At 43.1% G+C, this 88,025-nt stretch carries 63 protein-coding genes and 5 pseudogenes (1 of these 68 cut by a window edge); 25 read left to right on the plus strand and 43 right to left on the minus strand.

The annotated features are described in order from the left end of the window. A protein-coding gene (locus L4D74_RS13050) for a Bcr/CflA family multidrug efflux MFS transporter (protein WP_428752507.1) crosses the window boundary here: on the minus strand, positions 1 to 6 show its beginning. The gene continues 1,200 nt to the left of window position 1, outside the view; only the first 6 of its 1,206 coding nucleotides appear in the window; it begins with the start codon at positions 4 to 6; its stop codon lies beyond the left edge, outside the window. A gap of 274 nt (positions 7 to 280) precedes the next feature. Then, complete coding sequence (gene rsuA, locus L4D74_RS13055; protein ID WP_428752508.1) at positions 281 to 979, minus strand: 16S rRNA pseudouridine(516) synthase RsuA; 699 nt, start codon at positions 977 to 979, stop codon at positions 281 to 283. Positions 980 to 1,050: 71 nt separating this feature from the next. Here rsuA and radD point away from each other — a divergent pair, with 71 nt between their 5' ends. The 6 genes from radD to phnD all read left to right on the plus strand — a co-directional run bounded on the left by radD (position 1,051) and on the right by phnD (position 7,452). After that, positions 1,051 to 2,787 (plus strand): DNA repair helicase RadD, encoded by a 1,737-nt coding sequence (radD, locus tag L4D74_RS13060; protein ID WP_428752509.1) that lies wholly within the window; start codon positions 1,051 to 1,053, stop codon positions 2,785 to 2,787. A gap of 149 nt (positions 2,788 to 2,936) precedes the next feature. Then, positions 2,937 to 3,290, plus strand: coding sequence for a PepSY domain-containing protein (locus tag L4D74_RS13065; RefSeq protein WP_428752566.1), 354 nt, complete (start codon positions 2,937 to 2,939; stop codon positions 3,288 to 3,290). Between the two features lie 35 nt (positions 3,291 to 3,325). Further along, positions 3,326 to 3,982 carry a response regulator transcription factor gene (locus L4D74_RS13070; protein WP_428752510.1) on the plus strand — a complete coding sequence of 219 codons (657 nt, stop codon included), beginning with the start codon at positions 3,326 to 3,328 and terminating at the stop codon, positions 3,980 to 3,982. Then, positions 3,975 to 5,351 (plus strand): ATP-binding protein, encoded by a 1,377-nt coding sequence (locus L4D74_RS13075; RefSeq protein ID WP_428752511.1) that lies wholly within the window; start codon positions 3,975 to 3,977, stop codon positions 5,349 to 5,351. The genes L4D74_RS13070 and L4D74_RS13075 overlap by 8 nt, the downstream gene beginning before the upstream one ends. 167 nt (positions 5,352 to 5,518) lie before the next feature. Next, positions 5,519 to 5,797: a 50S ribosomal protein L25 gene (rplY, locus tag L4D74_RS13080; RefSeq protein WP_265677090.1), complete on the plus strand. Its 279-nt coding sequence runs from the start codon at positions 5,519 to 5,521 to the stop codon at positions 5,795 to 5,797. Between the two features lie 731 nt (positions 5,798 to 6,528). Then, a complete protein-coding gene (phnD, locus tag L4D74_RS13085) occupies positions 6,529 to 7,452 on the plus strand; it encodes a phosphate/phosphite/phosphonate ABC transporter substrate-binding protein (protein ID WP_428752512.1) in 924 nt (307 codons plus the stop codon). A gap of 980 nt (positions 7,453 to 8,432) precedes the next feature. Here the strand turns inward: phnD and L4D74_RS13090 are convergent. From L4D74_RS13090 to L4D74_RS13100, 3 genes and pseudogenes are all read right to left on the minus strand, one after another. Next, a complete protein-coding gene (locus tag L4D74_RS13090) occupies positions 8,433 to 10,121 on the minus strand; it encodes a hypothetical protein (RefSeq protein WP_428752513.1) in 1,689 nt (562 codons plus the stop codon). 323 nt (positions 10,122 to 10,444) lie between these two features. Further along, positions 10,445 to 10,666 (minus strand): annotated as a pseudogene (locus tag L4D74_RS13095) (permease); the annotation flags it as partial. A gap of 517 nt (positions 10,667 to 11,183) precedes the next feature. Further along, positions 11,184 to 12,248 carry a lipase family protein gene (locus tag L4D74_RS13100; protein ID WP_428752514.1) on the minus strand — a complete coding sequence of 355 codons (1,065 nt, stop codon included), beginning with the start codon at positions 12,246 to 12,248 and terminating at the stop codon, positions 11,184 to 11,186. 112 nt (positions 12,249 to 12,360) lie between these two features. Between L4D74_RS13100 and L4D74_RS13105 the strand changes: the two genes are divergently transcribed. Both L4D74_RS13105 and L4D74_RS13110 read left to right on the plus strand, forming a co-directional pair. Beyond that, the gene (locus L4D74_RS13105) at positions 12,361 to 13,065 is read left to right on the plus strand and encodes a hypothetical protein (protein WP_428752515.1); all 705 of its coding nucleotides are present in this window, start codon (positions 12,361 to 12,363) and stop codon (positions 13,063 to 13,065) included. A gap of 10 nt (positions 13,066 to 13,075) precedes the next feature. After that, positions 13,076 to 13,363: a hypothetical protein gene (locus tag L4D74_RS13110; RefSeq protein ID WP_428752516.1), complete on the plus strand. Its 288-nt coding sequence runs from the start codon at positions 13,076 to 13,078 to the stop codon at positions 13,361 to 13,363. A 67-nt stretch (positions 13,364 to 13,430) separates the two neighbouring features. On the opposite strand, the pseudogene L4D74_RS13115 reads toward L4D74_RS13110, so the two are convergent. After that, positions 13,431 to 13,556, minus strand: a pseudogene (locus L4D74_RS13115) (IS256 family transposase); the annotation flags it as partial. A 241-nt stretch (positions 13,557 to 13,797) separates the two neighbouring features. Continuing rightward, positions 13,798 to 14,670, minus strand: a pseudogene (locus L4D74_RS13120) (transposase). Between the two features lie 658 nt (positions 14,671 to 15,328). On the opposite strand from L4D74_RS13120, the gene L4D74_RS13125 reads away from it, so the two are divergent. Both L4D74_RS13125 and L4D74_RS13130 read left to right on the plus strand, forming a co-directional pair. Next, positions 15,329 to 16,306 carry a hypothetical protein gene (locus L4D74_RS13125; RefSeq protein WP_428752517.1) on the plus strand — a complete coding sequence of 326 codons (978 nt, stop codon included), beginning with the start codon at positions 15,329 to 15,331 and terminating at the stop codon, positions 16,304 to 16,306. A 97-nt stretch (positions 16,307 to 16,403) separates the two neighbouring features. After that, positions 16,404 to 16,788, plus strand: a pseudogene (locus L4D74_RS13130) (VOC family protein). Between the two features lie 1,032 nt (positions 16,789 to 17,820). Here the strand turns inward: L4D74_RS13130 and L4D74_RS13135 are convergent. Next, positions 17,821 to 19,167, minus strand: coding sequence for an NCS2 family permease (locus L4D74_RS13135; protein WP_428752518.1), 1,347 nt, complete (start codon positions 19,165 to 19,167; stop codon positions 17,821 to 17,823). A 264-nt stretch (positions 19,168 to 19,431) separates the two neighbouring features. Further along, positions 19,432 to 20,241, minus strand: coding sequence for a sulfite exporter TauE/SafE family protein (locus L4D74_RS13140; protein ID WP_428752519.1), 810 nt, complete (start codon positions 20,239 to 20,241; stop codon positions 19,432 to 19,434). Between the two features lie 328 nt (positions 20,242 to 20,569). On the opposite strand from L4D74_RS13140, the gene L4D74_RS13145 reads away from it, so the two are divergent. After that, a complete protein-coding gene (locus L4D74_RS13145) occupies positions 20,570 to 21,559 on the plus strand; it encodes a DUF1852 domain-containing protein (RefSeq protein WP_428752520.1) in 990 nt (329 codons plus the stop codon). Positions 21,560 to 21,585: 26 nt separating this feature from the next. Further along, positions 21,586 to 22,614, plus strand: a complete 1,029-nt coding sequence (locus tag L4D74_RS13150; RefSeq protein ID WP_428752521.1) for a methionine synthase — start codon at positions 21,586 to 21,588, stop codon at positions 22,612 to 22,614. Between the two features lie 85 nt (positions 22,615 to 22,699). Here the strand turns inward: L4D74_RS13150 and L4D74_RS13155 are convergent, their stop codons facing one another. From L4D74_RS13155 to L4D74_RS13185, 7 genes and pseudogenes are all read right to left on the minus strand, one after another. Continuing rightward, the gene (locus tag L4D74_RS13155; RefSeq protein ID WP_428752522.1) at positions 22,700 to 23,701 is read right to left on the minus strand and encodes a CobW family GTP-binding protein; all 1,002 of its coding nucleotides are present in this window, start codon (positions 23,699 to 23,701) and stop codon (positions 22,700 to 22,702) included. Continuing rightward, complete coding sequence (locus L4D74_RS13160; RefSeq protein WP_265677080.1) at positions 23,691 to 24,251, minus strand: LbetaH domain-containing protein; 561 nt, start codon at positions 24,249 to 24,251, stop codon at positions 23,691 to 23,693. Before L4D74_RS13160 ends, L4D74_RS13155 begins: the two co-directional genes overlap by 11 nt. Positions 24,252 to 24,286: 35 nt before the next feature. Continuing rightward, positions 24,287 to 24,433 (minus strand): annotated as a pseudogene (locus L4D74_RS13165) (transcriptional repressor); the annotation flags it as partial. Between the two features lie 24 nt (positions 24,434 to 24,457). Next, positions 24,458 to 25,156, minus strand: coding sequence for a DUF1826 domain-containing protein (locus L4D74_RS13170; RefSeq protein ID WP_428752523.1), 699 nt, complete (start codon positions 25,154 to 25,156; stop codon positions 24,458 to 24,460). Beyond that, complete coding sequence (zigA, locus tag L4D74_RS13175) at positions 25,153 to 26,358, minus strand: zinc metallochaperone GTPase ZigA (RefSeq protein WP_428752524.1); 1,206 nt, start codon at positions 26,356 to 26,358, stop codon at positions 25,153 to 25,155. The genes L4D74_RS13170 and zigA overlap by 4 nt, the downstream gene beginning before the upstream one ends. 272 nt (positions 26,359 to 26,630) lie before the next feature. Next, positions 26,631 to 27,974, minus strand: a complete 1,344-nt coding sequence (locus L4D74_RS13180; protein ID WP_428752567.1) for a TldD/PmbA family protein — start codon at positions 27,972 to 27,974, stop codon at positions 26,631 to 26,633. 14 nt (positions 27,975 to 27,988) lie between these two features. Next, a complete protein-coding gene (locus L4D74_RS13185) occupies positions 27,989 to 29,374 on the minus strand; it encodes a TldD/PmbA family protein (protein WP_428752525.1) in 1,386 nt (461 codons plus the stop codon). Positions 29,375 to 29,745: 371 nt separating this feature from the next. Here L4D74_RS13185 and L4D74_RS13190 point away from each other — a divergent pair, with 371 nt between their 5' ends. The 7 genes from L4D74_RS13190 (at position 29,746) to L4D74_RS13220 (ending at position 41,665) form a co-directional block, all read left to right on the plus strand. Next, positions 29,746 to 30,288, plus strand: coding sequence for a chemotaxis protein CheW (locus L4D74_RS13190; RefSeq protein ID WP_428752526.1), 543 nt, complete (start codon positions 29,746 to 29,748; stop codon positions 30,286 to 30,288). Further along, on the plus strand, positions 30,281 to 33,457 hold the full coding sequence (locus L4D74_RS13195) for a methyl-accepting chemotaxis protein (protein WP_428752527.1): 3,177 nt from the start codon (positions 30,281 to 30,283) through the stop codon (positions 33,455 to 33,457). The genes L4D74_RS13190 and L4D74_RS13195 overlap by 8 nt, the downstream gene beginning before the upstream one ends. Positions 33,458 to 33,883: 426 nt before the next feature. Continuing rightward, the gene (locus L4D74_RS13200; RefSeq protein ID WP_428752528.1) at positions 33,884 to 36,097 is read left to right on the plus strand and encodes a chemotaxis protein CheW; all 2,214 of its coding nucleotides are present in this window, start codon (positions 33,884 to 33,886) and stop codon (positions 36,095 to 36,097) included. Between the two features lie 247 nt (positions 36,098 to 36,344). Continuing rightward, positions 36,345 to 36,887, plus strand: coding sequence for a chemotaxis protein CheW (locus L4D74_RS13205; RefSeq protein WP_428752529.1), 543 nt, complete (start codon positions 36,345 to 36,347; stop codon positions 36,885 to 36,887). Then, a complete protein-coding gene (locus L4D74_RS13210; RefSeq protein ID WP_428752530.1) occupies positions 36,880 to 39,702 on the plus strand; it encodes a methyl-accepting chemotaxis protein in 2,823 nt (940 codons plus the stop codon). Before L4D74_RS13205 ends, L4D74_RS13210 begins: the two co-directional genes overlap by 8 nt. After that, positions 39,702 to 40,526, plus strand: a complete 825-nt coding sequence (locus L4D74_RS13215) for a CheR family methyltransferase (protein ID WP_428752531.1) — start codon at positions 39,702 to 39,704, stop codon at positions 40,524 to 40,526. Before L4D74_RS13210 ends, L4D74_RS13215 begins: the two co-directional genes overlap by 1 nt. A gap of 2 nt (positions 40,527 to 40,528) precedes the next feature. Further along, a complete protein-coding gene (locus L4D74_RS13220) occupies positions 40,529 to 41,665 on the plus strand; it encodes a protein-glutamate methylesterase/protein-glutamine glutaminase (RefSeq protein ID WP_428752532.1) in 1,137 nt (378 codons plus the stop codon). Between the two features lie 260 nt (positions 41,666 to 41,925). Here the strand turns inward: L4D74_RS13220 and L4D74_RS13225 are convergent, their stop codons facing one another. The 4 genes from L4D74_RS13225 to L4D74_RS13240 form a co-directional block, all read right to left on the minus strand. Further along, positions 41,926 to 43,746 (minus strand): PhoX family protein, encoded by a 1,821-nt coding sequence (locus L4D74_RS13225; protein WP_428752568.1) that lies wholly within the window; start codon positions 43,744 to 43,746, stop codon positions 41,926 to 41,928. Between the two features lie 286 nt (positions 43,747 to 44,032). Beyond that, entirely contained in the window at positions 44,033 to 45,805 is a 1,773-nt protein-coding gene (locus L4D74_RS13230) for an ABC transporter ATP-binding protein (protein ID WP_428752533.1), read from the minus strand. Beyond that, positions 45,799 to 47,562: an ABC transporter ATP-binding protein gene (locus L4D74_RS13235; protein WP_428752534.1), complete on the minus strand. Its 1,764-nt coding sequence runs from the start codon at positions 47,560 to 47,562 to the stop codon at positions 45,799 to 45,801. The genes L4D74_RS13230 and L4D74_RS13235 overlap by 7 nt, the downstream gene beginning before the upstream one ends. Positions 47,563 to 47,747: 185 nt before the next feature. Further along, complete coding sequence (locus L4D74_RS13240) at positions 47,748 to 48,599, minus strand: LysR family transcriptional regulator (RefSeq protein ID WP_428752535.1); 852 nt, start codon at positions 48,597 to 48,599, stop codon at positions 47,748 to 47,750. A 139-nt stretch (positions 48,600 to 48,738) separates the two neighbouring features. Here L4D74_RS13240 and L4D74_RS13245 point away from each other — a divergent pair, with 139 nt between their 5' ends. The 4 genes from L4D74_RS13245 to L4D74_RS13260 all read left to right on the plus strand — a co-directional run bounded on the left by L4D74_RS13245 (position 48,739) and on the right by L4D74_RS13260 (position 54,011). After that, the gene (locus tag L4D74_RS13245) at positions 48,739 to 49,998 is read left to right on the plus strand and encodes an adenylosuccinate synthase (RefSeq protein WP_428752536.1); all 1,260 of its coding nucleotides are present in this window, start codon (positions 48,739 to 48,741) and stop codon (positions 49,996 to 49,998) included. Positions 49,999 to 50,351: 353 nt separating this feature from the next. Next, on the plus strand, positions 50,352 to 51,545 hold the full coding sequence (locus tag L4D74_RS13250; RefSeq protein ID WP_428752537.1) for an ROK family protein: 1,194 nt from the start codon (positions 50,352 to 50,354) through the stop codon (positions 51,543 to 51,545). A 7-nt stretch (positions 51,546 to 51,552) separates the two neighbouring features. Next, entirely contained in the window at positions 51,553 to 52,815 is a 1,263-nt protein-coding gene (locus tag L4D74_RS13255) for a hypothetical protein (RefSeq protein ID WP_428752538.1), read from the plus strand. Further along, complete coding sequence (locus L4D74_RS13260) at positions 52,812 to 54,011, plus strand: MFS transporter (RefSeq protein WP_428752539.1); 1,200 nt, start codon at positions 52,812 to 52,814, stop codon at positions 54,009 to 54,011. The genes L4D74_RS13255 and L4D74_RS13260 overlap by 4 nt, the downstream gene beginning before the upstream one ends. 124 nt (positions 54,012 to 54,135) lie before the next feature. Here L4D74_RS13260 and L4D74_RS13265 read toward each other — a convergent pair whose 3' ends face one another. The 13 genes from L4D74_RS13265 to L4D74_RS13325 form a co-directional block, all read right to left on the minus strand. After that, positions 54,136 to 55,350, minus strand: a complete 1,215-nt coding sequence (locus L4D74_RS13265) for an MFS transporter (RefSeq protein ID WP_428752540.1) — start codon at positions 55,348 to 55,350, stop codon at positions 54,136 to 54,138. 157 nt (positions 55,351 to 55,507) lie between these two features. Next, positions 55,508 to 56,761, minus strand: a complete 1,254-nt coding sequence (locus L4D74_RS13270; RefSeq protein ID WP_428752541.1) for a DEAD/DEAH box helicase — start codon at positions 56,759 to 56,761, stop codon at positions 55,508 to 55,510. A gap of 140 nt (positions 56,762 to 56,901) precedes the next feature. Beyond that, positions 56,902 to 58,320, minus strand: coding sequence for a DUF4832 domain-containing protein (locus L4D74_RS13275; protein ID WP_428752542.1), 1,419 nt, complete (start codon positions 58,318 to 58,320; stop codon positions 56,902 to 56,904). A 19-nt stretch (positions 58,321 to 58,339) separates the two neighbouring features. After that, positions 58,340 to 58,768 carry a hypothetical protein gene (locus tag L4D74_RS13280; RefSeq protein ID WP_428752543.1) on the minus strand — a complete coding sequence of 143 codons (429 nt, stop codon included), beginning with the start codon at positions 58,766 to 58,768 and terminating at the stop codon, positions 58,340 to 58,342. Between the two features lies 1 nt (position 58,769). Beyond that, positions 58,770 to 59,867, minus strand: coding sequence for a glycosyltransferase family 4 protein (locus L4D74_RS13285; protein WP_428752544.1), 1,098 nt, complete (start codon positions 59,865 to 59,867; stop codon positions 58,770 to 58,772). Beyond that, on the minus strand, positions 59,864 to 61,075 hold the full coding sequence (locus L4D74_RS13290; protein WP_428752569.1) for a glycosyltransferase family 4 protein: 1,212 nt from the start codon (positions 61,073 to 61,075) through the stop codon (positions 59,864 to 59,866). Before L4D74_RS13290 ends, L4D74_RS13285 begins: the two co-directional genes overlap by 4 nt. Then, positions 61,075 to 62,070: a glycosyltransferase family 2 protein gene (locus tag L4D74_RS13295; RefSeq protein ID WP_428752545.1), complete on the minus strand. Its 996-nt coding sequence runs from the start codon at positions 62,068 to 62,070 to the stop codon at positions 61,075 to 61,077. Before L4D74_RS13295 ends, L4D74_RS13290 begins: the two co-directional genes overlap by 1 nt. After that, complete coding sequence (locus L4D74_RS13300; RefSeq protein WP_428752546.1) at positions 62,067 to 63,443, minus strand: capsular biosynthesis protein; 1,377 nt, start codon at positions 63,441 to 63,443, stop codon at positions 62,067 to 62,069. The genes L4D74_RS13295 and L4D74_RS13300 overlap by 4 nt, the downstream gene beginning before the upstream one ends. Next, entirely contained in the window at positions 63,440 to 64,651 is a 1,212-nt protein-coding gene (locus L4D74_RS13305; protein ID WP_428752547.1) for a lipopolysaccharide biosynthesis protein, read from the minus strand. The genes L4D74_RS13300 and L4D74_RS13305 overlap by 4 nt, the downstream gene beginning before the upstream one ends. Beyond that, a complete protein-coding gene (locus L4D74_RS13310; protein WP_428752548.1) occupies positions 64,651 to 66,843 on the minus strand; it encodes a GumC family protein in 2,193 nt (730 codons plus the stop codon). Before L4D74_RS13310 ends, L4D74_RS13305 begins: the two co-directional genes overlap by 1 nt. Before the next feature lie 13 nt (positions 66,844 to 66,856). After that, complete coding sequence (locus L4D74_RS13315; RefSeq protein WP_428752549.1) at positions 66,857 to 67,486, minus strand: polysaccharide biosynthesis/export family protein; 630 nt, start codon at positions 67,484 to 67,486, stop codon at positions 66,857 to 66,859. A 2-nt stretch (positions 67,487 to 67,488) separates the two neighbouring features. Next, positions 67,489 to 68,793 carry an outer membrane beta-barrel protein gene (locus L4D74_RS13320; protein ID WP_428752550.1) on the minus strand — a complete coding sequence of 435 codons (1,305 nt, stop codon included), beginning with the start codon at positions 68,791 to 68,793 and terminating at the stop codon, positions 67,489 to 67,491. Then, on the minus strand, positions 68,777 to 70,192 hold the full coding sequence (locus L4D74_RS13325; protein WP_428752551.1) for an undecaprenyl-phosphate glucose phosphotransferase: 1,416 nt from the start codon (positions 70,190 to 70,192) through the stop codon (positions 68,777 to 68,779). Before L4D74_RS13325 ends, L4D74_RS13320 begins: the two co-directional genes overlap by 17 nt. 501 nt (positions 70,193 to 70,693) lie before the next feature. Between L4D74_RS13325 and L4D74_RS13330 the strand changes: the two genes are divergently transcribed. Continuing rightward, a complete protein-coding gene (locus L4D74_RS13330) occupies positions 70,694 to 71,137 on the plus strand; it encodes a hypothetical protein (protein ID WP_428752552.1) in 444 nt (147 codons plus the stop codon). Positions 71,138 to 71,147: 10 nt separating this feature from the next. On the opposite strand, the gene L4D74_RS13335 is transcribed toward L4D74_RS13330, so the two are convergent. Continuing rightward, positions 71,148 to 71,837 carry a glutathione S-transferase gene (locus tag L4D74_RS13335; protein WP_428752553.1) on the minus strand — a complete coding sequence of 230 codons (690 nt, stop codon included), beginning with the start codon at positions 71,835 to 71,837 and terminating at the stop codon, positions 71,148 to 71,150. A 156-nt stretch (positions 71,838 to 71,993) separates the two neighbouring features. On the opposite strand from L4D74_RS13335, the gene L4D74_RS13340 reads away from it, so the two are divergent. Further along, positions 71,994 to 73,805, plus strand: a complete 1,812-nt coding sequence (locus L4D74_RS13340; RefSeq protein ID WP_428752554.1) for an ABC transporter ATP-binding protein/permease — start codon at positions 71,994 to 71,996, stop codon at positions 73,803 to 73,805. A 158-nt stretch (positions 73,806 to 73,963) separates the two neighbouring features. On the opposite strand, the gene L4D74_RS13345 is transcribed toward L4D74_RS13340, so the two are convergent. The 9 genes from L4D74_RS13345 to L4D74_RS13385 form a co-directional block, all read right to left on the minus strand. Then, positions 73,964 to 76,207 carry a peptidase U32 family protein gene (locus L4D74_RS13345; RefSeq protein WP_428752555.1) on the minus strand — a complete coding sequence of 748 codons (2,244 nt, stop codon included), beginning with the start codon at positions 76,205 to 76,207 and terminating at the stop codon, positions 73,964 to 73,966. Between the two features lie 318 nt (positions 76,208 to 76,525). Beyond that, positions 76,526 to 77,656, minus strand: coding sequence for a site-2 protease family protein (locus tag L4D74_RS13350; protein ID WP_428752556.1), 1,131 nt, complete (start codon positions 77,654 to 77,656; stop codon positions 76,526 to 76,528). Positions 77,657 to 77,902: 246 nt separating this feature from the next. After that, the gene (locus tag L4D74_RS13355) at positions 77,903 to 78,622 is read right to left on the minus strand and encodes a helix-turn-helix transcriptional regulator (protein WP_428752557.1); all 720 of its coding nucleotides are present in this window, start codon (positions 78,620 to 78,622) and stop codon (positions 77,903 to 77,905) included. Between the two features lie 82 nt (positions 78,623 to 78,704). After that, the gene (locus L4D74_RS13360) at positions 78,705 to 79,532 is read right to left on the minus strand and encodes an EAL domain-containing protein (protein ID WP_428752558.1); all 828 of its coding nucleotides are present in this window, start codon (positions 79,530 to 79,532) and stop codon (positions 78,705 to 78,707) included. 454 nt (positions 79,533 to 79,986) lie between these two features. After that, the gene (locus L4D74_RS13365) at positions 79,987 to 80,241 is read right to left on the minus strand and encodes a DUF2999 family protein (protein WP_428752559.1); all 255 of its coding nucleotides are present in this window, start codon (positions 80,239 to 80,241) and stop codon (positions 79,987 to 79,989) included. A 135-nt stretch (positions 80,242 to 80,376) separates the two neighbouring features. Further along, on the minus strand, positions 80,377 to 82,071 hold the full coding sequence (gene betA / locus L4D74_RS13370) for a choline dehydrogenase (protein ID WP_428752560.1): 1,695 nt from the start codon (positions 82,069 to 82,071) through the stop codon (positions 80,377 to 80,379). Between the two features lie 76 nt (positions 82,072 to 82,147). Continuing rightward, on the minus strand, positions 82,148 to 83,608 hold the full coding sequence (gene betB, locus L4D74_RS13375) for a betaine-aldehyde dehydrogenase (RefSeq protein ID WP_428752570.1): 1,461 nt from the start codon (positions 83,606 to 83,608) through the stop codon (positions 82,148 to 82,150). A 44-nt stretch (positions 83,609 to 83,652) separates the two neighbouring features. Next, entirely contained in the window at positions 83,653 to 84,255 is a 603-nt protein-coding gene (gene betI / locus L4D74_RS13380) for a transcriptional regulator BetI (protein WP_428752561.1), read from the minus strand. Between the two features lie 407 nt (positions 84,256 to 84,662). Continuing rightward, positions 84,663 to 88,025, minus strand: a 3,363-nt coding sequence (locus tag L4D74_RS13385) for an Ig-like domain-containing protein (protein ID WP_428752562.1), incomplete at its 5' end; no start/stop codon positions are given.

The raw sequence follows: 88,025 nt of genomic DNA on the forward strand, positions 1-88,025 counted from the left end.
ACTCATGTAGCTCCTAGGTTATAGCGCTATTATCCTGCAATCCTTGCATTCAAATGCACTCTAAAACTCAATCACTCCGAATTGAGTTAACCATTTACCGTTATCTGCGAAAGAGGATTACCCAAGAGGCTATGCCCAAAGCAATAATATACAGACACTAACAATAGAATAAGTGTCATGCTGATGAAAAGGCATAACACTTATTACTCACATGACAATTTACCAATACTACAGTGACAGGAAGGATGGATTCACTGTAGCGATAATGCTTTGTGTTTTATTACTTTTTCCAGATTGAGTCCACTTCTTCTTGAGTTAGGTAACGATACTCACCAAGCTCTAACTCTTCATCCAGCTCAATTTCACCAATTCGTTCACGGTGCAGGGCTTCTACTTTATTGCCAAGCGCAGCAAACATACGCTTCACTTGATGATATTTACCTTCATGAATAGTTAGCAGCACTTCTTTTTCTGCTCTCACTTCTAAGTGAGCAGGTAACGTTAGTCCTTTTTCACTGCGAAGCTGAATGCCTTCTTTAAATTTCTCGACATAATCCTCTTCAACTGGCTCATCAAGCCACACGCGATAGGTTTTTTCGCATTTATGCTTTGGTGAAGTAATTCTATGTGACCATTGACCATCATCGGTGATCAAAACAAGGCCGGTGGTATCCACATCTAAACGCCCAGCAAAATGTAGCGCGTCCATTTTAATTTCATCAAGCAGCTCAAATGCCGTTTGATTGGATCCATCTTCATGAGAACACACAAACCCTTCAGGCTTGTAGAGCATAATGTAACGAGGGCCTTTAACCGTGATTTCACGCTCTTGCCATTCTACGCAGCACTGCTCGCTAACCTTAACGGAACCACTCTTTTTGATTTCGCCGTTAACCGTCACTTCCCCTTTTCGTAAAAGGATGGTTGCTTCTCTACGGGTGACACCTAACGAATCACACAAAAATTTATCTAAACGCATGAATACCTCAATCTGATTAAGTTCGCTATTATATGGGCTTTTCATTCAGATGTAGAGTCAAACTCACTCATATGTACACACTTCGTCCATATCAAGCCGACTCCGTAAAAGCGGTCGTGCATTATTTTCGCAAAAACGATACGCCAGCGGTCATTGTCTTACCCACAGGAGCCGGAAAAAGCCTCGTTATCGCCGATCTAGCTCGATTAGCTCGTGGGCGTGTATTGGTGCTGGCGCACGTTAAAGAGTTAGTGGAACAAAATCACGCGAAATATGAAGGCTATGGACTAACTGGCTCCATTTTTTCTGCCGGATTGGGACGAAAAGAAACCTCGGAACAAGTGGTGTTTGCTTCCGTTCAATCCGTTGTGCGAAACCTTGAACACTTCGCCAACCAATTCTCGCTATTAGTCATTGATGAATGCCACCGGGTACCTGAGGTGAAAACCTCTAGCTACCAAAAAGTCATTACGCATTTAAGTGAAATTAATCCCGGCATTAAAATTCTAGGGCTTACCGCCACCCCCTATCGACTCGGCGTGGGCTGGATTTATCAATACCATACCAAAGGCTTAGTGCGTAGCGAGGAGCCACGTTTCTTTAAAGATTGTATATTCGAACTACCTATCCAGTACTTGCTTGATGAAGGCTTTTTAACGCCCGCCAAACTCATTGACGCGCCCGTGTTAAGTTACGACTTTTCACAACTCAAGCCTACGAGCATGGGGAAATATAAAGAATCGGAACTCGACTTAGTTATCGAACAATCTAAACGCGCGACGCCACAAATTATCGAGCAAATTATTCGTTACAGTGAAGATAAGCAAGGCATCATGATCTTTGCCGCTACAGTTCGTCATGCGCAAGAAATCCTATCGCTTCTACCTGAACAATGCAGCCAAATTGTGATTGGTGATACGCCAACTCCGGAGCGAGACAGCATCATCAATGACTTCAAAGAAAAACGGCTTAAATATTTGGTGAATGTTTCTGTGTTAACAACGGGCTTCGATGCTCCCCATGTTGACCTCATTGCGATTCTAAGACCAACCGAATCTGTCGGTTTATATCAACAAATTGTTGGTCGCGGGCTAAGGCTCTCTGAAGGAAAAACCGAGTGTTTAGTTTTAGATTATGCTGGCAATACCTACGATTTATATCAACCAGAAATTGGCAACCCTAAACCCGATAGCGACTCTGAGATCATTACCATTCCGTGCCCTGCCTGTGGTTTTAACAACAACTTCTGGGGCAAGCTAGATGCTAACGGCTTCTTGTTGGAGCATTTTGGCCGTAAATGCCAAGGCTACTTCACCGATGAAGAAACCAAAGAACGCGAACACTGCAACTATCGCTTTAGAGCTAAGTATTGCAATGAATGTGGCGCTGACAACGACATTGCAGCGCGAATTTGTCATGAATGCGATGCCACACTCGTTGATCCCGACAAGAAATTAAAAGAGGCGCTCAGCCTTAAAGATGCATTGGTATTTGAATGTGTCGACATGCAGTTGTCTGTTCATAAAGATGACAAAGGAAAAAACAGCCTACGAATTGCCTACATTGGCGAAAATGATGCCCAAGTGAGCGAATTCTGGCCCCTCAATACCAAAAAACAAAAAGCCTTATTTTTGGCGAAGTTTGTACGACCGCATCTCGCAGATAAACACCGCGAATTTGATGCCACATCACCAACAAAAATCGTTAATAATCAACATCGATTTCGTCTACCGACCTTCATAATTGCACGAAAAAGTGGCCGTTTTTGGAAGTTACGCGATAAGATTTTTTCGGACGAATTGAAGTAACGGTATTCAGCTTCTATTCATATTGAAAACTCTATACTTTGCGGTAGAGTAACCATTAACCCCAATCATAGGTGAGAGTCATGCACGTTCAACGAAACCGACGATTTTCGACATCTTTATTGCCTGTATTCGCGCTTTCTTTATTTTGGATGGCTCCTATTACCACTCATGCTGCATTCCTTTCAGACTCACCCAATGGTCATGAACTCGTGCAAGACGTTGAAACAGGTGGTGCACATATCGAGTTTGATGAGGACCAAGAAGAGGTATTTGACGCCGTTCAAAGAGGCTTAATCAAACCTTTTTCTGAGCTGTTCGCGACCGTAGAAAATGACCTGAATGGACGAGTCATTAAAGTAGAGTTAGAAGAAGACGACGATGCATGGGTTTATGAGCTAAAATTGATGCATAATCAAGATATTATCAAAGTCGAATATAACGCGACAACACTTGAGTTAATGGAAATAAAAGGCCATAACCTTCAACAAGTCATCAAAAAATAATAACCGACTATTGTAAATTATAAGAGACGCTATTCATGAAAATTCTCGTAGTTGAAGACGACCCAAAGTTGGGCGAGCAAATTATAAATACGCTAGAAAGTGCGGGCTGGGTACCGGAGCTCTCACAAGACGGCATTGACGCTTTGTATCGTGCGACATCAGAAGAGTGGGATGTCATCGTTCTTGACCTTGGTCTACCAAAAATTGATGGGCTCACCGTTCTTAAGGGCATCCGAGATGAAAACATCAATACGCCTGTTGTCATTCTTAGCGCCCGAGATACATTAAGCCAACGTGTTGAAGGCCTAAACGCCGGTGCCGATGACTACTTAACCAAGCCATTCGAAATGGTGGAGCTGATTGCCCGTATTCGAGCGCAATTGCGTCGTGCTTCTGGAAACGCCTCTCCCGTCATGCAAATTGGTGATCTTAGCCTCGACACTCGCTCGTCTAAAGTCATGTGGCAAGGCCAAGCGGTGAGCTTAACGGCATTGGAATATAAAGTCGTTGCGTATTTCATGCACAACGCAGAGAAAGTCATCTCACGAACAGAGCTTGTCGAGCACATTTATAAACAAGATTTTGATCGTGACTCCAATACTGTTGAAGTTTTTATCGGTCGAATTCGTAAAAAAATATCACCGAAAATCATTAAAACGGTAAGAGGACTAGGGTATCAACTGAATGCCTAACACAGATGCATCAACGACCCGTACTTCGGCAATAAAAGCTGAGTTTAAAAAACTCAGCTTAAAAACTCGCTTACTACTGGCCGCAACATTGTGGCTATCTGTCATGACGATTGCAGCGGGTATTATGATTCCCGGCTTGGTAAGAGAATACTTGGTTCAAGATTTAGAAACTCAGTTAGGTCGTTCCATGGACGAAATAGCCGCCAACCTTGAAACCAACAAACAAGGTAATCTCGTGCTAACGGCTCGCCTCTCCGACCCACGTTTTAATCAACCCTACAGCGGGCTGTACTGGCGCATTAACACCGATTCCGACACACTACGCTCTCGTTCACTTTGGGATAAAAACATCTCAGAAAAAGAACGCGCTCACACCACGTCATACTACGGCGCCAAAGACGAAAAGCTCGTCACCATTAAACGGACCATTTTCCTTCCCGACATTAGTGACGGCGTCACTATACTAATTGCACAAGATGAAGCGCCCATCGATAAAGCGCTGCATGCTCTCACCAACCAAGTTTGGGTGCTATTGGGTATTATGGTCGTCGGCATCCTTAGCCTTGTCGTTGCCCAAGTTAGCTGGTCTCTACGACCGCTAACTAAAATGCAAAAAGAACTTAAGATGTTAAGAAATGGCGAACGCCAGTCGTTAGATGAGCAGTACCCGAAAGAAATCGCCCCACTCGTCAACGACCTCAATGCGCTCATTTTTCACTATCAAGAGCTACTTGCCAGAGCCCGTAATCATGCTGGTAATCTCTCCCACGCACTAAAAACGCCGCTTTCTATTCTTAAAAATGAACAAGCCAATCTAAGTGAAGAAGACCGCGATAGACTCGCCCCTGCATTACTGCAAATTCAATCACAGATAGATTATCATTTAGGACGTGCTCGCATGGCCGGTGCAATGAACATCCTCTCCGTCAAATCAAACCCCAGTGAACGCGTTGATGCCATTTCTCTGGCATTCGATAAAGTCTATGCTGAGCGTGAGATCATTCTCATCAATGAACTTGATACTGAGCTATTCGTTTCTGTTGAGAAAACCGACTTAGACGAAATGCTCGGTAACTTAATAGAAAATGCTTATAAGTGGGGAAAGAGCCTGGTTCGAGTACATTCAGCCACGTTAAGCGACAACATGATTCAGATCATCATCGAAGATGACGGTATCGGCATCCCAGAAGAACAATGTCGCAGTGTGATAAAACGCGGTGTTCGCTTGGATGAAACGACACCTGGCACCGGTTTGGGGCTTAACATAGTCAGCGAGATGGCACATGGTTACCGGGGAGAATTAGTACTTTCTGCAAGCAAATTGGGTGGTTTACAAGCAACCCTTACCCTACAAGCCGTAAAGGACTAAAAAATCAGTCAATCTTGGCTTCAAACTATTGCTCAGATGACTATTGGATGTTAGTATCCGCGCTCGTTTTGAGAGTATCTTAAGATACTTCAAGGCGTTCTATGTTCTAACTAGGTCGCTAAGATTAGAACGATATTTATTAATTTTACTATTTGAGAGTAAATACTATGAAATTCGAAGCAGTAGTACGTACTGAACTAGGTAAGGGTGCGAGCCGCCGCCTACGTCACGCTGGCAAATTCCCAGCAATCATCTACGGTGGTGAAGCAGCACCGATCTCTATCGCGCTTACGCACGATGAAGTGATCAACCAAATGGACAAGCCTGAGTTCTACGAAGCAATCACTCTATTGATTGACGGCGCAGAAGTTAAGGTTAAGCCGCAAGACGTTCAACGTCACGCGTTCAAGCCAAAAGTTGAGCACATGGACTTCATCCGCATCTAATTCCCTACCAAGGAATTAGTTGGATTAAATCCAGCCTTTTGCATAAAAAGATACTCAGTCTTACCAACTAAGTAATCTAAAGAAATTCGAAACCCCGATGCTACCAACATCGGGGTTTCACCGTTTCTGGGGCTTAGAAAATCAAGTAACATTTCGATTAGTCATAGCGTTTATACCGTACTCACATGACCTGTATTCACTCCTATACGCCCTCCCCCAATCTTGGCCTTTAAGTAACCCAACACTTTGTCACTGTGGTCCAAATAGCGTTTGTTCTATTCCGGTCGTCATCCTCTTGAAAACGACGGTCTTCCAAAACACATGACTCGCTTTAAATAGAAAAGAACTACCGATAATACGCTTAAGAAGATTCCCTTCTTTCAAAGGATTGACGGTTACTTTTGTGGTGGTAAATAACTGCCTGTACCTTGTGTTTAGGTACTGGCACGTTTTTGGACACTTTCGAGTTTGAAAGTACTATCTGTAACTGTTCTGGACATTTTCAAGTTATGAATTTCTAAGTAATCCTAACTTTAGGATTACTTCTTCTATTACGAATCACCTAGAGCATTGACCAAAGCTCATTATCTCTCTCCAGTCGTAAACTGGTCTACTTGTATAAATGTCAATGTCACCCTCTTTTAATAAAAATGTCAAACATAGGTCAGACGAAACGGTTTTAATAGCGCCATAAACCATTATTTTACTAATTGGAATTTAAGGAAAGTGACATGAAGATGAAATTATTAAGCTATTTATTGCTGACTACCTCTCTTACTTTTAATGCATATGCATCTGTGCCTAAGTCGATAAGTCTTGGCATTTTAGGTGGTGAAAATGCTGAAGCACAAATAGGCAACAATCAATGTGTTGTAGAGTTCATACGAAATGAACTAGGAGTGGAAACAAACATAAGAAATTCTAGCGATTACAACTCCGTCATTCAGGGGCTGCTTGGAAAGCACATTGATTTAGTGATAAACATGTCACCCAAAGCATTCGCTGAAGTGCATCTAAATGATCCAAATTCCGTCGATATTGTGGGTTTAATCGCAGATAACACTGACAACTCACGTGGATACCACTCAGTCATCGTCGTAAAAGCAGACAGCCAATACAACAGCATTGATGACCTGCGTAATAGTACATTTGCTTTTTCAGACCCGAACTCAACATCAGGATACCTAGTGCCAAACAACCAATTAGAACAACAGATTGGTGGAATAATGGATAATCGATATAACGGTTTCTTCAAGTCAATTAGCTTTTCGGGTGGCCATGAACAAAATATTATGGGTGTCATTAACGGGCAATTTGACGCTGCGGTAACCGCATCAAGTATGGTTGGCATTGAAAGTATGGGTTACTCAGCTGGTGCACTTCACCGCTTTGCAAAACATAACCCCGAAGTGATGGATAAAATACGTATTATTTGGAAATCACCACTTATTGCAAATGGTTCAACCATAGTCAGTAATAATCTAAACCCTGAATTTAAAACTAAGCTTGTTACTGCGGTCAAGAAACTTGATAAAGAAGACAATGAGTGTTTTTCGAAAGCCGCCGGAGGTTTACGCCACCTCGCTGATACAAGTATTGAAGAATATCAGTCGGTCATTGATTTGGTCAAAGCAACAAAATTTGTGCAGCGATAATTAATTCACTTGGTCAAATATGAATTGAAATATCTGCAGGTAATAAAGACGAATTAAGGGTGCATCAGAATACGTCTCTGAATAAAATGAGTCAGCGTAGAACTCGCCGGCTCAAAATTGGACAAAACCTTGTCAGCTATATTACTAAATTAGGATGTAATGGATTAGTATAAGTATGTAAAAGTAACGCCCTGCTAAGTGGCGCTAACGACCAACTTTCCAAGCGCACTAAACTTCAAACCAAAACCGCCAAGCTTATGGCGTCCACTTGAGTAGTTTGTTAGTTGCCTACGCCCCTATTCTTTTATTTGCACCAAGCTGCTCATTGCTTGCCGCAAACTAAATTACTATTACCAAGCCATACTTGATAGCTGACAGAACTGACATCTTTCGATTAATGCGAGTTAGCGCGAAAAAGAAACCACCGAAGTCACCGGAAAACAGGTCGAGGAAGATGTTACTTTCGTTGCTCACGGACGGACACAAAAAGCAGTTCCGCGAAACCTCGATTGCTAAAACGAATGACGCTTTCACGCTGCCACCGGAAAGAAAGTTAAGCAGTGGGGCTTATCGCTGCATAGCTAAAGGGACAATGATTTGACCACTAAATTTCTAAGTGCAACTAACGCTTCATAGACGGAATTTTTCCGTCTTTGCATTCCGTCTATGTTGCTACCATTTATTATAAAACTCAACAAGTATCAACCTGTTATGTGAATCTGCATATAGTTGTGGGGGTCGAGTTACGGAAAAACTCCGGATAATAGAACAAAGTACGGATTAGATTAACTTGGTCTATCGGTTTACTGCTCAGGTGCTCCGTTTGCAGGTTTGAGAAGGTTTGGGGCAAAGGCGTAATAGATCAATCTGTCAGATCTGGTTACAACCTTATTTTTGGCTCTGACAGATTGAGTCCTGACTAATCCACTTCGCTAATGTGAACACTATGGACTTTGTCGTTTCACTTCTTAGCTAATGGATTATTTACTGTTCTTGATTCCAAATTTTGCCAACCTAGCCCTGTTAATATCGCTTTCGTCACCAATTTCCTGAAGAACTTCATTGATGTTGGTTTGCAGAGCTTCATTTGTTGCCCCCATCATGATAATTACTCGGACAAAATCAGTGAGGTCTTCGCCCGTAAAGCTTTTAATCATTTCTTTTAATTCTTCTTTAGGGATTTTACCTAATACCTCTGCTTCAGAGGTATTAAATGAGTTCTGGCCTCTTCTTTTCTCCAAAATATCGATTGGCTCAGGGTCTTTTTTGTATTGTTCGAAAGCCTCTTTAAGCTTATCAGCAAACCCTTGGTCATCAACTCCAAAGGGGTTGCTATATAGATCTGAAAGATTAAATTTTTCATAGTTTTCTTTGTGACAATCTATGTAATTGGCAATCATTTCGTCTGCAAGTTGCTCATCACCTAAATCACGTATAAGTTTTACTCCCTGACCATATTGTGATGAGCTTGTGTGGTGAACAGAAGCTTCCAGCCCTCGCTTCATTGCTTCAACAACCTCTTGTGTATTTTCAGCAAAAGAGCCATGAAACAGATTCCAAGCTTCTTCTAATCCTTTATTTTTGCTTTGGTTGTTAATTTCGTCTTGCTTTGACGAACATAGTAACTTCAATTTTTCTTCGTCTACATACCCTTGTTCGATGCATTCAGCTATTAGCAGATCCAGCTCATCTGTGTGCTGGTAGCCATACTGATTTAGTTTTTGTGACCAAAGCTTTTTTTCCTTGCCCTCTTTATCATCAGATAATCCAAAAAATCTTTCTTTGGTAGTTATGAACTCGAATGATGGTATCTTTTCGGGGTCTGAACTGTGGCAGTAATAGCACCAACTAATTGCAACTAACGAATAGATAGCTTGTTGTACTATCATCTCGTCATAAGAGGATAGGTGTTTAAGTAGCTCTTGTGTATGTCGTTCAATTTTCTTCAGTACTCTAATGTTCTTTATCTGTAAACTAACGCAACACTTTCGGATTAGTTCATATTTCTCTTGTTCATCAATTGCCAAGTCAAAGCACTCTGTCGCAGTTGGCTCAAAGGCGATTTGGGTATCTACCACTTTCTCGTGATATTTGAAGTACTCTTCGAGCCTTGCTTTATCCCCATCCTCATTTAAAAGTATGACAATTTTGCACCTTTTTTCTTCTTTCAAGTAAGAAGCCATTCCGAGAATATCTCTTACAGACAGTGAATCACTATGACGCTCTAAATCGTCAAAACACACTATTGTTTTTGAAAGCGTCGCATAAAGGATAGAGTCGACCATGCCTCCTAAACCAGCAACACCGAATAACTCAACATCTTTGCCACTATCTAACAGTTTCATTATTGGATGCTTTACGGTGTTGCCAATTTTATTCAGGTAGTGCTTAAGATTTTGCTCTTCTTTAACGTTGCTATTCAAGGCTGTTTTCGTGTTAACTTTACTGAGTGCTATACTTCGCTTAAGTTCATGTAGAGACTCAATACCAAATAGAGACACATATGAGTAATGCTCTAGTTCAATATGATTTTCTTCCCTGATTTCCTGAAAGAATTTTTTCCAAGTAAATGTTTTGCCTACCCCCCAATCTCCTTTTATGACCAGTACTTCTGGTATTTCAGATAGTAGGAATTTCTCAATTTTTTTTCTGGTATTTGCAACTGACATTTTTACCTTCTAATTCTTGTTTTAAATCTGTTCTAACTAATCCAAAAGTTCACTAACGTCACAATCAAACAGGAAGGGGACAGGTCTTGCCTTTGCCCCGTGCATAAATTTTGCTTATGCAATTATGAGCTAAGAATAAATGCTGTTCTATCGAGCGCAACACAGTTTGGGGCATAAACGAGTTAGCTTCCATTACCTCCTTAATATGACGCTTTGGTTATGCCTACCACCCTTTCAAAACGCAGGCATTTTATTCAGTGGTACACAAAAAAATACCCAGCCAATTGACTGGGCATAGCAACTAAATTTGCTGATAGGAGACGCTAGATTGCCCAACCACCCGCATAGAAAACAACTAACACTAGGGTAATAAGCACAATACCCAGATTCAGTTTCTTCCATTCGCCAGAGAAAAGACGGCCAACAACAAGGCACAAGAAACCCAGCATGATGCCTGTTACGATGTTACCAGTTAGAACAATGAATACCGCACAAACCAAACCCGATAATGCATCAACTGAATCATCAAAATTCAGTTTACGTACGTAAAATCTTATAAAGGACACACACTTCAAAAGAAATCAAAAGGCACTCCCGTGCTAACAATGAAAAATTAACAGCCTGTTTAAGGGAGGCCTTGGCTTGGAGCGTACGAATACTTTTGGTGTGTGTCCTGTTAATCCTTTTTAGAAATGATCGACGGCTATTTGATCACTGCTCAGCTCTTAGTGTTACATTTAATTACATTTGGCATATGTGATCTTAACGAGCTTGAAAAACAATAAATTCGAACTACGTTGAATACACTTACCAACTAAGCCATAGCCGACCATTCGCCCATTCGCCCATTCGCCCAGCCGATGATAAGCAGAACATAAAATACTAAGGAACAGTTATGTCATGAAAGCTCTGTGAGAAGACAGACATTCACTTAAAAGCACATTTCACTAAAACGTAGCTCCAACAAAATGAGTGCTAGTTCATTTAATTAATACCAACAACTGAGCGTGACCCATGAACACTCAGGTTGACTTGTGGTTTGCTCCGGCCTGACTGGATAACTCAATTGCGCTTTATTGCGACTATCTCTAGTTTTTGCCTGTATATGCTGATTGAGTGATCGGCGAGAAATTTCTTATAAGGGAGCTTACCGATCACAAGTGCTTTGAGCCGGAATAGAAACGACACTGAGTAAAGCAGCTGAACATCGTCATATTCGCCATTCTTACAGTTGGTTAGGTAGCGCATATTCCCACCATGAATATAACCATTTAACCTCTCTAATAAGAACTCTTTTACCTGAGTACCTACCCAAGGGAGTAAGCCAGCGGCTGTACTAAGGGCACCAATGACGACGCCATTTGGCGGCAGCATCGTCACAGCATCTGCGGCGTTTACTACGCGATAAATCGGCGTTTTTATTGTAGAAATCCATTCTTTGTCGCCCACTCTAGGCGCACCGAATGTATAACAAGCGGCTATACCACTTTTGAAGTTTAATCTTTTAGCCGCGATAGTTGCTAACGCACCACCCAAACTGTGCCCGGTAATAAATAAGGGCTTGTCGCCGCTTAATTCGTCCAACGCTTCATTGAGCTTTTGTTCTACCGATTCATATGCGTTGTGAAAGCCTTCATGGACCCTGCCTGAGGTTTTGCACTTGGTTAACATCGCCTTGGCATCAGACTTTATGTCATTCAGGCTTGTAGCCTCGGTTCCTCGAAATGACAACACGTAACCAATTCGAGTTTCTACCAAAATGGCTTGAGTCCCAAGTTCGGTATCAAAGGTTTCGAGTAACGTTGCGTCATTAAGCGTATTTAGTTCATTTATCAGTCGCTGTTTTTCTTCTTCATGATCCCAAAGCAGGCTTTCTAATACCGACAGTGCTTTAGTCGCGTTTATATTTGTTGATTCATCCACCAGCCGGCCTAATGCTTCATTCAAACCTAATTTCTGTAATTTGCTCGGCAGTGCCTGATTATAACGCAGGTATGCAAGCTCAGATAACGTCGCCATCATCCAGGCAGTTCGGTCACTGTATGCTTGACGATAGCTGGGCACGCTTAAGCCAAGTAATTTGGCCTTGTTATCCATTTCAAGATTAACTTTGTTTAGCACACTCATACTCAACAATTCCTTTTGCAATTAACTTCATACATGTTTAATATTTAACCAGTCATTGAACGAACTTGCAATTACTGAAGTGAATCGGTCACTCAATATATGGAAATGGAAAATGCGCGTATTAGTAGCAATTTTTATCGCAGTTCTTGCGGGCTGTGCTCAAGTCCCGACTCAATCTGTTGAGCTATCGGCGACTGTCGGGCGTGATATCGAGAAAATGCACAAAGCCCATGTGCAAACCATCACGATTTTGTATTCTCGAATGAGGGCTGATGTGAATAAGTTTGTCGACGATGTTTACACGCCTTATGCGATCAAGGAGGCGATTAAGAAAGATCGCAACAGACTTGCCGAAGGAAAACTCTCCTTCATCGACATGATTTCGGTAGGGTTTGCGGAAGATGCTAGCACGAAGCAACAAGAAAAAGCGCTTGGGGCAATGAAAGTTCTCGTGTCTAATGTGACAAAATCTGTTGAGAGGCAACGTAAGCTGCTGCTCGATAATTTAAATGGACAAGAAAATGAACTATTGAAGTCGACGAACCGCTCATACTTGGCCATTCATCAAGCGAACTCCATTGTAACCGGCCACTTAGCTTCTGTGGTTAAAGTCCACGACGCTCAAGAGAATTTACTCAACGAAGTGGGAATTGAAGCTGATATTGATGAGTATATCGCCACTAAACTAGCCAAAGCCTCGGACGAGATTGCAGAGTTCACCAACAAGAGCAAGAAAGAAATCGATGATATGGGTGGTGTTGAAGGAGCACAAGCAAAGCTTCAAGACACCATTAATAAGCTAAGTATTTTAAAATAAGGATTTCAGCATGAGCTATTTAGATGAACTGGACAAACTACTGAGTGACGATTTTGCCATTATTGAACAAACATTCAACGGTACCTATAGTTCTGAGCTGACCAAGCTATCTGGCCTGTCGATTTCAGAACTAAAAGAGATACACCCAGAGGTCGATGTTGTTGTATATGAAAAGCTTAAAGCCGTGGTATTGAGAGCCTCGCAACAAAACATCAGTCAGGCAGAACTCAAAGTACGAATTCAAGCATTAGGCGAAGTGGCGATTGAGATAGCCAAGATTGCAGATATCGTCATCTGAGAATGCAAACAAACAAAAGACAGAGCCATTTGTGACCCTGTAAATAATTCTGTGTAACTGCTCTTGGTTACAAGTATTCAGTTAATCGGTCTTCGAACATAATCATAAAACGGTTTAGCGCTTGCTTCCAGTGATGGATTGGCATTGTCCACCTCTTGGAAGCATCCATGATCGCCAGATACACCACCTTTCTAGTCACCTAAAAGAGTAAACACTTAAATGCAAAACAATTAAATGCAAAACACTTAAAAAGAAATCAAAACCACTCCCGTATTCAAAGTAGCAATCAACTGCATACTTTCGCTTTCTTCAATCTATTTTGGTGAAGTTGTCTAGTTTCTTAAGATACGTTACTTACGTTTAGGAATTGGGCGAACGACAGTATCCAGAGTTTTCACTGGCCTATAGGGTAGGAGTGGCGGTGAAAATGGCGCTTATTCTAGTTGATAGGTTTGCATCTTGCTCTTTTTTAAGGCGGCCTTAGCTTGAACTGTATTAATGTGACACCCAACCGCAGTCGAACGTGTTTTCTCTAATTCAGTACATACCGTTAACCAACTCTTTTGATTGAAATTCAACGCGTCAAAATAGCGGGTTGATTATCATCCATACTGGCTTTGTTTTCGCGAAATAGACGTGCAGCCCAGTCTACTAACTCAATGTCGTCGATGAGCCGAAACGGAATACCATCTAGCATTTTATTCGTCGGATTGCCGATAAAAGGGTGCAAACATGGGGCTGTCGTTAAGTTTTTATCCAGCGCATCGATTCTGGCTTTTATCGAGGTAAACTCCGACGTTTCAGGGGTTTTAGCAATACCTGCTCGAATAAGGTTCAAGTCGACATACGCCATTGCGGCGTCAAGTGCTTTTTCATCAAGCAACGCTTGGCTTTTGAAACGGCTTTCCCAAAAGTGCCCTGTGCAGTTATCTTCTCTGTTCGCCCTACACGCAATGTCGTAATTGAGCTCTTTCATGAACCAACTTAAGTTCCACAGCCTTTCTCGCCATATTTCAATGAGCTCATACACTTGTCTTCTTCTACCTGGTGAGTGAGTTGCTTATTTTGCCAACGTTCTATGAGTGCCGGTAATTTATGTTCACGCCCCCAATGCTCGACCACATCGTGTAGTGACAATGCTAACGCTTTGTCTTTATTGATATGAAGCACCAAGTGATAGTGATTCTCATGATGGCGTAGGCGCAAACATCGATGCAGTATACGTGTGTCAGAGCGTGAATTTTTCGCTCCATCCACTCTCTTCGATGTTCGTAGCTCGTGTTGGTGAGCGGGTCTTCCCCGCACAAAAAGCTACGCCTCACACAACGTGATACGCAGTGGTAATACGACGTCGCATCCACGGAGATAAGTTGGTTTCTGGCTGTTGTCAAAATGAGGTCCGCTATAAAGGTTTTAAGTAACTTAGCAGTTCTCTTTTAATGGCATTGTTGGTGAGTTGGCGAATTCACTAAAATCAAACTAATTTCATACTTTTGGTGTGTGTCCTCCTAATTATCCTCCTAATCATTTCTTGGGTGTGTGTCCTTCTAATCATTTACTTGTCCAACCGAAACGAAGCAAAGTCTTGCGTCTGGTCGGTGCTTAACCCGCACTGGAACTCTCTGAAGAGAAAGTTATTGATAATGTTTGGATAGCTCATAGCGTGTACCTTTCAGTATTGAAAAGCACTTAACTAACGTAATTTTCGATCCAATATTTCTAAAATTGGATTAGTTTCGAGTTACTTCTATGTCATCTGAATACTTCATAATCAATCTGCAACAGAGTTCTGTTTCATGAAAGGGCTCATACGAGATGATGTTCTACAAAGGCTGTGATCCTGTAAACAACATTGTCAGTCGCTCTCTGCTAGGTTTAAACGATAACAGTCCGTTATGCACTCTAATCGTGATTATTGGTGCAAGTAACGAGCTAATAAGACATTAGGCACGAGAGAGGATGTTTATGAGTAGAAAAGATGATACTGAAGATCATACGTACAAGAGAAAGGTTTCACTTTGCGCTGAAGATTACATTATTTTAACTGTAATTATTATTTGCCTAGTAAGCCCAGTTTTAATGCTCGGTGCAACTCAGATCTATAATATTCCATTTCCTCCAGTAGTTATTTCAGTGTTTTTGGGCATAGCGGTAGCGTCTCTTCTTTATAGATTTTTAGGAGGCACTCAGGGTGCAACTTTTGCAATAGGTGCACTTAAAGTAACAGGGTCTGCGGCGATACTTGCTGGCATATCTTGGTGGACGGATAGCCGCTTGGAAAATCAGTTAAGCATTTATAATAATAAAACAGAAACATTAAATGAACTTAATTCGACAAAACAGAAACTTGATAGTAAAAACAAGTACATTTTTGAACTAAAGGAAGAAATCAGAGAATTAAAATCAGAGAAGGACCAGGAGACCCATAAATACAATACAACAAAGCTTGAGCTTACCCAATTAAAGTCAGGAAACCATATTCCCAATTTTGTACGTAATCTTGAGCCCGAAGATGATGTAAGTGAAATACTTAGAGATATTCAATATGAAAAAGAGGGGCCTTGGCGACAATTCTCAAAATCATTCACTTTGATGGTTTCAGTAGTCGATTATTTGCCAGAAGGTTCTGTTGCTGCATGCGAAGAAAATATTGACAAAAAACTAGAGATCATTAGTGATTTTACTTTAAATGGTCAAGTTGTTCGGACCAAGCGACCTATAATTATGGATGTTAAACATTACATAAGAAGAGGAAAAGATTGTAAAGACAAATACAAATATCAACTTCAAATTAACTGCCTAGATGCAGCCAAGATATTTACAAATAAAGTTCTTAGTTGTGGAGAAGGCAAAATAGCAAAATGGAACGTTGATGCACAATTTCTTCCGGTTAACGTCGTTTCACTTTATGAAGAAATAGAAAATCCTAGTAAGGTCAATTAACGTGGATATTTTATAGCTGCGCAGCTACGCTTAGCCTCTTTAAATTGACTGTTATTGGTGACGTTAGGTGAAACAGAGGTTCAGGCAAGGAAAGCAGATGAATTTAAATCAAGTAACATTGGCAGTTCATGATATAGAACTAGCGACCAAGTTTTACACAAAGCTCGGCTTAACTCAAATCGTTGGTAACGAGCACTATGCTAGGTTTTCATTACCTGACGGTGATGCGACTTTCTCAGTCTATCTAGGCATTGAAACAAAGTTTACATTGTTGTAGTGTCGTTTACATTGAGCATGAGAAACTTGATAGCCTCGTCACACATCTTAAGTCTGAAGGTATCGAATTCACGCATGAACCAACGATGAAAAGAGACCTTTTGAAAGAAGCTGTATTACCTGACCCGTCAGGCAATAAACTCAAACTATATTGGGCTGACGAAAATCGGCTAAATCCGCCGTGGAAACTTGAGACCAGCGCCTAACAAATTATTCAAGTTCGACAGCTAACGTTTGGTGATTTTTGTTTTGGTTGAGTTTAGTGATTACGGTGGATTTGTTTGAGTATAGTGGTAGTTAGCTGCTACTTAACAAGGCATTAATCTTCTATCTCAAATGCCGTATTCGTTGAAGGCATCGCACAATTAGATTCAGTTTAGCAAGAACTAAAGCTTCTGGTTGTGCACCTAGTTCGAGCAAGACCATTCCTAAAATAGTTTGCTGTGGCTCCATTAACTGACCTGTAGGCAATGTCAACTTTTCCCCTTCCATTTTTAACTGTCCTCACAGATTTAAAACATCATTTTCTACACTTTCGACGCTCAAATAATGAAAAATTCTATCACTTTTGTGTTTTTGGCTGTTATCTAACTAACTGTAAGTTAACGCATAAATTCACTTTCTATGAAAAGCATTGCAGCAAAAAAACGTGTGACCAATTCTAAAAAAATTGTTACTTAGTTAACTAACCATGAAAGGAAGTAGTTTTTGTTACCCATAAATAGCGAGACTCAGCGCATCGCTGATGACGATACACACAACGCGGGGTACGAGTCCCAGATGAAAAAAAACAAACTAGTCAACGCAAGAATACACATTAGCAATGCCATTATTCTAACCAAGATTCTAATCGGCTTTCCTAAATCATAATCCGCCAGTCGTCCACTCCATACAACATATGCGGTATACCCAATCGCAACGAGGCATGAAATTAGAAAAAACCAATCTTTAACAGACCATAAGTAAGAAGTACACATTTTAAATTCTCTACAAATTTTCCATTTTCACAGCTACTACGAGAGGTTCTACCTTCTCTTCGATCAGGAGCTCTTATTCTATTTCGATACTTGAATAGCCACTACAACATTAATATCCAACAATTGATTCTGACTTAAATATCTAGAGCTACAACTGAGCTGCATGCTATCACCATCACGCCTACGCTCAAAAATACGCAGAGCAAAAAAATGCCCAGTCAATTGACTGGGCATAGCAACTAAATTTACTGATAGGAGACGTTAGATAGCCCAACCACCCGCATAGAAAACAACTAACACTAGGGTAATAAGCACAATACCCAGATTCAGTTTCTTCCATTCGCCAGAGAAAAGACGGCCAACAACGAGGCACAAGAAACCCAGCATGATGCCTGTTACGATGTTACCGGTTAGAACAATGAATACTGCACAAACCAAACCTGATAATGCATCAACTGAATCATCAAAATTCAGTTTACGTACGTTACCTAGCATCAGTAATCCCACGTACATTAACGCAGGTGCTGTTGCGTATGCTGGCACTAAATAACTAATCGGCGCTAAGAATAATAGAAACAAGAACAGCACACCTACCACGACGGCGGTAAGACCGGTTTTACCACCAGCCGCCGTACCCGCGGCTGATTCAATATAAACGGCTGCAGGCGCACCACCCACCGCACCAGAAACGATACTCGACACCGAATCTGAGGTTAGCGCTTTACCGCCATCAATAATATTGCCGTCTTTATCAAGCAGATTGGCTTGACCCGCTACTGCTCGAATTGTGCCAGTGGCGTCAAAAATAGCGGTCATGACCAAGGCCAACACACTCGGTAGAACGATTGGATTGAGTGCCCCCATGATGTCCATCGTCCCCATCAGAGAGCCCTCACCACCAATGCTAGGTAACGCAAAAAATCCCTGATATTGCACAGCAGGATCAAAAATCAGGCCGAACACAGAAATCGCAACAATAACAAAAAGAATGCCACCAGGAACCTGACGCTTTTCAAGTCCAAAAATAGCGGCAAGACCCAGCATAGACATGATCACAGGAAACGAAGTGAACTCACCTAACGTAACTGGCAATCCCTCTACCGGGTTTTTGATGACTAGGCCAACACCACTTGCCGCGATTAATAGCAAGAATAAGCCAATACCAATACCCGTACCGTGAGCAATACCTTCAGGAAGGTTAGTTAGAATCCATTGGCGCACGCCCGTAACGGTAATGGCGGTAAAAATCGCCCCCATTAAGAATACGGCACCTAATGCGACCGGTATTGAAACGCCCTGCCCCAACACTAAGCTAAAAGCGGTAAACGCCGTTAATGAGATAGCACAACCAATGGCCATGGGTAGGTTGGCCCAAAAACCCATCAACATTGAACCAAACGCAGCCACTAAACACGTGGCGATAAACACAGAACCTTGGTCGAAACCCGCGACACCGAGCATGCTAGGGACAACGATAACCGAATATACCATCGCCAAAAATGTCGTAAGACCTGCAACAACCTCTTGACGAACGTTACTTCCACGTTGTGAAATCAAAAAAACGTTATTGAGCCAACTGCTCGGTGCAGTTGATGTATTCTCGGTCATGCCTATTCCTCGTCTCTATTGGGTCTCATCCGTTCAATAAGGGCCCAACAAAATGTTAGTTAAAATTTAAGTGGCGAGAAAATACACGTAAACGTTTGCTTGCGCAATAGGTAGAATCGAAGGTTTCATCTTTGATAGGAAAAAGCAGGGTAACATGACCCAAGTGTGCCAAAAATTAACCTGCTAACGCGTTCTTCCATAAACACAACGGCGTTGTCACAGGCATATAATTCAAGCCACACCTTCACGGATATTACCGCGAACTTAACTCGCCACCATATTCACAGCAATGACTAACAACAGCCCAGCAAAGATCTTTTTAATTGTCGATACTGGTAGGTAATGGGTTGCTTTCGCGCCTAATGGAGCAGCAAACCAAGATGTACATACGATGCCCAGTAGCGCAGGTAAATACACAAACCCTACAAATCCATCTGCTAATGCTAAGTCACGGCTACCTGCAGTGATGTACCCGATAGACCCACATAGCGCAATAACAATTCCACATGCAGACGCACAGCCTATTGCCTTTTTCATGTCGACCGAAAAAAACGTCAACAGAGGCACCAACAACGCCCCTCCCCCTATTCCAATCATGGCAGATAGACCACCCGTGATTGTGGTAAGGAGCGTTAGCACACCTTTATTAGGTATTTTTCGTGATTTCGTGGTATCACTTTTGCTGCTCAAAAACATCTTTATCGCGATAAGGACAACGCTTACCGCAAACACTAAGCGAACGACTTGCTCTGGCAAAAGCGTGGCTAAAAAGCCACTGATCAGCGCACCTAATGCCACTCCCACCATAACCCAAGGCGCCAGCTCCCAGGGTACGTTGCCGTTTTTGTGATGCGCTAGAGCTGAAGAGGTAGACGTAAACAATATTGACGCCAAGGAGGTGGCAATCGCCGCGACGACAACTTGCTCAGAAGGCAAAATGTTGAAGTGAAATAAAATACTACTCAGCACTGGCACTATAATCAGCCCTCCTCCTATGCCTAACAGCCCAGCTAAAAAGCCAACACCACTTCCTAGAAGTAAGCAGTACATTACTAACAACAGCATTTCACTCATCCGTTTATCTCTTTAATTAATGTAATAATAAGTATGCAAAAATAAACCACACAAAAATGAGGTATATTTTATTTAAGAAAACATATAACCGACGAACAATACTAATTTCAAAACAAAATAGTTTCAAACAGTATTCATCATGAAAATTATTCATATTGAATGTGAAGTAAAAGCATTTTTCATCACCCGTTAATATCCGTATAAATTCCTTAAGCAACAATTTCAATACAGCATCACATTAATGTCATTCCGGTCATAGCACGCTTTCATTAAAACTATCCGAGACGAAACAACATTAATTTTAGACACTAATTTGGGACAATAAATCATGATAAGCACAGAAAATACACAGTTTGATTTTACGATTAAGAGTACTTGTCTCGATGAAAATTATCAGCCTTCTGACAACACTCGTATCACAACCAACTTTGCTAATCTAGCGAGGGGACGCAACCGACAAGAAAACTTACGTAATGCGTTAAAGATGATTAACAATAGTTTCAATGCCTTAGTTAGCTGGGACAACCCTAGTGCGGAGCGTTACTCTATTGAACTAGAGATCATTTCGGTTGATTTAGATATTGAAGGTACGGGTCAGGCATTTCCTTCAATTGAAGTTTTAAAAACAAATATTATCGACCATAAAACGAATGAGCGCAGCGAAGGAATAGTAGGAAACAACTTCTCCTCCTATGTGCGAGATTATGACTTTAGCGTCTTACTCCTTAACCATAATAAAGATCAACCACAATTTAGTGTTCCTGATAACTTTGGTGAGTTACACGGGAAATTATTTAAGCATTTCGTCAATTCCCCGACTTATCAAGAAAACTTTAATAAGCCACCAGTAATATGTCTGAGTGTTTCTGACAACAAGACCTATTACCGCACGGAAAATCAACATCCCGTGCTTGGGTTTGAATATGAGCCAAATGATACGTCGTTGACGGAGCAATATTTCAAAAAAATGGGACTCCAGGTTCGCTATTTTATGCCAGCAAACAGTGTTGCTCCGTTCGCTTTCTATTTCTTTGGTGATTTACTCAATGATTATACCAATCTTGAACTCATTAGCACGATTAGCACGATGGGCACGTTCCAAAAAATCTACCGTCCTGAAATCTATAATGCCAATGCTGCTGCGGGGCAATGCTATCAACCAAACTTAAAAAACCAAGACCACTCATTAACTCAAGTCGTGTATGACAGAGGTGAGCGAAGTCAGCTGGCGATTGATCAAGGGAGGTTTGCTGAAGAACACTTTATTAAGCCCTATAACATTGTACTTGAGCAGTGGTCTGCTCAAAATTTTCTTTAATGAACGAAATCTAAGCGGCATTGATTATGAAAAAACTATTACCCACTTCAACAGCTGGCAGTTTGCCTAAACCGTCTTGGCTCGCTCAACCAGAGACGCTTTGGTCACCATGGAAGTTGCAAGGAAGCGAATTAACTGACGGTAAACACGACGCCTTACGTGTGTCCTTACAAGAGCAGCAATACGCTGGGATTGATATCGTCAGCGATGGTGAACAAACACGTCAACACTTCGTCACGACATTTATCGAGCACCTCAACGGTGTTGACTTTGAAAAGCGTAAAACCGTTAAAATACGTGATCGCTATGACGCGAGTGTTCCTACCGTCGTTGGCGAGGTTTCTCGTCAAAAGCCCATATTTGTCGACGATGCTAAACTATTACGTCAACAAACCAAGCAACCAATAAAGTGGGCGCTGCCAGGTCCAATGACCATGATAGACACGCTATTTGATGACCACTACAAAAGCCGCGAGAAGCTTGCTTGGGAATTTGCGAAAATTCTTAATCAAGAAGCCAAAGAACTCGAAGCCGCTGGTGTCGATATTATTCAATTTGATGAGCCCGCCTTTAATGTCTTTTTTGACGAGGTTAATGATTGGGGTATTGCGACTCTAGAGCGAGCCATCGAAGGATTGAAATGTGAAACCGCAGTACACATTTGTTATGGCTATGGCATAAAAGCCAATACCGATTGGAAAAAAACGTTGGGTTCTGAGTGGCGACAATACGAAGCCGTGTTTCCTAAGTTACAACAATCAAACATCGATATTATCTCGCTAGAATGCCATAACTCTCATGTCCCAATGGAGTTACTTGAACTGATCCGAGGTAAAAAGGTCATGGTCGGTGCTATTGATGTCGCCACCGAGTCAATTGAAACTCCAGAAGAAGTCGCAGATACTTTACGGCACGCGCTTAAGTTTGTGGATGCTGAAAACCTCTACCCTTGCACTAACTGTGGTATGGCACCTTTATCCCGCTCTATTGCAACAGCCAAGCTAAGAGCACTAAAAGCGGGCGCAGATATTGTTCGAAACGAACTCTTGAGCTAGCTCTCATAACTGACAAGCTAACTTCAGTCCAGTATGTCACCAGCTAGCGTTACGAAGCCGCTGGTGACATGCTTCATTGATAACATTAATTTACTACACATTGAATTAACTGAGTTTCTAGCGCTGAATCCACGTAGTCAGAAATAACCTCTATTCGGCTCTCAGTACTTTCATTTAATTCCACTTCGGTGAGTCCATCTACCGTCATGTTATAACCAAAGATGCCGTCTTTCGTAATAAATACCGCTTTCATTCTTTCGACATCCAGCCCGATCAAAAGGTTAATTAATCGCTGACGGTCAAAGTGTTTGTTGGGTGAAAATCTCCAGCCAACACTTTCAAACCCCTCCCCTTGGTTGGTCGCTTTAATAAGGCCACTTTCAGGCATCGGTAATTCAGAGGCAAGTGGTTTACTGTGCCCATGGTGGTGAGCATGAGGTGGGTGCTCATGAATACTGGTATCGCCCTCAAAGTCTGCAAATGGAATAGCACCATGTTGCGTAAATATCACCTTTGTCATCGGGCGACCGACGTCTGCAACGTACGCTTGCAGTTTTTCCGCGTCGCCTGGTTGATAGAGATCGATTTTATTACCAACGACCGTATCGGCAATGGCAATCTGCTGATTGAACGTTTCATTACTGGTATAGCGGCTATCGGATAACTGACGCGCATCCACAAGAGTAATATTCTTTTGCAATGACAGGACGTTTCGATAGTGCTCTGTCGATAGCACTTGTAACACTTCTTTAGGGTGCCCAAGTCCCGTAGGCTCGATTAATAATCGGTCAGGTCGAGCTTCTGACAGTAATTGACTCAGTGCAATTTGCATCGGTAAGCCTGCCGTGCAGCACATGCACCCACCGGGAACTTCACGAATAAATACGCGCTGCTCTGCGTTTTTCTGGCCCTGCAGTAAACTGCCATCAACACCGATTTCGCCGAACTCATTAACCAAAATCGCCCAGCGTTCATCCTTTGGTTTGTGTTCCATTAATTCTACAATGGCCGATGTTTTACCTACACCCAGAAAACCAGTAATGATATTGGTTGGAACCGCTGAAATAGCTTGTTTATCAGAGCTCATTGGCGATTCTCCTATAGCCTTGCACTAGGGTATGGTTCGCGGAAACCACAGACTCAGAAAAGGCGGAATACTCAGGTGGTACTTTAGAAATGCTGTTTAAATCGAAGCCTGTACCAATATTGGTCATAGGGGGGACATGAAAACGCGCTGGCAGGTCTAACCCGTCCACCACACAGTTATGACGAATCACGCAGCCACTACCAATGACCGCATTAAACACCACGGAATTAAAACCAATAAACACATCATCACACACTTCGCAGGGGCCATGGATAATAGAGCGATGAGCAATGGATGAACGTTCGCCAATGATGACCGCCGCCCCCGATTTTGAGTGAATCACGACGCCATCTTGAATATTGGTATCTTGCTTTATCACAATCGCGTCCATTTCCCCCTTGTCGTTAACCTCGTCAGCGCGAATCACAGCATAAGGTCCAATGAAAACATTCGCTTCAATGATCACTTTGCCGCAAATAATCGCAGTGGGATCGATAAAGGCGGATTCTGACACCTCAGGTAAGTGTCCGGTTGGATTTCTTCTTATCATAGTCATTTTTCGTTATTAGAGGATAAATGAAAAGCATGCTGGTGATCACAAAGGATATGAGAGCAAACGATGTATTTATTGGACACGTTTAGTTTATGAGTTAAATGTTCACTCTCTAGAAAATCCAAAATACGATAAACCGACATCGCCTGAATGCTCTGATCTAAATACTCTTTACAATGATGCCTTCAATCTCTCGCATTTCGCTACCTCAAGTCTAACGTTAGTAACAATCGACGTTGACCTGGTGTCGCTTCTGGCGATCGATGTACCAGCCCTGTATCTTCATTGCCTTCCCAACCGCTTCCTTTGAGTAAGGCAACGTCACCGCGTTCTATCTGGTTGATAGCATTGGTATTTTGATACAAACCTGATTGGTGATCGGGTAAACCAACACTGCCCGCTCCTAATTTACTACGATCAACGTCCTCGTTACGTAGCCACTGGGTTGCAGCACCCGCATAGGTTGTAACTAAGCGGCACGGTAAATGATCAACGTGAAACTTAGGACACATTGGACTATCGAGTGTGGTAAGTCGCAATCCCGCTTCGTTTACGTCGAACAGACAACAAAACATATCAACAATTAACGCAATATCCTGACTCAGTTCATCTGCGCATGCATGATCAGACAATTTGTTTCGAAGCCAAGCAGCGGTAGTATCTGGTGTCACCGTTTCCACCACAGATAACGCCGCGCCATTTTTGAGCATTTCATCAATAGATTGAGTTAACGTTGCCGGTAATAAACGTTGCCATACCGCGAGGTTGTAGTCTTGTTTATAAATATCGGAGAGAACGGTTGGCTGTGTCGCTTTGGCTAGTAAAGACGTTGCACTAACGACATTGGCTGACTCTAAAGTATTTATCTCTGTAGCACTTATGTTCAAGCTGCTTATACTCATGCTTCTTCCTCCCAGCGCGGAAACGGGTCCGATAGCGTCAACCAATAGGATTCTCCGGCAGACATTTCTTGGTCGTTTAATAAGCATTCATCAAGAGCTCGCGTCATTGCGACTTGATCAAGCCCCTGACCAATAAACACTAATTCCTGTCGCATATCACCAAAGGGTTCTACCCAGCTTTGTTGAATGTCTTTAAGAATTTCTGGATCTGTTGGCCATTGATTTATAGGCGTAGCTTTCCAAAACAACCCAGCAAAACCATGATTACCAATCCCTCCAGCTTGGCTCCACTGCCCAGCGAACTCTGGGCGGGAAGCTAACCAAAAGTAACCCTTTGAGCGAATTAGCTTACCAAATCGTTCTGTATCATGAAGAAAATCATGAAATTTTTCTGGATGAAATGGACGGCGAGCTCGGTAACTAAAACTACCAATACCGTACTCTTCCGTTTCAGGTATATGCTCACCTCTTAGCTCTTTTAACCAACCCGGTGCGGATTGTGCTTGCTCAAAATCAAACCGACCAGTATTCAATACCTCGCCAATATCTACCTTGCCATTACAAATTGGAATGATACGGGCTCTGGTATTCAACATGGTTAGGATTGCGGTGAGTCTTGCGACATCGTCCTGAGAAACAAGATCTACTTTACTGATTAAAAGTACATCAGCAAATTCAACCTGTTCAATAAGTAAATCCGTGACACTGCGTTCATCGTCTTCTCCCAGGTGCTGCTCGGTCTCTTGTAGATCCTGCGCCGCTTCATAGTCATGTAAGAAGTTAACCGCATCCACAACCGTTACCATGGTATCTAATGTCGCGATATCAGAGAGAGACTCTCCTTCGCCATCGGTAAAGGTAAACGTTTCAGCCACAGGAAGCGGCTCTGCAATCCCAGTCGATTCAATAACAAGGTTGTCAAAGCGTCCCTCTTTCGCCAGGCGACTCACCTCAAGCAGCAAATCTTCGCGCAAAGTGCAACAGATGCATCCGTTGCTCATTTCCACCAGTTTCTCTTGTTGGTAATCCAGTGAAATTTCATTCCTAACCGTTGCAGAGTCAATATTGATTTCACTCATATCATTAACAATCACGGCGACTCGCTTTCCTTGACGATTATTAAGGATATGACTAAGAACCGTTGTTTTGCCTGCCCCAAGAAAGCCTGATAACACGGTGACAGAGATTTTTTCCTGATTCATATTTCTCTCATAATCAAACAGATGGCAAAACTCGACTAACAGCCAAGCGCGCAAACATCAACCAAACCAAGTGTTATGTTATAACATAACACTTGGTTTGCCAATTTAGATTTTTGAAGAGAGTTATGGCAAGAACGTGAAAAGCTGAAGGCGCATTCAAAATAGAAACTGGTGGGATAAAGGCGAGTCAACTGGCAAACCACATCAATCACGACAATAAAAAAGGGACTCAATCGAGCCCCTTTAGGTAACTAACATCGCGCAATAACTCGCTATTTACCGCCAATACTCAAGCGAGCAAAGCGAATGTCTGGCGCAAAGAAGGTTCGGCTATCGTTGATAAGCTGAATCTCCCCCACCGCCTCGACTTCTTGCAGCATTTTGTAGAAGTTACCAGCAACTGTAATTCCCCGTACTGGCTGGATCCGTTTGCCGTCTCTGCATAAGAAACCACTCGCGCCAAATGAGAAATCACCACTGACCGCATCCGCCCCAGAATGCACCCCTTGTAATTCAACAAGCTCCAAATATTCGCCAGCTTTTACCTCAGAAACGCTACTGTTACCTGATGCTATAAGTTTATGATTAGCGGATACATCTAAGCTCGACTTGGCCCCACGAGACGCGCTTGCCGTTGACGTTGCGCCTAAGTAACTCGCGGTTTGGCTGTTATGCAGTAACGTATTCAGCCTACCAGCAGCGATAAGAACGTTATCTTGAGTGGCAAACCCTTCGCTATCAAAAGCTGAAATGGCCATGCCATTTGGCATATACGCGGCGTCAGTCAAGGTAATCAACTCACTCGCCACAGGTTGTCCAAGCTTGCCTGCCAATGGCGTAATACCTTTCATTGCGCTGACACCGGAAAACGCACTACCAAAGGCACCAAATAGACTACTTAACGCGTTAATGTGAAAAATTGCGGAGTAATTGCCCGTAGCAACAGGAGCGCCTTCAAGTAAATCCCGAGCAAGGTTATAGCCCTCGTCAATGCAGAATGCCGCGTCTAACTCGTCAAAACGACGACCTACCGACACCTTACCTGCCATGGATTGCTTACCCTCTTTTTCAAACAGCGTATACGCATAACAGCTAAATGAACGTTCAAAGTGCTGGCACATTGTCCCTTGGGTATTGGCAATGATCAGTTGGGCTTCACCGTCACTGTAGCCGTTGTAAGGTGAACTGGTCGCATAAGGGCGCGTAACGACACCTTGCTCTAGCGCTAAGGACAGCGCAATTTTTTCATCTACTGACGTGGTGTCTTGTTGAGCAATTTCCGCGATATCCGTTGTAATTACGCTCTCTACGCAGCGAATGCTTTGATGCTCATCTTGTTTAGAGAAACGCGCACTTTGTAAGGCATTCGTTAGCATTAAGTCTAGGCTTGGCTGCTCTAGTGACTCTGAGTAACTGGTTGCTACGCGAGCGTCTTTTACCACTCGAACCCCCAATACTTGGCTAGAGCTCACTTTATACTCATCTAGCTGACCTTGGTTCGCTTTAAGAGAAAAGCTGCTATTGCGATTAACAATTACATCGGCCTCTGCGCCTTGTCGTTTCGCTTCCGACAGCACGTAATCAATCGAGTTAACAAGTGTTTGTTGCTGGCTCATCCGTTCTTGACTCATTAGTTACCGCCTCCTACCAAGATATTATCTACTTTCAGCGAAGGCTGACCGACCGTTGTTGGCACCGCGCCACTCACAGAACCACACATACCTGGGGCAAGTGCCATGTCTTTGCCGACCATACTAATTTCTTGCAGTACTTTTGGTCCGGTACTAATCAGTGTTGCCGTTTTTAGAGGCTTGGTAATTTTACCGTTTTCGATCAAATAGGCTTCGCGAACAGCAAAGTTAAATTCGCCGGTTCCCGGTTGAACAGAGCCGCCACCCATTTTTTTCGCGTAAATACCGCGCTCTATTCCTGCCAGCATGTCGTCTAGCGAATGTTTGCCTTCTTCAATGAAGGTATTACGCATCCTTGATGTGGGTGCGAACTTATAGTTTTGTCGACGTCCCGAACCTGTGGGCTCATAGCCCGTCTTCATTCCGCCCATTCTATCAACCATAAAACTGGTTAGCTGACCATCTTTAATAAGTTGGGTACGCTGCGTTGGCATGCCTTCATCGTCAACATGAATGGATCCCCACTCGTTGGTCATCGTGCCATCATCGACAGCATTAACCGCAGTGTTAGCAATCATTTCACCCATCTTGTCATGAAATACCGACGCCTTTTTCGCAACCGATGTGGTTTCAAGCAAGTGACCGCATGCTTCATGGAAGATAACGCCGCCAAAGCCATTGCCAATCACCACTGGCATTTCGCCTGATGGACACGCATCCGCCCCTAATTTCACCAGAGCTTGCTGAGCGATGACTTGACCAAGCTCACTGGCATCCACTTGCTCGCTAAACTCCCAGCCCGCTAACGCACCTGGGCCTTCCGAACCAGTAGATTGTTCAGTGCCTCTCTGTGCAACAGTATTGCCCGAAACTCGAATATAATGACGAGTATCATCCACATGCAGACCGTCAGAATTAAAGATAGAAACCTGTTGTTCACGCTGCAGCACGCTGCCAATAAATTGGCTGATGTACTCACTTTCAGAACGTGTCGCTTGATCGACTTTAAGGAGAAATTCAATTTTTGAGTCTAAATTCGCGTCTTTCCCCAAAGGCAGGCGACAAGGATGTTGAAGTGGATACCGATTTAGGTTCAAGGCGCCCGCAGAGGCGATTTGATCGCGTTTATCTTTTGCAGCAAGCAGCGAGGTAACGCGTTTTAGCTCTGCTTCATCCGTGCTATTGGTGTAACCGTAAAGCACTTTGTGACCGAAAAAAAGGCGGACCCCGATACCAAAATCGATCCCTGAATTGACTTTATCCACTTCGCTCGACGCGATCTGGACCGTGTTAGTTTGATGATGTTCAACGAATAACTCGGCGAAATCAGCCCCCAAAAAGAGTGCATGATCGATCACCGCCTTCGCTGTTACAGAATTTAGCATTTAATCTCCTTGCTCGTTGAGCGCTGTCGTCTTCCTTAACATTAAACGCTTGAGGGTAAGCACTTAACATTAAGGAAGACTATGGCACGACTCTATAGAAATATTGGTTCAATTGAATGAATTAAAAGCCTATCGAAACAACTAGGACTCTATCATTTTTCATTGCAGAGTGCCCTCACCATATCAAACGTTAACCTATGGAAATATTTGAAAGCCAAGCATTCCTTACCATACTGCTTGCTAACAGACTCTACTCACGTTTTTATCAGTATTCATTAATACCTAAGTTTACAACTATAAAAATACGGATTTTGTCGACATCATTTGCCATTGATTACTACCTATAAAGGACAGTAAACACGGAACTTATCATGACATCGAGTATCAAGAACAGTTCAGACAACAGTATAAAAACGGTAACCAAAGAGTACCTAACTTTCTGGCTAGGCGAAGAATACTACGGCATTGATATCCTAACGGTGCAAGAGATCAGAACCTATGGTCAAGTCACCGCCATCGCGAATATGCCTACTTATATTAAGGGCATAATGAATTTGCGTGGTGTGGTTATACCCATTGTAGATATGCGTATTAAGTTCAATTTGTCTGATATTACATACCATGACATGACCGTTGTTATTATCTTAAATATTGATGAACGCATTGTCGGTATCGTCGTGGACAGTGTCGCTGACGTGCTATTACTCGACACCGTCGATGTTCAACCCCCACCAGATTTTTCCAGCGCTTTAGACACAAAATACATTAAGGGTCTTACCTCTCAAAATGAATTAATGCTCATATTGATTCATATAGAGAAACTCATGACTAGCCAAGATATGGCGCTATTTAGTCAAATTGAAAGTGACGTTTCACAAGATCATGACATTCAGAAAGGCCATGCTCATGAATAATCAAGATAGAGAATACCTCGTTCAAGAAAATGAAATACTCGTATCGACCACAGACATGTCGGGAAAAATTACCTTTGCTGACGATAATTTTATTCGGGTCAGTGAATACCCACTAGATGAATTACTGGGAAGCCCACATAATATCGTCCGTCACCCAGATATGCCAAAAGAGTTATTCGAAGACTTTTGGCGAGAAATCAGTTCGGGTAACTGTTGGTCAGGTATTATTAAGAACCGACAAAAAAACGGCGGATATTATTGGGTACAATCCGATGTCACTCCCCTATACAAAGATGGCGTTCAACTCGGCTTTATGTCTGTACGCTCTATGCCCAACAAAGCCTGTGTTGAAAAAATAAAAGCACAATATTCACAATTCAAAGAGGGAGAGCAAGGTAATCTCGTCATAAGACGCGGAAAAGTAGTCAAAAAACAAAAAGATCACCCACTTAAAGCGCTTTCTATCAAACAGCGTCTATTTGGACTCGTATTGGTTGCAACTGTGTCTCTGTTCACCGTGCTCGGTATTGGTATCCATAGTTCATATACTGAAAAGGAAGCCGTCGAGCACCTTTACAACAACCATGTTGAATCGTATAGCCGTTTGCTTGCCATCGATAAATTGTGGGCAGAAAACCGACTAATGCTGCAACCCCTACTCGTGGCTGACAACTTCGAACAAAACCTTAACGTCAGTCAAAAACTTAAAGAAAACGCTTTAACGCTTGAGCAACTCACCGCGTTACTTATTGAGAAATTTGATTTAGAGCATATGTCTAAAATTGATAAGTACCAACTTATTGCTAAACAAAGTGAGCAGTTGGCAAAGACATCATTATTAGACATTTCTTCAACTTTATCTTCTAGTGACGAAAGTACCCGCAATAATTCCAATTTCCGTGCGCTCATCTCGGCGTCTATATCAGAAATTGCGACTTACGAACAATCTATTGCTGGTCTCATTCAAGAAAATCGACAACAATCCAAAGAAATTTATGATCAAAGTAAACATGTATTTTGGTTTGAAGTGGCGCTCTCATCGGTTATCACGCTATTTTTCATTTGCGCATATCTAATCTTCGCCTTTATCTTCAACCGCGATATAAATTCTCGATTGAGTAACATCCGACGTTACTTTACACGTCTTGTTAAACAGGACTACTTATTTGAAATTAACGTTGAAAAAAATGACGAAATAGGACAAGTCTTACAATCACTAAAAATCATGAAAGTACAGCTCGCCTATAATATGGAAAGCGTTCGTCAAAAAGCAATAGCGGCAACGCGTATCAAAATCGCGCTTGATCACGTAAGCACTAATATGATGATTGTAGACAACAACAACACCATTATTTACGTTAATCCATCAATCATCGATATGTTCAAACAAGCCGAAGAAGCATTAACCGCTTACTCACCCGATTTCGACGCAAATGAACTATTAGGCGTTAACATCAACGACCTTAAATTAGTGACTATCAATCAGCAAATTGCTGAGATAGATCAAACTCAAGAGATCGATATTAATGGTCGGATATTTAGTATCGTCAGTAACCCTGTTATCGATGAAACAGGAAAGAAAATTGGCTATGTTACTGAGTGGGCGGATCGAACAACCGAAATAGGCAGCGTTCGTCAAAAAGCCAAAGAGGCAATGCGTATCAAGATTGCTCTTGATAACGTAAGCACTAACATGATGATTGTAGACAGCGATAACACCATCATCTATGTTAACCCATCGATCATCGATATGTTCCAACAAGCCGAAAAAGAACTCACAGCCTACTCACCTAATTTTGATGCAAACGATCTATTAGGCGTTGATATCAACGAACTTAACCTAGTGATAATCAACCAGCAAAATGACCTTAATTCCCCGCAAACTGCTGAGGTTGTTCAAACTCAAGAGATCGATATTAATGGCCGAATATTTAAAATAGTTAGTAACCCAGTTATCGATGAAACAGGGAAGCAAATTGGCTATGTTACTGAATGGGTAGATCGAACAGCCGAAATAGGCGTTGAAAAAGAGATTGAGCATGTCATTCAGTCGGCAGTTGAAGGTGACTTTTCTCAACGCATGAACTTGGACGGAAAAAATGCCTTTTTCACGATGCTTTGCAGCAATATGAACCGCCTATTAGATACCAGTGAAGTTAGCTTAACCGATATCGTTACTGTCCTCTCTTCTTTAGCAAAAGGCGATCTTACTTCGCAAATTACCGCCGATTATTCAGGCGCATTTGGCGAGCTAAAAACAAGTTCCAATTTAACGGTCACTAAGCTGAAAGAAATGATTTTGCATATCAAAATTTCAGCCGACACCATCAATACCGCCACTAAAGAAATCGCGATTGGAAATATAGATTTAGCCCAAAGAACAGAAAAACAAGCACGGAGCCTTGAGGTCACCTCATCCAGTATGGAAGAGCTTACCATCACTGTTAAACAAAATTCTGAACACTCCAAACAAGCGAATCGCCTAGCGAAAGAAACATCGTTGAATGCTCTCAAAGGTGGAGAAGTCGTGAAGCAAGTAGTCGAGAACATGGCTGACATTCATACCAGTTCACAAGAAGTTATGAACATTATTTCCGTTATCGACAGTATTGCCTTCCAGACGAATATTCTAGCTCTAAATGCCGCAGTCGAAGCCGCACGAGCAGGAGAGCAAGGGCGAGGCTTTGCTGTTGTCGCAACCGAAGTTCGTAACTTAGCCCAGCGATCAGCTGCCGCGGCAAAAGAAGTGGAAAGTCTGATCAAATCCTCTGTGCGCAAAATTGAAACAGGTTCAAAACTGGCCAGCCAAGCAGGTGATTCAATATCCGGCGTGGTCATGTCAATTCAAGAAGTCGCACAATTAATCGAAGAAATCACTCAAGCCTCTGTTGAACAAAGTGTAGGAATTGATCAAGTGACCCGAGCTATTTTGGATGTCGATGATGTCACCCAACAAAATTCAGCCTTAGTTGAAGAAGGTTCTGCAGCCGCTAGCTCACTAGAAGATCAAGTCGCGAATCTTGCGATTTACATTGCCACATTTGATACTGGTGAACAACAACTCTCCACCCATAACGGAGCAAATTTATCACATCTTAGCGAGAACAATACGTACGCAACGATAAGCGGACACAACCATCATAATGACAACGATTGGTCAGAGTTTTGATGGTAATCATCACTTGATCTGATGGTGCCAAATCGAACATTCACGCTGTTACTTGGTGCTTTTTTAGCCAGGTGGGTATTTCATTGCACAATGAATAAAAAAGAACGTCGGGACGAACTTGTGCGTGTTACAAAAGAGCATATACATCCGTTCTTTATCGTCCATGTACACGACACAACGGATATGAAATTAAACCTGAGATCAAAACATGGGTTCAGCTAGATGAACCAAAAGTCTGTAAGGATGCCAAGACTCATCATTTTCGCTGTAGGTTGCCCTTACCATATCAACCTGCAATCTTCGGAAATATTTGAAAACCAACCATTCCTTACCATACTGCTTGCTAACAGACTCTACTCACGTTTTTATCAATATTCATTGATAGTGAACGTTAATTATCATTCAGCTAATCGCTAGAGGGACACTATGTCCGAATCGACTCAACAGTTTGAGAAAATCTTTTTTGAAGAGATGACAGAACATCTTGAAGAGATGGAGTCGCTGTTGTTAGAAATGAATGAGGGTGATAGTGGTAGTAGTGAAATGATGCCATCAGATTCATTAGACGCCATTTTTCGCGCGGTACACTCCATTAAAGGCGGCGCTGGAATTTTTGGGTTTGATGATATTTCCCACGTCACTCATATCCTTGAGAATCGCTTAGATCAGCTTCGTACCGGTCAAATTTCATTACAACGAGCAATGATTGATGTCTTTTTGCAGGCTGGGGACATTTTAGATTCATTAAAAATATCCCATCAATTTGACGATGAAGATGACGTTCCAAAAGAACGAGTCAAACAAGTTTGTGAGGCATTAGACAAACTAAGTTCGCGTCATACGCCCTCGATTCGTGGCGATAAAAGCTCACCTAGCTCAACCGAGGATTTGAAAGCGCCTTCTACGTCGGTTCTATGTCCTCTTTCGGATTCTGAAAAGTCATCGCTAAAAATCCTATTAGTTGAAGACAGTAAAGTGATTCAAAAAGTCGCAAGTTTTACGTTGAAAAAGCTTGGCTATCCCTTGGTAGATATCGCTGAAAACGGACAACAAGCACTAGATAAATTGAACACTGCACTTCGTGAACCTTATCAATTCATTTTGCTTGATTGTCAAATGCCCATAATGGATGGTTACCAAGCGACCCAAGCCATACGAGAAGGACTCGCTGGTGATGTGCACCAAAATATTACTATTATTGCGATGACGGCCATGGTCGGTGAAGAAGAAAAACAAAAGTGCTTACAGACCGGAATGGATGATTATCTGGTTAAGCCCATCAAAGCCAACCTTGTTGACGACCTAATTAAGCGATGGCACCACAATAAACAGGACGTAAATTGCGACCCATTGAGCAACAATTCACAGAGCAGCCACCCACAACAATATTCGTTACAAAGCGCTCAACCTACCACTACACTGCCTATTGCCTCCCCCCAACGAAAGAGGACTTCCAACACTCGACTTCGAAACAAACAGCACGAAGCCTCATCGATTCGAGTCAGCACTAAAAAAGTGGATCAGCTCATCAACCAGGTCGGCGAACTCATCATCACACAATCAATGCTGCAAAAACTGACCTTTGATCTAGGTTTAGATGCTAACGAATTACTCGCCGCAAGACTTAACCAACTAGAAAGCAATACCCGTGATCTGCAAGCTTCTGTCATGTCTGTACGAATGATGCCAATAGGTACCGTTTTCGGTCGCTTTCCCCGCATCGTGCGCGACTTATCGAATTCGCTAAATAAAGATATAAAACTGGTTATAGAAGGTGAGCAAACCCAACTGGATAAGGGTTTACTGGAAAAGCTGGTGGATCCTCTCACCCATTTAATACGAAATAGTATCGATCACGGTATCGAGTCCCCCAAAGAAAGAGCCAAAGCGAATAAACCGGAACAAGGCACAATTAAGCTTTCTGCTGTTTACCGTGGAGGCGACGTCATTGTACATGTTGAAGATGATGGCTTAGGCATCGATCCGCAGAAAATCGTCGAAAAAGCTCAAAAAAATGGCATGAACTTGCCTCAAAACATGAATGTTCAAGACATCTTTCAACTGATTTTTTCTGCTGGTTTCTCAACTGCCGAGCAAGTAACTACGGTATCTGGTCGCGGTGTAGGTATGGATGTGGTGAAGCGCAATATCTCCAGTATGGGTGGCACCGTGGAGATTAGCTCAACACTGGGAGTTGGAACAAAAATGTCCATTCAGCTCCCCCTGACTCTGGCCATATTAGAAGGGATGTCTATCTGTGTGGGAGATCATGTCTATATCATTCCTCTCACCTATATCGTGGAGTCAATCCAACCCAATATCGATGATCTTAAAAAGCTCAACAGCGGCGAAACCATGATCAGGGTTCATGACGAATACGTCCCTATCCTTCGACTACATAAGTTTTTCAATCTCGATACGGACGTGACAAAACTGCATGAAGGCATAGTCGTACTGCTAGAGCACGGCAACAAAATGATTGCATTGTTTGTAGACAGCTTAATTGGGCAACAGCAAGTGGTGCTTAAAAATCTTGAAAATAACTTTCGTAAGATTCCCTGTATTTCCGGTGCCACCATTATGGGTGATGGACGTGTTTCACTCATTTTAGACGTCGCGGATTTAGTCAGACAGCGTTAATTATTTTCTACGCGTGACTTCTGTTGAAGTGATTTCGTCACTCTAACAAGAACTTGCCTAACAATTTCCTAGACTGTTATCAAAACCTACATTTAAACGGTCGATATACAGTTTTGGAAGCACTATAGACCATGATTAAGCACGATAGACCATGGTTACAAACTATAGACCATAGTTACAAACTATAGGTATTAGTCAATGGACGGCAATAGTCAACGGACAGACACAATAGACACGGAACATACCAATGACATCAAGTATCAAGAACAACTCTGACAGCGACATAAAAACGCAAGCTAAAGAGTACCTAACTTTTTGGCTAGGTGAAGAATACTACGGCATTGATATCCTAACGGTGCAAGAGATCAGAACCTATGGTCAAGTCACCGCTATCGCGAATATGCCTCCTTTTATTAAGGGAGTGATGAATTTGCGTGGTGTGGTTATACCGATTGTAGATATGCGCATTAAATTTCACTTGTCTGATATTACCTATCATGACATGACCGTTGTTATTATCTTAAATATTGACCACCGAATTGTAGGTATCGTCGTGGACAGTGTCGCTGACGTGTTATTACTCGACACTGTCGATGTTCAACCCCCACCAGACTTTGCCAGTGCACTAGACACTAAGTACATTAAAGGTCTCGCCTCTCAAAACGAGCTCATGCTCATTCTCATTCACATTCAAAAGTTGATGAGCAGCCAAGATATGGCTCTATTTAATCAGATTGAAAATGACGTTTCGCAAGCTCATGACATTCAGAAAGGCCATACTCATGAATAATGAAGATAGAGAATACCTCATTCAAGAAAATGAAATACTCGTTTCGACCACTGATATGTCGGGCAACATTACCTTTGCCGATGATAATTTTGTTCGTGTCAGTGGATATTCACGAGAGGAACTGTTAGGAAGTCCACATAACATCGTCCGCCATCCTGATATGCCAAAAGAGTTATTCAAAGACTTCTGGCAAGAGATCAGTTCTGGTAATTGTTGGTCCGGGATTATCAAAAATCGACAAAAAGACGGCGGATATTACTGGGTCAAATCTGACGTCACCCCCTATTACCAAGACGGTGTTCAGCAGGGCTTCATGTCGGTTCGCTCAAAACCCAATAAGGTCGATCTTGAACAAGCGAAAATACAATATTCACAATTTAAAGAAGGAGAACAGGGTAATTTCATTATAAAACGGGGAAAAGTCGTTAAGAAGCAAAGATCTCATCTACTTAAATCGCTCACGATTAAGCAACGTTTATTCGGGTTAGTATTAGTCGCCACTATCTCTCTTCTTACAGTACTTGGTATTGGCATACACAGTTCATACACCGAAAAAGAAGCGGTCGAAAACCTTTATCTCAGTCACATTGAATCATATAGCCGTTTACGTACAATCAACGAATTATGGAAAGAAAACAGGCTGCTCTTACAATCCTTACTTCTAACTGATGACTTCGAGCATAACCTGCTTGTCAGTCAAACACTTAAAGAAAACGCTTTTACGCTAGAGCAAACTACCTCCACTCTTCTTGATAAATTTGATTTAGAACATAACGATAAGATTGAAAGATATCAAATCATCGTCGATCAGAGTGATTTATTAGCCACCACATCTCTAGCAGACATATACTCATCCTTAACGTCTAGCGAAGAAAGTAACCGCAGCTATGCCGATTTCCGTTCGCTCATCCAAGCTTCGATAATCGAAATTGCGACTTATGAGAAGTCCATGAATGATCTAATCCTAGAAAACCGGCTACAATCTTCTGAAATTTATGAACAAAGTAAACAAGTATTTTGGTTTGAAGTCGCCCTTGCATCGGTTATAACCCTATTGTTTATTTGTGCGTATCTCATTTTCGCCTTTATTTTCAGCCGTGATATCAACACTCGATTAAACGACATTCGACGTTACTTTATGCGGCTTGTAAAGCAAGACTATTTATTTGAAATCAACGTTGAAAAAGACGACGAAATTGGTCACGTACTCCAATCGTTAAAAATCATGAAAGTACAGTTGGCGCATAGTATGGAAAGCCTTCGTCAACAAGCTGTCGCAGTGACTCGTATCAAAATTGCCCTTGATAACGTAAGCACAAACATGATGATTGTAGACAGTGAAAATACCATCATCTACGTCAATCCATCGATCATCGATATGTTCAAACAAGCCGAAGAAGAGCTCGAAGCCTTCTCTCCTGGTTTTGATGCCAATGCATTACTAGGTAATAACATCAACGAGCTTAAGTTGGTTACGATAAATCAGCAAACTCAATCCATCAACGCCCATCTATTAACCAACCAAGCAACACCCAACATTGAAGAAACTCAAGAGATCGATATTAACGGTCGTATATTTAGAATCGTTAGCAACCCAGTCATCGATGAAGCTGGGCGACAAATTGGCTATGTCACCGAATGGGCTGACCGTACATCAGAAATTGCGGTAGAGAGAGAGATTGAACACGTGATTCAATCCGCTGTAAAAGGCGACTTTTCGCAACGTATGGCTTTGGATGGAAAGAATACCTTCTTCACCATGCTTTGTAGCAATATGAACCGCCTGTTAGAAATCAGTGAAGTTAGCTTGACTGATATCGTTACCGTCCTCTCCTCTTTAGCAAAAGGCGATCTTACCTCACAGATCACTGCGGATTATTCAGGCGCATTTGGCGAGCTAAAAACCAGTTCTAATTTAACGGTCACCAAGCTAAAAGAGATGCTCCTGCATATAAAAGTCTCAGCGGACACCATCAATACGGCGACCAAAGAAATAGCCATTGGTAATATAGATTTAGCACAGAGAACCGAAAAGCAAGCGCGCAGTCTTGAGATCACCTCATCCAGCATGGAGGAGCTCACGATCACCGTAAAACAAAATTCCGAGCACTCCAAACAAGCAAACCGCTTAGCAAAAGAAACATCGGTAAATGCCCTCAAAGGTGGAGAGGTCGTGACGCAAGTCGTAGAGAATATGGCTGATATCCATACCAGTTCACAAGAGGTAATGAACATTATTTCGGTTATTGACAGTATTGCTTTCCAAACGAATATTCTAGCTCTGAATGCAGCAGTCGAGGCCGCACGCGCTGGGGAACAAGGTCGTGGCTTCGCCGTTGTTGCAACCGAAGTTCGTAACCTAGCGCAACGTTCCGCTGCCGCAGCAAAAGAAGTAGAAAGTCTGATCAACTCCTCTGTACGAAAAATTGAGATAGGTTCAAGGCTGGCCACTCAAGCGGGAGACTCAATCTCCGGCGTGGTCATGTCCATTCAAGAGGTCGCACAATTAATCGAGGAGATTACCCAAGCCTCTGTTGAACAGAGTGTTGGGATTGATCAAGTGACCAGAGCGATATTGGAGGTTGATGATGTCACACAACAGAACTCAGCCTTGGTTGAAGAAGGCTCTGCAGCCGCTAGCTCACTTGAAGAACAAGTCGCTAATCTTGCGATTTACGTTGCTGCGTTTGAGACTGGTGAAAAACAAATTTCCCTTCAAAATGGAGCGAATGAGCTGCATCTAGGCAACCAGCATAGTTACGTAACTTCTGGCGCTCACAACCATGATGATGACAACGATTGGTCTGAGTTTTAATGTTAATAAACACTCAGTTTGACTATACCGAAGCAGACTTTAACGCTATTGCCTCCTTAGCGTATAACCGAGTGGGTATTTCACTACATAAAAATAAAAAGAACCTTGTATATAATCGCTTAATTTCCCGTGTAAGAGCGAACAGACTCGTAAATTTCGCCAAGTATATTCAGCTTTTGGATGATGAGAGCCATATAGAATGGGAGTATTTCGTCAACGCTCTTACCACTAATTTGACTTATTTCTTTAGGGAACACTATCACTTTGAATTGTTAAAGGCTCATGTTCACGAATACTTTGCGCATTCAAACGTTACTGATCCAGTGAGAATTTGGTGCTCGGCCTGTTCAACTGGTGAAGAGGCATACAGTATTGCAATGGCTATGGTTGAAGCATTTGGGACAAGCCAGCCGCCTGTGAAAATATTGGCCACCGATCTCAATACCCACGTACTGTCAATTGCCAGGAAAGGCTATTACACGCAAGACCAGCTCGAGCGTGTTACAGAGGGGCAAAAGCATCAATTTTTTATTGCCCATAAGCACAACAATATATATGAGATTAAACCTGAGATTAAAGCGCTCGTACACTTTAAGCGTTTAAATTTAATGGATGGCGAATGGCCAATGAAGAAGAACTTTGACGCAATTTTTTGCCGCAATGTGATGATTTATTTTGATAGAAAGACTCAACGCTCTCTTTTAGATAAGTTTGCTCATTATCTTCCAAAAGGCGCTTTGTTGTTTCTTGGTCACTCGGAAAGTTTTTCTGGTCACCAGAGTCAGTTTATATTGCTACGGCAAACGACGTATAAGCGAGTGTGAACATGCCTTTAAAAATAATAATCACCGACTCTTGTCATGAAACCTGTGAAGTTCTCAATAAAATCATTAGTAGCCAAGCCAATATGACGGTGGCGGCAATCGCCCATGATGCAAAACAAGCAAGAGCCCTAATAAAACGTATAGACCCCGATGTCATTACCCTTGCAATTGAACTTGACGGCATGAGTGGTCTAGCTTTTTTAGACAAAATAATGACACTACGGCCAATGCCCGTTGTGATTATTTCAAAACTCATAGACAGCCAACCTTTGATTGCACGACAAGCACTAAAACTTGGTGCCATGTCCTGTATTGCCAAACCCAGCAAGCACCAGTCACAGAAAACCAACTTAGATTCATTTACACTGTCGGTTATCAAACAGATCAAACAAGCCGCCGCGCAATTTGAACGTTGCCAGTTGGTATCCTCACCTCCAGCGGTTAACACCACGAAACTAAATACCACGAAAGTAAACACCACATTAATGCCGCCCCCTAACACCACGTCAAGCGCCAATCATGTAAACAGTAAACCACCTATTGGCGATGTAACTAACCACCTGATTGCTATCGGCGCATCAACCGGAGGGACAGAAGCCATTACAGAGATCTTAAAAGGGCTTCCCCCCAACTGTCCCGGTATCGTGATTGCCCAACATATGCCTGCGGGGTTTACTCGTTCATTTGCTGCTCGCCTGCAAGGTTTATGCTCAATAAAGGTTCAAGAAGCGCAACACGACCAAGTAATCCGGTCTGGTCATGCGTATATTGCTCCCGGCAATAAACATCTTCTGGTCCAAAAGCGCGCTGGTGTGTATTACACCATTTTAAGTGACGGTCCCCCTGTAAATCTGCATAAGCCATCTATTGATGTGCTATTTGCATCAATTGCAGAAAACGTAAAGGCGTTAGGCGTCGGTGTTATCCTGACAGGCATGGGAAAAGATGGTGCAGCAGGTCTATTGAAAATGAAGGAAACCGGCGCAAAAACCTTCGCGCAAGATGAAAAAAGTAGCATCGTCTATGGCATGCCACGTGAAGCAAAAAAACTAGGCGCCGTTTTACGTGAATTACCTATAGACCAAATAGCTAATGCTATTCTAACCGTCACTAATCCAACGTCTCCCCCACCAAAGTAGCCCCGCTCAACGTTTGCCCACCAATATGGGTTCACCACTACACACATTTCCGCAACGAATATCACTTCACCCATAATGATCGTTTAACCGACACTAACGGTATCCTCAGGATTCGAAGATATAAGCAATGAGCCTCCCTGACCTTTTGCTGGATCTATCGACATTTGGCGTGTAGAAGCTACATTTTTTCTCATTAAAAAGAGACACCGAAGTGTCTCTCTTTTAGCTACGCGATGTTTTCGGAGTCATTTAGTCAGCCCTTAAGCACCAATGACACCACCGTCTTTACGCGTAATCATCATGACCGATGAACGAGGTACAGAATCCCCGCCATCGGGGAAATGGGAAGCGGCTAAATCTTCGCCAGGGTGTTGAACGCCCACAAACATGGTTTTATGATCCGGTGAAAAAGTCAGTCCGGTAATTTCACATGCGATTGGCCCAGTTAAGAATCGGCGAATCTCACCCGTTTGTGGGTCACTACAAAGCATCTGGTTATTCCCCATGCCAGCAAAATCACCTTTGTTGGAGTATTTGCCATCGGTCTGAATCCACAGGCGCCCTGCCATGTCAAAACCAATACCGTCGGGGCTGTTAAACATATTGTCTTTGTTTATATTACTACTACCCGCCATTAACCCCGATTGATGAACTTCTGGATTGCCTGCCAAGACATAAATATCCCATTCAAATCGCTCTGATGCATGATCACCATTCATTGGGTTCCAACGAACAATGTGTCCGTAAGGGTTTTTCTCACGTGGATTCACCGCATTAATCGGTTGCGACTCTTTGACACCACGATGCTTGTTGTTCGTCAACGTACAGAAGACCGATTTATTACTTGGGTGAACCGCGACCCATTCTGGGCGGTCCATCGTTGTTGCGCCTACTTGCGTTGCTGCCATGCGCGCAAAAATCATCACTGATGCGGCATCAGGAAATCCATTCTCAGGCGTGAGTCCGTTTTTACCCCAAGTCAGCTCTAACCACTGACCTTTACCATTGAGCTCGCCTTCTGTACCTTCAAATTTTGCAACGTATAACGTCCCCTCTTCGAGTAGATCTCGATTGGAATCCGCACCCGCTACATACTTATTCTTAGAAACAAATTTATAAAGGTGTTCACCACGCTCATCATCGCCAAGATAAACCACAACGTGTCCATTATCATTAACCGTAAGCGCGGCATTTTCGTGCTTAAAACGGCCAAGTGCACTGCGCTTCTTAGGCGTTGAGTTAGGGTTCATTGGATCTATTTCAACCACCCAACCATGGCGATGAGGCTCATTAGGTTCTTGTGCCATATCAAAGCGAGTATCGTACTTGTACCAGTCGTAGCCTCGGTCTTTCTTACCAAGGCCGTAACGCTGATTACTTTCTGATAATGGATTATCGGATGTATCTGCAAAATAACCGTTAAAATTCTCTTCACACGTAAGATACGTACCCCATGGTGTTTGCCCGTTCGCGCAGTTGTTGAACGTACCGAGTATTGCCTTGCCTGACTTATCTGTATTGGTTTTTAACAGATCGTGTCCAGCGGCAACACCCGTCATTTCCATTTCAGTAAACGCGGTCACTCGGCGATTTAAACGTCCCTCGCTGTTGACTTGCCACTGACCATTATTCTTCTTGAGCTCGACGATGGATACGCCGTGAGCAGCTTGCCCTTTGCGTACATCGTCTGCAGAAATGTTCTTGCCTTGATGTTGATACAAGTACTCGTTATTGGTGTACTCGTTGTTCACAGCAAGCACCGCTCGGTCATCTGAAATCAGAAAAAAAGTCATGCCGTCGTTGTTGTCACCAAATTGCATTTCTTGCGCTTTTGAGTCATTCGACTGACTAAAGGCGGGCGCCCCCTTCTTAATCGCATCACCCCATGAAATCAATACATCCGCTTGGTAGCCCTCTGGCACCTCTATCGTATCCGCGGTAGAAATTGCGATCGCGTCAAAACCCAATAGTGCTGACTGGCTTGGTTTGGTCCTTGCGATAGCTTGGCTCACGGGACTGGCTGCAAAAAAACCAACCGTGCCAGCGGCTCCCGTTGCCTTTAAAAAACGTCGACGAGACATTGCCGCATCAACAAATTTATTGAATTCAGGTTCACAATCTAACGGACGCTGGTCATGGTTCTGGTTAAATAGCTTCACAGTGACTTCCTTTCTATTGAAGAAAAGGCCATTCAAATGGCCATATTGATATTCTGGCCGCTATCATGCCCTGTATTTATGACAGGTCAGTTACAAATAATTAACACTTATATTAATTAAAAACCCAAAGCCCACAACCACGTCAGCGTCACTCGTTGGCATGACTATTCCGTTAAATACGCTTAATCATTCAGTTAGACACGCATCATTATTCTGTCAAATGCGGCGCGACAATCGATTCGCTCAATAGCCCAGCATAGATACCATTCATAGCAACCAGTTGCTGGTGATTCCCCTGCTCGACCACTAGCCCCTGCTCTAACACTAAAATCTTATCCGAATGCCTAACCGTACTTAAGCGGTGAGCAATGGCAATTACCGTTTTTTCTTCGAATAAGCGTGTCATTGCCTTTTGAATAAGATCTTCTGTAATAGAATCAACCGAACTCGTTGCTTCATCAAGCATCATCACTTGCCCACCTTGGGCAATAGCACGAGCAAACGAGATTAACTGCGTTTGCCCCACTGAAAGGTTTGAGCCATTTTTATCAAGCAAAAAATCATAACGCTTTGGTAACTGTGCAATGAACTTGTCCGCATAAACATATTGCGCTGCCTGCTCTACTTGTTCACGTGATATACCAGCTTTACCTAAGGCAATATTAAAGTGAACACTTTCGGCAAACAGATGAACATCCTGCATCATCATCGAAAAGAGATGCGCAGTATCGTCACTAGAAAGCATCGATAACTCAATCCCATTCAACAAGATACTGCCTTCATAATCTTGGTAAGTTTTTGATATCAAACGCATGATGGTTGACTTACCCGATCCCGTTGATCCTACCAAGGCGATTTGGTGCCCTTTCTGTAACACAAACGATACATTTTTCAGTACGTATGGCGAATCAGGTTTGTACCGAAAACTCACATTGTTAAATTCTAAACTTTCAAAGTTTTTCAGCGATTCTTCTACCTGATGGCTGGCAAGAAGATCTCGTCCCTCTTCTTCTGTTGGCTCAGTGAAAAGCTCCTCAATATGGTCAAACGCCGCAAACGAGCTTTGTATAGAGGCGATTTGCGACGTGAAATCACGAATAGGGACAAATACCTTCTCTAGAGTATTAATAAACGCAATCAACACACCAAGCGTGAGGGTTCCCTGCAACACTTGTTCAGAACCATACCAAATCATCAATGCAATGGTGATTGAGGTGATACCTGAAATGAAGGAAAACAAAATCGCATCATATTTATTGATTTTCTTTTGTGCCACTAAGAATTCATCGATGTGCCCATGATATTTACGTTCTACGTACGTTTCCGCTCGATACATCTGAACGGTATCCATACCAAGAAGTACTTCTTGCAAGAAACCAATGCCTCTTGCCAACGCTGAACGAGTGATTTTATGCATCGCCCGCAATTTGTTTCGAACCCGAACTGTCAAATACATCACAGGCGGCATAACGACTAAAACAATCAGGGTCAATTTCCAATCAATGAACAGCATCATTACGAGCAAAGCGATGGTGTTAATGGAGTCTTTAACCAATCCAACAACAGACTGAACAAAAGTCTCGCCTATCGTTTCTAAATCACTGGTAAGGCGAGACAGCGTGACACCTGCGGGGACTGTATCAAAATAGCTGCGTGGTAGTTTAAGGACTCGAGCAAATAACACCGACCGCATGTCCGTGATTGTATGCTGCCCTGTTTTACGCAAATTATAGGCGTAAGTGGTATCCACCACGTAGCTGGCAATGAGCACTAGAACTAGGTAAACCACGTACTGCAATAGTCCACTTAGGTCATTTTGGCTAAATTGAACATCGATAATTTGAATGATAAGCCAAGGAAACAACAGACTAGTAATAACCGAAAGTGGCAACATAGCAATGCCAATGAACGCGGATTTTTTATAGCTTTTTGCAAACTTTAAAAAGTGCTTAAGGTACTTTACGTCAACGCCTTTTAACATGCGGTAACCTCCGTTTCATTCTGCTGCAATTGCCATGTTTCGTAGTAATACGGACAGGTTTTTAATAAGGTTTTATGATCACCTTTGGCGATGATCTTTCCCTCATTAAGAACGATGACTTCATCCATATACTCCAACGCGTTTACACGATGAGAAACCACCAAAACAGACTGATGTTTCAATCTCTGAAAAAGAGCATCCAATATTTTGCGCTCGGTGTCGTAATCGACTGCGGAAAGGACGTTGTCCATAATGATGAGATCGGCAGGCTTTAGCAGCGCACGTGCAATACTTAACCGTTGCTTCTGCCCTCCGGACAACATAACGCCTTTTTCACCGACTAAGGTTTGGTCGCCGTTTTCAAATCGCGCTACATCCGAGGCTAATTGGCTTAAGGCAAGCACTTCATCGACCTGCTCTTTAGCTACGTCACTATGTGGACTACCAAATCGAATATTCTCCTCAACCGTTGCTGAAAATAGATAAGGGTCTTGCGTGACCGTTTTGATATAACGTCGCAGGTCATGTCGAGAAATGCTTGTGATATCTTTGCCACCAAGAAACACACTATTGTTCGGTATATCAAGATGATGATTGAGACAATTAACTAATGTCGTTTTTCCAGCGCCAATCCCTCCCAGTACACCGACCTTTTTACCAGCAGGAATATCAAAACTGATGTCATCAAGAATGAGACGACTCTGTTTTTGGTATTGGAAGCTGAGGTTACGAACAGAGAACGTTTGCCCTTTCAACTGCTCAACACCATCAAGCGAAAGCGCCATTTTATCTGTATCAGGAATATCAGCATTAAGAATGGTTTGAGCACTTTGAATCCCTACCACGCCGCGTTGATAAATCGTCGCTATGCGCCCTAACTGCATTAAAGGCATGGCCAGTAATACGGAATAGGTCAAAAATGCCGTAATCTCACCTAGAGTCAGTTCCTGATTCATCAACATATAACCACCAAGACCCAGAATAAGAATTTTCATCACATCATTGGCGTAATCCAAAACTGGCATGAAAAACACTTGAATACGCGTAATTCGCATGCGACATCGCAACAGTTGTTGGTTGAGTTTTTCCGTTTCTGCCGTCACCCAAGAAGACATTCGCTGGCTTTTGATTAAATCAATGCCTGAAAGGTAGCTCATTAGCTGCGCCGACAGGTTTTGAAGGCGGTGCATGTGTTCTGTATGAAGTGCTTTCATACGAGTAAATCCAACACGAAAAATCACAAATGCTATAGAGATAGGGATAACAGAATAGAGGGTTAATTCTGGTGAAATTCGCCACATATATAAGGGGGTAAGCGACAACGCGAACATGGTGTTGAAGAACTGGAGAAAGCCAATACCGAATAGCAGCCGAATGCCCATGACATCGTTATTCATAATCGATATCAACCTTCCAGAGGCAAACTTTTCGTGATAACTGTTCGGTAGTCGGTTCAATTTTTCTAACAGGGTATTTTTTAATGCCGCTTCCGTGATCCGTCCGGGATTAAGCGCATACATTCGCGACAGAATGCGAACCACCACCATGGCGACTGACATTCCAACTACGATACCAACATAATATTGCAGCTGCTGATGACCAACATTGGAGGCATCATCAATCAGATCGATAGCCAACTGAATATAGCGTGGGATTTCGACTTGAAGCCAATTGACGAGAAAAATAAAAATAATCGCAAGTAGGTACGATTTGCGATTCATACGCACATAGTGCGCGATAAACTGTCTTGTAGTCATGAGAGCTTTATTTGGCAGAAAGTGTCACAGCGAACGATTGAATGCCAAGATAGAGCCGATTTACGATAGCAAAACAATCGCTTAAGATTAACTTAGATTATTATCAATTTTGATATAAATAGCGAACCCTATCGACAGGTTTTATTAATCAGGCATAGTGAGATTGACACGCTCTATACTCAAATTCACCTATCAAAGCCAACCCACTCTAAAAGCTGCTTCGTCGCTTTAGACAAAATTTGATTCTGCCTAACAATATAGCCAAGGTTCGTTGTTGGAAACGCCGGCAACGGAGTTACTGTTGTGTTGACATTACGCTTCGTAGACAGCGCAAATTCAGGCACTATCGCAACACCAAAGCCCGCTTCAGCCCAATCTATTTGCGCGTCAACACTACCCACTTCCATCACTCGATAGTTTGATAAGTTTAATTTTGGCAGCGCTTCATCAATCAGCTCTCGCGTTCGTGTATCATGCCCGAGAAGAATAAGCGTGAGCTCTCTTTGTTCATTTATGTATCTTTCAAAGTCATTACCGAACGCTACCCATTTAACTTGCTGTAATTCAACAAAATGTAGCGGCTGAGTTTGCTTTTGAGAGATAACAAATCCTAAGTCCGCCTCTGCATTTTTTACTCGCTCAGACGCCTGAGAAGACGTGGTATTTAATAGAACTATATCCATTCCTGGGTAGGCATTTTTAAACAGTTTAAACGCATTAATCAGTAACATCCGCGAAATAATATCGCTCGCTGCAATAGTAATCGTGCCTTTGTTTAGATCATTAAGAGCATTAAGATCGGCTTGGCAAACTTGCAACTCTTGTAGCGTCTTTTGGCTACTTTCTAACAGTCGCTCTCCAGCCTGCGTTAAGTGAAACGGACTACGATCGATGAGCTTTACGCCCGTTGTTTGCTCGAGTTGCTTGAGATGCAAACTCACATTTGGCTGAGTCATATGCAGTGCATTGGCGGCCTTACCGAAGTGTTTATGCTCAGCCAAAATGACAAAGGTTTTCAGCCAGTGAATATCTAACATCGTTACCTCTGATAAGTAGTCACGTAGAGAAAATAGAATATCTTGATATGATTTTCTTATTAAGTTAATAATTATAATTAATTTTCCTTATTTACTCCACAGCGGTAATCTAATTTCCTAATCAATTAGGAGAAGTATTATGTCGTCTATTGTTGTTGTGGGTGCTAACTGGGGTGATGAAGGTAAAGGTCGTATCGTTGACTTTTTGGCAGCAGATGCGTCTGCAAGTATTCGCTTTCAAGGCGGTAACAATGCAGGTCATACCGTCGTCAATGATTTTGGTACTTTCAAATTGCACCAACTTCCAAGCGGCATTTTTAATCCTAATTGTACCGCTGTACTCGGCCCTGGCATGGTGATCAGCCCAGCCGCTCTTAGCGAAGAAATCGCCGAAGTAGAATCGGCAGGTGTGAGCGTGAATTTGTGCATTTCAGACCGTGCGACACTTTGTCTTCCTCTCCACGCGCTTGAAGATACGCTAGAGGAACAACGCTTAGGTGATGCCGCTTACGGCTCAACTCGACAAGGTATTGCGCCAGCCTATGGTGACCGAGTCATGAAAAAAGGCATTCTTGTAGGTTGGTTAAAGCAACCAGACGTCCTTGAGCAGCGCCTTCAATTTATGCTCGACTGGAAAATGCCTCAACTTAAAGCGCTTTACCCTAACTGTGACTACTCTCAAAGCGCAAAAGAAATCACAGAATGGTTGTTAGAAGCGACTCAATCTTGGCGTCCATTTATCTGCAACGTAACAGAGCCACTAAAGGCGCTGCAAGCCAAAGACGCAAACTTGCTTTTTGAAGCTCAATTAGGGGCTGGCCGCGATTTAGTTTATGGAGAATATCCTTGGACAACTTCGTCAAACGTCACAGCAGCATACGCAGGTATTGGTAGCGGATTACCGGCACTACGACCAGAGCGTGTCATTGCTGTAGCCAAAGCCTTTAGCTCTTCAGTTGGAACGGGGACGCTCGTTACCGCGATGGAAGAACAAGACAACTTCCGCGAAAGCGCGAATGAATACGGTGCCACCACTGGTCGCCCTCGCGACATGGGATTCTTTGACGCTGTCGCCACCAAAAATGGCGTTGAACTGCAAGCTGCAACGGAAATTGCATTAACTAAAATCGACTGCTTGACTGGCCTAAAAGATTTGAAAATTTGTGTCGCCTATGACGGTGAACATACGGAGAATCCTATTTGGCCGCAAACTGCTGCGCTTAAACCTGTCTACGAAAATATGCAGGGTTGGGAACAAGACATTACAGGCTGTCGTACTTTCGAGAGCTTACCTAAAGGTGCTCAAGACTATGTCACTCGTATTGAAGAACTGATGGGTGTACCCGTTCGTATGGTATCTGTTGGTCCTGAGCGTGAGCAGATGATAATTCGCAACTAAATACGCTGTTGGTTTCAGTCACAATCAACATTTCTCCATCAACCCAGCTCTGATGCTGGGTTGATTTCATCTGCAATTCATCGTCTTAGTTAAAACGTATCCATGCTCCCCCTCCACTCTACTAAACCGCGATTTATATAATTCTCCCGAAGCAGCCTATAACCCTATCAAATACGTGGGTAATCTCACACTTAATGACACAAAAGTCACTAAGCGTAAATTTTGTGATCAATTCGAAAGCAAAGTTAGGTGACCTAACTTAATATTGCATTATTAACTAATTAGTCACTTAAAAAGTGCTTTCCATTGATGATTATTCATCATTAAGTTAGGCGGCATAACAGAGGTGTAATGTGCAATCCATTAATCAAGCAACACAACGAAACAACAATAAGTTTCTTGTCCTTAATAAAATAATTGAGATAACCGAAACAACTCGAGCCGAACTCTCTGAATCGTGTGGATTGAGTAAGCCAAGTGTCAGCGAGATTGTTGCTGAGTTAATAAAAGAAAACGCTGTATTCGAGATCGGTGACGACATTGGAGTCGCAAATAATGCCGTCACCAAAAGAGGCAAAGTATTAGCAGTAAACCCAACTGGCAATTATGTGGTCGCTGTTGATATGGGAGGAACGAAGATTGCACTGTCCATGTTTGACCTGACTATTACTCCGGTGTACAGCAAAAACATTGCTACCTATAAGGTTGCTGATCGCGCAAAGTTCATAGAGAAGCTGTCCAATGACATTGATTCGTTTATCGAAGAGTCCAGCATTGACCGAACATCAATTGCCGCAGTGAGCGTTGCCACAGCAGGAATTGTAAATCCTAGCACCGGGGATGTTCTGGGGGGCTCACCTAATTTACCTCAATGGGAAAATTTTAACCTATCGCAACACCTTTCCCCTCACCTCGGTCTCCCAGTTGTTATTGAAAACGACGTAAGGTCTGCGCTCATTGGTGAATTAAAATCCGGAATTTGCCAAGGTTCAAAAAATGCAGTGTTACTCGGTATCGGCACAGGATTAGGGTCAGCGCTTGTATTAGATGGAAACCTAATTCGCGGGCACTCAAATGCAGCAGGCGAAATTGGCTACATGGTCATGTCCAGAGATCAATTGTCGAGTAATTGGGCGGACAAAGGCGCGCTTGAAACCCTATGCTCGGGATCGGGGTTAGCGCAACGTTTTAATGAACTGACTCATTCCAACCTGACCGGCGAAGACGTTATCAATTTAGCGAAACAAGGCAACCTAATTGCCCGCAGCCTACTGGAAGAACTTTCGGACTATTTAGCCCTTAGTATTATCAACACGATAAGCGTAGCCAACCCAGAAAAGGTCGTTATTTATGGCGGGATCGCGTCAGCGTCCGATTTATTTCTACCACGTACACAAGAATTGGTAAACCGACATACTCTCAAACATGTCTCGGTCGATATTCAAGTCTCTAATCTTGGGGGCAACGCACCATTAATTGGCGCAGCAATCATCGGATTTACCAGTAAGTATCCATTATTAAAACTATTACCTAATGTGACACTATAGAGGGTTTATGATGAACGGAATACATATACACAGCCACGATGTTGAAGATGAAGGAATTAATGCTATTACCCAGAGGCTCAATACCATGGGCGATATCAAATACATATTTGCTCAGGTAAATAGCATTTTTGAACGTAACCCTGTTCCTATCGGTATATTACCTCACAATCCAAAAAACAGTGTGGTGATGGGCGATGGTACGTTGCAGGTTCACGTTGACTTTACTGGTTGTGAACTTCGCCAAAAGCTAGCTGAAAATGTCACACACGACTACGACTACTTTCAATCACTAAACACTGGCCTAAAGCATACCAATTTTGAAGTGATCCCTTGGGTAAACGTCCTTAATGGTCATTTCGAGGGTAATGTAGACCAATGCCACGTGGTTGATTACCTCGGCCAAGTAAAAAAACATTGGGTGTGCCCTAATGGTGCTGGTGTGCTCGAATTTTGGAATCGCACATTCTCGACAATAAAAAACAAATATGGCTATAGCACATTTTTAATTGACCGAATTCGATTTCCAGATTGGGCTGGTGAATCAATCGATCCTGACCAGTTATTCACCTGTTTCTGTGATAAGTGCAAAACCAAAATGAAACAGGTAGGTATAGATGTAACAAAGACAATTGAACGCATTCATTATTACGTTACAGAGCTTAATTCAAAAAACTACCAACCCTTTGGTGAGCATTTTAAAGATGACCCTATTATTCAAGCTTGGACCAAGTTTAAGCAAGATTCTATTACTGATTTTGTTGAGGCGTTAACGCAACAAAACTCAGACGTCACATTATGGCTCGATCTATGGTCACCAAAATATTCATGGTTATTAGGTCAAAATTACCGTGAACTAACAAAACATTCTAATGCCCTTAAGCACTTTCCATATCACAAATTAGGTGGCGGTGCAGATGTGCAAGGTTTAATCGAACACTACGCCGATACAGAACAACAACGTGAAGACATGTTCCGTGCATTTTTGTCAGTGTTCAGTATGCCTTACGAGCTTACCTACTCTCAGTTCAAAGAGTTTGGATATCCCATTTCGTTTGTAAAAGACATGAATAATCACGTCCGAATTGAGTCTCAGCCTGGTACGTTCATTTTCAGTGGTATTCAAATGTGGAATTTGGAAGCTGATGAACTCATCGAAGCGGTGAAAGCTGCGAATAGCAGTGAGGCAAACGCACTACTCTACTATTGCTATGGATGGGCTGGAGACGATCTATTTGAAGCAGTAAGTCATTTTAATAAGGAAGTATTATGAACGACATTACATTACAAGCCCAATCAAGAGTTGACGTTCGAACCAAGCTAATTTGTTATCTGTCTCTATTCATGACGATGTTACTGCTTGGATCAATTCAAACGACTAAAGGAATGGTCCTAAGCCAAGTTCAAGCCGATATTGATATTTCAATGACGATGATAGGAACACTGTTGTCCATTTTCCAACTGGGATTCACAGGCGCTGCAATGGTGACAGGGTACCTCACCGATAAAAAAGGCATCCGCATAATGATGCTGAGTGGCTCTGGCCTTATGGTTATGGGATTAGTTGGCACAGGTTTAGCGGGTTCAGCACTCTTCTTCCTAGGGTTTTATGCAGTGATTGGGCTAGGTATTGGCTCTATGCTAACCGCTATATGCAGTGTCATTCCCAAGGTTTTCCCTGAAAAAGCAAGCACCTTATTTAATGTCGGTAATGCTATGTTTGGCGTCGGCCTAATAGCAGCTCCATTAGCATTAAACTATATTTCAGCCAACGATCAAACATGGCGACTATTTTACTTTAGTATCACCGCGATAGTTGTTGTGATCATGGTAATGATGGCAACGATCGAGCTGGAGAAATTAGAAGAATCTGATCGATTGACCGTCGCGGACGCCGTCACGGTATTAAAAGACAAAAAAGTACTACTCCTTCTGTCTTTCTTCACTTTTTATGTCGCGATGGAAGCGTCGTTTTTCAATTTTTTCCCATTGTTTATGCAGAACGCTGACATTGCAGGAATGACACTAGAAGAGAAAACAGCGGGTGCCGGAAAAATATTGGCATCGTTCGGCTTTGTTTTTACTATTTGTCGCTTCCTAGGGGGCATGATTACAACCAAATTAGGCGAGTCCAATACATTAGTTCTATTTTCTCTAATTTCATGTATTTCGCTAATTCTTGGTACCATGTATGTAGAAAACGCGACAATTTTGTTTGGTATATTTGGTTTTGGGTTGTCCCTGCTATGGACAACCGCACAAACTATTATCTGTCGTGGCACTAACAAGGAAGGAACGGTGATTGGCTTGACTTATATGGCCGCGGGTCTTGGTGGAACAGTATCGGGAATGTTGATCGGTACCGTTTCTGATAGTTTTGGAGTAGACGCTGGTTTTGGGGTGATTGCCATTTTTGGTTTAATCACGCTGACCTTGGCGCTAATCACCAAAAAAGTGATTGATCGTTAAACCTTTCTATTCACGCAAAAATAGTTGCGATCATCTTATTTCAACGCCTAATGACATCATTAGGCGTTTTATATATTACAGAAACCATGTCTCAAATTAAAAGGAAAGCGTGCATGTCAACGACTCAAAAGGCCTTAAGCTCACGCCTTCGCGTATTCTTGAAAGTAGCAATCTTAAGTAATCCAATACAGGCTATAGACGCTAAAATACCAGCCAGCGATACAGTAAACACTGAAGCATAACCATAGTAATCAATCGACAACCCTGCCACCATGGTTCCGACACCAAACCCACCAGCCATCGCAAACATGAGTAAGCCTTGTGTTAATGCAGGAGAGCTAGTGCTAAGACGACCGGCTATAGCTGGCACCACCATATCGTTCCATGACATCGTCTGCATTAACAAGATTAATAATGTTAAAGGTAGAGCAGCAGGAACCGATTTACCCGCGGTATACCAAAAGACAGAGCCGATGACTAAATAAGCGGCTTGAGCAATATACCAAATTTTGAATGGCCCTACCTTTTGCATCCAACGCCCCGCAGACTCCAACAAAAAAATACTAATAATTGCTGACATCGCCATGCCAAGTGCTGAGTTGCCCACTTCAACATCATAAACTTCACTGATGAGTAATGGGCCTAACTCCATAAGATTCGACGAAAGAAACATCGAGAAAAATACCGCCAGCAAAAACAGCAGCATAACAAATAGGCTACCTCTCTTTGCTATCAAAGGAGCGGTATCATTGGAGTCATGGCTAGCTTCATTTTTAGGAGCGTGGATTTTAGGTGGCGGGGAGACAAACAACGCAACGAGCACCAACACAAGCAGCGCCATTAGTATAAATAACTGGTTACTACTCGATACTTCAAAATACCCCGCAACAGCAATAAGCACACCAGCCAAAACCACCCCGAGAAACTGAAACTGAAATAAACTCGCCAGTCCTTTACTTTCTTCATTTTGATCTTTGCTCGATGCAAGGACAAACGTTGGATTGAGTACTAATAACGACACACAGCCAATGCCTATTAGCGCACCGACTAACCAGTACGTAATCGCTGCCGTCTCAGCAAAGTACAACACAATTAACGCGATGAGGTTAATAAACACGCCGAATTTTTGTAGCACACTATGACAAGAATATCGGTCACTGATGGTGCCGATCAATGGCGCTAATATTCCAGCGCCACCAATTAGGGCCATGACTTGACCAAGAAGAGTCCCGCTACCGGTCCTCTCAATAATGATAGGGTTTAATAGAGCAGCAACGCCTATCCACCCAACGATTCCCATCGTTGCTTGTGCACTGTGCCAAAGCGGTGGTTTTCTCACTGGGCAATACCATCGAGTTATGAAGTATGTTCAGTGAGAATACTACTTTTTGTCTATGTCCCAAGTAACATACCGGAGGTCAGTTCTTGGGACAGGCAGAATTAGCTTTGTAATTTAAGAGAAATGACGTTTATTCAGCAGCCACCTATCTACCAAGCTAGCTACGCTTGTTCTTTTTTTTACCCGTTCCCGCAGGCTTTGCCATCGGCTTATTGAGTTGAAGGTATTCTTCTTTAAATTCTTCCTCTACTTCAAAGCCAGCGACTTCTTCCCGCTCAAGACGAATTTTGTTCTTTTTCTCAATAATTTTGAAGTGATGGTAGTCTTCGTAATCAATCAGTGACAATGCTAAACCCACTTCTCCAGCACGACCACTTCGACCAATACGGTGCATATAGTCAGCCGGGCTTCTTGGTAAGTCAAAGTTGATTACCACCGGAAGTTTTTCAATATCGAGGCCACGAGCGGCAATATCAGTAGCAATGAGCACTTCCACTTCGCCCGCTTTGAATGCTTCTAACACACGACTACGTGCGCCCTGCCCTTTATCACCATGGAAGACTTGCGCAGTAATGCCGCGCTTCGATAGTTTCTCAGCCAAGTGGTTACACGCATTCTTTGCATTAACAAAAATAAGCGCTTGTCGCCATTGATGCTGTTGGATTAAATGGGCAAGTACAGCCGTTTTTGCACCACGGTTAACCGTAAATACGCGTTGCACTAAAGTGCTCGCATCAGCGCTTTGTAATTGAATTTCTAATGGATTATTCAACAGACCTTGGGTTAACGCCTGTACTTGTTCTGGGAACGTAGCTGAAAACAATAAGGTTTGTTTGTTCTTTGGCACTAATGCTAGCAACTTTGTCAGCTCTTCAGTGAATCCTAGGCTTAACATACGATCGGCTTCATCAAGTACTAGAGATTTTACCTGATCTAGCTTAATCGCATTACTGGAAATCAAATCGAGTAATCGACCTGGGGTGGCGACTAAAATGTCGGTACCGCCTCGCAGAGCTAACATTTGCGTATTCACAGAGACACCGCCAAATACAGCAACGGTTTTGATCGCGCCATTAAAATGCACGGCGTAAGAACGAATCGCGTCAGCTACCTGCTTCGCAAGCTCGCGGGTCGGAACGAGAATCAACCCAGAGACGTAATTGCCTTTCGCGCTTTTAGTCATCAACGGCTTTTCTTCATGTAATCGCTGTAACAATGGCAAAGCAAACGTAGCCGTTTTCCCTGATCCTGTATTTGCTCCAGCAATCAGATCACGTCCAGCCAAAATACTCGGTATGGCTTGCGCCTGAATTGGCGTTGGCTGTTGATAGTCCATCTCTGAAAGTCGGGCTAATAACGGCGGTATAAGGCCAAGTTCATCAAAGTTGGCTGGTGTGGTGATAGTGCTCATTAATCTAAAAGGCTCAGGCTAAAATAATAGCCGGACATTTTAGTCTATTTCTGCCCTTTTCGGTTAGTTAAATCAGCAAAAAACACCATTATCGTTAAAACTCGGCGATAAGGTGGTGTATAGAGCAACACATGTTGGAGTTACTCGATAACAACAACGTCACTTAGGCGATACCATCCATCAGCCTGCTTACCCTTATTAGCCAAATTTAACGGCGCACTTTCACGACTTTCGCTGACGGCAACCTCAATATAATAGCGACCTTGTGTTAAGCCTTCTGGTAATACAGCCGTCAAGCTCGATTGATACGAACCAGGAAGCCAAGTCTGAGTGCTCGTATCATCACGACCAAGAAAAACAACATCGTTATCACTATTTACCAATCGAAAATAGGCATAGTAAGCTTGGTAAGTAGGAGTCACACCTTCATTGATGAACTGCGTTTCAAAAGTAAACTCATGGCCAGCCTCTAAGCGCGACGGGTGGCGAAAGGTATCAACTCGAAAGCGATAACCAATTTTTAATAACGCGTCATCCAACAGATCACGATATTGCTCCGGAATGGGTTTCGATTTTAGATTAAGGCTGCTCACATGCTGACTGATCGCCCAATCCAGTGACGCCTTTACCTGTGCTCTAGTGTACTTTTGATCAGCCAACCATCCTTGCATATCACCACACACCTCAAAGCTCACGGGTGCACGCTGCCAAGCTGTGGAAAACAATGGCGTTTCCAATTCCGCCTGTTTAATACGATAGGGATAGTCATCTCTCATATGACTCCACGTTGTGGAGAAATTATGCCAATCACCCCAACAATCTGCTCGCCAACCTGCGCCTTTTTCAACGGCGTAAGCAAGGGATTTGCCACCATTTAGCAACATTAACTTTGCCGTCATTGGAAAAGCATCAAAATGCATGTCGACGTATTTATTTAACAATTGAGTTGGGTATTTCTTTAATAGTGGCTCTAGCTCTGTAAAGTTGCTGTTGTGCCATTCACCCCAAGAACCCACCATCCCAATATCCATTTGAGCCAATTGCGGGTGACCATCGTAGCGCTGACCAAATGCGTTAAGTAACCTTTCGACATAAAATAAATACGTTGGATCATCAAGATCCGGCACGAACGTTTTATTACTGTCGACCCATTGGCCTGAAATGCCCTTATCAATAAGCCACTGAGGGATTTTACTTCCCGTAGACGGTTCATCAAGCGCCATAAACCTCAGCGCCACCTTACGTGCTATTCCAGTTTGCTCTGTCAGCAAAGCATCGATAAGAGGAAAGTTATATTCTCCCTCATTTGGCTCTAACTCAGTCCAGTAGTAGCGATAGTAGCCCATGCCCGACGCTGGATATTGCGCTATCGTTAACACCGCTCCCCAGCCATCATGGAAAGCTTCAATACCTGTTCCTGGGTTTGTGATGGGAGTGTTCAACGCTTCTATGTAAGTGACTTCTTCCTCACTCTCTGCTGCGCGAACAAAAAACGCAACAACAGAAAGTAATACCAATAGGTATGGAATCGACCGCTTAGTCTGCCTACGGTTGTTCATCTATGCTCCAGTTAAACGTTCACAGTGATTGAAACCAATCCCATATTCCAAGAGAAAAATCTTCAAAAATATCAATACCCAAAGCAGACTTTAGCAAATACAACGCAAGCAATGCTAGCAACACTCCTGTCAGCAATAATGTCGTGACAAGAGCCGTTGTTGCGTAGACTAGCCATTTTGACTCGCCCTGTCGTGACGTGGCACGACGGTCGCGGCCACTTAACAACACCACATAATAACGCTTACCAAACCACGGAAAGGTTTTGCGAACATCTAGCGAATGTTTCGCAACAAGCCCTACACGATCCACTGCCTTCTCGATGGCTAACTTTTGCTCTTCGGTTAGGTCTTGTTGTGTATCGTGATCGAGAACATGATAAAACTGGGTAACCGCTCTACTTTTCTTCGGCTCTTCCATTGTGTCACTTTTCATTTGATGGCTACTCACATTACTTTCCCATCGCTTTACGGTAAACATCCGCCGTTTGTTTGGCGATTTTGTGCCAATCATATCGAGCAAGATACTGATGATAGTCTTGCTGTGGCAACGTACACCTTTGCTGTAATGCCTGCGCTAACATCGCGACGTCTTTTACTGGAAAATAACAGTCTGAATTGAGTTCGATCACGCGATTTGGTGCGATATCACTCACGACAACCGGTAAGGAATAAGACATAGCTTCTAATAGCGCAATGGGTAACCCTTCATGATAAGAAGGCATGACAAACAATCTTGCCTGAGAAAAAACGACTTGCAGCGCTTCACCCTTGAGAAAGCCTGTGAGTATCACACCAGGAGTCTTCTTGGCCGCTTGTTTTAGCGAATAGCTATAGTCACTTTCATGATCGGTATCGCCGACAAGGACGAGCGGCATATCTAGGCCTGATGCTTGGTAAGCATCAATAAGATCATGAAAACCTTTCTCTTCAACAAACCGCCCAACAGCGACGATATACCCTCGCTCGACAAGTTGATGACGCTCTAAAATGGTTGATATCGTCTCTTTTGAGTAACCAATCGCTGGATTGACACCATTATAAATGAGGTGTGCATCGTATCTTTGGTACTCGCGTTTAATTAAATCATTGATCACTTCTGATATTACAATCACTTCATTTGCGTACTTTACCGCAAATCGTTCTCCTAACTTGAGTACGGTCTTTGCCAGCTTTCCCCACTTCTCTCGCTGATAATCTGGTCCATGGTGAGTGAATACCACTTTTTTGCCCATCAAACGCAATAGTGGCACCACCAGTCCAGGTCCAATTGCATGCACATGTACGACGTTGGAGCCATCAGTCAAGGTTGAAAACGCCGCTATTGTAGAGTGAACAATTGCTTCAAGTGACGTTTTTTTAGGTGCCCATAATGCCTTGGTTTTTACACCCTTATAACGGCTATTCTGATACGAAACGTAAGGGGAACGCGCGATAACTTCTACGTCAAAGCCTTGCTCAACAATAAGTGGGTAAAGGTGCTGACAATGCGTTTCTACACCGCCCAACACGTCTGGGATTCCACGAGTACCCAACACCGTTATTTTCATGCTCGTTCACCTAATAGACTCTGATATAAATCGACTAATTTTTGATGGTGTGAACTCAAAGAGTAATGAGACTCTAACCGCTGCCTTGCTTGCAAACCATATTGCTGCGTAAGCTCAGGTTGCGACGAAAATTCGTCCATAACCGATGCAAGAGAATGTGCATTACCCGCCTCAAACAACCGTCCTTCTTTTCTATCTCGCACCTGCTCGGGAATGCCACCGATATTAGCGCCAATGATAGGCTTGCCATAAGCCATCGCTTCTAACACAGACATAGAACAATTTTCATAGCACTCTGAAGGCACAATCACCGCACTGGCCTGCTTGATTAACTGATGCAACGCCTGGCCTGTTTTAAAACCTAACCATTCGATATGACTACCCTTGTTTGCAAGAGTCTCACCGAGCGGCCCAGTCCCGGCAATTTTTAACGGGATAGATTGATTGGAAAGTTCGAAAGCCTCCACCATCGTCGCGACGCCTTTCTCTTGGCTTAGCCGCCCTAAATACAAAAAGTAACGATGATCGGCCACATCATGCCTATCCACATTTTCATCAATACCATTCACAATGACGTCAATTCTATTGTCAGGCAGTTTACGACGAATGATATTGGCTAAAAACTGACTGGGTGACACAATGACATCCAATGATTGGTAATTCTGTGCCAATGATTGATACATGGCTTCAACAACCAATAACCCACTTTTAAATAGCGACCCTTGCTGACAACGATACTTCAACGCATTAAGCACACTCCCGTCTAAGCACGCCTCACAAGTATGCCCATTGCGATACATGGTGTAGCTCGGACAAGCAATTTTCGTATCGTGCGCCGTCAATACCGTTTTACACCCTGCGCGTTTCGCCACTTTAATGATGGACGGCGTGAGTTGATGGTAGATATTATGAAAATGAACAATATCCGGCTGCTCCTTTTCAATCAACTGAGCGAATTTTTTACACGCCTCTTGATTATGAACAAACCTGACCGCCGTCTTCAGGGCACCTAACTTGCTATCACTAGCGTGATAATCCACATTGTTGACAAAATAATCGCTATAGGAAGATGAGACGTTATTGTCATGAGCCATTGAAAAGTCTATGACGGAAAAACCCCGTTCATTTAGCATGTCACGCTCTTGAAAGAAAACCGTTTCCGCCCCGCCTTTCAAGAAGAAAAATTTGTTCACCACCAAAATTTTCATCATGATTCTCGCTCTATTACTTTGTGCTTTGGAGGTTGGTTTGGGTCTTTATTAGGTAAAAACAAGCCATTAATTAACCCCGCAGCAAACACCGTCAAATTGACAATGCTTAACGCCGCATCTTTAGCCGAACGATTTTTAATAACTTTGATCACAAAGAAAATCGCCATCGGCAATAGACTGATGGCAAGCGTGCCGCTATTTCCAACTAACAAAACTAAGATTAACCACGCAAGGTAGCAGGCAAAGATAAGCTCATTACGAACCACTCGCACTGCCTGTTGAAAGTGTGGTTGCCCAAAGGCACTCTTTAGCAATTCCCCAGAGGCAAACAAGTACCCTCTCTTCCAACGATAACGAAGCAATTCCAACGTTGGCATGTCGTAAGACGTATGATGAAAGAAAGGCGTGTCTAATCGCTGCAACTTATATCCTGCCTGTTGTAAGCGCATACCTAGCTCCGACTCCTCGTAGGCATGTAAAGTACGGTGTGTTAGATAACCAATGTCATTAACCGCGCTCGCTCGGTAAACGCCCCCTCCAGCTAAATGCCCGCAATCACCGATAGGGTAAATCTTGTGATGCCGCTGTTTCCGAGATTTGAATTCGTAACTATTTGCCTCATCCATTTCCACTGTGCCGGCGACCGCAGCATAAGTAGGTTCATTTTCTAAGAATGTAATAGCGGCATCGATAAAACCATCTTGTAGGCGCATATCACCATCAAGCAACAGCAAGTAGTCACCCGTTGCATGCAAATATCCAAGCTGATGGCCCACTCCGCAGCAACGGTCTTCTGGTTCAATCAACGTCACGACTTTGGCGTGATGTTCTAACGCTATTTTCTGCGTGCTATCGGTCGATAAGCTGTCTGCGACAATCACATCGTAGTCGTAGTTTTTGAGCTGTTCTTGAACACTTTGAATGGTCGCCGCAATACCCTGTTCTTCATTAAAGGTTTTAATAATGACGGTAATGCTGGGTAAAGAACTCATAAACGCTCTCCCGATTGGTAGACTGACTTTCGAATAACAAGGCTTGCGCCAAGTGAAAAATAAAACAGAAATTGTAGCATTGGCACCAACATCAAAATTTGGCTATACGGCAAGCTTAATAAACCTGCAATGCTAAACGCGATAAAGGCCGGTTGCCATGACGCTAATTGTAAGTCTTGAGGTGATAATTGCTGACGCTTTAGCATTTCTTTGGGCATAGAGGCCTTCAACGCCAACAGAACTAACGTTAAAAACAAAGCTAAACCCACGATACCAAATTCCCACAGCATCATGCTTAATGACGTAGAATCCAAAAGCACGTTAAACACTTGATTCAAAAACCCCGGAGCAACCGAGCTGCCATGGTTGGTTGCATTTAACCCATAACCAAAAAACACACTAGACCAACCATAAAGCTGACTATTATCCAGCCAAAAGAATAAGGTCGTCATCCGGCCTAATTCACCCGTGGGCAAGACATAACTCGAATCATAAATGTACTCTAACGAGTCCCAAAATACTTTGAGAGCGCTATGCTCTGGGTCGGTATCAAATGCGGTGGCGTACGATGCGGCGAGTACAGCAATCGCCATTAGAATCAGCAACACCATTGCACTGACCATGAGTATGACTTTCTTTATATCATTCTGCCGGACACCATAGACATAACTAGGACAGAGCCAAACAAAAATCATCAATAGCGGTGATAGTAAAATCACAAACTTTACCTCGCCCAATACACACAACACAAAGGCAGCAATAATATGCAGCACCATATTAAGGCGGCTAATCACGCCATGCCGGAATTCAGAAAGCTTGAGTAACATAATCAGCAAGCAGAACAGACCGAGTGCAGCGGTATTACCGCCTCCCATAGGGTCACCACCAAACGTGCCCACCACGGAGTCCCATTTTTCAAACTCCCCTTTGAATGCGACGCGTTGCGGCACAACGATTAAGATTTGATACAGGATAACGGGGAATTGCAGATAAAAAATCCAATACAAGAAGTGGACAGACCGATAAAGCTGAGATTCCCTAATAAAACCAAACAGTAAGCATAAGAAAACCAGTGACAGAGCCAACTCATTTTTCCAGCCCACAATCGTGACCGTCAGGCCATTTTGTAGGAATGTCGATACTAAAATTAGCGCATACATGCCAATTAATAACACCGCCAAGATCTTTTCCATGTTATCCAAGCGACGGCCTTCGTAAGTGGTCTGCATCAGTAAAAGCAACACCATTGCAAAAGCGGCGATAAACGGTAACCACAGTACCGCACCAACACCCGTTAAATATTGAACGAGCCCACACACAACAAGGGTGAGTAACGTATAGGCCTGCAAGAACATTCCATTGTTTACTCTCACACCGCCTCCGTTGTTTCTCGCAGTCGGGTTGCCGTTTTATTCACCTTAAGATAAATAAAGCCATAACGAATCGTAGATAACACAGCAAATGCCATCACAGAGTACGCGTAATCACTGACAAAAAATGGCAGAGCAGCAAACGCCAGTAAAACTACCATCAGTTGCTCGATCTGAATTCGAAGAAAGTACTTTGGTGAGCCATAAACAAGCTCAAGTACCGTCAATGGACACACTGCTAGTGCCGTAAATAGATAAGGAAGCATATAACGAGAAGTTGGTACTGATGCGACCCACTCTTCACTAAAACCAAGTTGCATGACTAACGGATAAAAAACAAATACCCCTAGTGCTGCAATCACTCCAAAACCAAACAGCAATCGCCGTACCTTAATGAACTCTGCATAATTGAAATGGTTTTGACGAAAATCGACTGACCAACTTGAAAAGATTGAGTTTCGAACTGCGTTACCGACAATGACGATAGGCGCCAAACAAAAGCGACTCACTACCGCGTAGTAGCCTGCCACTATTGGGCTGAACCAGACATTAATTAAGATAACGGGCAAATTATTGTTGACCATAGCAAGGACTTCGGCACTGCCTACTTTGGTAATATGATGCCTATGTAGTTTGTAAAAAGCGCTCAACGAAGCGGGCGAAAATTGACGACGAGTGAGAGTCCCCTTCGGGAGTGAGTAGCCAATAAATAACGCCATCGACAATAATAGGCTTGCCCCCCAACACCAGTAAAAGGTATTCAGGTCATTAGTCATATAAATAAGTAACAGAACTAACGTCGAGATCGCGGTACGCTGCAACGCCAGAGAAGTCATTTTTTCATCTCTAAGCAATAGATTTTCGGAGATCAGTACCCAGGCATGCGCAAGCGTTAGCATCAGCATTTGAATGACTGGGCGGTCAAAAAACCACGCTACGCCAAAAGAATATGGCAAAGAAAGAACAAAACTGAATAACAAGCAAAACGACGCATTTTGCCCCAACGCACTCAGTTGTTGCTTTGGCAACAACAACTGCGTCGCGAGTGTACAAACTTGCGCACCAATCAAGGCTATACTGTAGGTTAATGCGTATGAACCAACATCCGACATTCCATACCAGTGCGATATAAGCCATATCGATCCTGCACCAATAAGTTGAGACAGAATTGATGAACTAGCAATCGTTGAGATGCTTTTTAGCAGGCTCACTAGGCCTCCTCAACCTTGAGTAGCTCGGTACTTCCTTGCTCTATATAACGTCTAGACTCCTCCCCGACGACCAACTCATCGAGAGTCTGATTAAGGACACCAAAAACTGAACTCTTCGTATTCGAGGTTACTTTATCTAGTTGCAAGCGTAATTCGCTCGCGGAGTGTTGCTCTGCTTTTACCACTACAATAAGACTATCAAGATGGCGAAGTAACAACTGAGCATCCTTACTGTCATTTAATGGCGGCAAGTTAACAATAACCATCTCAAACTGCTGACAAAGTTGCGACAGTGATGCTTCGCATTCAGGGCGAGCAAAGAAACTCAATGGGGACTCTTCAAGTGCACCGGGAGGAAGGTAGGATAACCCCGCTGACAGCGGAATGATGACATCCTGAATTTCCAACGACTTGGGAAGGTTAGATGTGCTAGCCGACGAAGTGACATGTAACTGGCTACGCACAAGCTCACCAAAACCAATCGATTTGTCTTGCTCATTTTGATCACACATTTCAGCGATAAGATCGTGGCTAAACTCTGCTTGACCACGATAATCCAAATCTAGCAACAGGGTTGACTTCACTTCACTGGTCGCTGAGGCGAGCAAAAGGGCCATCAGGGTCGCACCTTCGGAATTATATGATGAAACCACGCCGACACATTGACTATTAGGGTGTGACAAAGCTAATGCCGTACTCGCTCCGTTGGCGATTTCACGAGCGTATTGATGAGAAATGACTTGCTGACCTAATGCCCAGGTCGGCATAGCTTCATTGGTAAATTTTGGAAGGTCGATTAACGGCTTCAAGCCAAGCTTTGATTCTAGTTGGGCAAGTGTGGTGATAGTTTGTTTGGTGGCGGCACGGACAATAACCACCAATGCGCCAATAATCAAAGTCATGATTGCCACCATCACGACCAATAAAGGCTTGTTCGGTTTCGCAGGGCGCTCACTCTCCACCGCCGGATCGTAGAGCTCGGCATCTTGTTCACGATAACTGGTATTAAGCGTATGCTCTATCGTACGTAAGTAGAGCTGCTCATAGAGTGACTGTTTTTGATTAAGATCGGCCATCAGACCGTCATACTGCTCTTTCTTATCGGCTAACTCAAAAAAATCTTTTTTATGCAGTGCCAACAGCGCTTTATAGTGATTCTCTTTGATTAGGTCCGCTTGATATTTTTGCTGCAAACCTAGCTTTAATTCATCAAGTAACTGCAACGTTTGCTTCTGGATAACCTCAATTTCAGCATTCGCTTCAAGCACCTTAATGTACTTTGGTCCATAGCGGCGGTTTAAATCAGACAGCTTTCTTTTCGCTTGTATTAAGGCAATTCTTAAGTCTTGAAGTTGAGGGTGGGACGATATATCAGGCAATGATGTAAGATCTGCCGTATTCCCCTTCATATATTTATTCACGAGCTCGTAGTTGGCTTGGGACGCTAACCGGCGCTCTTTTGCATCAGCAAGCTTATTAGTAATAATCCCCAGCTCTTCTGTTTCAAACCCATCAACACCACGAAAAGTTAATAAACCTTCACGCTGTAAGAAAGCATCGATTTCTTTCTTTTGCTCGCCAATTTGTCCTTTGAGTAGATCAAGCTGTTGCTGATTCCAAATTTTTGCTTGCTGAGTTTTTGCTATCTTTTGATCAACCGTATAGTCAATAAATGCTTGCGCTACGCCATTTGCAATTTCTGACGCTTGCTGGGCGTTCGCTGATTCATATGATACGTACACCAACTGGGTTAAACGAACCGAGGTGAAGGTTAAATGGCGTCGAAGTTCTTTTATCGCATTATTAATACGCTGCTCTTTTGGTAACGACCAGTCTCCATAGTCACCCTGTGTTGCGCCATTAAACGTCTCATTTTGTGCTAACGCCAAATCGCCGACGGCTTTTGCCAACACGACTCTAGATTGCATGAGGTTAAATTGAGTTTCATAATATTGGGAACGCGCAGAATCGTAGTCTTCAATTGGCTCGATAGGCGAAGCATTATCAGATTGCGCTTTGATTAATACCGTGGCGGTAGAAACATATTTCGACGTCATTGACCAAATCAAAGGCAGACTCAGCCCTGTCACTATGGCCGTTAACAGTACTAACTTTAATCCATGAGTTTTCAGCGCTGTCAAAAACGGCGCAAAGTTGACATTACTTTCTAGGCTCTTACCACGTTCTACCATTGATTCTCTCATCTTAGAAAAAGCTTTGCTCTACAATGACAACATCACCCGGATACACTGAGTCTGTCATGTCGACTTTCTTTATCAGGTCTTTTTGTCCCGACGGGCGAATATTGATATCCCCCCTATCCGCTCTGTCGGTGAAGCCACCAGCCATGGCAATCGCTTGTTCGACCGTGAGTTGTGGTTCGTATTCATAGCCATTCGGGTTTTCCACTTCTCCGAGAAGGAAAAACTTGCGAAATTGCTCCATTGTGACCGTCACCATTGGTGATCGTACAAATCCAGCTTTTAATCGAGTTTCAATATCGTGCTCAATTGAGTCTGTCGTTCGCCCTGAGAGTTGCACACGACCAATATAAGGGAAGTTAATCGCGCCACGTTTGCCTATTTTCAAAGACATGGACATCTCCTTCTCCCCGTAAACCCAAATTCGAATCATGTCTCCGGGCCCTAAAAGGTATTCTCTAACCTCAGCATTAGCTGGTGTCGTGTTGACCTGCTTGCTATGACTGGCTGTCGTTACGGCGTCACTTGAAGCTTCAATGTTATCGGCTGTCGTGCTCTCTGCTGCCATTGCCGAGAAAGCTATGCTACTTATCAACACACAGCAGCCTGCGAGGCATCCCTTTATCTTCTTCATTTCTAAATTTGTACCTTTAGCGTCAATCCAATTGTGTTTTTGTCATAGCCAAGTTGGCGTATCACAGGACGTTGAGAGCCGTCTCCAATAAAAAATACGACTTCATCGTAATTCGAACGTTTATGAGCAAATTGATAATTCAATTCAAGCCTTATCGATGGCCGGAAATCATAACCCAAAGTGACCGATGCAATGTCCAAGTCATCTTTTCTATCGTTCTGTTGAATCTGATAATTATCCGCTTCCCTTCCATAGTCAAACGTAGTACTAAACCGCTCGGCCCACCAATGATGTTTCCACGACACACCCATTTTAGTATGAAGGATATACCCTCCTTCTTCCGTTGGGTCTTTCACTCTTCTCCAGCCATACAGTGACCATTCCGAATGTTTTACTGGTTTCCAATTTATGTTGGCATCCCAGTTTAAACCACTAAATGATTGCGCCTGACTGTTATTAGGAAAACGCTTGTACAACCAGGCTACATCAGCTTCTACCGTCAACTTTCCCGTTCGATGTGACTTCAGACCAATAAGGGCATAATGCTCATTTGAGTTTTTAGCTGGGTTCACATCGTATTTTCGTAAATTACTTATCAAGCTATATCGAAATCGTGTACGCGACGAATATTGGTCAAATAACTCTGCCGTTATGGTATTTTCTTGCCACTCTTGCTCTTTCACATAACGATAGAAGTCACTGTCTGTCGCTCGAATATCCTCTAACTTATCGAAAGTTAGGTCTTTAATCTGCCAAGCTAAATCTAGCTTACCTCGCCCCTCTGGCGCCCCATAGCTATAACGTATTTCACTATTTAAAAACTGGTTTTGTAGCGGTGTGGTCACGCCAAAAACACTCAATTGGGTCGGGCTGAGACCTTCGGTTAACTCAGTGCCCCTCTCTTGATGCCCCCAGTCTTGTTGAATAAACCATTCCAATCCATGCTTAAGGCCAAATCGCCAAGAAGATTGAAGCATTAAAAAATGATCGCTGTAGTCTTCGTCCGTTGCATTTTGGTAGCGAGCGTAATCGCCGGAGTAGACGAATACGTAACGATCTTCACCACGTTCACCAACCGCTCGCACATAAGGCGTCACCTTGGCATAATCTGAATCAATCGCGTTCGTCGGGTTAACTTGATAGGTCACATTAGAATCGTGACCGTATTCCACGCCAACCTGAGACTGAACATCAATACCCGCAACGCCAATATGTGACTTAGGCGTTAGCTCAGCGTAACAAGCGTTGCTGGTCAACCCCAGAAAAGCGGCAGCACCAATACTTAATAGGCTAGTACGCCTTTTCACTTACAAACCCTTTAAACACCGTCAGAAATACAATTTTTACATCCAGCCAGAGCGACCAATTTTGTAAATAAACAATGTCATATTGAACACGCTTACTCATTTTATCGACGGTTTCTGTTTCTCCCCGATAACCATTAATCTGAGCCCAACCAGTGATACCCGGCTTAATTTTATGTCTGATCATGTAGTTCGATACAATTTTACGATACTGTTCATTATGTGCCACTGCATGAGGTCTAGGGCCGACAATCGACATGGAACCTTGCAGTACATTGAAAAATTGCGGAAGCTCATCTAACGATGTACGACGAATAAAAGCACCAAACTTGGTCACCCTTGGATCCGATTGTGTGGCCTGCTTGAAGTCTTCTCCATTCTCCATCACATTCATCGAGCGAAATTTCCAAACCTTGATTTTTTTGCCCCCCAACCCGTAGCGATCTTGCTTAAACAAGACTGGGCCTTTGGAGCTTAGCTTTACTCCAATCGCCACGGCAGCAAGAATAGGAGCGATGAGTAGCAAAATGAGGGTAGCTAAGACAATGTCTTCAATACGCTTAATCGCCCCACCCATTCCATCAAATGGTGTACCGAAAATGCTTAATGTTTGTACATTACCAATAGACTTAAATTGGGAGGCGGAAAGGTTATAGCTGTATAAATCAGGCACCATAAAAGTATCGACGGTTGTGTCAGACAAAAGCGTTAAACAATGAATTATCCGCTCTTTTGCAACCATAGGGAGGGCGATATAAACTTCATCAACTTGGTTGTTTTGTGCCTTTTCAACCAGCATGTCGACTTTGCCTACGTAGCGAGATTTAATCATATACCCAAACCGCTCTTCCTTTCGGTCGTCATACAGCTCAATCTCAATATCCTGACGCCTATAAAAAGTCAGTAATTGTTTTTCAAGCGCGATCGCCGCTGGCGATAATCCAACAATCGCGATTCGCTTTACCTTTTTGTATTTTTTAAAGCACTGTCGATAGATCGCAAAAGCAATCACTCTAAATAACATGGTTGATAAAATAGCGCAGACAAACCAGATGTAATACAGACCATCACGAAAGTGGTTGATTCGGCTGCCCGCCAGATCCTCGACGTTATACTTAACGATTTCCATTGCTACCAATGTAAGTAAGGCTGTCGCGACAATACGAACGATAGAAGACCCAAGACGGCGGCGTATGTGAACTCGGTATAAATGACAATACTCACCAAACAGCAAAAAGAATGTTGCGACAAAAAAAGCCGCAGCCACATCGATCGCGGTTTCATCAACAAACGCCGTATTGATAATAATCGCTAAAGACAAGTTTATTAATAAAAAGTCCGTGGCTTTAAATAGTGGCGCATAACCATCTTCTGCAATTTTCAGGGCTTGTTTTATGTTCATAGGCGAAAAAAGCTCTCTTGTTGCATATGCTGTCGGCGAAGTATAAGGGGTTTCCCCGCTGTACACTCGTAGGATTCGTAACTAAATGATTCTATAGAGTAAAGTTTAATACTTGGCCGCACCGTGTGGTTTCTTTGAGGTGATTCAGCTCATGAGCCTAACGCACTAGCCACCCAACCTAAAACCAAGCCTCTATAAAATTACATTCACTGCATGCTAACTATCTAAATTAGTATAAACCACATTTCCAGAAGGTATTGATTTAATGAATTAATTTTTGAAATACATCCGATCAACGCACAATAACCACACTAATTCGCAATCTTTGCTTACTAAAATGAAACATAATTTTTGTCAGAGTCCCCCTACTTTCTGCTGATTATCGGCCCATTTAAATAAATCAACCCCATATTAGTGCGACATCAACTGTTGCACGCGCAACAATTGATGTGTATAGTCTATGTAAATCCACTATTCCTCACTAATCATTAAGGAAACGTTATGACATTCTCCGTATCCATTATCCACCGTATAGCTGCTATGACTGGCTTTAGCATTATTCTAACGTTTTTTCTTAGTACGCTATTCGTCGAATTATTTGCTTCAACCTCCGAGATCCTAGCGGTTAAAACGTTTATATTATACGCGGTTTGGCTGCTCATTCCTGTTATGGCTATCACTGGTATCACGGGCAATAAAATGGCACCAAATGTCACTTCTGGACCGATTGGAAATAAAAAAAGACGCATGCCATTTATTGCTATGAATGGTCTATTCGTCTTACTGCCTTGTGCGGTATATCTTCAACACCTTGCACAGTTAGGGCAGTTTGATGTGATCTTTTATTGTGTACAAGCGGTCGAATTACTTGCCGGGTTCACCAACTTAACACTGATGACTCTCAACATTCGTGATGGATTGAAGCTGAAGCGACAAAAGAAATAGCCAACCAGTGTTAATAAGAGGATTTTGTCTCATTGCCGAAATAAACATCATTCTGATTCTCCAACCACAACTCATGTTTTTCCATCACTTTTGAAAACATCCGGCTTTGCAAGTAATTGTCGAGCCAACGACGTAAGTTAGGGTAAGGGCTTTGCAAATACCACTGTCGCTCGATACGAGCAAATTTTCGAATAAATGGCATAATGGCAATGTCCAATACGCTTTCAGACTCTGAAAATAAGAACGACTGTTTCGATAGTCGTTCTTCTAGTGTTGATAACACCGCTTCGCAAGCCTTACGACAAGCGTCTAAATTATCATCATGGTATCGTTTTGCGCAGCTGTAAGCTTCCAAGGCTGGCACAAATTCCGCTTCAAAATTGCTAATAAGATCGACCATTTCTGGTAAAGATTGAGGTTGCGTTGAGTCCAGTAAATCATCAGCATCGCTCTGTGCTAACGCCCATAGCATGATCTCTAAACTTTCTTCTAAGACAGTTGGCCCTAATACTAAAACAGGTACACTACCTTTTGGCGAAGCCTCCAGCATATCGCGAGGCTTATTATTGAGTTTAATCGCTCGAATTAACACTCGTTGCTGAGCTCTATATATCGCAATTCGGGCTCGCATCGCATAAGGGCAATGCTGCAGCGAATACAATATAGGCAATCCATCACTTTTTACATCCAGCCTGATCATATCTCGCATCCCATATTTATATTAAGTCACATGAGTGTTACACAATACATGGTAGGGTTCAAAATCCACAGTACCGTGTCATCACTTAATTAGCGCTTGCTATTTAACGCCTTAACCCCAATAACTTATCTAACAAAGATAAAATAAAGGCGCGCTATGCAATCTCCTGAGGCATCCAGCAACATCGCTAATCTTGCCAAAGATTATACTCAGACGAAGAGCAAAAATCTGGGTATATTATTTGAGTTGATGGCATTTATCCGTCCCTATAAATGGAAGGTCATTGCGGCACTAATCGCATTAATCTTTACCGCCTCCTTGACACTTTCTGTCGGTCATGGCGTCCGTATCTTGATTGACGAAGGATTTTCCCAGCAATCGATACAAGACCTTGGACGTGCAATTCAATTTATTCTCATCGTAACCCTGCTCATTTCTATCGGCACATTTTTCCGGTTTTATTTGGTTTCGTCTGTTGGAGAACGAGTCAGTGCTGATATTCGGTTGGCGGTCTTCAATCATGTTATTACCCTGCATCCCAGTTACTTCGAAACCAACAGCAGTGGTGACATCATGTCACGAATCACAACCGATACCACCTTACTGCAAAGTATCATCGGTTCATCGTTTTCGATGGCGATGCGCAGTGCACTCATGTGTGTCGGTGCCATTGTTATGCTCTTTGCCACCAACATTAAATTGACGCTTATTGTCTTAGCCTCAGTCCCGTTTATTCTGATCCCGATTTTGTTATATGGTCGACGAGTTAGGGCTTTATCGCGTCAGAGCCAAGACTCTATGGCTGATGTGGGTAGCTATGCAGGTGAAGCCATTGAGCACATAAAGACGGTGCAAAGTTATAGTCATGAAACGCAAGAACGTGCTGCTTTTGCAAAAGAGGTGGAAAAGGCCTATGAGATTGGCCGCCAACGAGTCAAACAACGGGCAATTTTAATTTCTGGTGTGATAGTCATTGTCTTTAGTGCTATTGCTGGAATGCTTTGGGTGGGCGGAAGTGACGTCATTAATGGAACAATGTCGGCGGGTGATCTGGGCGCATTTGTTTTCTATGCCATCATGGTGGCCTCTTCACTTGCGACCATCTCCGAAGTATTAGGAGAACTGCAACGCGCCGCGGGTGCCACTGAAAGGCTAATTGAGATTTTACAAGTGGAAAGCCACATCATAGCGCCAGTAAACCACGTTCTAACGAGTCAGGTTCTGTCTTCTGATGTCCATTTTGATGACGTGACGTTCCACTACCCTTCTAGGCCCGACGAAGCTGCCACGCGCCATTTAACGTTGCATGCCGAAGAAGGCAAAGTATTGGCATTAGTCGGTCCTTCTGGCGCCGGGAAAACGACCTTATTTGAACTATTGCAACGCTTTTACGACCCTAAAGCGGGCTCAGTCATGTTGGGTGGCGTGGATGTTCGTGACTTTGATCCTATCGAACTACGTAAACAAATGGCACTAGTCCCTCAGCAACCCGCGCTATTTAGTCATGATGTTTTCCACAATATACGTTATGGCAACCCAGACGCTACTGACGAGCAAGTGATTGAAGCCGCAAAAAAAGCCCATGCGCACGAGTTTATTATGAGCCTACCTGAGGGATATCATAGTTTTCTTGGAGAACGAGGAGTAAGGCTGTCTGGAGGGCAACGACAACGTATTGCCATCGCTCGCGCTATTTTAAAGGATCCAACTATACTGCTACTCGACGAAGCGACCAGCGCATTAGATAGTGAAAGCGAGTACCATGTACAGCAAGCCTTAGAAGCCTTGATGCGTGGAAGAACGACCATTATCATCGCCCATCGATTGTCGACGATACAGCATGCAGACAACATTGCGGTACTCGATCGCGGACAGTTAATTGATGTCGGTAATCATCAATCTTTGCTAAAAAGTTGCGAACTATATCAACGGCTCGTCGAGCTACAATTCAAACATTTAGAGCAATAGTTCGAACATAGAGCAATAGTTACCACGCAAATTGGGCACAAAAAAACCACCGTTCAAGAGAGCTTAAACGGTGGTTTTAAAACGCTTACAACGCAAATCAACGCCGAAGCTAGAAGCTAGAAGCTAGAAATAGTACCCGTCTCTTCCTAGAACTACACTTATAACCCTTGAACATATTGGGCATTGGTACGCACTTCAACTAAACGATCTAACTGTTGTTGAGAGCCCTCAATACCCGCTAATAATCCTTCAAAGTGTTTGATCAATTCAACTTTATCTTGTTGCTCTTTTGAACCCGCGCCAATGTTAGTCAGATCGATAAAGAATTCGTCAAACAATCCAGACAAATCATTCACAATGTCGTAGTTTAAGAATTGCTCGTGATTGTAGATACTTGGATAACCGCCCTTCTGCTTATCAACAGCGAACGAGATACCTTTAACATTGGTAATCGTCGTTGCTTTCTCACATTTAAGCATACAACCCGCTTCTATCGCGGCTTTGTTACAACCCACAGTGCGTTGGAAGAAACACTGACGGCTCGTCATCATCAGAATTGGATGATAAATGCTGTAGAAAAGCTTAAAGTTTTCAGGGCGAGAAATATGACGAATCTGGCCATGATTGATTTCGTTAGAGATAAACGCACCCGCACAGTTCAACTCTTCTTTTAATGTAATAAGCGCGTGAGAGTTAGTGGTGTTCATAAATGGACCTGCCACCCATTCAATACCCATCTCATAGGCTTTATACGCGATACCCGTGTTGTTAGTCACAATACGCGCTGGTTTTACTTCTTCTAACACACGTACCGCTTCATCGTAATCTTTACCAATGAGTACTGCAGGGAACCAAGGGATTAATCTTGGGTTAGCAGCAAGAATATCAATGTATTTGTTGCAGCGCTTTTTAAAGCTTTCCGGCAATTTGAAGTAAATATCAGCCTCTGTCACATCACATAAATGCAGGTCTTTTTCATCTGCAATCAACATAGACAACGTCGGCTTATCGTTCACTTTGGCGAACTTTTCCAATGCTGGCACATCAACATGCTTAACGACGGCTACCGAGCCATTCAAAATAAAGTCAATCTCATCTTTCACAACCGACACTTCTCTAAACGGAATGGAAAGGTTCGCATCAACCGCAGAGAAATCATAAGATTCAATAGTATGAACGGCACTTTTTAGAGATTTAAAACGTTTTTGCAAGAATTCTTGGGTAATAGACTTCTCATCGGCAGCGGATAAAATCGATGTTGATGTAACCGTAAACGTGTCTGTATCCGAAGTCACCGTCACTGTTAATGGTTGACCCATTTTAGCGGTAAAAATCAACGTAACCGGTGTTTTACGAATGTCTAAGAACTCGATTTTTTCTCGCATTTCTTGGCCAAGTGCGTTCTTATCCGCATGAAGTTCACTGTTTACTTCTTGGATCTGAACAACCGATATCGCCCCTTTCTTCTCAGCTGCGTAGTTAGCGCTGTTATCACGAGGATTATCGATAAACATGTCTTTCGTTAAATTGCCTTTTAAGAAAGAGTTAGTGAAGTCACGATTGAATACCTTGTGCAAGTTAGAGTCATCTTCAAGCAATAGCCCTTTCTCCACAAAACTATCAATCTGCTTGCGCCATGTATCAATAACCGTGTAAACGTAGTGCGCGCCTTTAATACGACCTTCAACTTTCAACGAATCGACTTTTGCATCAACCAATTCTGGTAAATCATAGTATGCCGAGTTGTCTTTCAAGTTAAGCGGGAACTTGTTACCTGCATTGGTAATTTCATACTCATCGCGACACGCTTGGCTACAACGACCACGGTTGCCTGAGTTACCCACACTCACGGAACTTGAATAACACTGCCCAGAGAAAGCAATACACAACGCACCGTGTACAAACACTTCGGTTAATACATCATGATCATGAGCAACTTGCGTCAGCATTTTGATTTCAGGCAGATTTAACTCCCGAGACAGGTTGACGCGCGTTGCTCCAATCTTAGAAAGGAACTTGATTTGACCTTCATTGTGCGTAGTCAACTGAGTCGATGCATGGACATCTAACGTTGGGAAGTATTTCTTCACTAAGTCAAACAGACCTAAATCTTGAACGATAATGCCATCAACTTTCGTGTTCACTAATTGATTAAGCAGTTTAACAATGCTCTTAATTTCATACTCAAGCAGCACCACGTTAAGAGTAAGGAACACCTCACAGCCATATTCATGAGCAAGGCGAATGACACCATTTAACTCATCAAGAGATAAATTCGACGCTCGGTTACGAGCGTTAAAGGTGTCCAACCCACAATAGACGGCATTCGCGCCTGCAACAATTGCTGCTTTGATGGCTTCTACATCGCCGCCCGGTGCCAATAACTCAATTTTTCTGCTCATTAGAAAGTGCTCACTTGCTAGACTTGTATTTTTTTGAGGGCGTATTCTACCTAGATCACACTATTATTACCACTCGCGATACCCGCGATGTAAAAACTAATTTAAAACCATGTTAATAGCCCTAATATAAGCATGGACTAATCAGGTGGTTCTGTGTGATCGTGCTCAATGAATAGCGTGTAAATCGATATGTATGACCCGTGACGCATTAGAAGAATAATGCTCTTGTGGCTCTATCTGTGAAATACAACAAATACAGCCACGATAAGAAAGCAGAATTGATTTCGGCGCTAGTTTAGAAAATGCAGCGCCCGTAGATTAGCTTTGTAGAATCAATAACGGCAGCCCAAGCATAGCGTCACCTGAGCTAGCAAGATACCAAATGATCCCCACTAAACTTGCCACGGTGACCACATACCAAATTGCAGAAACAATCTGACCAGAGCGATCAAGTGGCAATAGATGGCTAAAGTGACGAGCACGCCATTCAAAACCTATCTCTATACTACCAATCAGTAACATCAAACCCAAAAGAGTCAGGTTCAATGTATAGCTCAAATAAACCCCAAATGCCGCTCCCGCAATACACATCACCAATCCAACTAAAGAGTTCATGGAAAAGCTGATACTTTTTAAGATATGTCCGCCGTCGAGTGGCAAGATAGGCAGCAAATTAAACAAATTTAGCAGCGCATTAAACGCAGCAAGCCCTGCAAAAATGTCGGCCCCGGTAATCCAGTATGCGACCAAAGATAACAGCGACATAAACAAACCAAAGGTAGGCCCCATGATGGATATCACTACGTCTTGCCAGCGAGTATTAATTCTTTCGTCACTAAGCGCGAGCCCGCCCATAAACGGAATCAAATAGATCCCTTTGGTTTTCATACCAAAATACTTCATCGCTCGAATGTGCCCATACTCATGAAACACCAGACAGGCAATCAGCGCCAAAGCAAATTGTAAAGAAAACAGCCAAGAGTACGCCGCAACACTTGCCCCCATTAGCACCACTTTGATCACTTTGGCACTTTTAAGCAGCTTGAAGCCTAGCGAAGCCAAGCCAATTACACTCAGTTTGTTCTGTTTTTCAATGGGCGTAACAGGCGTCTGCTGTTCAATATCCTTTGTGTTTCTATCCCCTTCGGTCACTTGTTCATCATTAACAAACAATTGATAGCGAATAGTAAAAGGCTGCCAAGTTAGATCCGTAATAAGCCGAACTGTTATGCACTGTGCAGCAGCGACATCCACTGCAGTATCTGAAGCCGACACACCTTGCATAGGTTGCACAGAAAGTTCAAATTGGTGCTCTTTAACACCCTCATAATCCGTGGAAGCAGGAATGACCGAAACAACCTCCCCTCCCCAAAAGAGCTGCTGCCAACCCGCCATAGATCCTTCCAAGCGAAGTGATTTACCCAAGCAATCGATGTTTAATAGTTCCAATGTAGTCTCATTTAATCCAAATAATGAAAGACGGTGTTCGCCTTAAACGCTGGATATCAATATACAACGCCGCGTCGCGTTGTTCCATAAGAGGCTATAGTTCTAACCTATTTATAATGAAGATGGGTGGCATTCAATCACTACCTAGGGATCACAATAACTATCAACTCAATTAGTGTCGTTCGCGTTGAGCCATAAGGTGCTGGGTATCACCGTATCAGGGAGAGCCCCTACCTAACGAACATATTACAATGTTAACTCTGGGACCATCATTGACATTTCTTTGCTTTTCCTGATTTCACTGGGGCTAAATCCATAGTACTTTTTAAACACTCTGCTGTAATAATTAGGACAATCAAAACCGCTATTATAGGCACTTGTTTTGATTGACTTCCCTCCATAGAGTAACCTTATCGAGTGCTTTAGCCTTATAATATTAAGCAGCTGATTGAAAGTGATATTCTCTTTATAAAGAACACGATGCAGTTGTGTAAAAGTCATATTGGCTGATTGGCTCAACTCCTCTGCAGACCACTTCTTGGTAATATCCATACGCATAGCATTGGCAATTCGGTCTATTTCATGGGGAAAAGAGATAACATTAATAATTTCATTGTTTGATGCATTGCGAATATATTGAACCATAGCTAAAGAAAACAGTGCGTACAGTGAAGAGATATCACCGATCTTTGAGGAAATCAATTGAGCGGATTTGAAACTATCGATAATATTTAAGTTATCATTCGATTTATCATCTCTAATGCCAGCAATGTCAAAGCCATTAATAAGTGGTCTAAACTGGCTCTCCTCAATAGAGAACCGATTAATATTGATCGTGCATTCCTTCTCAACAGCACTCAACGAAATGCCAACATTCGTATATGCTGGAATAAAAAACACTTTTGACCCACTGCTTTCATGCATCCTGCCATTAATACATATAAAGCCTTTCGCATTCTCAACCATGACCAAATTATGCTTAGTCACCAAGTTAGATGAGGTTAATGTTTCGCTCTGAAACCGAATTGTACGAAATAACCCCTTGAAGTTATTCAATGGCTAAACTCACAGCCAATGACATAGGTTGACGCTGCTTTTTTACCCCACTATTAGCCAGAGAAGGACGATGACTTTTATCTTCTAACAGTGGGATCAAATTATCAATATTCGTTGGGTAATAATAGTAATAACCTTGCATATACACATGCTCCGTTAAGTGCATCTTCCTTTGACTTGCAGTTTCCACCCCTTCAATAATAAGCCTAGGCGCATACAAGCTTAATAGTTCAGCCAACATTTTAATTATTTCATCGTTATCATGATATAGCAGATAAGATTTATCGAGCTTAATTACATCCCAAGTAAAATACTGCAAAGCGTGGGTCTTACTTCTGTCCTTGTGACAGTAGTCATCTAACCAAAACTCTACACCATGGCTTCTAAGTTTCTTAATGTTCTTCGCTAATCCATGATGGTCTAATGATAGCTGCGTACACGTAATTTCAATCGCAATTGAAAAGTCTAAAATAGCAAGAAGATTATTGACGAAATGATCGTTATTCAAGCACGACAGCGGTAAGTTAAATGACATCAACATATCGTATTTCTTTATATATTGACGATAGTAATCGAGCTGAGCAAACATAAGTTTCTGAAGAAACTGGTCATTAATTTGAGCAAAAAAGTCCTCACCACTAATTTGTTCACCACTACAGTCCGTAACTTGTGTGAGAACCTCATAAGCATATACTGTAGCACTGACTGGATGTACTATTGGCTGGACCTTAAACTCAAACTCGGCAAATACTGCACAATCAACCGTTGAATATGCCAAAAATCGACTACTAGAACCTGCTTGTTGAATGGCGACTGACATACCACTATTTCCTTAAATTTCCATTGATATTGGAGAAGTAACTCCTAACGAATTTCGATGATAACGAGAAGTCGCTCATAACTTAATGAAAAAAATTCGTTGAACATAAAATAGTGCTTTATTGAAAGAAGATCCCAATTTCGTCAAAATTGTGACGCAAATGGTACGGCTACCCATTAACCCACTTAAAAATTATCATTTTCAGCATGAAAAATAGCGCTACAGGCTAAGCATCAATGAGTATTTAGTATAAAAGAGAGTCGGTTTCAATTGATACAAAGTAGAGTTATTACTTTATTGATAGAGTTGATTTTAATATACATGAAAATGTGGGTTCATAATCGACAAAACTATTTGTGTTGCCATCTTTACTTTATTACCTAGAAAAAGTCGCGGTAACATCGATTAACTCGACGTTACCGCGACCCTTTATCCAAATATTCTGACCATTAAATCACTGTTGGTTCAATTGGGCTTTGGCTGCTTCAACTTTCGCAAAATCCAAACCTAGTTCTTCGACAGCTTCTTTGATCAATGCTGGGTTCTGCATCACTTGAGTCATCAATTGCTGAAGTTGCTCTTGTGGAAGACCTAACTGGCCAATGGTTGCCATTGCTGCTAGTGGGTTTTGAGTGAGAGTTTGGAATAGCTCGCTTACCTGCTCATCACTGATATTATTTTCTTTTAGAATAGCTAGAATCGGGTTCATGTTACAGCCTCATTGAGTCTATTAAATCAAGTAGACACGCATTCTACCATCCAGACCTATACTGTGAAGTGCTTTCATTACCAATCCGATTAAAATACTTGGGCTAACATAGAGCTAGAACAGACAAGTACTTTGTTAGGGCAACAATGGACGCTTGGCAACACCAAGACGCTGCGTCGTTTGCCAATTGGGTGCAATCCATGTTGGTGCTTCAGACTTAGTAAGTGGCGATTGATTTAAGATAACGTCGGCGATTTTTTCTGCCACCATGATCGTCGGCGCATTTAAATTACCGTTCGGGATAGTGGGAAATACGGATGAGTCGACGACACGTAAACCACTAACATGTCTGACTTGGCAGTTTGGATTGAGTACCGCCATCGCATCATCATCCGCGCCCATTTTACATGTGCATGATGGATGATAGGCACTTTCGACATTTTGACGAACCCAAGCATCAATCGCTTCATCACTCGTCACATCGCTACCGGGTTGAATCTCTTCACCACGGTATGCATCCATCGCTGGTTGAGCCAAGATTTCTCGGGTGAGACGAATGCAGTCTCGCCAGTCCTGTTTATCTTGTTCTGTACTGATATAGTTAAATTCAATGTGTGGTTTTTGATGTGGATCGTTCGAGGTGACAAAAATCCGACCACGACTTTGTGGCTTATTAGGACCAACATGTACCTGAAAACCGTGTCCTGAAAATGCGGCCTGCCCATCATATCGCATCGCTGCAGGCAAAAAGTGGTATTGCAGATTTGGCCACTTTAACCCCGCACGTGAACGAATAAACGCGCACGACTCGAAGTGATTCGTCGCACCTAACCCATCCCTTCGCAATACCCAGCGCGTGCCTATCAAGCCTTTGCTGATTAAACCAAGTTTACTGTTTAATGTAATAGGCTGATGACACGCATATTGAAAATAGATCTCTAAATGATCTTGTAGATTTTCACCCACGCCAGGTAAATCAACCTCAACGTCAATACCCGCACGCTCTAGCACCTGTTTAGGTCCAATTCCCGATAATTGCAGCAGTTGCACCGAACCAACAGAGCCTGCGCAAAGCAAGACTTCCTTATTGACATAAAGTGATTCAACGCTGCCGTTGTTTTCAATCTCCACCCCAACGGCTTGCTTGTCTTGCAATAGAACTCGCCTAGTAACAACACCGGTCTTGACCGTAACATTTGGCCGTTTCATTGCCCGTCGCAAGTACGCATTGGATGTGGATGCGCGCACACCTTTATTTACCGTCATATGCATTGGGCCAAAACCCTCTTGCTGATAGCCATTGTAGTCGGCGGTCTTTGGATAACCCGCTTGCTGCCCCGCATCAATAAATGCATCATACAACGGATTCAGTGTCCTGTTATTGCCATTACAGGTTCCAACAGGGCCATCCACACCACGATAGTCATCTTCGCCCCCCATCCATGACTCTGCACGACGAAAATAAGGTAAACAGTCTTGATAGCTCCAACCTGTCGCACCTTGATCGTGCCACTCGTCAAAGTCACAAGCATGACCTCGCACATACACCATTCCGTTGATAGATGAGCTTCCTCCTAGCACTCGCCCACGAGGACAATGCAAGCGGCGAGCCTCTAAGCCAGCTTCTGGCTGCGTTTCAAATTGCCACGCATATTTTGCGCTGTTCATTGGATAAGACAGTGCCGTAGGCATTTGAATAAAAATACTCTTATCACTGCCTCCCGCCTCAAGTAACAGCACGCGGTGCTCTCCCGACGCACTGAGTCTATCGGCTAATACACAACCAGCTGAGCCTGCTCCGACAATGATGTAGTCATACTTGGTGTTCATTTCCCTTCCCTTTGAATTCAATTGTGAGAATGCGCATTACGACTCAGCTAACCTTCTTAGTGAAGACGCTGATTTTCTATTCGTAAGGGCATTCCAGATCGCCGAGCTCGATCAGTACGCTCTTGTTTTGGGTATAGTGATTGAGCGTTTCAATGCCATTTTCACGGCCGACTCCTGATTGTTTATACCCTCCTACTGGCATCTCTGCCGGTGAGCCACCCCACGTATTGACCCAACAAATCCCGGCTTCTATTTGAGCAATCACGCGATGTGCACGAGAAAGGTTTTGCGTAAACAATCCCGCGGCCAAACCATATTGAGTATCATTGGCACGGCGAATCACGTCGTCTTCTTCAGAAAAACGCAGCACCGACATCACAGGGCCAAAAATTTCCTCTTTGACTTGAGGCATATCATCCGTGCAATCGGCAAAAATTGTGGGTTGAACAAAATAGCCTTTATCAAGACCATGTTTTGTTTCACGCGCGCCACCATAAACCAGTCGCGCACCTGACGCTTTGCCCGCTTCAATAAACCCAAGCACCTTTTCTAAATGCTCAGCCGAAATTAATGCACCGATTTGAGTGGTCATATCCGCTGGATTACCAATGACTAACTTGCGCGTTCTTTGAGTCAATTGCTCTAAAAACTCGTCATAGAGCGCGTCATGAACAAACACACGTGTGCCATTGGTACAAACTTCACCTTGGGTATAAAAATTGGCAAGCATGGCGGCCGAGACCGCGTTATCGAGCTTGGCATCATCAAATATAATAAGAGGTGATTTACCACCTAGTTCCATAGTGACATCTTTCAACGTACCGGCCGCATCTGCCATCACTTTTTTCCCGGTCCCTGACTCGCCTGTAAAAGATACTTTGGCAATATCAGGATGACGCGAGAGGCACTGCCCAACGCGATAATCCCCTTGAACCACATTAAATACGCCATCAGGAACACCCGCTTCGGTATAAATCTCGGCCAACTTCAGGACCGATAAAGGTGTTTCTTCTGATGGCTTGAAGACCATTGCGTTACCCGCAGCTAGAGCTGGGGCCGATTTCCACATGGCGATTTGAATAGGATAATTCCATGCGCCTATACCCGCGCAAACACCCAACGGCTCTCGGCGAGTGTAGAAAAACTGACCATGACCTAAATCTTGTTGTTGGCCCTGGATACTCGATGCTAGCCCAGCGTAGTATTCAATAACGTCTGCGCCCGTCGCGATATCTACTTCCATCGCTTCTTGAATAGGTTTGCCTGTATCTTGCATTTCTAACTCAGCGAGTTCGTTATTGCGTTCGCGAAGTAGCGCAACCGCGCGCATCAAAATACGCCCTCGTTCCATGCCACTCATTGCCGACCATACTTTAAAGCCTTGTTTAGCGGATTCCACCGCGCGGTCAACGTCTTGAACGCTCGCTTGTTCGAGTTCTGCTAATGTTTCGCCAGTCGCTGGGTTACGCGTTAGAAAGGTTTCATTTGAAGAGGCTTGCACGGTCTTGCCGTGAATATAGAGAGACTTCATTGATATCCATGTTCCTTGATAATTCATCTAATTTGACGTGAACCGTCTAACTACGATTGAGACAGTGACGCCGGAGGGAGATACTTTTCGAGATAATCTGAAATAATCAACTGTGCGTTTTGGGCACAAATACCTTGCGGGTTAAGCGCACCGCGCAGCCAAATACCATCGATCAATGCAGCAATACCTTGCGCGACAAACTTTGCCTGTTGATCAGGCAACGCTTGTTTTAACTCTCGACGCAAATGTGACAATAAGCGACGTTCATTGACACGTTGAAGTCGATAAAGCTCCTTGTCATGCATTGACTGAGCCCAAAAAGCGAGCCAAGTCTTTGTCACCTTACTTTCAACTTGATAGCCATCGAAGTTCGCCGCCACTATGGCTTTCACTCTGGCACTGACATCTTGACCATCAACCGCGCTTAAATGCTTAATTGACGTAGCAGAGAGCTGACGTAAAACCGACCGCATGGTTTCTTCTAACAAACCATGCTTACCGCCAAAATAATGATTAATAATGCCAGCTGAGACGCCTGCTTTGCGGCTAATTAATGCGACACTCGCACCGGACAACCCTACCTCATCAATCACGGCCATTGTTGCCTCTACAAGTTGTGGGCGACGGATCTCTGGCATTCCTATTTTTGGCATAAATGTTACCCGAATGTTTTTTAATTGAATGTTCAATTAAAAATAAATTTACACTTAACACATAAAAAGTCAAAGAAACATCGAAAATACCAATCAATAACATGACAAGAAACCGCACCTAGGCACTCATAACACCACGAAAAGATATGTTTATTTGATTGGGTACTTTGTTTTAAAAAAACATCGATTCATTCGCAACGCTTGCACGCTATTTTCGTGTCTAGTAACAACGCTGCATCCATAATCAATGAGAACATTCAATCCTTGGGTATGAGCCGGGAAGCATTTTTTTATCCATAGAAAAGGGAGCAGACCAATAGCGATCTGCTCCCTCTTTTTTATGCTGTTGATGTTTATAGCTCCGCGACCAGCTTTCTACTCGGGCGCTTATAGTAAATAAATTATAATTACTGGTTAAAGTTATATTCCATCACTGCACCATAGAAAGTCACATCATTAAGACGAATAAAATATCGCGTTGCCTGAATGCCAACCGAAAACTGACTCGTTATCTTGCCGTTAAATGAAACGCCTAGATAAGGGTCAATGCCTGATTCGCTAGATGTAATTGTCTTATTCTGATAGTCACTGGTAAAATCGGTTTTCCACGCATAAGCACCAGCAGCACCATTGACACTTAGCCACTCATTAGACCAAAACGCATAGTCCACACCGAAGCTTACTCCATTCCCCAGCGCAGGTGTCGCTTGAGACACTTTTGAATGATACTCTTCAGGCGTTGTATTAGCATCAGCGCTTAATGTCGCACTGGACTGCCCCAAATTAACGTAGCTCATTTGCAATGCCCAGTCAGATTCAAATCGATACCCTACCCCAAGCGACCAAGCGACATCCGTATCGTCTACGCTCACCACTTGAATATCCTCAGATAAACGATTTTCTGCCCGGCTTTGTCCTAGTTCACCTTTTACATACCAATTTGCCACCGCCTGCGGTGAACATACCATGTACAACGAGAGCACTAACAACCCAGCTTGCTTTCTTCGTACTAAAGCCACGAATGCCACAAGACCCAGCCATAACCCCCCAAATGAACCGCCACTTGCTGAGTTATAAGCCTTTCCGGTTGCTGAAAGATTCACGCTTACGGCCACTTTCGCATACGCTGTACCACCGTTACCATCACTCACGCTATATTCAATTTCATCCTCACCATAAAAGTTTTCAGGTGCTTGGTACGAGATTGCATTGTTCACAATAGAAACCTCGCCAAAATTGGCGCTCACTCCAGTGAGTGTTAAATTATCTTGATCAACATCGCTGTCATTTCTAAGGACATCCACTCGCACGCTACTGCCCATGACAACACTCGCTTCATCATTACTGGCGACAGGTAGATTGTTTTGTGACAGTGTCGCAACGCCTCCCGGATCAACAATCGTTCCGTTGGCGGTTGCGTCGTCGTCGTTTGGTCCCCCATCTTGAATCGTCAGCTGGACACACCAATGCCCTTCCGTTAATCCTACCTGCCAAGCTTCATCCCCAGGTGGCGGACAATAACCTTCAAAACCATGCGTAGAAGAGACAACGTTGTATTCATCAAGATAAAAATCCTTCCAGCCATCCACGTCATTGTATTTCCGATAAACAGCATCACTAGGGACAGGTAAACGCTGAGGGATCACTATTTGATAGCTTTGTCCCGCTTCTGGTAATCCATAAGCGATATAATCAAATACACCGCCAACGTTATTCGCTCCACTATCTTCAGGTAGCTCCGAACCCATTAGTAGTGCGCCTCCGGATTGACTTTCTGCAATGGTTGATCCTTTGCGTAAGCACACTCCTGAATCACCTTCCACTAAATAGTTTTCTGATTCTAAAGCATATTGTTGGATAACATTGCACTCACTGATAGCATCTTGGAAATCCGGAATACCGTCATTGTCTAAATCTGAATACCCTTCTTGAACATCTGGAATTAAATCACCATCACTATCTGCCATACCTAGTGACGTCAGCACCTCAACCACTTCGACATAAGCAGGGATCGTTACACTGCCACTTGCACTATCCGTCACTTGCAAATTAATTTGGTAAATCCCTGCCGCCATTTCACTAGGGTCAAACTCGAACTGGCTGTCTAGCACGCTAACATTCGCAATCTCTGCTCTATCATTAATCCAGTGATAGCTATGAGTATCTTCCGAATTGGGATCTGAGACTGTCGCGGCAATAATAATATTGCCACCAGACTTAGATTGTACGGAACGAATTTGATTATCTTGCTTGATAGATAACGTCACTTCTGGTGGGACATTCGACTCATACACGGTCAATGTATAGGACGATTTACTCCCCAGGTTAAGTGAATCATCCAACGTTAGTGTCACCGTCTCATCACCTTCCGTTTGTCCATCATCAAAGATATTGAACGTGACCTCGCCTTCGGTCCCTTCATAAATGATAAATTCACTCGCAACCAGATCGTGGTCTTCTTGATTTGCAGATCCTCCAACCGTAAACGGAACGGTGACGGGATAATGTGCAGCGATTCCGTTCAAGTATATTTTGATCGTTTGACTGCTGCCTTCCGCGACACCATCGTCCTTCCCTATCGATACTAATGGATGAACGGTGACTATCTGATGATCTTGCGCTTGTTCGCCATATGCGTCGCTGGCTTTCCAGAACACTTTATGCACGCCTGGCTCAAAAAACGTATCACTATTGACAAGTGTGACGGCAAGTCGCTCACCACTTGCGTTTTCGGCCATCGCCACCCCTAAGTCGACTTTAGTAAAGAGACCCGTCGCATTGACCTCCACATCATTCGGAGCCGTGATTTCAGGTCCACCATTGGCGATAATTTCGAGCTGAACCTGACCAATAACTTGCGCCCCATTTCCATCGGTCACGCCATATTTAATCTCCACCAGTCCATTATGATCGAGCTCTAATACAATTTGATTATTATTGATGCTGACTAACCCTTCATCCGATATTACCCAAGCGATAGACAAACTATCCGCATCTGGATCTACATCGTTATCAAGAACACTGAATTGATAGATACCTTCAGAGGTTTGACCCATACTCAGCACTTCATTTTCAACAATAGGCTCGTCATTTACCGTATTGACAGTCACTTCAACGATATGGTCATACTGATAACCACTATCGTCAGTCAATGTGATCGTAAAGCTATCGTTGCCGTTGTAGTTATTGGTCGGGGTATAGACAATACTTGTGCCGTTAATAGATATCGAACCATATTCCGGCGCTAGCTTCTCACTGGCACTGACTACATCACCATCAATATCGTCAAACGTATAAGTTAACGTTCCATCGATATCTTCATTTGTCACTAACGTGGAACTAATTGAGATGGTTGGCTCATCATTGACGCTATCAACGGTAACGTTAACGGTTTTGTCGGTGGTGAATCCATGACCATCGGTCAGCGTAATGGTGAAGCTATCACTGCCGTTGAAGTTAGCCTCTGGCGTGTAGACAATGTCCTCGCCTGTGATGGCGATTGCGCCATGACTTGGCGCGCTTTTCTCACTCGCCGTCACCGTATCACCATCCACATCGCTAAAGCTAAAGCTTAAGGTTTGGTTGTTGTCTTCGTCGGTGGTGAGCGTGGAGCTAATGGTGATGGTTGGCTCATCATTGACGCTATCAACGGTGACATTCACCGTTTTATCAGTGGTGAACCCATTACCATCGGTCAGCGTAATAGTGAAACTGTCACTGCCGTTGAAGTTAGCCTCTGGCGTGTAGACAATGTCCTCGCCTGTGATGGC

Source organism: Vibrio cionasavignyae (assembly GCF_050337155.1).
Classification (GTDB): domain Bacteria; phylum Pseudomonadota; class Gammaproteobacteria; order Enterobacterales; family Vibrionaceae; genus Vibrio; species Vibrio nomapromontoriensis.

Bases quoted from the DNA above. Each gene is read 5' to 3' on its own strand.
- rsuA (WP_428752508.1), bottom strand. From the start codon at position 979: ATGCGTTTAGATAAATTTTTGTGTGATTCGTTAGGTGTCACCCGTAGA.
- radD (WP_428752509.1), top strand. From the start codon at position 1,051: ATGTACACACTTCGTCCATATCAAGCCGACTCCGTAAAAGCGGTCGTG.
- L4D74_RS13065 (WP_428752566.1), top strand. From the start codon at position 2,937: ATGGCTCCTATTACCACTCATGCTGCATTCCTTTCAGACTCACCCAAT.
- L4D74_RS13070 (WP_428752510.1), top strand. From the start codon at position 3,326: ATGAAAATTCTCGTAGTTGAAGACGACCCAAAGTTGGGCGAGCAAATT.
- L4D74_RS13075 (WP_428752511.1), top strand. From the start codon at position 3,975: ATGCCTAACACAGATGCATCAACGACCCGTACTTCGGCAATAAAAGCT.
- rplY (WP_265677090.1), top strand. From the start codon at position 5,519: ATGAAATTCGAAGCAGTAGTACGTACTGAACTAGGTAAGGGTGCGAGC.
- phnD (WP_428752512.1), top strand. From the start codon at position 6,529: ATGAAGATGAAATTATTAAGCTATTTATTGCTGACTACCTCTCTTACT.
- L4D74_RS13090 (WP_428752513.1), bottom strand. From the start codon at position 10,121: ATGTCAGTTGCAAATACCAGAAAAAAAATTGAGAAATTCCTACTATCT.
- L4D74_RS13100 (WP_428752514.1), bottom strand. From the start codon at position 12,248: ATGAGTGTGCTAAACAAAGTTAATCTTGAAATGGATAACAAGGCCAAA.
- L4D74_RS13105 (WP_428752515.1), top strand. From the start codon at position 12,361: ATGCGCGTATTAGTAGCAATTTTTATCGCAGTTCTTGCGGGCTGTGCT.
- L4D74_RS13110 (WP_428752516.1), top strand. From the start codon at position 13,076: ATGAGCTATTTAGATGAACTGGACAAACTACTGAGTGACGATTTTGCC.
- L4D74_RS13125 (WP_428752517.1), top strand. From the start codon at position 15,329: ATGAGTAGAAAAGATGATACTGAAGATCATACGTACAAGAGAAAGGTT.
- L4D74_RS13135 (WP_428752518.1), bottom strand. From the start codon at position 19,167: ATGACCGAGAATACATCAACTGCACCGAGCAGTTGGCTCAATAACGTT.
- L4D74_RS13140 (WP_428752519.1), bottom strand. From the start codon at position 20,241: ATGAGTGAAATGCTGTTGTTAGTAATGTACTGCTTACTTCTAGGAAGT.
- L4D74_RS13145 (WP_428752520.1), top strand. From the start codon at position 20,570: ATGATAAGCACAGAAAATACACAGTTTGATTTTACGATTAAGAGTACT.
- L4D74_RS13150 (WP_428752521.1), top strand. From the start codon at position 21,586: ATGAAAAAACTATTACCCACTTCAACAGCTGGCAGTTTGCCTAAACCG.
- L4D74_RS13155 (WP_428752522.1), bottom strand. From the start codon at position 23,701: ATGAGCTCTGATAAACAAGCTATTTCAGCGGTTCCAACCAATATCATT.
- L4D74_RS13160 (WP_265677080.1), bottom strand. From the start codon at position 24,251: ATGATAAGAAGAAATCCAACCGGACACTTACCTGAGGTGTCAGAATCC.
- L4D74_RS13170 (WP_428752523.1), bottom strand. From the start codon at position 25,156: ATGAGTATAAGCAGCTTGAACATAAGTGCTACAGAGATAAATACTTTA.
- zigA (WP_428752524.1), bottom strand. From the start codon at position 26,358: ATGAATCAGGAAAAAATCTCTGTCACCGTGTTATCAGGCTTTCTTGGG.
- L4D74_RS13180 (WP_428752567.1), bottom strand. From the start codon at position 27,974: ATGAGCCAGCAACAAACACTTGTTAACTCGATTGATTACGTGCTGTCG.
- L4D74_RS13185 (WP_428752525.1), bottom strand. From the start codon at position 29,374: ATGCTAAATTCTGTAACAGCGAAGGCGGTGATCGATCATGCACTCTTT.
- L4D74_RS13190 (WP_428752526.1), top strand. From the start codon at position 29,746: ATGACATCGAGTATCAAGAACAGTTCAGACAACAGTATAAAAACGGTA.
- L4D74_RS13195 (WP_428752527.1), top strand. From the start codon at position 30,281: ATGAATAATCAAGATAGAGAATACCTCGTTCAAGAAAATGAAATACTC.
- L4D74_RS13200 (WP_428752528.1), top strand. From the start codon at position 33,884: ATGTCCGAATCGACTCAACAGTTTGAGAAAATCTTTTTTGAAGAGATG.
- L4D74_RS13205 (WP_428752529.1), top strand. From the start codon at position 36,345: ATGACATCAAGTATCAAGAACAACTCTGACAGCGACATAAAAACGCAA.
- L4D74_RS13210 (WP_428752530.1), top strand. From the start codon at position 36,880: ATGAATAATGAAGATAGAGAATACCTCATTCAAGAAAATGAAATACTC.
- L4D74_RS13215 (WP_428752531.1), top strand. From the start codon at position 39,702: ATGTTAATAAACACTCAGTTTGACTATACCGAAGCAGACTTTAACGCT.
- L4D74_RS13220 (WP_428752532.1), top strand. From the start codon at position 40,529: ATGCCTTTAAAAATAATAATCACCGACTCTTGTCATGAAACCTGTGAA.
- L4D74_RS13225 (WP_428752568.1), bottom strand. From the start codon at position 43,746: ATGTCTCGTCGACGTTTTTTAAAGGCAACGGGAGCCGCTGGCACGGTT.
- L4D74_RS13230 (WP_428752533.1), bottom strand. From the start codon at position 45,805: ATGTTAAAAGGCGTTGACGTAAAGTACCTTAAGCACTTTTTAAAGTTT.
- L4D74_RS13235 (WP_428752534.1), bottom strand. From the start codon at position 47,562: ATGACTACAAGACAGTTTATCGCGCACTATGTGCGTATGAATCGCAAA.
- L4D74_RS13240 (WP_428752535.1), bottom strand. From the start codon at position 48,599: ATGTTAGATATTCACTGGCTGAAAACCTTTGTCATTTTGGCTGAGCAT.
- L4D74_RS13245 (WP_428752536.1), top strand. From the start codon at position 48,739: ATGTCGTCTATTGTTGTTGTGGGTGCTAACTGGGGTGATGAAGGTAAA.
- L4D74_RS13255 (WP_428752538.1), top strand. From the start codon at position 51,553: ATGATGAACGGAATACATATACACAGCCACGATGTTGAAGATGAAGGA.
- L4D74_RS13260 (WP_428752539.1), top strand. From the start codon at position 52,812: ATGAACGACATTACATTACAAGCCCAATCAAGAGTTGACGTTCGAACC.
- L4D74_RS13270 (WP_428752541.1), bottom strand. From the start codon at position 56,761: ATGAGCACTATCACCACACCAGCCAACTTTGATGAACTTGGCCTTATA.
- L4D74_RS13275 (WP_428752542.1), bottom strand. From the start codon at position 58,320: ATGAACAACCGTAGGCAGACTAAGCGGTCGATTCCATACCTATTGGTA.
- L4D74_RS13285 (WP_428752544.1), bottom strand. From the start codon at position 59,867: ATGAAAATAACGGTGTTGGGTACTCGTGGAATCCCAGACGTGTTGGGC.
- L4D74_RS13290 (WP_428752569.1), bottom strand. From the start codon at position 61,075: ATGAAAATTTTGGTGGTGAACAAATTTTTCTTCTTGAAAGGCGGGGCG.
- L4D74_RS13295 (WP_428752545.1), bottom strand. From the start codon at position 62,070: ATGAGTTCTTTACCCAGCATTACCGTCATTATTAAAACCTTTAATGAA.
- L4D74_RS13310 (WP_428752548.1), bottom strand. From the start codon at position 66,843: ATGGTAGAACGTGGTAAGAGCCTAGAAAGTAATGTCAACTTTGCGCCG.
- L4D74_RS13315 (WP_428752549.1), bottom strand. From the start codon at position 67,486: ATGAAGAAGATAAAGGGATGCCTCGCAGGCTGCTGTGTGTTGATAAGT.
- L4D74_RS13325 (WP_428752551.1), bottom strand. From the start codon at position 70,192: ATGAACATAAAACAAGCCCTGAAAATTGCAGAAGATGGTTATGCGCCA.
- L4D74_RS13330 (WP_428752552.1), top strand. From the start codon at position 70,694: ATGACATTCTCCGTATCCATTATCCACCGTATAGCTGCTATGACTGGC.
- L4D74_RS13335 (WP_428752553.1), bottom strand. From the start codon at position 71,837: ATGATCAGGCTGGATGTAAAAAGTGATGGATTGCCTATATTGTATTCG.
- L4D74_RS13340 (WP_428752554.1), top strand. From the start codon at position 71,994: ATGCAATCTCCTGAGGCATCCAGCAACATCGCTAATCTTGCCAAAGAT.
- L4D74_RS13345 (WP_428752555.1), bottom strand. From the start codon at position 76,207: ATGAGCAGAAAAATTGAGTTATTGGCACCGGGCGGCGATGTAGAAGCC.
- L4D74_RS13355 (WP_428752557.1), bottom strand. From the start codon at position 78,622: ATGGTTGAGAATGCGAAAGGCTTTATATGTATTAATGGCAGGATGCAT.
- L4D74_RS13360 (WP_428752558.1), bottom strand. From the start codon at position 79,532: ATGTCAGTCGCCATTCAACAAGCAGGTTCTAGTAGTCGATTTTTGGCA.
- L4D74_RS13365 (WP_428752559.1), bottom strand. From the start codon at position 80,241: ATGAACCCGATTCTAGCTATTCTAAAAGAAAATAATATCAGTGATGAG.
- betA (WP_428752560.1), bottom strand. From the start codon at position 82,071: ATGAACACCAAGTATGACTACATCATTGTCGGAGCAGGCTCAGCTGGT.
- betI (WP_428752561.1), bottom strand. From the start codon at position 84,255: ATGCCAAAAATAGGAATGCCAGAGATCCGTCGCCCACAACTTGTAGAG.